Below are 115,343 nucleotides of genomic sequence, written 5' to 3' on the forward strand. Positions count from 1 at the left end.
TTCTCCCCAGTATTTCATATCCGGAGAAAAGGATATCCAGATATTTGCCTTCGCACCCGCCATACCAGATACAGGCCTGTGTACCATTGCCCACCTGCCATTAAATCTTACAGGAAAAATAGCAGCATCTTTATTTTCAGGAGGCAGGGTAGGTCCTATTCGAACAAAATTACGGAAATCCTTCGTAAAGGCAAGAGCCGTTAAGGGACCTGAATCCGAAAAAGCCGTATACGTTACAGCCCATTTTCTCATCTCATCTATGTAAGTTATCCGCGGGTCTTCAATGCCGTATATCTCTTCAGGGTAATTTACAGGGTCCGGCATAAAGGTTGGCTCCGGGTCAATTTCCCATCCGTCAATCCCGTTCTCACTCCTGGCTACTGTAAGGTGAGAAAAGCCTCGATGGTCTTCGACACGCACCATTAATAGAGTTATACCATTAACTATAGCTGCTGCAGGGTTAAAAACTGAATGGGCCTGATATGGCCAATCTTCGACAGTAAGTATAGGATTTTTCTCATACCTCTGGAACAGTTCTCCGTGGTCTTTCCACATCATGTCACTTCCCTCATTTCTCTTGATTTACTGATAACAGGCTTTTTCGTTTCTCTGGAGTTCCGTCACTAATCCATCACTTACTTTGGATTGCAATAATGTACTGAAGGCTTCATGTATGTGTTCATTTAAAGAGCTCAATGCCATAAGAAAGCAAATTACGGATTCTGCACCCTGGTTGTAATTCATTCCTTCAGAAGTGAGCCCATCAAAGACCGCACCTGTCGAGTAATCGTACATGACAGCTTGCAAGCGGTTTCTGCCAAGGAAGTACTCAAAGGAGTATTTTGCAAGCTCGAGATATTTCCTCTTATGCAAAATTTCATAAGCCGAAACATAAGCCTGAGTCAGGTAACCTGCCTCTATAGGCTGCTGGTCAAAAATCGGTTTTTCTCCTTTATAGGAGTACCAGCCCTTGTTTCCAACCATGTCAAAAAAGTCTCCTTTCCACTGGATCTCAGTAAGGAAATCCAGGGTAGCAAGCCCAACTTTCCGGTAAGTCCGGTTTTTGGTGTAATTGTATGCCAGTAAAAGGGATTCGCTTAGTTTTGCATTACTGTAGGTAACTGTGGGCTCAAACCAGTTCCAGTCTTCTTTATGGTTAGCCTCATATAAGTCGACCAGAGAATCCGCGTAGCTGATAAATATAGATTCAAATTTGTCTCTGTCTGCAAGAGTGTCTATGGGCTTGACAACGTCTTTACGTAACTTGAATACGGACTCAAATTCATCTGCATCTACTCCTGACCTTAGAATCTCATACAAACCGCAAATTGCATAGGCTTTTGCTCTCGGAGAACCCATATTTTCCATTTCCGGCCTGGATTTGCTGATCAGGGTACGTGCAAGGGTACGAATATTCTTTGACAGGTAAGGGCAGCTCACCACATGTCCAAGCCCGTAAATTGCACGCCCGAGAGTATCTTCACTGCCTTTTTCATCTAAAAATTCCCTTTTATAACTCATGAAGTTATGAAAGTGGCCCGTCTCGGTCTGGGCGTGTTCAAGCAAGCTCATGTATGTGGTAATTAACTCCCGGAACTCTTCGGCTTTTTTCTGGCTATCTGTCAGCTGTGTCAGTGCAACAAGAGCTCTTCCGACGTCATCAGTACTGTATCCATAACGGCGAGCCGGTACACCAAGATTGGTGTGCTGGATAATGCCCACATCATCGGTCAATAGCTTAAGATGATCAAGTTTAACTTCAGGCAGCTGATTTGGAAGGAAATTAAATCCGTTTTGTACTCTGGGATAGGTATTGTAGTGCTTTAAAGCCTTACCAAAAACCGTATTATATTGTTTACCTACATTTTCCCATGTCATTTTTCTACCAAAATCGTATGCCTTTTTGCGCATACCATTACACTCTTCTGGATTTTCAATTAAGTGCAAAAGAGATTCTTTAAAGCCATCAGTGTCTCCGAAATCTACAAGCAACCCTCGATTGTCGGAGAGCATTTCCTGGGCGTACCAGTAAGGAGTGGACACTATTGCTTTTCCCATACCCATTGCATAGGTCAGAGCGCCACTTACGATCTGTTCTCTGGAAAGGTAAGGGGATACGTAAATATTACTGGCAAGGATATAATTGCAGAGTTCTTCTTTTTCGACAAATTTATCGTGGAATACTACATTGTTTTCAAGCCCGAGTTCGGATACCTTGTTCTTAAGATATTGCCTGTATATTTCTCCCTGAGTCTTTTTGACCATAGGGTGCGTGGCACCCAGTATAAGGTAAACAAGGTCAGGATACTGGCTTACAACTTCAGGAAGAGCCTCGAGCACACTTTCAATACCTTTATTCTGGCTCAACAGGCCGAAAGTGAGGACAAGCGGAGCCCCTTTCAGGTTCAACATCTTTTTATACTTATTGCAGTTGTTAAATGGATAGTCAGGAACTCCATGAAAGATCAGTTCGATCTTGCCCTCAGGAGCATTATAAACATTTTTTAGCATATCTACTGCAGCCTGACTCATTACAACCAGCTTTTCGGAATATCTGATGAGTTTTTCCGTGGAAACCCTGTACTCAGGTTCAGGCTCCCGGATCACGGTATGCATTGTGGTTATTACAGGCTTGTTTATTCCTGATATAAGAGCAAAAATGTAATCTCCTGCATTCCCCCCAAAGAGACCAAATTCATGCTGCAGACATACGATGTCAGCATCAGATTGATTTATATAATCCGCAGCCAGGTAATAATCCTCAAGTTTATCCCTTTGAATTTCAAAAATGACTTCTTCCGGATAATTATAAGTTTCAGAAGGATCGGTCAAAGCAATAACTTCACAATGAACGTCGTTGTTTTCTCCAGAAACCGAATTTAAAAGATCAGAAGTGAATGTAGCAATCCCACACTCTTTTGGAACATAAGTTCCTATAAATAATACTCTCAATTGCTTATTCAATTAATCCCTCCAAACTTACATTAATTTATAGACTTTTTGATTTCTGGTCGTGCCTGCGAGTTACTGAAAATAGTGAGCATAATAATCTATCTGCATTTTCCTCAAATGCAGAGGTAGTATTCATTTTTTCAGAATAGATCAATAGCTAACGGGCACTCCCAAAATATAGATCAAGATGAAATTTCAGATCACAATAAAATAACGGAACTTGTCAGTTTTATAGGATACTACTCGAACGTTTAGTAACGGCAATTACCAAAACAGCAGTTGGGAGGATTTATGGAAAAACAGAAGCATAAGAATCTATCTAATTTCCCAAAAATGTAAATTGTGCCCGGTTTTTTAGATTTAATCAATAACTTACGGTCAAATCCTATTATTCAGGTATTTCTTTTTTGACGTCTTGATACGTTCCCGTCTTTTAATGCTGCATTAGTTTTGCCTGCAACTCTTGGCGCAATATTTTTGTTTCACCCACGGTTTTAACCTCCGTGTATTTTTTACACAGGAGAGTTATGAATTTAGTGCCCCGACATATCCCACACAAGTAATTATGCATGTGGGGTATAAATTTCGCTCCCTTAAATATTCTGCAGGATATAACAGTGTTTAAACGTATAAATAACCATTGATTTTTTAAATTTATTTCGGATCTGACACTCCGCAGCTGTTCTCAAAAAATAGCATTTTTCTTGCTCTCGTTTTTGGAGAATTGCTCTATAATCTGCAATTATTATTTTAACTGACTCTTTGAGAAACGGGAATTTTTAGCGCTACTGAAGCCAGCCTGTTGTATGAGCATAGAAACGCAGGAAAAATCCATGTGTAAATAATGTTGTGAAAATATCAGTTATGTATTAGTGGACTACCTAAGTATTAGTTGAAAATTTAGTGTGAGGGACGGGATTCGAACTCACTAGCTCCTACGAAACCAGACTCTGAATCTGGCGCCTTTGACCTGGTGCTGTAACCGACTCTAAGCTTCTAACTGTACGAAAATAATTTAATATATGAGGCACTCAATTTTAGTTTCTTATTAGAGTTCTGAGGCACCAATCTGTTTATCCTCTGATAGGTTAAGGATCAGATATGTACAGCAGAGATATAGCTCAAATCCCCGAATTGTGACAAAAAAATCAAAACATGTGCAATTATATACTAAAAGTTCATATTTATTCATTGGGGATTCGCTCACCCCCATTACATCCCACATACCAGGCCTGGAGAGGGTTTTTTCAGATCGTTTACCCTCCCACGACCATCTGTTAATCTCCATTTAAAAACGGAAATTTTTCTCAATACCTGTACCACTTCTTAATTTCCTGGTTTCTCTCTTTCTGGGTATAATTATGCCTTCGTAGCTATTGGCTATCGTTATGTCTTCGTAGCTATTCTACACTATATCAGGACTTACGCGGTTGAATTTTTTCTTCGATTTTCTTCGAATTTCATTAAAAGGTAACCTTTGCCATATTATGTGAAACTTATACGAAATATAATCAAATGTCTTTGGGTTGAACGCAATAAATCTGCCTGAATACACCGAACCTGATACATCAACTTTCTTATTGTTTTTTATAAATATTTAGCTTTAACGAAGCTTTCCGGTTCAGTTTTCGACTCTTGAAATAATATAATAGATGGGACCGGATAACTGCATCAGAGCCTGGTCTTGCTGATATTGAATCCTGTCTTGATCTTCGAGATATAATTTGGTACTGTTGTATGAAACATACCGGCGTAATGATTAGTATATTGTTAAATTATGTGCTTAAAAAAAATAAAATATGCATACTAAATAATAAAACTTAAATATTGTAAACACTTTTTTCTTTTATGTATTTAAAATCCCTATTACTTTTTTCATTAGTTTTATTTTTTACAGGAATTGCAAGTGCAGGCGATGAAACCCAAATTAATCAAATGATTAAAGATTCAAGCGATACTGTTCAGCTTGAAGGAAAAACTTACCTTATTGAAAACCCTATTCAAATGAAGTCCGGTGTGACTCTCCAGGGAGTAGCCGGGAAAACTACCTTTCTTCTTAAAGAAAATGCAAACTGGGAGAAATGGGTTCCCCTTATTGATGGCAACAGTTTAAAAAATGTAAGGATTACAGGTATTATTTTCGACATGAAAAGTGATAAACAGCAAGTTCCGTATGCAGAAGGCTATCATAATGTAATGTACCTGAAGGGCTGCAGTGATGTGGAAATCGACGGCTGTACCTTTATCAATGGAAGAGGTGACGGAGCACGCTTCAAATCATGCACAAACGTGAAAGTCCATGACAACACAGCAAGGCGTTTAGGGCATGATGGTATTTTCGTAGTTGACTGCAGGGATGTAAACATCTACAATAATAAGGTTACTACCCGGAAAAATGCAGGAATCCGGAACTGGAACTCCGCGAATGTTCGCATACATGAAAACAGTATAGATGCTCAACTGGATGGAAAGGGCGGATATGCAGGAATCCAGATTGAGTATTCCAAGTACTTTGAAAATCCTGATATAGAAATTTCAAATAACGTGCTTACAAAAACCTGGGGCCCGGGAGCTCAACTTATTGCCTATACTGACGGGTTAGAGATCAATAAAGGCGTACTTATAAAACAAAATGAATTTCTTCAGTGTGGGCAATCGAACAATATCGTAGATACAGGCGGCATATCCATAAAAGGGCTGGATGGAGCAGAAATTATTGATAATGTCTGTGACGGTTGTTATAACGCTTTTGTTTATGTTTCCTCAGGCGGAGACGGTACCCTCATTAAGGGCAACACAATAAAAAACACTAAACCACACATTGAAAAAGCTCTGGCAGGTACAGGCGCAGGAATAGTTAACAGCGCTGGCAGTACTCTGGAAATATCTGGAAATTCGTTTTCGAACAATGCGAATGGAGATACTTATAACGTAAATTAATCCATATTAGTCCGGATTAATGTAGATTAAGCTCGATATGAGTTCTATAGTTGAAAATTAGAAAAGAACAATATAATAAATGTTTTTTGAATCCAATTAGCTCCAGTCAGGTTGGTACGGGACAAAAGTAAACTGGAATTCCGTTAAATTGTCCCGGAATATGAACGACTTGACAGGAGATCTTTAATTTTATTCTTATGCTTTATCTTTATCTTTTTTATCTTTATCTTTACCTTTACCTTTACCTTTACCTTTATCTTTATTATACAGAAGAAACAGAAGAAGGAGATTTTGAGGTTTAGTTTTTGTGACAGCTCCCACGAATAAATTCGCAGGCATCTATGGTATTTCAACCAATGCTATACTGCCCTAGAGCAACTATAGTCACCATTTTAAATAATGCGACATTTTATGTGTGAATGTATGTTTCTCCCAGAATTCATCCAGTTCTTCTTTTAATACTTTAGTATTTTTGAATGATTTTATTGACGTTAAATCTTCTCTTGTTGTTTTCCAACAATATTCTGTTGGATTCCTATCAGGAGTAGCTGGAGGGAAAAATAGTATTTGCAACCAATGTTTATTATTTTGATAAAATTCCTTTGCCTTTGTTGATCTATGCCATGTCGCTCTATCCAGTATAAGAAACATCTTTTTACCTACATCTCTCTTAAAATCGAGTAATGATTTTAAATAAGAGTCTGTATTTTTTTTAATTCCTAAATCATACCAATAAAAGTCTTGGTTTTCAGTGTAGAATCCTCCAATATCGATTTTAGCTTTTGATCCACCTGTAAATTTAATAGGTTTAGAGCCTTTTATTGCCCAACATTTTGATCTATTTGAGTCAACACAAAAACTACTTTCATCATGGGTGACGAATAAATGATTAGGATTTAGGAGTCTTTTTTTTGATTTCAGCAATAAATTCGTTTGTAAGTACCTCGTTTCGCCTTTTTGACCGAGGTCTACATATTATTTTACTAAACCCTAAATTTTTAATAATTTGTCTCATTCTTGATTCTGAATAAGATATTCCAAATTTTTCTCTGACGAATTGAATTGCATCTTTTGTTTGCCAACCACGAGAGTAGCCATCGTCTGTTGGTATCGGATTTGAGAGTGCTGTCTTTAATTCACAAAATTGTCCTGCTGTTAAAAAGGACTTTACTCCTCGACCAGATTTACATTTAAGGTTAGACAAACCCTCCTCTTCAGCCCGTTTGATCCAACGATTAACCGTTGAACGGTGAACTGAAAAATCTTCTGCAACTTTAGCTGGGCTCAAACCATTTTTAACCAATAATAACGCTTGAAGTCTCAACTGCTCATTTTTGTCACATGAACGACATATAGCCATAGCAATATCGAATGTCGTAAACATTTCCAAACTCATGACTAACTTAATATTATCAAATCAAATATATAAATGTTGCATTATATGGAGAGGTGACTATATTTATTCGTGTCTCGCCTGTACCGTTCCAAGTTTTACCTGTAGAACTTCTCTACAGAACCCTATACTCAGAGTTCAATAGCAAAGTCAAGCGACTTCTGTAGCATTCGCAGCTTCCAGAACAAAACTTGACAATAGAATATAGGTTGAAAAGTAGAAAAACGTTAGTAAATAACGAAAGTTGATACAGATGACGGCTGTATCCCGCCACTAAAGTGACAGGGATTAGCCTTAAACGTTCCTAAACCAAATCCATCACAGCCATCTTCCATTGTTTTTTCAGATATTTGAGAGAGATTAAGAGAAAAATCAGGTGAGAAACGCGAAATTGATAAAAATTTAACTTTTTAATTCTGAAGAAATGTCCAATTAATGAAAGAAATGGAGTGACTTAGAACCTCCATACACATGCTGTAATTTCATAAGTTATTACTGCGATTTAAAGCAGTTGTCGCAATTAAAGTTATTACTGCAAATTGAGCAGTTGTCGTAACTACTTAATTAAGACAGAAGTTATATTAACTCTCGGACATATTTTATGGAAGATATAGCAAATTGGAGGTTTTGTTCAAATTGAGTTCTGAAAAATTAAAAATAGCTGTTCTGGGAGGAACTGGAAATATAGGGGAGGGTATGGTTCTCAGGCTGGCCCTTCAAAACCTTATGGCTGAAGGTATAAAGAACGAGGTAATTATAGGGTCCAGATCCAGTGAAACTGCCGATGAAGCCGCAAAAAAAGCCTTATCCGAACTTGAGAACTGTGGGTTTGATATATCCGGGATAAGCATTACAGGAAGCAGTAACCTTGAAGCTGCACAGGCAGCCGAAGTAATAATTCTTACTATTCGTTTTGACCATGTTTTGCCTCTGTTGAACGAAATTTATGAAGCTATTGAAAACAAGATTATTATCACTCCTGTAGTCCCGATGGTAAAGGAAGGAGACTTATTTGTATATAAACCTCCGGAAGAAGGTTCAGCCGCTCTTGCAATTCAGGAAAGAGTCCCGGCTTCTACAAAAGTTGTTGCAGCCTTCCATAATATCCCGGCAGGAAAATTGAGGGATGTTGTCAAGTGCAAGGCTGTACATCATGCGCTGGTATGCAGTGATGATGCAGAAGCAAAGAACCTGGTCATGAAGCTTACAGAACATATGGGATGCCTGAAGCCCCTGGACGGAGGCCCTCTTAAACAGGCAAACACTATGGAATCGCTCACACCTCTGCTGATCAACCTCGCAAAACTCAACCGGCTTAAAGATCTGGGAATAAATTTTTCCTGAAGAGCCCCTGCAAAATAGCGAAGGTATACAGGAAAAGATCGGCTAAGGAAAAATTTAGAATCCGGGAAAATAAATATCCTTTCAGAAAACTTATTTTTATATAATAGCAGAGATAATATATCTAAAGGCACAGGTTTTACGGAATTTCAGAATAAGAGCCTCTGCCTGAAGGTATAAAAGAGAATTCAGTAATAGCTTATCATTAAGAATAAACTCATTACTATCCGATTACTAAAAACAAATTGATTAACGAATTATCAGTAAAAACAGACTCTTATGACTCATGAATGCCGATCTTGATCGAAATTCTTTACTCATGCCATTAATCCCGAATAAATTTAGTTTATGTTAAATATTATGAGAGTAATAACCAGCATAAAGAAAATCTTTGAGAAAAGAGCTGATCAGTGAAGAATCTGGGAAAGGGCTTACCGCGAAAGAATTTGTAAGGAAAAAGCCTGTTTATTTTGAAGCTCCAGAAATCGCTCAAGCTGCAGAGTTTTCTCCCGACCTCAGAATTTTTTCTTACCTTTCTTTTCTAAAAAAGACGAATCGACAAAATCAGACAGTGAACCTGTATGAGTGAAGAATTGCCAAAAGTGTTAAAGGCTGCAGGGCTTGACTTACTTTCCTGCATGCAGTGTGGCACATGCACAGGAAGTTGTCCTTCGGGACGGCATACCGGGCTTAATACTCGAAGAATTCTTCGGGACGCACGCAAGAATAGGGCTGCAATCCTCTCCGATGATGCCCTCTGGCTCTGCACTACCTGTTATACCTGCCAGGAGCGCTGCCCACGCGACATACCAATTACGGATGCTCTCCTTGAGCTCAGGAGACTTGCAGTAAAAGAAGGTTTCATGCTTCCCGAACACAGGCGGATATCGGAACTGGTCATGGAGTGCGGGCATGCAGTCCCTCTGGACGAGGAAACGAAGCAAAAGAGGGAAGAACTCGGGCTTGACCCCATACCTGAGACCGTCCAGAAATATCCTGAAGCCCTTCAGGAGGTAAGAAATCTTCTGAAATCATGCAAATTTGACGAGCTGGTGGCTGAAAAGTAAGGAGGCAGAATATGAAAAAACTCTCTCTATTTCTTGGATGCATTGTACCTAACCGTTACCCTGGAATTGAAAAAGCAACTAAACTCTGCCTGCAGAAGCTTGATATAGACGCATCCGATTTGCCAGGAGCTTCCTGCTGTCCTGCTCCCGGAGTCTTCAAATCTTTTGATAAAGCAACCTGGCTTGCCCTTGCCAGTCGGAATATTATTCTTTCGGAAAAACTGGAAAGAGATATCCTCACGGTCTGCAACGGCTGTTACGGTTCCCTGGCAGATGCTAATCTAGAGTTGAAAAAGGATCCTGAGCTAAGGGCGCGGACTAACAGTTGCCTTAAAGAAATCGGAATGGAATTCCGAGGTACTGTAGAGATCAGGCATATAGTTGAATTTTTGTATAAAGAACTTGGGCCTGATAAACTCAGGGAATATATTACAACCCCGCTTGAGCTTAAAGTGGCGCTGCACTACGGATGCCATCTTATCAAACCTTCAAGAGACCGGAAACTCGGAGAAACAGAGGCCCCTATTTTCTTTGATGAGCTTGTTGAAGCTACAGGTGCAAAAAGCGTAGACTATACCGACAAGATGATGTGCTGCGGGGCAGGCGGAGGAGTCCGTTCAGGGCATGCTGCCGAATCCCTGGAGATGCTCGAGCACAAACTCGCCTGTATTCGGCAAGCGGGAGTGGACTGTATTGTCAATGCATGTCCTTTCTGCCACCTTCAATTTGACAGGGGGCAGCTCGCAGTCAATGAGAAATTCGGAACGGATTACTCGATACCGGTCCTTCACTATTCTCAGCTACTGGGCCTTGCTTTCGGCTTATCTCCATACGAGCTGGGGATAGAACAGAATGCAGTTCAGAATATCGAGTTTCTTGCAAAAATCTACGAAATAAGTGCAGGTTTAAGATAAAAATTTGAGGTAAAAAATCCTGGGTAAAGATTGAAGATCAAAAATCGTTAAAGAGGATTTTTTTTCATTTTTTTCATGGCCTGAAATTAAAGATTCTATTTTTCATAGTTTATTTTTCATAACTGGTCTTTCATAACTTATCTTTCGTGACTGTTTTTCATAATTTGTCTTTCATAATTTGCGTTTTATGATTTTATCTTTCATCCTGCATATACCAGAGACACTTCTGTCTCCATTTGCAGGTACCACAGATTTCTTCAATATCGGATGCATTAGCCAGCTGCGAATTGATTAACCTGAAGGCTTCATCTGCTTCCATAATAGTTCCCTCTTTTATCTTTAATTTCTCCATAACAACAAGATCCATATTCCTGATCCTGCGGGAGACAATTGATTTCTGGGCAATGCATTCCCTTTTACTTGGGCAGGAAGCACAGATTACATCACATTCGGATACCAGTTCAAGAGGTCTTGAAGGAAAAGCCTTTATATATGAAATTACGGCCCGCAGGTTGGCTACAAAAACCGGGCTGTATCCATAGCCCTGAAAACCCTGGATGCAGCAAAGGTGATGAGCTCTGATCCTCAGGCATTTAGATCCGGTTTCAGAATCAGATCCGGATGTGTTCGACTTTTTGAGCATGTATTTCTCCGGGAGTTGAACTCACAGAACCAAGAACTCATTTCATAAAATTTATTCTATAATATCGATTTCTGAATCAGTTAACTGGGGCAATTCCTCTACAGGCAGTGTAATCGAAGGAGCTTCGGAGTATTTTGCAAAGAGAATGTCATAACCTGTCTTAAGTCCCAGCATGATGTTGAGATCGGTAAGATCATCATTGAGAAGCTGAGCCTGGCCTAGAGGATTGCAGACCGCTTCAAACTCCAGGTCTTCGGATTTTTTAATTCCGAGACTGGCTTTTTCAAAGCTGCAAACTTTACAGCAAACCGAAAACACATCAAAATATCTTGAGAGAATGTCATAAACCAGCCTAGCTTCTCGTTCATATTCAATACAGAAAGCAATTCCTATTTTTTTGTACCCAAGCCTTTTTGCATAAATCGTTATCTCTTCCAGTTTTGTTCTTTTTACATGATCGGATTCGAGCCAGGCGGAAATCTGGATTGACTTCAGATAGTCACCTGTATACTCAAGCCCAGATTTAATGACAGAACAATTTTTGCCTCTCATGCATTCCTTAATCCTGCATAACGCGCACTGCACACTTTTTTCTCCCGGGTTTTTAACATGAATAGGGTAGTTATAGTCACAAATAAGCTGTGAAGGTATAAATATTTCCACGAGAGGCATAAAAATATATTATAAAGTTCCAGGTAAAAAATAAATAAAAAGGAGAAAAATCCGAATGAAGGTTCTAAAACATGAAACTTTACTTAATGATGTTCATGCGCATTTCCATTTTTTGCTCAAGCATTCGCTACTGTCGCCCCTTTGAAGAGTCCTGTTTCCAAGGCAACTAGGGTTTCCCTGACTGTGCCTTTTGCACCTACAAAAACCTGGACTTTATAGGACTCAAACATGCGAAGCGGTTTATTCCGGACTTCTCCACAGAGCATACTTTCTATCCATTTTTACGAAGATATTCGGGAAGCAATCCCACGCCCTCCATATGATCGCTCTCGCTCGTGATAACATAAATTGTCTCGTATCTGTATCCATATCGTATAGGTTAGGGCTTTTCCAAATGCTGCTCAACAATTCATTCCCATACCATTGTCACTTCCTGCACGTGTGCATACTTTCATGAGAATTTCCTCTAACTGTGCAACGGGTAACTGCCTTAATTTCACTCATTTGTACAAAAATATTTATATTTTTCTACTTGAAAAGAGAAATTGTTATATATTTATTCCACAATGTGCATAAGTAACCTATGAAAAAATGCAGAGGAAGACCAAAGTGCCCGAGGCGTGTCGAGCAAACGCCCGATATCACATATTTCAAGCCCCGAGGGGTCCCGCTGTCGGATCTTGAGGTTGTATCCATTACAGTCGAAGAGCTTGAGGCCCTGAGGCTTGTAGACGTCGAAGGACTCAGGCAGGAAGACGCAGCTATTAGGGTAGGAATATCAAGGAGAGCTTTCTGGGAAGATTTGAAAGCTGCCAGAATGAAAATAGCTCTCGCCCTTAGCACAGGAAAAGCGATAGAGATAAAGGGCGGTAACTATATCAGCGCTGAGGGCGCTGACATTAGTGAAGATGCAGACACGTAAATGAGAAATCTGAAAACCGGGAAAAATACGAATGTTTTACACAGGCGGTAAAAATGACAGATAAGGTTCAACCACTTGAGAGCTTGTCGAAAAAGCCAGAGGAGCCAAGGATAGTAGTCAACCTCAGGCGCATCAAACGCAAGATCATGATAATGAGCGGGAAAGGAGGAGTAGGGAAAAGCACAGTTGCAGCAAACCTCGCTACCGGGCTGGCCCTGCGCGGATACAGAGTTGGGCTTCTGGACTGCGATATTCACGGCCCGACTATTCCTACAATTTTCGGGATAGAATCTCAAAAACTCGACATTAATGAAGAGGGTATTGTTCCAATCCAGGTACTTCCCAGTCTTTCGGTGATGTCTATCGGTTTTCTGCTTGAAAACAAAGATTCTCCTATAATCTGGAGAGGACCTGCCAAAATGGGAGCAATTAAACAATTCCTGGAAGAAGTTAATTGGGGAGCACTTGATTTCCTGATTATAGACTTGCCCCCTGGCACAGGAGACGAGCCCCTGAGTGTGGCTCAGCTGATTCCCAATTGCGACGGCTCAGTGCTTGTCACAACTCCTCAGGACGTAGCCCTGATCAGCGTCCGAAAATCAATCAAGTTTTCTGAAAAACTCAACGTGCCCATTATAGGGCTTGTTGACAATATGCATGGGCTTATCTGCCCCCACTGCGGCAAGCCAATAGAAGTATTTGGAACTGGAGGCGTGGAAAAAGCCTCAAAAGACTTTAATATTCCTATTCTTGCCAGACTTCCTATTGAGCCCAGAGTTGCAGAAATGGAAGATAAAGGCACTGTTGTCCAGGGGATGCTTGAACACGGTACTGAATGGCAGAGGAATTTCGAAGCTGTGGTGATCGCAGTAGAAAAGACTCTGGGAGAGGAGAAAGCGGAATAAAAAGAAGGAAAGATTTAGAAGGAAAGATTTACAAATTTCCTTGATTCTCTGATTTTTCTCAATTGGCTAGCCGACTAAGAGGCTGGCCCTATTCAATCAGCTACCCGGGTTATCATAATTAGTTGTTTCGAGATATCTTCTCCTTTTCCTGTTCTCTTTTCCCTTCTGTAGATCTCACATTATCTTTTGCGCTTACTTTTATATTTCTGTCATTTAAGACTCTTTTTATATATTTTCTACATACCCGGAGTCTCTTAAACTGGACACGTATTTTCTTTCCTTACGGTTAATTATTTGAGGTTTATCGATAATTCTACTTCAGAATTAGGATTTCACAATCAACAGAAGATAAATATTATTTTTGAAGAGAGAATAATTCACACAAAATGTAATTATTACATAAAATGTAATTATAACACAATATGTAAAAATATTATAAAAACCGAAGATTAACGTTGAGAACATGAAGAAATTAATTATATTATTGATCCTCCTTGCAGCTGTAATCTTTACAGCAGGCTGTACTGAAGAAAGCCAGGAAGATTCCACAAACAACCAGGCAATCCAGGAGAGAAATGAGGTTGTCGAAGCAACTGAACCCGGACAGAATGCAACCCCTCCGGAAATCCAGGGAGAAAGTAGTGTTGTTGAAGTGGCCGACCTTGAGCAGATAAATGCATCCCTCCAGCAGGGACCGGTTCTTATGAAAATCGGGTCTGAAAGATGCGGACCGTGCAAGGCTATGAAACCAATGCTTCAGGAACTGGCAACAGAATATGAAGGAAGAGCCAGGGTTATCTCCGTGGACATCGACAGGAGTCCCCAGCTTGCAGTCTATTTCGGAATAGGCTATATCCCTGATTCAACTGTAATCATGGATGTTACGGATGGAGAATATGTCTACATGAAGCCGGACGGAAACGTCACCACTGACAGATTCGAGGCAAGGATTCTCGGTACCACGGAAAAAGGCGCACTTGAAGATGTTCTGAATCTCGCCCTTCTACAGGCTGAGAAAGACAAATCTCAGTGAAAAAAAGCCTGTACAAGATTTATCTTCAGAACTTTATTATATACTTGGAGTCCAGGTTTCCGGCTAACCGTAAGACCCGACAAAAAACCGCACTGTATAAGAGCAAACTTAAAAGCAACAAATCTGAAGAACCATGTTTTATGATGCTATTTCCCCTCTGGCTGCATTTGGCGCAGGAATTCTCAGTGTCCTTTCTCCCTGTATCCTCCCGCTTCTGCCTGCAGTCCTGGCAACGTCCGCAGGAAAAGGAAAATTAAGGCCCCTTGCAATAGTGATTGGAGTCTCTATATCCTTTACTATAATGGGAGTAATAACCTCTGCTTTTGGGGCAGCCTTCCAGACTTATATAGAACAGCTGAAGATTCTGGCAGAGGTTTTTATTCTGTTAATGGGTTTTGCAATACTCTTTGATATAAGCCTCTTCAATGCCTTTTCAAGGTTTCCCCTGCTGTCAGGAATGAATGGGGAGGGGCCCATTTCCGGGCTTTTGCTCGGGCTTTCCCTCGGAGTGCTCTGGATCCCATGTGTCGGCCCGATTCTGGCCTCGATCCTGACCATGGTAGCTCTGGAAGGAAATGCTGCTACCGGCGCATTTACGCTTTCAGTTTATTCACTGGGATTTGCTATGCCAATGCTCTTGCTCGCATACTCAGCCCACTTTTCCTCCTCTAAAATCCGGGTTATATCAAAATGGGATGTGGTTTTCAAAAAAGGAGCTGGAATAGTGCTTATCCTGGTCGGGCTCTGGATGATCCGCCAGAACCATTTCCAATGGTTTATTTAAAAAACGCCAGATTCGAAGAATTAAAAAAGTCAGGGTATGGACCGGAACATATCGGTCTATGTCCCTGAAGGCGCACAATTCTCCGGAATTAGATAATATACGGAAGGAACATCTTCGTTTTCTTTTTATATTCGAGGTATTCGTTACCAAACTCCTTTTCTATATCCATTTCTTCCTTTTTTGCAAGCCTGTAATAAAGGACAAGAAGCAGTGAATACAGAATTATAAGTGGCAGAGTAGCCCACTCCAGCATCATTCCCAGGGTTATCATGAAAAAGCCAGTATACTGGGGATGGCGAATATACCTGTAGATGCCAGTTGTAACAAGCTTTCCCTGCCCTTCTCCCTTACTCCAGTAATTCTTATGAATCTGATTCCAGCCTGAAACTACGAGTGCAGCTCCGGTAAGTGACACGAGAATTCCGATATACATTCCCCAGAACCCGATATACTGCACAAGGGTGTGGCCCCACAAAATACCTTCGGGAAGAGTAAAACCAAAGAGCCATCCTACAGCGAACATACTGAAAGGCACACCGAACATCTCAAGTGCAAATGCAACAATAAACGCCGTATATACACCTGCAGGCTTTATCTGGCTCTTTTTATAAAACGGCACAAATAAGAGAAATACCCCGTAGATAATTATCCACAGGCCGACTGCCCACCACATTCCAAAGTGGGACCAGATATCTTCTGCTACCATTTTTTCACCTCACTTTATTTCCAAAAGACCGCAATAACGTGAAATCTACTATCCTGTTTTAAATCATAGCTCTTCTTATATATCTTAATAGGAGGAGTTGTACTGAGAGCAGGATTTGTATTGAAAATACGGTAGATAGAATAAACCCACAAAAATAGTGATCTGCATCTAGAGAAGAGAGGTATCCCGGCTGCATCAATAATATCATTCCACCATCTCTACTTTTCTCTTTCTTATATCAACATTTGATATGTCATTCACTTTTTTGCAATAGAAAATCATAATGAATAGAAGATCATAATAATTGGAACACCAGCGCTGGCACAATATTATTCTGCTGATATGATGCTAAAAATTTATTTAATGCTTTTGATTTTTATCTGAACTGTAAAGCGAGAAATAATTCTTTAATCTGTACCCACCTGAAAGTTAATAAACCGAATCAAAAAGAATAATAAATCGAGCTAAAAAGAGTAGTAAGCCTAATTACTATTTCCTGAGAAGAGGAAATAGGAAGGATTTGTCAGGCCCCTGGTGGTCAATCTATTGAATAGAAAGATTGCACGCAACAGGCTATTTTCTTTATTCCCGGGTCTTCGAAATCCTTTAAAGTAATCATCGTACGTTTATTTTGTCATACTCATATACGCATACTTGAAGCTAGACAGACTGGCATAGGAACTTACTCCGAGATCGTAGCCATTTATACTGCCTGTAGCTGAAGCGTCTCTATATTTTGAACTATCACTACTCTTCCATACATAATCGTCATACTTTGAGCTGGATTTAGAGGAACTTTCTGAAATTTCGCCCTCACCTATCCAGTCAGCCTGGACGGTTAAAGTTCCTGTTTCACCTGTATAGTAGTCACAGACCTCAATCTCAACCTCAGAAAGGCTTGCAGAATTGAGTTTTTTATCTATCTTGAAAACATTATCATTTGTAAACATGTAGCCCGACTTTTCTGACCAACTACATGGCCCGTAAGTGTAGGTTGATATGTAGATATCAGTTCCATCTTTGGTTTCAGTTACAGATAAGTACGTATAGGTAGTTATGTCACCGTTTGTCTCATACCAATCTGCAGATGCAGATTCACCGTTGTACCTTTCTATTGTTTTGGATTCCAGTGCCTGTACACTCATAGCCGTTGAAAGCAAGACTACGAGGGCAAGCAATATTGTGTACGATTTCCTCATTTTATACCTCCATGAAATAATATCATTTTAATTATATATGCAGGCATATTTTCTTAAAATAAAAATCGCATATATTAAAGGGGGGTTGGCTTTCAATAGCCTAATATAAATTAGTATAAAAGTATAAAAAGACTATGTAAATATATTTGAAGCGTAGAATAAAAATCATTGTAAAAAATTACAAATAAAAAATTAAAATAATAAAATAGTCGGCAACCGAAAAAAGGTTGGAGAGTAACTGTGTAGAAATTCTCTTTAGATGGTACTACCGGCTTAAACTAAAATCGCACTCCTGGGTTTGCAATTCCGGTAGATACTTTAGATAAGTTTGAGAATTTCTACAAAGCTGAAAGTTTTCGAAACTTTCAAAAACAAACTTCATATTCTTATTTTTCCATACTCATATAGGCAGACTTGAAGTTGGACAGGCTTGCATAGGAACTTGCTCCGAGGTCCATGCCGTCTATACTGCTTGTGGCTGAAGCGTCTCTGTATTTCGAACTGCCACTGCTCTTCCAGATATAGTTTCCACTTTGTGATCTAGAGGTATAAGAATCTCTTGAAATATCACCCATACCGATCCAGTCAGCATTGACAGTCAAAGTTTCGGTTTCACCTGTGTCCCAGTTACAGACTTCAATCTCAACATCAGAAAGGCTTGCAGAATTGAGTTTTCTATCTATGCTGAAAACATCATCCTCTGTAAATATGTATCCCGACTTACCGGACCAGTAATCTGGTCCATAAGTATAAATCTCCAGGTAAATATCAGTCCCATCATCAGTTTCAGTTACAGAAAGGTATTTACCGGTAGTTATATCGCCGTTCGTCTCACACCAGTCTGCAGATGCAGAAGCACCGTTGGATCTATCTATTGTTTTCGATTCCATCGCCTGTACACTCATAACCATTGAAAGTAAGACTGCCAGACTAAGTAATATTGTGTACGATTTTCTCATTATATCCCTCCAGATAATAATGAATCTTATTTAGAGCTGATCCTGAAACTCAAAACTTCTTCTCTAGATCTCATTTTGTAAGTGAATGATCGAGTTTCTGGATTCTGGACCCCAATCGCTAATTTCATATTCGATTGAATTCCAAACATTACAACTTCTAACGCCCATATAATTTGTATGACCAAAGTCTCTAACAATTACCACGTTAATCAACTTTATAAAAATGGTAATTGAAATTGAGCAGTGTGCTAGAAATGTCGTACGTTGAAATTATAATATCAGCCAGAATTCAGAAATTAAATCAAGTTTTAGGATGTGCTCTTAATATACTCAGAGGGGATTGAAAATAAATTTAGATGTTAAATACCCCTCAGCTCTTTAGAGTCTAATTTAAATTAGTATGTTAGTATAAGAAGATTTGGAAAATATATTAAAACTGTAAAATAAAAGCCATTGTAAAAAATTCTAGATAGAGAATTAGAATAACAAAATAAGTGCTAGGAAAATAAGTAATTGATAGGAAAAGTAAGGCTAAAAAAGAAACCGAAGCTAGAAATTTAAAAGAGGAAAACTAGAGAAAGTGTTATTCTTCACTTTCCCTAGCGATTGCAACAAGCTCATTAACGCATGCAACCGCCATCGGGGTTCCGCCCCTTGTCCCGACACAGCTAATAGAGGGTACAGGAATTTTCAGGTTTCTGACCATTTCCCTGGACTCGGCTGCATTTACAAAACCTACCGGAAGCCCGATGATAAGGGCTGGCCTTACGCCCTTTTCGATAAGTTTGCAGACCATAATAAGGGCAGAGGGCGCATTTCCGATTGCAATAATACTTCCATCAAGCCGATCCCGGGCAGCCAGGAAACCTGCTGATGTGCGTGTAATTCCGTACCTGTTAGCAATTTCGGCATTCGGGTCTTCATCGAGCACACAGATAATATCGGATTTATGCCCGGTTTTTGTAATTCCGGATTTTACCATATTAATGTCCACGAAAATCGGGGCGCCCTTTTTAATAGCTTCCACGCCTGCAGGAATGGGATCGTGCATAAAACGCATAATATCTGCTACCGAAAGATCTCCGGTAGCAATAACACAGCGCTGGCGGAAGCGGTCTTCGGGTGTTTTATTCCCGATGATTTCCTGAATCATTGTCCGGCTTTTCATGTAAATGGCTTTGGCCTCTTCAGTCCGTGCGCCCGAATCTTTACAAATACTTACAAGTTCGGGATTAACATCAACCGTAAGCTCGGTAAACTCTTCAAGGTTCTCGAGGTTTCCGGCCTTCTCATTAGCACTCTGTTCAGTAGTCATACTTTTTGTGATACCCCCTGGGAGTAATTATGAAATCCTTCTTTTGAGAGCTCCAGATTCTGGAATCTCCATTTCCGATAAGGATCGTGGTGCTCATATCGACCCAATCTTCATATTCCATGACCTTTCCGAGAGTTGTTACGATCCTGTCCTCGCCTTCACCCCTCAAAGCATTTTTGACAAGTCCCACAGGCACGGAGTCGGCCTTGTACTGGCGGATAATTTCGATAGCTCTGGAAAAATTGGACTGTCTCTTGCGGCTCTTCGGATTGTAAAGGGCCATCACGAAATCGGCTTCTGCAGCAAAATTAAGCCGTTTTTCAATGACATCCCAGGGGGTCAGGAGGTCACTCAGGCTAATCACTGCAAAGTCCGTTACAACAGGTGCGCCGAGCATACTTGCGCCGGCTAAAATTGCCGTGACTCCCGGAAGAATCTCGATATCAACTTCAAGCCCTTCATGTTCAGCAACCTCGAGCACTATGCCTGCCATACCGTAGACATTGGTATCACCGCCGCTGACCATGACAACATTTGCAACTTTTGCAAGTTCCACAGCTTTTCTTGCCCTGTCCACCTCTTTACCCATATAGCTGCGGATTATTTCCTGGGTTCCGAGGAGGCTTGCTATCTGGTCCAGGTAAGTACTGTTCCCGAGCACATAATCGGCATTAAGAATTACATCCCTGGCTTTAACCGTCATCTGTTCTACAGACCCCGGCCCGATCCCTACGATGTAAAGTTTTCCTCCGGTTGCTTTATCTTGCGATTGCGATTGTGACTCTGCCATAAACTTTCTTCCTGCAAATCAATTGTTTTTCTTCAGAAAGGGCCAGAGCTGCAGGTTCTGCAACTCCTTTTAATCCAAAGCGGGAAGCCTGGGAGGATGAAGGGGGATTATAGCTGTTTAACATCTCATCCGGTAAAAAATCCACCGGAATGCCAAGCATCACTCCCGCTTCCAGAAGCCCCTGTTCATTTTCCTTAAGCTTCGCAGAAGCTAAAGCCGTAATTTCGTCCAGGCTAAGGCCGCACTCATCGAGAGCCTGTTTTACGGCTTCAATAACCTCTTCTTTCGTAATTCCCCTGCGAGTTCCGATTCCTATAATCATCCTTTATCGTCTCTAATTCTTAATGCGGTTCCTGACCAGGTTAATTCACTTAAGTGCAGACCAATTGCCACCTAAGTTAGCTGCTATCTCTGCTAGTGCCCTTTATTTCTGCGTTCTCCTGCCGTTTTCTTACCAGCACGGATACATCTTCATCCACAACAACAATTCTGGGCCCCTTAACCTCAAGAACTTCTATTTCCTGATCAAGGAGTGCACAGTTTACAGCTACAGTAGATTCTTTATTGAAGATTTCGCAGCCTAGCCTGTCGGCAATGCCCTCGACTGAGGGTTTACCGTGAACTTCGGTCGCTGTCGTAAGCACAGGTACGGCTCCGAGTTCAGAAACCTTTCGGGCAATTTCATTTGCGCCGTGATGCCCCCCCAGCAGGGGGATAGCAAAGTTGAGGTTAGAATCAACCACAACCACGGCAGGATCAGACCACTTATTATCGAGAAGCGGAGCAATGTCCCTTACCACAATGCCTGTGGCAAAGACCGCAATTATTGCCCCATAGCTTTTAAAAGCCTTTTCGAATATGCCCTTTTCATAAAGGAGCAGGTCGGCTTTCAGATGTTCAGCTATCCTTGCCGCGATCTCCCGATTTCTCTCAAAGGTGATTACAACGGCTCCTGGGCTACTCCGTATAGGTAAGACCTCCTGTAGTTTTTAGGGTCAACAACCCCACCGATAATTATCATTGCCGAGCGCGTAATTCCTGCATCCTGGACCTTGTCTGCGATATCCTCTACGGTTCCTGTAATGACCTCTTCATCCTCCCAGGATGCGTGAAACACCACTGCAACAGGCGTATCTTTGGGGCAGCGGACCTTTTCCATAATTTCTCTGATCTTCTGCGTGCCAAGGAAAATTGCCATAGTAGTATTGTAGGCAGAAAGCTCGGGGATAAGGTCTTTTTCCAGGGTTTTTCCGGCAGGACGGGTAATGATGAGCGTATCTGAAACGCCGTTAAGAGTCAACTGTGTGCCAAGAGCGGCAGCGCTTGCAAAAACCGAGGAAACCCCAGCAACTCTTTCGACTTCGATATCGTACTTTCTAAGTTCTTCCATCTGCTCTATAACGGAACCGTAAAGCGATGGATCTCCACTGTGGAGGCGAACAACGAATTTTCCGGCACCTATCGCATCAGCAATTATTTTAGTGGTCTCGTCGAGAGTTAGCCCATAGCTGTCCACTGTTTCTCCCTGCGTGTAATTAAGAACCTCGGGGTTTACCAGAGAGCCTGCATACATCACAAGGTCGGCTTTTTCAAGCATTTCACGCCCGAGCACGGTAATAAGTTTCGGGTTCCCTGGGCCTGCTCCCACAAAATATACTTTTCTTTCCATCTGACCATTCCCATTGCTTTCGTGTTTTATTCCAAAATTATGTACTGAATTCCGCGAATATTAAATACGTAGGGCACTTTTACTTCTTTCCGTAGATAATACTAAAATAGTTCCCTTTTTCCGGGATTTCTTCTTTCTTGCGGATTATAAGCTCGTTGTCCGAAAAGAGTCTTTCTGCAAAGATAAACTCTGTGTATCCTTCAGCTTCAAGCTGCTTAACTATGGTTTTGGGCTGCGTGGCCTTCAGGTGAATCTTATATCCCACCTCAGAACCATCGGTAACTTCAAAAGAACTCTCAACCGCTACATCGGTCCTGGCAGCAAAGGAAGTAATTGAACTTATGCCAGGCACGGTTGCAAGCTCAACGTCCGGATAGTGCTTGCGCATTACCTTTTTAAGATGGGAAAAAGTAGAGAAAAAGTTTGGGTCACCTATAAGCCCGAAAGCCACGGTGCCTTTTCTCGCTTCTTCTGCCACCCGGTCAGCATTTTCCTTCCAGAGAGCATTGAGAACTTCAATATCTCTGATCATGGGAAACTCAAGGATTTCGGCATCTGCATAAGGAGCCACAAGATCTTTTGCCAGGCGGCCTGGCACATATACCTTATCGCTGTTTTTCAAAATGTCCACTGCTTTAAGGGTCAGAAGTTCAGGGTCTCCGGGACCAAGTCCTACTCCTATTAACATACTATCGCTCCGTAAATTATAAAAATAAATGTAAAGCAGAATTAAATTATAAGAAAATTGTCAGTTTTGCTTTTTTCCGACAACGATGTATACCGGGTTTTCGGGTTTGAACATCGTTTCTCCGGCAATTGGTGCACTTCTCGAAACCGAAATATGAACTACTTCATCAAAAATTCCGAGTCTTTTCATTGCCTCAATTGTCCTGACAACCGTTTCGATACGGACGGCATTTACCACAATACTTCGAGCTTTTTTCTTAACAAGTGTCTCCAGTACCGAGCCAACATTTTTTGTTCCGCCGACAAAAGCACAGTCAATAAAATCAGTAAAATCTTCCGAACTCAGGAGGTCCGAGGCTTCGCCAGCTAAAATTCTGGCATTTTCTATATTGAAATTCTTGAAGTTCGTTTTAGTGGCTCTCAGAGCTTCGTTTCGGGCATCTATCGCATAGATAGTCAGGTTTCGGGCAATCTTTGCTGCTTCAATCGATACCGATCCTGTACCGCAGCCTATATCTGCAAACCGATCTCCGTCCCGCAGCCCCAGTTTGGAAAGGGATACAGCAATGATCTCAGGTTTTGTCGGACCGCCGCTAACACTTACTATTTCGGACATGTTCTACCTCGGGATAAAGTAAAGCAAATATATGAAATGTAAATTAAATATATGACGATATAATTTTTAATTTTATTAAATAGATCACATATTAAGTAGGGCCGGAAGATACGCTTTAGTTAGAGATGACTATATAAGGCACATACAAACATAGTTAAATTAGATATTTCAATAATTGAAGTTAGATTTTTCAGATCAGCTCGATTATAAATATAACTTGTTGTAGATATACCTTATTATCGGCAAGAAGGGCAGGATAGGAAAGTAAACTTTCATGAAACTGCGAAAAAAAGCAGGTAGGACTTCAGTAAGAAGAGTATATACTAATTCTTCACATCAATTCCAAACCGACTTTTTTAAAAAGGTATCCGGAAATTTTCAGAAGAAAAAAGAGGCGATCTCTTCTGTCAATCTTAGTATGTTAGAGATAATAAATATATAAATATAAAAATACATTTTGTATTTTAAAAGAAAGAGATTTTAACTATAAGAACATATCATAATCTTATCACAGGCATATAAAGAAGATGCCATTTTGATGAAAAGCCATAAGTGCTTCCCCAGGAAAGTGTTTTTTGAATAAGAAGCTAAAGTTCTTCGGTTAAATACAACTGATTTTCTGACCTGTATACCTGAAAATATCTTTTCACAAAAAACCCCCGCAGTGAAAGCCCGCTCTCTCGATGCAGGGCCCTGCCGCCTGAAAGAAAGGAGGAAAAGCGATGAAAATTTACGAATCATATGAAGATCTGCCCAAACTAAAGCTGCCTTATGGAAACGACGTGTACATAAGTGACAGCACTATTCGCGATGGCTCCCAGATGCCGGGAATAGTCCTGAGCAGAGAACACAAGCTTCAAATTTATGAGTACCTGCACGAGATAGGGATTGAAAAACTCGAGGCCTTCGTATTCAATAAAAGGGATAGAGATGCCGTAGATTTAATGTTCGATATAGGGTACGAATTTCCCGAAATTACAGGCTGGGCAAGAGCTTCAAGAGCCGATATAGACAAGATTCTCGAAGTCGACGGGATTAAAGAAACCGGAATTCTTATGTCTGTATCAGACACCCATATTTTTTCAAAAATGAGGCTCGCAGGCAGGGGAGAAGCCGAAGAAAAATACCTGGATGCCTTGCAGTATGCAGTGGATCACGGGCTCCGCACACGGGCACACTTGGAAGATATGACAAGGGCAGATAATTACGGTTTTGTTTTCCCGCTCGTTGAGAAAATTATGGAAATCGACCCTGATTGTATTATCCGGGTCTGCGATACTGTAGGATACGGAATGCCCTTCATGAATATTGACGAGCCTTACGGGATCCCGAAAATTGTCCAGCACCTCAAAAAGGAAATCGGGGTTAAAAATATAGAAACCCATATCCATGACGATTACGGATTCGGGTCAGCAAGCTCAATTGCAGGCTTCTGGCACGGGGCGAACTGGACAAGCGTAACTTTCCTAGGCATCGGAGAACGTGCAGGAAATAGTGAGATGGAAAAAATCCTGCTTTTCCTGGCAGATAGGGTAGAAGGCTTTGAAAGATATAACCTTGAGCCGGTTACTCGCTTTGCAAGGTTCATGGAAAAAGAACTCGGACTGCGGGTTCCGAGAAACAAGGCCGTGGTCGGGAAAAACATTTTTGCTCACGAATCCGGAATACACGCCGCAGGCGTCCTCAAAAATCCCTTCAACTACGAACCCTACTCCCCAGAACTGGTAGGCGGAAAGCGGCTCCTGCTTATAGGGGACTCTTCAGGCCTGGAAGTTATCCGTTATAAGGTTCAGGAGACCTTAAATGACCTTCTTGATGTTGAAACCATAGTGGAAAAAGATGACAGAAGACTTCTGAAGATTCAGACCGAAATCCAGAAGCTATACGATAAGGAAGAAAGGGTTTCCTGTATTTCGGACGAAGAGTTGCTTGCTTATGTGGAAAAATATTTCCTTTACCAGCCGATCTGCAACCCGGCACATGCAGGTCGAGGAAAATTGAAAAATAAAGGAAAAATAGCCGAGTCTGAGGAAGGAAAATTGAAGGAATAAAGGGATTTTTCCTTCAGTACCTTCTTATTTGAGAATTTCTGCCGTGTATTTTGCAATCTCGCCAGCCATCTGACTGAGTTTTGCATTGCCTCCGAGATCGTAAGTTACATACTTACCTTCGGAAATTACGCGCTCCGTAGCCTTAAAAATTGCTTCGGACTTCTCCTTTTCGCCAAGGTAGTCAAGCATCCATGCTCCTGCAAGTACGGTTGCAACAGGATTTACTTTGTCCTGGCCTGCATACTTCGGAGCTGAACCGTGAGCAGGCTCAAACATTGCGAAAGAATCGCCGATATTGGCAGAATAGATCAGCCCGATGCTGCCTACCAGAGCCGAGCATTCCTCACTGATTACATCCATAAAGAGGTTTGTAGAAAGGAGAACTTTTTTATTGAAAATCTGAGGGTTCTTGATCAGCTGCTGGGCAATATTGTCAATATGATAGGGCCAGATTTCGATATCCGGATAACCCTGCCCGACCTTTTCGACTTCTTCCAGGAAAGAGCCGCAGGTCAGTTTCAGGATATTGCTCTTATGGATGGGCACAACAGCGTCATAGCCTCTGCTCTTAGCTTCCTCGAAAGCATAGCTGGCAATTTTGCGGGATGCTGTGCGTGTAATTTTGCGGATTGCAATCGAAACATCGTCAGTCAGCTGGATTTCCTCTCCAATATAGAGACCTTCTGTACCCTCGCGCACACAAACCATTTCCACATCTCCGAGGGGTGCACTTGAGTTAGGGAAAGTCTTGATTGGCCTGACGTTTGCATAGAGATCATGTTTTCGCCTTATAGATACGGCCACACTTCTTGGAGAGCCTATTCCTCCAGGCGTGGTTGTCGGGCCTTTAAAGCAGGCATCGGAACTGTCAAGGATTTCCCAGGTTTCATTCGGAATAAGGGAATTGCCTCCGTGCTTTTCCCACCACTCAGCCCCTGCCTCACACATAACGAATTCAATGTCTGTGCCAGCGGCTTCTACAACTTGAAGCATTGCGTCTACAAGCTCGGGGCCTACCCCGTCACCTTTGATTACTGCTGCGGTTTTACTCATATTATCACCAGATCTTAGGGTTCGTATTTAAAGAACCGTAGCGACTGAAAAGCTAAAAAAGGGGAACTTTTCGAAAATTCGGTAAGAATAATTGGATCTTCCCGCGTACTCAACGTAAGACTATATATTTCAAGTTTTGGGTAATTAATAATATCCGAACAATCTCTAACGCGGAGTCAGGTCCGGAATATAGACACCTGTACAAATTTTTAAAAAATCGAATCTATATTTTCAGGAAGTACCTGTCCAGACTTGCCCGAAACTTCCGAGAAAGGAATGTGAACTTTAATCAAATCCAGAAACTTCAAAGAATGCAAACTTAGATCAAATTCAGAAACTGATACCTTCGAGGAATGAAAATGCCCGTAAAAGTTCCGATTACCGATAATCACATGCATATCGATCCCAGAGCCAGGGGGCTTGAAGCAGTAAAGGAATTCAAGAACTCTGGAGGAACTCACATAATTCTGGTTACCAAACCCAGCTGGTCGCTTGGAATAAAGGTCCAGAAACCTGAAGATTACCTCAAGGTTTTTGATGAAACTATAGAAATCGCGTCAAAGATCCGGGAGATGGGAGTTGGAGCTTTTCCTGTGCTTGGAGTCCATCCGGCAGAAATCTCAAAGCTTACCGAGTATATGGAGCTGCGGGAAGCTACAGAGATCATGCAGAAAGGCCTTGAGCTTGCTTCGGGATATGTCGAGAAGGGGCTTGCCGTAGGGATAAAGTCAGGGCGTCCTCACTACCCTGTGTCTTCAGAAGTCTGGGCAGCATCGAATGAGGTTATGGAGTATGCATTTTCCCTGGGAAAAGAACAGGATTGCGCGGTTCAGCTCCATACCGAAAGTGTGGAAGAGCCTGAACTCCAGGACATAGCTGGGAGGGCAAGAAAAACAGGAATAAAAATGCACAGGGTTGTCAAACACTACTCGCCGCCTCTGGTAAAAACCTGTGAGAAGCTCGGGCTCTTTCCAGGGGTGATCTCGGTAAAAGGAGCAATCGAACATGCACTTGAAGAAGGTACACGTTTCATGATGGAAACGGATTATATTGACGATCCGGACAGGCCGGGCGCTGTACTTGGCCCGAAAACGATTCCCAGGAGGACCATAAAGCTCATGGAAATATACGGTGAAGAGCCTTTCTGGACCATTCATAAGGAAAATCCTGAAAAGGTATATGATATCGAAATCGAGATTTAAGGCACTTCAAAGAAAGAAAATCAGATAAAAGGGTTACAGGGCCTACTTAAGAGGATTAACGATAAAAAGAACAGATTTGAAATAAAGAAGGAACTTAAAGCCGTAAAAGATAAAAAAGCACGTAAAAGCAGAGGGTGAAGGACATTAAAAAAAGCCTTCGAATCAAACCCTCTGTTGTTCCCGGAAGGAAAACTGCCGGAAACCATGTGTTGCTGCCGGAACAGAGCCTGCAGTTGAAATTAACTTTCTCTTTATTTACTTTGAAATTCGCTCTTTTCATTCTCTATTTTGAAATTATTTTCTTTTTATTTTCACGATATCTCCGAGGGTAGTATCTTTCTTCATGTGAGAAACTTCCTGCCCTGAACCTTCCACACGTTCCGTAAGTTTGACGTTAAGAGCGTGTTCGATTTTCTTCCGGACGGAATCTTCCGGCACGATTTCGTTGCGTTCTATCTTTTTTATCAGAGATGCTTTTTCTTTGATATTTTCAGCCAGGTCCTCCTGAGACCAGCCTTTGGCTTCTCTGGCATCCCGGATAATCTGATCATAGTTATCCAAGAGTTCGTCTTTCAAAATATCGAAAAAATCCTTTTTTGGCCTATTTTCGGTTCGTGTTACCGTCCGAACCACCGGAGAGACTTTTCTTGACACGGGAGTTCGCTTATCAACGGGTTTACCGTAAGGAGCACATTTCTGGCAGACCTGGAGCTCGCTGTTATCAATTGTAATGCATATAGGCTTTCCGCGGATCTCTGCACCACATATTTCGCACTGCATATTGATCACTTCGAAAACGCTATATACGGTATGAACTTAAATATTATTCGGAGCTCCATGACGGAAAGTACCAGAAGTAAGGATGAAAGCATGCGCAGTCACCTTGGTAAGTCCGGACCTTTGTATGACGGAATCGAGCCTGGAGAGCTGGGGGAAGTAACTGAAAGCGTCCAGGACCGAATGAGGCAACTTGAAAGCCGAAACAGTTTTCTGGAAGAGCAGTGCAGCCAGATTGAGTCCGAAAAACGTTATCTTGAGAACCAAAAGATAAAGTATGAACGGGAAATACGAAAGCTGCAGTCTGAACTCGATCGGATGAAGACCTCTCCACTCATCATTGGTACGGTCATTGACGTGATTAAGAATGACAGGATAATTGTCCGGAGCAGCAACGGACCTCAGTTCCTGGTTAATGTCTCGCAATATATCGATGAGAAGAAACTGCTGCCAGGGGCAAAGGTTGCCCTGAACCAGCATACGCTTGCCATTGCCGAGGTTATTCCTTCTACGGAAGAGCCTTTTGTCGCTGCAATGGAGGTCCTCGAAAGCGTAGAAGTGGACTATGACCAGATAGGCGGTCTCGATGAACAAATCCAGGAACTTCAGGAAGCAGTCGAGCTTCCTCTCATTGAGCCGGAACGCTTTGCCCGGATAGGTATCGAGCCTCCTAAGGGAGTTCTTCTTTATGGACTTCCGGGAACAGGCAAAACCCTGCTCGCGAAAGCTGTGGCTCATAGAACCAATGCAACCTTTATCAGGGTTGTAGGCTCTGAGCTCGTGCAGAAATACATAGGGGACGGTTCCAAGCTCGTAAGGGAAATCTTCGAGATGGCCCGGAAAAAAGCCCCGAGTATTATCTTCATTGATGAGCTGGACTCAATTGCCGCAAGGCGTTTGAATGAGACGACTGGCGCAGACCGTGAGGTTCAGAGGACGCTCATGCAGTTGCTGGCAGAGATGGATGGCTTTGACAAAAGGAAAAATATCAGGATTATTGCAGCAACAAACCGTCCTGATGTCCTTGACCCGGCAATTCTCAGGCCAGGGCGCTTTGACAGGCTTGTCCATGTCCCGATGCCCGGAGTAGAAGCCAGAGGAAAGATTCTCGAAATCCACTGTGAGAGAATGACCCTTGCAGGAGATATTGACTTTAAGAGGCTTGCAAAAGCTACCGAAGGAATGAGCGGAGCAGACCTGAAGGCAATAGCCACAGAAGCAGGTATGTTTGCGGTCAGGAAAGACAAAGAACTGGTTGAGATGGAAGATTTCCTCGAAGCCGTGGATAAGGTATCTATGGCTGCAGATACGCAGAAGATGATGCCTGCCAATATCCCTGAAAGCATGTTCGTGTAAGTTCCCAGATGAACCGAATAGAAAGCCCCCTCAGGGGCTCATTTTTTATCTTTGGCTTGAGAGAAATCAGGGTTTTTGCCGGAAAAATGAGGATTTCCCTGGACAGGGCTTTTGTTAGAAGGCATGTACGGGAAACCGACAAACTATTTTTGTAATCAAGGCATAAAGAGCACCTGTGAATTCAGATTTTCATATCAAATCCGAAATTCGAATTCTGGGTATAGATGATTCTGCGCTCCTCAACGAGAAGGTAATGATAGTCGGGGCTGTTTTTCGGGGTGGAGACTGGATTGACGGAGTCCTTCGTTCAGAGATTACAAAGGACGGGCTTGATGCTACTGATATCATCTGCAATATGATAAAGAAGAGCAAACACTACGGCCAGATAAGAGCGGTTATTCTCGACGGAATCACCTACGGAGGCTTTAATGTTGTGGATATACAGCTGCTTTACAGGGAAACCGGAATCCCCGTAATTGTGGTTATGCGGTCTTATCCGGATTTTGAGAAAATCAAATCTGCCCTTAAACATTTTCCGGACGGAGAAGAACGTTGGACGATAATAAAGCGAGCCGGAGAAATAGAAAAAATTACCGGTGAAAAGAATTCTATTTATATCCAGAGAGCAGGCATAGGCATGGAAACCGTGAAAAAGATTATCCGGCTTACCTCAATAAGAAGCAATATTCCTGAACCTCTGAGGGTTGCCCACATGATCGCTACAGGCGTTATATTAGGAGAATCCAGAGGAAAAGCGTAACTGCAGTTAATTCTCCAGAATATGAGAAATATGAAACTGAATATCACGTAAGGAGAGTGAAGACGCCTAAACTCAGAGAAAAGGGAAAGGTAAAAATACAGGGACGGCTTGAAAAAAATAAAATAATAAAAAAATAAACAATTTAGTTAAAAAAATTAAATAAGATTGGGAAGAAAGGAATAAAACATTGGGAATAAAATATCGGGAGTAAAACCACACCATAATAGCCGTGGGGAGAAAACCTGAGGCTAAGCAGGAAAGTAGAAGAATTTAATAAAATTATTAAACAAATACAGTATAAGTTTAAAGACTGGAAAAGGAAAACTATTAAATTGGAAACTGTATATGTGATGATTAAAATACACATGTTCCCTCTGAAAATAAATTTATTCTTTAATACCAGCCATTAAAATTACCCCATAAAATGGAGGAAAACAGTAGCATGAGATCCATTGTGGAAGAAGCCCTTGCTCGATCTGCCCTGGAAGGACGTGCCGGGCAGAGAGAGTACTCAAATTCAGATTACTCTAACGTAGACTCAGATGTTGATGCTGAACTCGAAGAGATCCTCAGAAGCCTCAAAACAACCATCAAAGTGGTAGGTTGCGGAGGCGGCGGTTCAAACAGCATCCAGCGCATGATGGGCGAAGGGATCCAGGGAGCGGACCTTGTAGCCGTGAATACTGATGCCCAGCACCTTCTTCATATACGCTCCGGCAAAAAGATTCTTATCGGGAAAAAGAAAACCCGTGGACTTGGAGCCGGCAGCCTCCCCCAGATCGGAGAAGATGCTGCAATCGAGAGTATCGACGAAATTAACAAAGTTGTCGAAGGCGCTGACATGGTCTTTATCACCGCAGGTCTTGGAGGAGGAACCGGTACAGGATCGGCCCCTATAGTAGCTGAGGCCGCCAGAGATGCGGGAGCCCTTACGATTGCAGTCGTCACCCTGCCCTTCAGCGTGGAGGGCCATGTCCGCAGAACCAATGCAGAGGCAGGTCTTGAACGCCTGAGAGATGTCGCAGACACGGTAATAGTGGTCCCTAACGATAAGTTGATTGAAGTCGTTCCGAGACTCCCACTTCAAGCTGCCTTCAAAGTCTCAGATGAAGTTCTTATGAGAGCCGTAAAGGGCATAACCGAACTGATTACAAAACCAGGGCTTGTAAACCTCGATTTTGCAGATATCAGAACTGTTATGCAGAACGGAGGCGTCGCAATGATAGGACTTGGCGAATCCGACGGGGAGAACAAAGCTGTCGAATCCGTACAGAAAGCCCTGCGCAGCCCGCTTCTTGACGTGGACATCTCAGGTGCGACCTCTGCCCTTGTTAATGTAGTTGGAGGCCCTGACATGACGATTTCGGAAGCTGAATGTGTGGTTCAGGAGGTTTACAGCCGGATAGACGCAAACGCCCGCCTGATCTGGGGTGCCCAGATTGACCCTGACCTTGAACAGACCGTGCGTACCATGATCGTGGTTACAGGAGTAACATCCGCCCAGATTTATGGCCACGGAAATGACAAGAATATTACCTTTAAATATGGAATTGATTTTGTAGAGTGATCAAACCAGAGACGAAAGGGACTAAATCTTCGGTTGGAGAAAAATACTGTTTTCCTCTCTTTAAAATAAAAATAAGGGATGGGAATAAAAACCAATCGAAAACTATTTTTATGGTAAGTACCGTATGATGCCGATACAATTCGGCATCAAAAAAGAAATATTTTTACTGACGCGATTAAAGATTTGGGATAAATTGGAATTCGGCATCGAAATCTTCTGACGTTTTAAAAGCCGTGTCAGTGATATCTTCATATAATAGGAATTAATAATATAAACCGCCCGTTCCTTCCTTAACATAAATCCGGAAATTCTGCATGTAAGAAAAGCGAGTTTCGGGAACGGAAAACACAGGAAGAACAGTAGGCAAAAAATTCAAGATAGATAAGAAAAATAAAGAAAACCTGGATGTGAATTGATGGTAGAATCCACGTTTGAACCGAAAATAACTGCAGAAAGCGTTGGTCAGGTAATCCGGGCACACCTGAGAGTCCTGAAACTTACTAAGAAACCGTCCAGGGAAGAGTTCTTGACCATTGCCAAAGTTGCAGGTATTGGTATTCTGGCTGTGGGAGCAATAGGATTTATAGTATATGTACTGTTGACAATGTTGCCCCAGTGGGTGGCTCAATGAGTGAGGATTCCCAGATATTTGTAATCAAAACCACGGCAAACCAGGAAAGATCAGTTGCAACAACCCTTGCCAGGGTTTCGAAAAAGGAGAAACTGGATATAAGGGCAATTCTGGCTCCTGACGAGCTAAAAGGATATGTCCTTGTAGAGGCTCCTAAATCCGGAATCGTAGAACTGGCAATCCAGACTATTCCCCATGCACGAGCTCTTGTGAAAGGGAGCTCTTCAATTGCTGAAATTGAGCATTTCCTTAAACCCAAACCAACAGTGACAGGAATCAAGGAAGGGGCTATAATTGAGGTCACTTCAGGACCCTTTAAAGGGGAGAAAGCCCGGGTTAAAAGGGTTGATGAAGGGCATGAGGAAATTACTGTGGAACTGTTCGATGCTGTGGTTCCGATTCCCATCACGATTCGTGGCGACACTGTCAGAATACTTAGAAAAGAAAACGAGTGAAGTCGCAGCGAGATGGTAAATACCTAAAAATTCCAGCTTATTAATAAATAAAATCACCAGTACTCAGAGTAGATCGAAACAGATCTGCAAAGTTCATAGTTATTGAAATCGGTGAGACTCAGATGACAAGTATTGTTGAAGCACTTGTCCCAGGAGGAAAAGCGAATCCCGGACCACCTTTAGGTCCGGCGCTTGGTCCGCTTGGGGTCAACATAAAAGAAGTGGTCGAAAAGATCAATGAAAAAACAAGGGACTATAATGGAATGCAGGTCCCTGTTAAAGTAATTGTTGACGATAAGAAGAATGTCGAGATCGAAGTGGGCACTCCACCTACCGCATCCCTGATCATGAAAGAGCTAGGGATTCAGAAGGGGTCGGGAAATGCAGGAAGCGAAGTTGTTGGAAACCTCAACATGTCGCAGGTAGCAAAGATCGCTCGCATGAAAAAGGAAGATGTACTTTCCTACGATCTCAAGTCAACAATGAAAGAGGTAATAGGTACCTGTGTCCCCATGGGTGTGACCGTAGAGGGAGTTAAGGCCAAAGACAGCCAGAAGGCACTCGATCAGGGCAAGTTCGATGATTTGCTTGCCGGCGAGGAATGGTAAGCCTTCCCACCCCTTTACTATTTAATCCGGGACTTTGTAACCACCAATAGTTTTAAATCGGATAGCAATAATAGCTCAAGAACCTTGCATATCGATGCAATAAATTAAAATAATAGCTATTAGTGGCTTACTGTTAAGAATAGCAGAACCCGGATTCATGGGGAAGCCCTAAGACCAACCGTAGTAAGCTGAAAAGGCTGCTTGGACAAACAAGTTCAAACACTACGGGGAGGAACAAGATGGCAGAAAAAATTATACTGGAAGCTGTCAAGAAAGTACTTGAAGAATCGCCAAAACGTAATTTCTCTGAGAGCGTGGACCTGGCGATTAACTTGAAGAATCTTGACATGAACCAACCGAAGAATAGAGTCGATGAAGAAGTAATTCTTCCTCACGGGCTCGGAAAAGAACTGAAGATCGGCGTTTTTGCAAAAGGTGATGTGGGCCTGAGAGCAAAGGCTGCCGGTGCTGCGTATGTTATTTCTGATGTTGAGCTCGATGAACTGGCGGCTGACAAAAACAAAGCCAGGACTCTTGCAAACGAATGTGACCTTTTTATCGCAGAAACCCAGTTCATGCCAACAATTGGTAAGAATCTCGGTATTGTTCTTGGACCCAGAGGTAAAATGCCTATTCCACTCTTACCTAACAAGGACATAGGCGAACTTATCCAGAGCAAGCAAAATGCGGTCAGGTTGAGGTCAAAAGACAAGCTTACTTTCCATGTGCCTGTCGGCCGAAGGAATATGAGTCCCGATGATCTTTCCGAAAACATTGAGACTATAGTTTCCAGGCTGGAGCGGGTCCTGGATAAGGGCAAACACAACCTGAGAACAGTCTATGTCACGACAACTATGGGAAAATCCGAAAGGGTGGTGTAAATGGCAGAGGAGAAGCATCACACGGAGCACGTCCCACAGTGGAAGAAGGATGAGATAGAGAATATAAAGGAACTCATCCAGTCCCACAAGGTCTTCGGGATGGTCGGGATCGAAGGTATTCTTGCAACCAAGATCCAGAAAATCCGCCGGAACCTGAAAGACGTTGCAGTGCTCAAAGTCTCAAGGAACACCCTTACAGAGCGGGCTTTAAACCAGCTCGGAGAAAGCATTCCCGAGATGAATAAATATCTTGACAAGCAGACTGCTCTGATATTTACCAACGAAAGTCCCTTCAAGCTTTACAAAGTGCTTGAACAGACAAAAACCCCTTCTCCGATCAAAGGAGGCGCAATAGCTCCTGCGGACATCACTGTTCAGAAGGGGCCTACCAGTTTCCCACCTGGCCCGATTCTCGGAGAACTCCAGAGCGCAGGAATTCCAGCTTCAATAGAGGCAGGAAAAGTTGCAGTGAAGGAAACTAAGGTTGTCTGTAAAGCAGGTGAGGCAGTCCCGCAGAAGCTCGCAACCATGCTCTCAAAGCTGGAGATATACCCTCTCATCGTAGGGCTGGACTTAAGAGCCGCCTATGACGATGGGACAATTTACGAGCCGGAACTCCTTGCAATTGACGAAAATCAGTACTTCTCTGACGTTATCAGAGCAGCCCAGAACGCTTTCAATCTCTCTGTCAACACTGCATACCCGACAAGCGCAACAATCGGTACCCTGCTGGCAAAAGCCTTTGCGGAGTCAAAGAACCTTGGTGTCAATGCTGTCGTGTTTGATTCAGGAGTCATGGACGTTTTGCTGGCAAAAGCCCATGTCCAGATGACATCCGTTGCATCCGAAGCCGCAGACAAAGATGCAAATGCCGTGGATGACGAACTGAGGGAAGTTCTCGGAGCAGCCGCAAGCGCAGCAGCAGCCGCTGCAACCAGGGAACCCGAGAAGAAAGAAGAAGTAAAAGAAGAAGAGGAAGAAGAGGAAGAAGAAGACCACGGCGAAGAAGATGGAATGGCCGGTCTCGGTGCCCTTTTCGGATAAATAAATTTACGATAATTAAAACTTAGGTGATCAACAATGGAATACATATATGCAGCTCTCTTATTGCACAACGCTGGTAAAACAATTACCGAAGACGCAATTACTGCCGTTCTCCAGGCAGCAGGTATCGAAGTTAACGAAGCCAGGGTAAAGGCCCTTGTCGCAGCCCTTGAAGGCGTGGACATAGAAGAAGCAATTGCAAAGGCAGCATTCGCAGCTCCCGCAGCCGCAGCAGCCCCTGCAGTCGCAGCCCCTGCAGCAGAAGAAGCTCCTGCTGAAGAAGAGGAAGAAGAAGACACTTCTGAAGAAGACGGAATGGCCGGCCTCGGTGCCCTCTTCGGATAAACTCAAGTAAAACTTTAATACCTACAGCTCGCCGTAAGGCGGGCATTCTTTTTTATGTTTTAGCCTATGTTTAGTTTAAGTTGCAGATATTCAGAATAACCTTTTTTCTGTAAAACTCCTCTAGAATTATTTTTAGGATTTATTTTCCAAAATAATTAGAGTTAAAATTTTAGAGTTACCTTTATCGCTCAGCTTTTGAGTGAAAGAACCTTTCAAAAAACTTGGCAAGTGCAATAAATTTATTTATAATGTAAACGTTCTTTACTAATATAGATAAATGACTCTTAAGTTCCATAAGACAAACGATCTATATGTCCCGATTTAACCCTATACTGGCTTCGAGAGCCCTCTGGCAGATTCGAGTGAGAAAGCGTCCTTTTGTCCTTTCCCACGGTGTAAATGCCCGCTGCAATATGCGCTGCAAGTTCTGTGAATACTGGAAGAAAACCGGGGAAGAGCCGACTAAAGAAGAGATTTTCAAGCTGCTGGACGATGCGAAAGAATTCGGCATCGGGGTATACAATGCCTGGACCGTAGAACCTCTCCTCAGAAAAGATTTGCCCCAAATAATGGCACATGCTAAAGGAATCGGGATGATCACTTCCATGGTCACAAATGGAAAGCTGCTTTACGAAAGGTCGGAAGAACTTGTGGATGTGGACTACCTCTCGGTTTCCGTGGACGGGATAGAGAGTTATAAAGAGATTCGGAAGATGGATTTCGAAACCCTTCTGAAGGGCTTAAAAAAAGCTATCGAGGTCAGAAAAATCCAGAAACAGAAGAATCCAATTCTTATGAACTGTGTACTCACAGGAAAAAACCTGGATGATGTTGAGACCCTTATCTTGCTTGCAAGAAAACTGAGAGTAAAGGTTTCCTTCGAGCCTGTCCATGAGTTTCCCGGAATCAGTGATGAGATCTGGAACGAAATAGGAATCCGTGACATGGAAAAATTCCGCAATACAGTTGACCGCATAATCGAGCATAAGAAGCAGGGCTACCCGATAATCAATTCGAAAACCTACCTCAAAATGGTCAGAGACGGGGATATGGACTACAGGTGCAGAGCCAGTGGGATTATTATGAATGTGACGCATGATGGCACTCTGGAGACCTGTCGCGTGCAGAACGAACCCCTCGGAAACGTGATATGGGATGGCTTTGAGAGCGTCTGGGAAAACTCGGAAGAGCACAGGAAGGAAATTGTCAAAAACTGCAGTGGCTGCCTCTTTTTTGGATATACGGAAAACAGCTTGATGCAGAGTTTTAACCCTGAAGTTCTGATGCATTACGAGTGGATGTAAATGCCGACTTAGCAGTTTTTCATATGATTTTGATTACTACCTGATCCCCGCTTTTCAGCCCGAACTGACGCGCAGCATTTCCTTTATTTACCGCGATTTCCAGAAAGCCGTGACTGCCTATCAGGGCAAGGGACTCTCCCTGCCCTACGGAACCGTAGGTCTGAACAAAGGAGACCTTTCTGCCATTTACTTCCACCTGTGAGCCGAAGGTAGAGAATTTAAGAACTATATCTTCCGGGATATTGGTAATTACATTTCCGAAACTGTCTGCAAAAATAATTTCTCCGAGGAGAAAGGGCCCGTCAACTTCAAAATTTTCGAAGTCAAGGCTAACGAAATCCGAAACTTTCGATCCGACAGCCTCGAGAGGTGTGCCTTTTGAAAGGTGGGCTCCCACAGGTGCAAAAATATCCCTGCCGTGGAAAGTTGCAGAGATTCCTGATTTAAGCATAAGTTCGGGGTTTGTGATCTCGTATACTTCTATTTCCCCAAGGTGGCGCGCTGCAGGGATAAGGAGCCCGTTGTCAGGGCCGACAAAAAATTGTTCCTTTCCTGTGCGGCCTGCTTTAATAGCAAGAGCTCGGCGGGAAGTCCCGACGCCGGGATCGACAACGACAATATGTACGGTTCCCTGCGGGAAATATCGAACCAGGGAATAGAGGGCAAAAGCCCCTTCCCGGATTCCGGCCTGCCGGATGGAATGGGTTATATCGATAATCTGCGCCTCCGGGCTAATTCCCAGAATCACGGCTTTCATAGCTGCAGGATAAAGGTCTCCGAAATCGGTAGTCAGGGAAATTAAGGGCATAAATATCACTCGGTTTTTTTCTATATTATAATATGAAGGTCTGGGAAATTATATTAAGATGTGAGAAGGTACAGGCTAACATTAAAAATATGGGAAAAAATTGAAGAAGCATTGAGAAAATGAAACATACAAAAATATTATTTATACTGATTCTCATAAGCCTGGCTCTTCTTGCATCGGGATGCGAAGAAAAACTGAGTGCAGAAGAGATTGCAACAAAAATGCAGGAAAAAGAAGCCAGCCTTGAAGATTACTCTGGAACAATACGTACGACAACATACCTTAACGGGGAAAAAGATCTGGAAGAGGAAATCCAGATAATGTATAAAAAGCCGAACCTCGTGAGGACGTCTGGTGTGGAGGAAGGAAAAGAAGTCGAATCTGTGTCGGACGGGGAGTTCGTATGGAGCTACGATACTGGAATAAATACGGTCACGAAAATTAAATTGCCCGAAGAACCGCTCTTAACAGAAAATGATTTTGTCAGTATCATAGACAATTTACTGAATAGAAGCGAGGTTTCCATGCTCGGAGTTGAAGAGGTGGATGGAAGAAGCGCATATGTTCTTGAAGCCAGACCAAAAGCCGAAGAGAAAGGGTTATCAGAGTTAGCTTCCCGAACAAAAGTCTGGGTTGACAGAGAGACATGGATGGTACTCAAGTCCAGTGTGTATGACAATAAGGGAAACCTGGAAATAGACGTGGAAATACGCGACCTGAAAGTAAACACCGGAATTCCGGATTCGGAATTCAAATTTGAGATTCCTGATGGGGCAGAGGTAAAAACTGTAGATCTGGACGAAGAACTCAAAATTCCCGAAAGCCTGAGCCTTGAAGAAGCCAGACAGCAAGCGAGCTTTGAAATCCTTGTCCCGGAATATATCCCGGATGGCTACATGCTTAACTCGACAAGAATATATGAAGACAACGATACAACTTCTGAAGGCCATACCTCCGAAACTGTAATTCTTACCTACCAGAAAGGAACTCAAAATATAGAGATAATGGAAAACGTTTACGAAAACGAGCCCGATGAGAATATACCCATGCTGGAAGGCGAAGAAATCAACATCAACGGAAAGGAAGGGACATACTTTAATGAATTCGGAAGCGTTAAGATGTTGCAGTGGAAGCTTGGAGAAGTCGAAATAGATCTGATAGGTTCTCTTGGAAAAGCCGAGATGCTGAAAATTGCTGAATCCATACAGGAACCCTTTACCGAATTCTATATCCTGGGACAAGAAGGTAGAGCTGAGAACTATCCGACCAACTACGTACTAGGGGAGAAGGGGACCGTAATAGTTGGAATTATAAACCGTGAACAGAAACCCGTAAATTATACAATGGAAGTTAGGCTCGAAGATACGCCTCTGCCTTTACCGGCTGACTGGAAAAATATATGCATTGAAAACAACGAGACTCTGGAAAAAGCTGTTACCATAACTCCTCCTTTTGAGGGAACAGGTATGAGTCTCCAGTTTTTGCTTTATAATGGCGACAAAAATGACACATCCGAGGGGAATGTCAGTGTGCCTTATAGAGACCTTCATTTAGGGATAGATGTATCGCAGAATCTCTCGGAGAATAATTCAATCCGTTAACTGCGATACAAGCAACCTGGCTGAGGTTCAGCACCGGCCCTGTACTCTCAAAAAAACGGAAATGATTAAAATCGCAAAATCCGTAGAAAAAGAAGGGAAATAAGTTTCCTGCTTCAGCGAGACCTGAGAGCACAGGGTCCGGTTGCACATTTTCCGCAGGCAAGCTGATTGAGTTCGGGAAAAGCTTTTGCATTTTCCTTAAGCAGCTTGAAACATTTTTCCTTATCAAACCCTGTTGCAGTAAGAGCTCCAGCCGGACACCTGTCCACACAGATAAGGCACTTCTCTACTTTTTTATAACGGCAGAATTCTTCAGCAGGACGGGGAGTAGGAGGGATTTTGGCCGAGATTACAAGACTTCCGAAGCGGCCTGCACACCCTGCCTTCGTGATCAGCATCTGATGGATTCCGAAAGTGCCAAGCCCGGCTGCATAAGCTGCACTTCTGTGGGACCAGGAAACGTCAAAACCCTTATTTTTGTAATCAAAAATAACTTCAGGCACAACTGCAGAGATTCCTTCTTTTGCAAGCTCGGCTTTGAGTGTCTCATTTATTTTCGTGATCAATCGATCGGTTTCACCTTTAGCCTGAATCCACTCTTTTACCGGGCCAAGGGATTTCCAGTTCCTTTTCACGAGGTTTTCTTCAAAAGGCAGGAAGAAGGAAACAACAGTTTTTGCTTCGGGAAGAACCTCCCCAGGATGCAGGTTACAGGGCCCTATGATTTCTTTCATCTCATCAAAAATAGGATCATCGACTGAAGCATAACCTATGAGAGGCTCACGGTATCGGGTCTCAGTACCCGGATTTGCGGCGGCGGCTTTGATGATATTCTCGATTTTGCTTTTAAGTTCCATACTTGCTTCTCCAGGAATCTATTAATATGGAATACTATGGATTGCATTAAACACGTCTAAAGTCGCAGAATCTAACGTCGCACTATTTTTAAAGATGGTTTATGAGCTAAAGAAATTGACAATAATCGACGATGAACAATAATCGACGATGAACAGTAATAGACGAGCTTAATGAATTGAGATTCCAGCCCAGATTAAGTTATTTTTCTGACTAGAAGTTTATTTTAGTTCAATATTTAATAAAAATTCCTTTACGTCCAGGCCAGATGCATAACCCATAAGTTTTCCATTTGATCCTATGACCCTGTGGCAGGGGATAATTATCGCAATTGGATTCCGGTTATTTGCAAGCCCCACAGCCCTATAAGCCATGGGATTTCCGATGGATATAGCTATCTCTTTATAGGATCGGGTTTCCCCATAAGGGATTTCACATAACGCATACCAGACAGATTTCTGGAATTCCGTGCATTCGGGAGCCAGCTTTACATCAAAAGATTTGAGTTTCCCTGCAAAATAAGCTTCAAGCTGCCTGGAAATTTCCTTGAAAAATTCTTTATTTTCTACCCAGCCATCCAGGATTTTGATTTTCTCTTTGCCTTTCAGGAAAATAAGATGTTTCAGCCCCTCTTTATCTCCTGCCAGAAGTATGGGACCGATTGGGGATTCGATTATATCGTAATACATTTTCTTCGTCTCCTGTAGCGCAGTTGCAGGTAGTTATATCGTTTACTGGTAGAAATGTTTATTCAATGGCCTGGTAAAGGGAACTGCCGGGCAGGGTAGAATTAATAACTGGGCAGTAACCGGGGAGAAGTACTCTCCGGGAAAAAGAAAAGAAACTGAAGATTAAGGGCAATTAAATGCCCTCAAGCGTTTTATCGGAAGTATTCAAATTCATTTGTTATTATATTCATTTACCCAGAAAGATCCCGAATAAATGTTCAGGCTTTCCACGGCAGAATCAGATTCAGGTGTATTCGCCTTTTTTTCCAGTTCGTTCAGTTCCTGAATTCTCAACTCAACAACGTCCATTGCATCTTCAAAAAGCTGCCTGTTGATTTCGATCCCGAAATATTTTTTGAGTTTTTCTTCAGGCGGCATTGTCGAGCCTGCCGAGAGATAGGCGATGTAGTTTTTGTTAAAAGTTTCGGGATCTTCCCTGTACTGTTTGAAAAGGGAGAGAGTTATTGCCTTTGAGACCGCGTAGTTGAAAGTATAGTAGTTGTTTGTAAGGTAAATATGGTTTATGTAAGCCCATTCAGCGGAGTCTTCAGCGGAATCTTCAATGTAATATTCGACTGATTCACTCCTGTATTCTTTAGAGAGATTTGTCCAGATTGCATTCAGGTCGGCTCCGCTGGCAGTTCCGTTTTCAGCGCATAATTGATGCGCTTGATACTCGAATTCCGTAATCATAGGCTGGCGAGTAAAATAGTTCTGGTATTCCCCTATATGCTGGGAGAGAGCATTAACTGCGGTATCTTTATCGGAGTTTTGGATCATATGATCAACAAATAGTTCTTCATTGAAAGTGGAAGGGATCTCCAATTCGTATAGTGGACCTGAGCAGTAGAGGTAATCGACGGAGTTACCCATAAGGTAGAAATTAATCCCATGCCCCAGTTCATGAGTGAGAGTTTTCTGGTCACTGATAATGCCATTGTAGTTGAGGAAAACAAGGGCTGGAGACTTTAAAGAACATAATCCGTAAGTATAACCTCCGGGCTGTTTTCCGTGTTCAGGATCAGGATATACGTCTATGAAATTCCCAGTTGCCATCATCAAGAAGATTTCATTGAAACATGGGTCCATTCTGGAATAGGACTTCTGGATTTCCTGTAAAGCATCCACGTATTCATAATTCTTGCCAGGCTGATCCGTCAATTGAAGAAAAAGATCGTATGGCCTGAGCGTATCAATCCCGAGTTTGTTTCTCCTGAACTCGTTATAGTCCTCAAACACCCCTTTTCTCTCTTTGAAGACAGTATTCATATCATCAATCTGAGTACGGTTAAGATAGAGCCCATACAGTGTGTAATCATAGAAATCCGTATGATTCAGCTGTGTGCCAGTAAGATCATCGAGCTGGGCTTTTCTGGAATAGAGAGATGCCATGGAATCGGATTCGTTTTTCAGATGGTAAAACCTCTTCTCATAACATTTCTTTCTGTTTTCCCGGTTTTGATCTGTTGAAAGTAGAGTAAAATAGGACTGGGAATTGACCGAATATTCCTCTCCATTTTCAAGCGTTATATTTCCTGCCATTGTGACGTTATTCGTAATTTCAGAAAGCGCTTCAGTCTCCAGTTTCATGCGCTGATTATCGAGATCTGCAAGATATATAGCCTGAGACTCATTCATTGCCCTGTGATCTGCAAACCTCATATACTTAGCTTCAAGATAAGGCCTGTATTCCTCAAGTTTGGGCTCCTCAGAAAAGAGCCTGTCCCACTCATCCTTATCAAGTGAGGTTAACTTCACAACTGTAAATGAGTTAGCTTTCCCATATTCGGTAAGCAGGTCCTGAGAGTCCGTAAGAAGAGAGGCAAAGAACGGATCACTCACGTTTTTACTGAGCTGAGTATATGCATACGCATACAGAACCTCAAGCGATTTTGAGAATTCCTTTTCAGCGTTCAGGTAATCCAGTAAAACAGGTCCGGATAGATATTCAAATTCCGGACGGAAAGTTTCGTTTATTTCCTGTGGTTTCTTTTTTAAGGCCTCAAACTCTTTTAAAGCATCTTCCCTGCTGCTGAAGAGATATGAGTCATCCCATTCCGTCGTAACCTCATCGGGATTAAGCTTTTCAAATGTGTATTCTTCATTTATGATTTCAGAAGGGCCACCTAGTTCTGCAGCAGCCCCGCATTCTGAAAAAACTGAAAAGAACAGAAATACCCCGAGAGTAATGAGTCCTTTAACTATTCCGAGAGCGATGAGCCCTTTAACTGATTTTAGTCTCATAAAACCGCTACCCCTGACAGGCTATCAAAAATATCATCCAGCTTATGTAAGAAGACTTCCAGGTGCCTCAATAAACTGATAAGAATAACTTTGGGTATTTTTAAAGTAATGATGTAAAAAGCTATCGATTTTAAACTGCCGGAGAATGTTCCAAAAATGTGCGAATTTCAAAGGTTTTACTTTAAGTTGAAAAATGAGAGCTTCCTGCCTGATTTGAGAAGAAAACGATTTCTTTTGCTATTGGAAATTTTTCAAATTTTAAATGGATATAATCTGAGTATTTACTGGTATATTGGATTTAATCATCTTTTTTCTGCTACTTTTTCAATAATATCGATATTGATCTCTCAAGAGGGGAAAAGTGTAACAAAGATCAGATTCTTACTTGCGGCTGCGGGCATGTCCTTACGAAAACACTCTCCGGCAAAGCTGGGCAGAAATTGCAACTTCATTTCTGACTCACATTCGCAAATTCAAAAGCAACAGTTACTGAAGCAAGAAGTTTGTTGCGGTTTTGGCTCGCAACTGAGAATCTGTCCATAATATGGGCGCACTGCCAAAAATTGGTACACTGCTTAATTTAATCAATTTAATCATCGTTTTTTATAAAGTTGATTAAAGTGTTAATTGTTAGACACTTTGGTCATACAAATTATATGGATGTTTATAAGTTGTAATGTTTGGAATTCAATCGTGTGTGGAATACGCGATTGGAATCGAAAATCCAGAACATAGTAAAAAGTTAGTTAGGACTTATGAAGGATTTACGCATGCGAACTGAAAAAAAGGTAACATAAACCGTTAAACGTCCAAAATTTAAATTCCGTGATGTTCAATGTGTTTGATTTTGTCATCGAGTGATAAGTCCTATGGGACATAGTACTATCGTATAAGGTAATGTATGCTGAATTTTGGAAAAATTCCCTACCAGAATATAAAGTTAAGATTACCCATTATACGGTTGTATAGATGTTTGAGTGTCAAGACCGCCTCCGAATATATTCAATGCCATGTACTAAAAAAGACTAATATGTTCTGTATTTTAAATGAAATCGATGAGCAAAAAAATCAGTGCAAAGCTAGTACAAGACCAGATCTCAGGATCATATGAAGGAGTGAAATAAAGTGAGTAAATTAATCACTATAGGAATAATGTTTTTGATACTGTCCGCATTCGTTTCACCGGCGCTTGCAGCAGATACGACACGCGCAGAGCCTAATTATAAAATATATACTCTAGAACAGAACGAAGATACAACAAAACTACTTGAATTCCTGGAAGAAAAACAAAACGTAATGGTATACACTGCAGAATCCGAAGAGGATTTGACAAAAATTACATCAACGCTGTCTGAAGACGTGGGAATCGATGAAAAAAAGCTAATAGGATCAATTGAACAGCCAGCAGACAAGGCACCCGTCGACTTCCTCAAAACCCTGGAGACAGGAAATATCGATCAGCATATTTCAATAATAATTATAATAACACCCCATAGTATTACAATAATTATAATATGGTAGTTCTAATCGATCCAATAACACTTGAGTAAAATTATTCTTAATCAAAGTTGAGCTGGCGAACCCCTGCGAGCAACAGGGTAGAAGATAACAGAAATCAAAAACAGAAAAAAGTAAAAAAATAAAAAGTAAAAAAAGTAAAAACAGAAAAAAGTAGGCCAACCGGCCTTACTTTTCTTTGCAAGTATTGTACTTATTTTGCGAGGTTGTAGTTCTGGTTGACGATTTTGAGGGCGCAGAAGTTGCCGCACATGGTACAGGCATCTGAGTCTTCAGGGGCTCTGCTGTTCCTGACTTCTCTTGCATGTTCAGGGTCGATTGCAAGGGAGTACATCTTTTCCCAGTCGAGTTCCCTTCTGGCTCTGCCCATGTCAAGGTCCCACTGCTTTGCTCTTTCGGGGTACTTTATCATGTCGCCGACGTGAGCTGCAATTCTTGAGGTCTTGACACCGGTGATCACGTCTTCGAGGTTTGGAAGGGCGAGGTGTTCTGCCGGGGTTACGTAGCAGAGGAAGTCACAGCCGTAAGATGCAGATACGGATGCTCCGATTGCAGTTACAATGTGGTCGTAACCTGGGGCAACGTCGGTAACGAGAGGGCCGAGCATGTAGAAGGGCTTGTGGCCACTCATTTCCTTCATGAGCTTTACATTAGTTGCGATCTGGTCAAGTGGGACATGGCCAGGACCTTCGACAATAACCTGTAATCCCTGTTTGTGGGCTTTATCGGCCAGTTCGGCGTTGATAATTAATTCCTGTATCTGGGCACGGTCGGTTGCGTCGTGTACTGCACCTGCACGCATCCCGTTGCCTGTGGAAAGGACAACTTCGTGTTCCTTGAGGATTTCAACGAGGTAGTCGAAGTTTGCAAAAAGCGGGTTTTCTTTTTCATTGTGCAGCATCCAGGAGCTCATAAAAGCGCCACCTCGGGAACAAAGTCCGCCGTACCTGCCGTGGGCTTTAAGCCTGTCAAGGGTGATGTTGTTGATCCCTGTGTGGATTGCCATGAAATTGGTCCCGAGCTTTGCCTGATCTTCGGTCGCCTTGAAGAGTTCATCCTCGGTCATGTGCACGATTGAGCCGTACTTTCTTGCAGCCTCAATGAAAGCCTGATAGAGAGGTACTGAGCCGACTGAAAGGGAAATGCTGTCAATAACTTTTTTCCTGATTGCGAGGAAGTCTCCGCCAGTTCCGAGCTCCATAAGGGTGTCTGCACCTGCGGCTTCAGCAGCCTGGGCTTTTTTAACTTCCATATCTGCATCAACGATATCCGAGGATACACCGATGGATGCATTAACTTTGGTCCTGAGCCCTTCTCCTATACCGCAGAGCTTTACCTGCCTGTATGGGGAAGTTGGAATAACGATTCTTCCGGCTGCAATACCACGGCGGACGAACTCAGGGTCAAGCCCTTCATCCTTTGCAACAATCTTCATTTCTTCAGTAATAATCCCTTTTTGTGCATCTTCCACGATTGTCATATTATTAACCTCAAGCTTTCTATTATCTGTAAGATTTATCTGTAAGATTAAGCTGTAATTAAGGTAAGGGTGAGTCAGATCATAAAAGGCGTGTAATTATATATAACACTTTTTAAAAAATGAACTTTAACCTTAATCAAGTTTACTTTACTTCGACGCCTGCAGTTACTGAAAAATATAAGACGCAAGATTAAAATAAATATTTTATAAATAATACTAAATTTTCTTTGAGTTTAAAACAAGTAAACTTGTTTTAGTGCTTTTCGGAGAAGCTTGAATAAAATAGCAAAACTAAAAATCGATTCGAGGAAATAGGGTACTGAAAAAAATAAGGTAATAGAAAGAAATCTGAATAAGTAGATACTGTAGAAAAATGAATAATAAAGAAAAAACCGCCTTCAAGAAACTTACTTATTTTCTCTGTTTATTTTTTTCCATGATTAACTGGACGGTTTGCCTGTGGAGGGTTAAAATGAAATCGCTCAGGATTCCGAAGATAAACATCTGAAGGCCGAATATGATTAACAGGGTTGTAAGAATGGAAAGCGGGATACGGGTGATTCCCTGGAGCCACTGGACTACTACAAAGGTTCCTGTAAAGAGGCCTGCCAGAATAAAGATAGAGCCTATAATCCCAAAGTAAAACATAGGATTATGCACTTTTGCAAGCCTGTAAATGGTAGACCCGATTCTAAATCCGTCTTTTACCGGGTTTAGCTTGGTTGCGCCTTTCTCACCTCTTGGAAGGTATGTGATAGGGACTTCCTCGACCCTCTGCTTTTTAAGAATGCATTCCACCGAAATCTCGGTCTCGATTTCGAAACCTGTTTTGTTAAGTTCAAGTTCCCTCATACTTTCGAGTGTAAACGCGCGGTAGCCTGAGAGTATATCTTTTAATTTCACTCCATATGCGATGTCAAAAAACATGTTTATCAGATGGTTGCCTACAAGGTTGAGCTTCGTAAAAGCGCCAGCAGAGTAGTTCTCCAGCCGGTTGCCTATAACATGGTCGGCCCGGCCTTCCAGAACGGGCTTGAGAAGAGAACGGGCCTCCCGTGCAAGATATGTTCCGTCACCATCAACCATTACTACGTAAGAGCTCTCGATAAGCCCGAAAGCCTGGATCATTGCCTGCCCTTTACCTTTTCCGGTCTGCATGACAACTCTTGCGCCTTCAGCCTCTGCAATTTGCCCGGTGCCGTCCTTGCTATTCCCATCGATTACCAGAATGTTGGAAAAGCCTTCCTGCCTGAAGTCCTTGATAAGCTGCCCTATCGTTGCAGCTTCATTCAGCGTGGGAATAAGAATGCAAACATCTGCGCTGTTCACGTTTCACACATATCCTTTGTCGGAACCTCTACGCGCGCCGCAGAATCCGTTTTATTGTAAAATTATATCAGTCACCTTATTTCCAAGAAAAGGGTATTAATGTAATAGATTGAGGGTTCTTATAAAAGCCCCATGTTGTCGAGCTGCTGGCGGACGACTTCGACGCCCCTCTCACAATCTTCAGGAGACTTGCCGCCTGTAACTACCAGTTTTCCGGAACTGAAGATAAGCACAACTACTTTAGGTTCATCGATTCTGTACACAAGGCCAGGAAACTGCTCAGGCTCATACTCGATGTTTTCGAGCCCAAGCCCTATCGCAATTGCATTGAGGTTCAAAATGGTATGCAGGTCTGCGGAGGCAACAATGTTCTGGACAGTAATCTGCGGGTTCTCCACGGTCTTAATCCCGATACTGTTCAGCTTTTTCGCCATGTTACCTATAACGGTGTGTACATCGGCAACGTTTTTTGCCCCTGTACAGACAACCTTGCCGGAAGTAAAGACCAGGAATGCAGCTTTAGGATCTGAAACCCTGTAAACGAGCCCGGGGAACTTCTGCTTGTTGTACTCGGCTCCTTCGAACTCGGATTCGATAACAGTTAAGTCGAATTCTTCAGCGAGTTTGGTGGAAGCAACCACATTTTCGATCTTGATGCTAGATTCGCTCATTAGTCAACCCTCAGTATATAAAGCAAAGGTAATATTCTCTAACCAGTATATAAAGCTATAGTTAAATACCCCGCATACTATATAAATGCATATATATAGAATATAAATGCGATAGAAAAACTTAAATTCAGGGCGCCCGTGATCCCAAATAAATTAAGATAGAAGAGAGGAATTAAATCCCCGGTCAGGCACCAGAGTTTTCAAATTTCTTAAGACCTTCAAGAATCGAATCGTATTTGGTACAGACTCTCCGGAGAAGATCGCCCTCAACACTGCGGTGTGTAGGTATCAGGATCTGAGCTCCTTTTTCGATTTGAGCCCCACTTTTTGAAATCCCATAGTCAGGAGCAATAAGAACCCCATCTGCGGAAATTCCGAGAGAAAGGTCGTTTATGATTCTTGAAACCATTTCAGTTGCTGGCTTTACCTTTTTTTCGATAAGTACAGCAGAAGAAACGTATCTTTCCCTGGTCTCTCTAATTTTCTTAATACTAATTTCCACAGTTTTGGAGTCCACTTCGTCGGGAAGTTCTTCAGCAAGTAAAGCAAGCGCTTCTATAAGGTCCTCAAAAGTTGTTGAATGCATTTCAAGGATTTCTCCATCACAATACTGCCGTACAGTATCGGAGTAGCCGGCCGAGATCACTACCACATCTGCCTCAAGCAGGCGGGAGATTTCCTCCTTGGAAGGCGAGTAGACATTGGCTACAAAGTATTCCCTGATCCCGCACATGGTCATGAGAGATTCATACATGGGAGTCACGGCAATAGTCTTTTTTCCAATCCAGAGATTGATCTCACTCTGCCCGCCCTGGGATCTCAAAAGTTCAAGGATTTTCTCTTTTATGGCTTTCGGGTCATTTATCTTAAGCCCGAAATAATCTGCAAAAAGAGGGGTCGTGGAAAGCTGCCTGCTTCTCCCGCAGGGCACAGACTCTACAAAGCCTCGCTCTATAAGATCCTTTATATGGTCATAAGCTCCGCTTCCTCTCATATCGATAAGGTCTGACTGAAGCAGGGGCTGGTGATAAGCAATCATAGAAAGGGTGCGGAGTTTGGGGGCTGAAAGCTCTTTTGGGGCGACTTCCCGCATAAGTTCGGAGTATTCGGGCTTGACCTGCATGACGTATCGTTCCCCAAGATCAAGAATCTCGATCCCTGATCCACGGGAAGAATAAGCCTCTGTCAACTCCTGTACTGCCGAAAGGACGGCTTTTTTGGGTTTTCCTGTGATTTTCGCAAGCTTTTCGAGGCTTACTGCCCTGCCAGCAGCAAAAAGCGCGGCTTCGATAATCTCAAGCTCACTCATAAATCTCACTTCCAGAAAAAGAATAAAAGTATTCTTCAATCAGGCTAATTGTTATAAGGTGGGTTTAATCAATGACTTTTAAGGGTTTTTGTTAATCGCAAGATCTCAAGGTCAAATAATATCCAAGGGACAAGCAAGACCTCAAGGTGCAAATAATATTCAGGGCACAATTATTTCAGGCCCTTCATCCGGATTTTCCTGCGGAGGCATCTTTCCGATAGAATCCGGTACTGGCGAGCCTTTAATTTGAGGTTTTGAAAGTTCGGCTTTCGATTTTAACTCTATCTCATGGAAAAGAGCTGGGTTAGCCTCTGTGGAAAAACCGGATTTCTCTCCCGGATAGATATATAATTCCTCGAAAAGTTCATTCTGGAAAAGCCAGATCTTCCTGTTTGAAGCAAGGAAAAGAAGAGAAAGATAATCCATAATCCTGTCTTCACTTGTTTCCAGGAAGCTGGAAAAGACTACTACAGGTTGCTTCGTAAATATTTCAGCAAGCCTTTCCCATATAAGGGTCAATCGCGAGCTGATGGTTTCTTCGTGTGCAATCCCAAGCACGTCCCCGGTAGTAAGCTGGGGGCGAAGAGCAGGTTCTTCTGAAACCTTGCTGGCTTTCTTTTCGTTTTTTCTGGAGAGACTTTTTTCGGCTTTTTTGAGTTCAAGAATAAGTTCGTTGAGTGTGACCGGCCTTGTGGAAACCCGGCGGACAGGAAGCTTCGGAACGGGAAATTCCTCAGGCTCAGGGAAATCGGGATCGTCAGGAAAATCCGATTCAAACGCATCTATCTCTTCTTCCTCTACCTCAAGGATTCCCGAGGATTTCATGCGCAGGAGAATAGCAGAATAAAGAAGAGTCCTTGAGGAAATTCTCAGGTCCATCTGTTTGAGCTCTTCTATTCTTCCCAGGAAACTATCAGTAAGCTGTACGATATCTATATCCCAGGGATCGACCTTTCCGCCCCGTGCAAGCTCTACCAGTATACCCAGAGGTTCGTAGGTCTCAAATTCTGAGATATCAAGCAGGTTCCAATCAATTCCAAGGCATGAAAGAGTGGCTGGCAGCCCATAAGTTTCGGGGTCCGCAAAAAGCGAATCGCTTTCATCGAATTCACGAACCGTGAGGGCTTGAAGTCGCGGAACTTCAAGCGCTGCCCCTGTGTTATCCATAAGTTCAGCCATTAAGCTTCACTCCGGTAATGCTCGTGAAATTATTTTCCTGCATCGTAACCCCTATTGTCCTGGCTGCGGCCTGAATCATGGGTTTTCTTAAGGAAACAACGATAAACTGGACTTTTGATCCTGAGGTTTTAACGCGCCTTGAAACCCTTTCCACATTCCAGCCGTCCAGAAACATGTCAATTTCATCAAAAGCATAGAAGGGAGCGGGACGGTATTGCTGGATCGCGAAAATGAAAGCAAGTGCGGTAAGGCTTTTTTCCCCTCCGGACATCGCTTCGATTCTCTGAAGAGTTTTTTCCTTTGGCTGCGCCCGAAGGGTCATCCCTCCTGCAAAAGGGTCATCAGGATCTTCAAGTAAGAGCTCGCCCATGCCGTCAGAAAGCTCGTGGAAAATCTCCCTGAAATTGGCATTGATGCTTGTATAGGCTTCCATAAAAGCATCTCGCTTTAATTGCTCATACTGGTCGATGCGCTCAAGGAGCTGCTCTCTTTCGGTAAAGAGAGTATCCCGTTTTCCCTGCAAATCCGAAAGCCTGAGTTCTACCTCGTTGTACTCTTCAATTGCTCGCATATTCACGGGCTCAAGCCGCCTGAGGGCTTCATCGATTGCCTGAATCCTCACGTAAACAGTTTCGTAATTCGGAACCTCGTCAGTCTCCTCTATGCCTCTTCTGAGGATTTCTTCGACAAACTGCTTTTCCTGGTCAAAAAGCGCATTTCTCGTAGCTGTGAGCGTAAGCACCTGTTGCCTTGCCTTTTCAAGGGTGGTTGAGGCGATACTTACCCTGCGTTTGACAGCACCGTGCTCGGCCTGGACGGTTTCTCGCTCTTTCTGGAGCCCTTTAAGCTCATCCGAAAGTTCGAGCTCCCTGGTTTTCTTCTCCTCGAGTTTTTCCTCAAACTCTCTTATTTTTACCTTCAGAGAGTTAACTTTCTCCAGTCTTGAAGCTTTCTTTTCATCAAGCTCCCGGATAAGTTCCTTCGCCTCGGCAATTTTCTGTTCGGCATACTCTTTTTCAAGCTGCAGGGCGTTCAGGGTGGCTTCAGTATCCCGGATTCGGCCGTCAAGCCGGCTGAGTTCCTCATCAACGAATTCGATCTTTTTATTGATTTCAGGTAGGGGAGAATCAGCAAGCTTTTCTTCGAGTCCGGAAATCTGCACCTCAAGTTCGGATACAGCCTTTTCCTTATCGATCTTTTCCGCAATCACTCTGTCCATTTCAGTCCTGAGTTCGGTTCTGGATACCTCGATTGCTTTGAGGTCGGCCTGTTTAGCTTCAAGAAGCTCGGCAAGTTTTGCTTCCCGGCCTGCGATTTCCTCAAGCTGGCGCTCCTTTCTTGAGATCGTAGCCTCACAGTCCCGAATTTTCCGGCTTAACTCGAAAAGGTGGCTTTCAATGCTATCCTGTTTGCTTATGGCTGCATTCCGGCTTGTATCCAGGGACCTGATCTCCTCTGCAAGTTCAAGCAGTTTATCTTTTTCTGCAGCCGCAAAGGAAATTCCCGATTTAGAGGAGATCGACCCTCCTACCATTGCTCCGCTCTTTTCCAGGAGTTCGCCTTCAAGAGTGACCATTCTTGCCTTTCCCATGAGACGGCGGGCACTTGCAAGGTTTTCCATAACCAGGGTATCCTGGAAAACATACCAGAAGGCAGGCTCAAAATGGGAATCAAACTCAATAAGGTCAATCGCGTACCCTATTACTCCATTTTCATAACTCAGGCTTTCAAGCCGCCTGGATTCTTTCATTTTGTTTAGGGGAAGGAAAGTAGCTCGCCCTCCCTTTCTGCGCTTCAGGTATTCGATTGCTTCGGCAGCATCGGCGTCCGTATCCACAACAATCGCCTGCATCCGATTTCCTGCAGCAATCTCCAGAGCTGTTGAGTATTGCCTATCCACTTTTCCAAGCTGGGCAATGGTCCCATGAATTCCGAAGAGATCTTCCTGCCTTGCAGCCCCTATTACCATCTCCACAGCCCTGGAATAGCCTCCTCCCTGTTCCGAAGCCCGCACTCTTGCTTCCGTGATTGCATATTCCTGCTGGAGACCGTGAAGCCTGCCCTCAAGTTTCCGAATATCCTCCTTTATCCTGAAATGACTGCTTTCGATGTCATCGCGGTCTCGAATAAGGGACTCCAGGCTTTCGGAAAGCTTTTCAAGCTCATACCTGACAGAAAGAGTGTCACTGTCCGAAGTAGCAACCGCGGCTTCGGCATCCCTGATCTGGTTTTCTATATCCCGGAGTTCCGAAGACTTTCTCCGGAGGGTATCGAGGAACCGATCTTCGGTTCGGATGAGCTCGTTTTTCTCGTTTTTCGCATCCTCAAGCTTCTTCCTGGCAGCCATGAGCTCATCCCGTGTAGCAGCAAATTTTGCATCCACATCCGCAATCCTGCTCTGGAGCAGCATACGTTCGGTTTTGCGCTCGGAAAGCTCTGAAGAGATACTGTCCTTTCTCAGGTTTTCGGCTTCGATTTTTTCTTCGAGCTCCCTGACCTTTCCCTTGGTGGAATCAATCTCTACAAAAGCTTTCCTGCGCCTTGAGTCAGCTTCCTCAAGTTCGGACTCCGAAATCTCAATACTGTCTACACAGCGAGAAATCTCTCCCCTGGTCTCTTCGATTTCTTTCTTAACCTGAAGCTGTTCATCTTCTCCTTTTTTCCGAATTTCAACGGAAAGCTTTTCCAGGGCTTCCTCAAGGGCCTGAAGTTCCTGCGTTCTCTCGTTCAGCAGGAGCTGGACTTTTTCAAGATGCTCTTCCTTTCCTGCAAGTTCCTTGTCCACGTTCTGCAGCTCAGCCCTTGCGTCCTTAAGCTTCGAAAGCAGGACATATCCTTCGAATTTGATTTTTTCAGCCTTAAGTGCCTGGTATTTTAAGGCCTGATCGCGTTCCCCTGCCAGTTTTCCCAGCTGGGTGCGTACTTCTTCAAGGATTATATCTACACGCTCGATTTGCTGTCTTACAACTTCAAGTTCCCCAAGCGCCTTTTGCTTGCGTTCATCAAATTCTGCAACCCCTGCGATTTCATCGATAATTTTTCTTCTTTCCACAGAGGTCATTGAGATGATCTGCGTAACATCTCCCTGCATAACAACATTATAACCTTCAGGCGTTACGCCTGCTTTCGCAAGCTGGGAATGGATTTCTCCAAGACTTACGGCTTTTCCGTTGAAATAAAAATAGCTGTAGTACCCGCTTTTTGTTCGCCGAACCTTTCTTGAGATTTCAACCTCGTCAAGTTCCAGGGGTAACTTGCGGTCAGAATTGTCAAAACGAATCGTAACCTGGGCAAAATCAGGCTTTTTTGCCGCATCGCCGTTGTAAATCAGATCAGTAAGTTTTTCAGCCCGAAGAGTCCTTGAACTGGTAAGCCCGAGTGCAAAGAGAATTCCATCTATTATGTTAGACTTTCCACTCCCATTAGGGCCGGAAATCGTGGTAAAGTCATTATAAAAGGAAAGCTTTACTTTTTTCCCGAAGGACTTAAAATTAACAAATTCAATCTCTTTTATATACACAGAATGCCTCTGTAATTCTACGTTTTTGAGAAGTTTTTGTTCTTTTAAGCCTCATTACGCCCGAGAATTTTTCCGGCTGCATGTTATAATCTCAGCATCTTCTTTTTCCCGCACGTCCACGGACTCTTCTATGAAATGCTTTTTCGTTGTCTTCTCGGCGATTATATACTCACACTTATAGTCGTCTGCAGGTTGGGTTTTCACAGGGTCCGTTCTAACAGCAGAAGGTCGTCTTTGAGGGAACGACGGTCCTGAAGACTGCTGCCTGGGCTCCGTTAGGATCGATGACTGCTGCCTGGCAGGCTCTCTGATCGACGGCTGCTGTCTCACAGCGCCTTTAAGTCGTCTTCTATCCCCGCTTTCTGCAATAATATATTCACACTTAGTTTCGGCTTCTTCTCTGTCAAGTTCTGCTGGCTCGACTTCCCTGAGCTTTAGCTGAACTTTTGCACCTGTACCTGGCAGGGGAGCAGGCGCTTCCTTGAACTCACCCAGTCTGTATGCCGGGTTTTCTTTTCGGGATTCAGGTTTTTGTTTGGGCTTTCTGGAAAGAGGCGGAAGGTCCAGAGGGTCTTCGGGAAGGGCAAGAGCAATAGAAGGCGGAACAACAGAAGGTTGAGCAACCGGAGCGGTCTTTTTAGCATCCTCCAGCTGTTTAGTGAGAGTTCCTATCTGTGTTTCCAGTTTTTTTACAAGCATTTTCTGGTCAAGCAATTCACGGACAAGCCCATCCTGAATGCCTGCAAGTTCCCTCAGTTTCCGGTCAGTCGCCCCCGAGTCATTTTCCCCGGATGCTTTCAATTCCGTCCTCAATTCATTGAGGATGGAAGCCTTGAGTAGGGCAGGGTTAGGGATTCCCATAAGCTCTGTCCTGATTTCGGAAAGGACAAGATCCTTGATGTAGTCCTGATCGGAAACGTTTTCCATTTCGGCCCGCAGTTCATTGAGAACCGAAACCTTAATCGATTTCTTGAGAGTCTCGAGCTCCTCATAGGTTATTGACAGTCGCCTTTTAAGCGGTGTATTATGCACGTCCCTCTGTCCAGTTCTCATTAAAAATACCTCTTACAATTCGGGTTCCGATTTCCTGATTGCCTGGAGTTTTCTGGGCGCAAGGCAGTCAGCGCAATTATAATTAAATTGATTAGATCATGGAAATTTAAATAATATGTACAAAGTACATGTAATCTTACTTTATATATATATGGTAATCGATAGTTTTTTCCGGCCTTATAGAACTCTCTGATAAATAAGAATAAAAATCGGTTTATTAATCTTGCGGAAATATTCTGCAGAATCGGCTCGAAGCAGAGGAGAAAGGATATAAAAGGAAATTTTAAGGAGGTTCTAAAAATTAAAAGAAGTATTTCCGGGGGGTAAAATAGAGGACAAATCGGATAAACAATTTGGGTAAAAAATTTATAAATAGATTATAAATATTTCGGATAAATAGTTTATAAATATCCTGGATAAATAGTCTATAAACATTTAGGATAAATAATTTTTGATATCTCCTTTACAAAAACAGTAAATATGAGAGACTGAGGAAGATCTCGTTTCCCGAATAAATCAAGTGGCAATAATGTTCAAGTACAGGGGAAGCTTCACAGGGTAAGATTCAGAAAAGAACTTGACAATATTGCAAAATAGTGGAATGAAACCCAAGCTTAACTCTAAAATAGAAGGAGTTAAAGGTTGGATTTCAGTAAGGGGATGGAAAATTTTTAAGGGGAAGTGTTAGTTAATGGATGAAAAGGAATCCTTGAAATCGATCAGTACACTCTCCCTTGATTGGACTTTGGGGGATGTACAGTCCATTTCCACGGCAGCTTCGTTAACAACGGAACCATGAGTTCCGGTGCTTTCAAGGAAAAATTGAACCTCTTCAAGTTCAGGCTCGCGGAAATGATCCATTTCAATAATATCCATAATAACACTCAACACGTTTTTGTGTAAGTGATTGGTGATTCGGGTCATCGGGAATAAACACGATGTACCAAATATTAATAATTTGCGGTAAAAGCAGAATACTTTAGAAAGAAAGAAACGAGCTTATTAATATATAAACGTTATGCTCAACATAGAGAAACTTCCCTTTCATAAAATGATCCTGGAAAGCTATAAAGAAAGATAGCTGCTTTTTGACGCAAGAAAAGACAGAAAAATCTGTAAAATTGTGGAAAAAAGAAAAAAGAAATTAAAGGAAAGAAGGCCCGAAAACACGTATCAGGATCCCCATTCCAAGAGCCAGGAATGTGGTAAAAAAAACTATCAGAGCCGTATCTTTTGTTCCAAGTTCGTGCTTCAGTACTGCAATCGTTGCTACACAGGGGATATAAATTGTTGTAATTACAGCAAACTGGTACATCTGAATAGGTGTCATTACAGCTGCAAAGTTGGCTGTGCCTGCAAGAACGGCAAGGATCTGAAGAGCCATTTCCTTTCGAAGAATCCCGAAAACCAGAGCTGTTGCAGCAAATGATGGAAGGCCCAGCAGGCCGACAGATATGGGCTCCACAAAATCCTGGAAGATCGAAAGGAGTCCCAGGGCATCGACAACCCCGAGAAAAGCACTTCCAACGAGAAGAAGCGGAAAAGCAATGTAGAAGAACTCCCGACTCTTCATCCAGGTTTTTTTGAGGGTAGACTTCAGTGCCGGTCTTCTGAGGGGGGTCATTTCCATAATAAAACCGCTTCTCTGGCCTGGCAGGCTCTTTCCCAGAACCCAGCCCATACCGACAATGATAATGATCTCCATAACATAGATTGAGACCGCAGGCCAGAAGCCTACGAAAGTTCCTACAAGCCCCAGGATGATAACCGTTCTGGCAGAGCAAGGAATTAAAGATATAAGAAGGGAAGCTATCCTCTTTTCCCGCCGCGTGCCAAGGGAATGCACTGCCATAATTGCAGGGACATTGCAGCCAAAGCCAAGAACCAGCGGGATTACAGCTCTTCCGTGAAGTCCGAGCTTATGCGTGAGATTGTCAAGAAGGAAAGCTGCCCTGGTAAGATAGCCCGAGTCCTCAAATATGGAAAGAATAGCGTAAAAGACTGCAATATAGGGAATTGCAATTGCGAATCCGGCTTCCACACCCCGAAGAGAATACACGATCAGGTTTCCCAGGATAGGCGGCATATCTGAGGTTGCGGCCTCAGCAGGCAGAATCACATAAGGCTCAAAAATTTCATTCACAATCCAGGTCTCAAGGAAACCTCCTACGCGGAAAACAAGAAGAAAAGTGAGGAGCAGGGCAGATACGAGCACTGCAATTCCGAAGTTTGGGGAAGTAAGAATGGCATCTATCTTTTCCCTCAAGCTTTTTTTAGGCTCGAACCTTGAAACCACGCTGTCCACAATATATCCGGCTTCCCCATAGAGATCTCTTGCAACCGTATCAGGTACCGAAATCCCGTGTTCCATCTCCAGATTCTGCCTTAGCCGCCTGGCAGAAGAGAGCAGGGCATTAGCTTCAGGCGGCATACAACAGAGCTCTACAAACTCGGCATCGTTCAGCAGAACTGCAATTTTTACACTTGGGGGGATTTTGGGAAAAGCATAATCCAGGCTGGAAAGAGCCTGCCGGATCCACTGGCTGTATCTTACCCTGTGATGCTCCTGAGTCTTATCCTGTTCTGCAAGGGCTACAAGCATTACCTCATCAAGCCCTATCCCCCAGGTAGCAACCGTTGGCACTACAGGCAGGCCAAGAAGTTCAGAGAGTCCGTCCGCATCAACGAGAACCCCAAGGTCTGCGGCCAGATCCACCTGGTTTAACGCAACAACCATAGGGATATCGAGTTCCAGAAGCTGCAGGGTAAGGTACAGATTTCTTTCAAGCCTGCTCGCATCAAGGACATTGACGATGATATCCGGCCGGTCCTCGATCAGAAATCTCTTGGTTACCTTCTCATCTTCGTTTGCGACCCCAAGGGAATAAATGCCTGGCAGGTCAATGACTTCAATAGTTTTTTCCCGGGCCTTTACAATTCCCCTTTTAAGGGCAACTGTCGTGCCAGGATAATTCGAGACCTCGACACCTACCCCGGTTAGCCTGCTGAAGAAGACGCTTTTTCCAACGCTTGGGTTGCCTATAAAAGCGATTGTCAGATCGTAAGGGGTTTTGCTCTTATTTCCGCTTCCGGAAGTGCAACATGAGCTGGAAATTCCTATCACGTCTCCAGTTATACGGTTCCATGCCAGTTATATGCCTTCTCTGCCCGTTTACACACTTTTGCTTTTCGGAGCTATGAAAATCTTCTTTGCAATATCCCTTCCGAGAGCGATTTCCGACCCTACTGCTATAACCGAGATACAGCCCTGTTTCTGCTTGCGCCTTACTTCAATATCTTCTCCCGTAAGAATACCAAGTGAGATGAGGCGTTCCTTTGTCTCTCTTGGAAGGGTTACCCGTGCAACTTTGCCTGAACTTCCCTCTTCCATTTCATCAAGCGGGACGAATTTCTCCTCTCGCCCAATATTATTTTTGTCAATATTGATAGGGTTCCCGTCAGGGCAATACTCGGGACTTCCCAGAAATTCGTAGATCCTTTCAAGTACGGCATCCGATACTGCATGCTCAAGTTCGCAGGCTTCTTTATGGGCTTCCTTCCTATCGAAATCAAGGACATCAACCAGGAAAGTTTCAAGCACCTGGTGTTTCCTTTTGATCCTGATAGCCTGATCAGTTCCTTTTTCTGTCAATTCGACTCCCTGATAAGGTGTATACTCTACAAGTCCTGAAGAATATAACTTTTTTATCATTTCCGTCACGCTCGGCGGAGATACATTGAGTTCTTCAGAGATCTGTTTGGTCTTTGCAGGGCCCTGGTTCTTTCTAATGAGGTAGAGAATAGTTTCAAGATATTCTTCAAATCGATCGATATGCATTAATATCATCCCGCCAACACATGCCTGACTTCAGACCAGATAATTAGGATAACCTAAAAAACGTAACTGCCTGAATAAATAATTTTTGATTTTGACTATTTACATTTATTCTAAATACTATAAATCGAAATCATGTAGATTCTAATTTAAATTTTTGAAGTCGGAAAAAATAGGAAAGAGAGATTTCGGAAGCAATTCAGGAATTAATTGATTTCAGGACAGCAATTTCATTACAGTCCGGAAACTTGGGGCATCTCAGACAACCGGACCAGATTTTTCTGGGAAGGGTGTTTTTGTCTACAATCTTAAAGCCCATGGTTTCGAAGAACTCAGGCACGTAAGTAAGTGCGAAGACTTCCTTCATTCCAAGGTTTTCCGCATCCTCAAGGCAGGCCGAGACAAGCTTTGTGCCTATTCCTTTTCTTGCACATCCGGGGTCCACGGCAAGGGCAAGTATCTCTGCAAGGTCTTCCCATACTACGTGCAGGGCACAGCAGCCCACAACCTCTCCATCAATCTCGCAGACATAGTAATCCCGGATGCTCTCGTACATCTCACTCAGTGAACGGGCTAGCATTAGCTCTTCCTTCGAGTAAGTATTGATAATCTGCTTCATTACAGCAACGTCGTTTACCCTGGCTTTCCTGATCAATTCGTGTTTCCTCTGAGGTGGCATTTATTCTAATAGAATGGACTGTACTGGCTTATAATTTATAAAACCGTACTGTGTACCGCTATGGAAATACTCATTTTCCAGATAAGAAATTTTCCATAGTCTACAGGGATGTATCTGAAACTCAGGAAGATCCGATTCTCCTTCTGAGTCGATAAAGCATACAGAAAGCAATAAAGTTCGAAAATAGACTTCTTTCCGGATAAAGCTGACAAAAGCAGGTTAAAGGAAATTAGCGGGCGCGAAGGGATTTGAACCCCCGATTTACAGCTTAGGAGGCTGCCGCCATATCCTGGCTAGGCCACGCGCCCATAAATGCTTCCCTAAAAATACAATCTTGCAGCTGCTTACTGAATTTGCATTCCCGGTGAAGTATCCATAATACCGGTATAAGATATATATCAAATTATCGCTCCAGAGGGGAGAAATGTGAGCCTGCAAAACAAAAATCGATTGTTCAGGAAAGTTTTAAATCCAATGTAAACCATTGACCCTAGTGAGGTTAACAATATCTTAGATTTTCAATTGGCTATCTATCTTTCAGAGTTTACCTCGCCCGGGTCCTCTTCCATAGCTGCCCGGACATTTTCAATTGGCTGTCTATCTTTCAGAGCTTAGGGATTTACCTTTATAGAGTTATCGAATATCAGGCTGATAGGGTTACTGCAGGTTTCAGCCTCTATCAGTAATTTCGATCCTTTATTAATCAATTCACAATCTCAGTCAGTTGATCTAAGCCCCAGCAGTTAGATTCGCCCTCTATTACCCGGTTTAAGTCTCCATTAGTTAGATTCCATCTATATCAACCAGCTTAAATTCCCTCTAACCAGTTTAAGTTTCTATCTCTATTAATTTAAGTTTCTATATCTAGTATAACCTTTATCTTGCACCGGACGATCTTGCCTGCCAATTTTGGGGCATAAGAAGCTCTAACAGGTCTGAAAAAGGCGAGAAAATTGAGAAAATCGCGTAAAATTGAGAAGAGGAAAAAATGTGCATACAAAAAACAACGACTCCTATTCCACCCATACTCCAGAACTTAGAATGATGGTTTTCGCATCCCTTTTTGCGGCCCTGACTGCCGCAGGAGCTTATATACAGATTCCTATACCTTTCTCCCCTGTCCCTGTTACACTGCAGGTTTTTTTTGTCCTGCTTGCCGGAAGCATGTTGAAAAGCAAATGGGGAGGCCTGAGCATGATAGTGTATACCCTGCTTGGCATAGCAGGGCTTCCTGTCTTTGCAGGAGGTAGTTCCGGCATGGGAGTGCTCCTTGGGCCCACAGGTGGATATATATTTGGCTTCATCCTGGCGGCTTATACTATAGGAAAGCTTTCCGAGAAAGTTGAAAATGCTGATAAATCCGGCCTTTTTATTAATGCTCTTAATATGAGTGTAGGAATCCTCATTATCTATGCTTGCGGGTTTATCCAGTTGATGTTTATAGCTGAAGTCGGGCCTGGAACGGCCCTCGCTCTTGGTGTCATTCCTTTTCTGCCGGGAGAAATCGTAAAAACGGTAGTTGCCGCATATATTGCTTCAACCCATGAGCTCTAAAACCACCTTATTTCTAATTTTTTCTGGAAAAAAGAAATTGAGATTAAGGAAGAAGCTCGAATTTTCCAGAAAATTTAAAATGAAGAAATAAAACTTTGATTAAGCATGATCAGGCTTGAAAAAGTAAGTTACAGTTATCCTGATGGTACCCCCGCGCTTCAGAATATAAACCTGGCTATAAAAAAGGGGGAATTTATAGGGGTAACAGGGAAAAACGGCAGCGGAAAATCCACACTTGCCCTTCAGCTCAGCGGGCTCCTTAAACCCCAGACCGGCAGGATAATGATAAGGGGAATGGATACCCGTGACCCTTCAAAGCTTCCGGGAATCCGGAAGCTCGTAGGTGTCGTGTTCCAGAATCCTGAAACTCAGTTTGTAGGCAGGACTGTCGAAGAGGATCTAGCTTTCGGCCCCGAGAATCTCTGCCTCCCTCCTGTGGAAATCAGGAAGTGCGTAGATATGGCGCTTGCCGAAACCGAGCTTGAGAAGTACAGGCACCGTTCTCCAAAAACCCTGAGTGGAGGACAGGGACAGTGTGTAGCCTTGGCAGGAATTCTTGCAATGAGGCCTGAATGCCTTATTTTTGATGAGGTTACTTCCATGCTTGACCCGGAATCCGGAATAACTGTCCTCGAAACCATAAAAAAGCTGCATAAAAAGGGAAAAACCATTGTATATATTACTCATAATCTCGAAGAACTTCATGACGCGGATCGAATCCTTGTCATGGAAAACGGGAAAATCAGGCTTGAAGGAGACCCTGAGAGCGTTTTTTCTGATGCTTCCCTCCAGAGCCTTGGGCTTGCCCTGCCTTCTTTGATTGAGCTGGCCGAGAACCTGAAAACACACGGAGTAATAATCCCCTGGGAAAAAACCTCTTCCCCCGAGAGCTTTGCAGAGGAAATATGCCGATTATTCTTGAAAACGTAAGTTTTTCCTATTCCAGAAAGACCCCTCTCGAAACGCCCGCTTTAAGAGCCATTAACCTGCAAATAGAGAAAGGAGAGTTCATAGGAATACTGGGAGAAAAAGGCGCAGGGAAATCTACTCTCACAAAACTTCTCAACGGACTTTTGAAGCCGGAAACCGGAACCGTCCGCGTGGATGGGCTTGATCCGTCCTCAAGAGAAGCAAAACGCAGGATAGGGATGGTTTTTCAACAGGCTGCTGACCAGCTCTTTTGTAAGAGCGTATATGAGGAAATAGCTTTCGGGCCTCTGAACTTCGGGTACTCGAGAAAAGAAACCGAGGAAAGGGTATATGAGGCGATTGAAGCTGTTTCTCTTGACCGGACCGCACTATCTCGAGACCCTTTCAGCCTGAGTGGCGGAGAAATGCAAAGAGTTGCCCTTGCAAGTGCCCTTGCCCTCAGGCCGGACTACCTGATACTGGACGAGCCCATAACAGGGCTTGACCCGGCTGGGAAAAAGGAAATCCTTGAAACTCTCAAAAAAGTAAAAGAGATGGGGACTGCAGTTATAACGGTAACCCATAATCTTAAAGGGTTCTTTCCTTTGCTGGAAAGAATCGTGCTCATAAGGGAGGGAAGGATAGTTTTCCAGGGCAGCCGGGAAAGCTACCTTGAGAAAGGCTGTGTACCTCTTCCTCCTATAGCCTCCATGATGAAAGAACTCAGAGCAAGAGGAATGCCAGTAAACCCTGCAGCATTCACGGTTGAAGATGCTCTTGAAGAGATCCTGAAAGTGAAATCCGCTTTTGAAAAAGAAGATAACGGAAATTAGATTGAAAAATGGGATAACGAAACTAGAACCAAGAGGAATTAAAACGGAAAGCGCCGGAAAAATTCCTGAAAGATACTTTACAAGGACAAACGCGAGAGAATATGCAGGAACCTGTCTTCAGTTACGTGCCTGGGGCTTCCCTTCTTCACAGGTTTGACCCGAGGACAAAAATTGCAGCAGTGATGCTGCTTGGAATTCTAACGTTCAGGATTGAGAATTTTGCAGGAATAGGGGCGCTTTTCGCGTTTTTCTTTGCCCTCGCTTTGCTCTCAGGGTTGCCGATAAAGATATTTTTCAGAGCAGTGAGGCCTATGATGCTTTTCATAACTTTCATCTTTCTTGCGCAGCTATTTTTCACCGACGGGAGAGCCTTTGCTTCGTACTGGATCCTGCAGCCGAGCCTGGAAGGGCTGGAAATTGGGCTCAAGCTTGCTGCCCGGTTTATACTCCTGTTACTTTTTGCAGCCCTTCTGACGGCCAGTACCGACCCCTCCGCAATTACCTGCGGCATAGAAAGAATGCTAAGGCCTTTACCCCTGCGCTGGCTTGGAATCACTTCTTTTGAGCTTGCTACCATGATGAATATCTCCATAGCGTTTCTTCCCCTTCTGTTCGAGCGAGTCGAACGGACAAAAGCGGCTCAGGCTGCAAGAGGCATGGATTTTGTGAAAAATCCTTTCCACTCGGTTCCTGCCCTTGCAATTCCCCTGCTCAGAGGTGTAATCAGGGATGCTGAAGAACTGGCCCTCGCAATGGAGAGCAGAGGTTACCAGGGAAGCAGGAGGACCTCGATGCATGAGCTTTCCATGCAGAAAAATGACTGGAAAGCCCTTTTTATCCTTGCAGTCTTTTTTATTCTTATACTGGTGCTCTGAAAACGGGCACTAACGGGTTTTAAGATAGAGTAAAAGGGCTGACAAATTTTAAGATTTTGACAAATCTAAAGCTCTAACGCGCTCTTAAAGCTCTGAAAAATCTAAGGTTATGATGAATCTAAGGTTATGACGACTTACTCAATTACCGCAACTTTTGAGAGGGTATTAATATATGAACAGCTGTTCATATGTTCATGCAAGATAAATGTGAAAGAGTGGATTCAAAACAAATAGGAAACCTGTTGCAAAAAGTTCCTGATTCGGGCAGCATCACGCGAATGGCTGCGGTATTTCAGGCGCTCCAGTCCGATACCCGTCTTAAGATCCTTTTCCTGCTAAGGCAAAAAGAGATGTGTGTCTGCGAACTCGAGCAGGCACTTAGTGTCACTCAGTCCGCAGTCTCTCACGGGCTTCGCACCCTCAGGCAGCTTGACCTCGTGCGGGTCAGGAGGGAGGGAAAATTTACGATTTATTATATTGCAGACGAGCATGTCCGCACACTGATTGAGATGTGCCTTGAACATGTGGAGGAAAAAGCATGAGCTTTCAATTCCTCAATTCCGTTCTGGCCCTTTTCTCAGGCATTCTCCTCGCATCCTGGGAAATCTTCGTAGAGGCAGCTCCCTATTTGATTTTCGGTCTGGGGATTGCAGGTCTTCTCAATATCCTGGTGCCTGACCAGAAGATTGTGGAGTACCTGGGGGCATCTGCAGGAAAAGTTCGTTCTGTTGTCAATGCGTCCCTGGCAGGTCTTCCCCTTCCATTATGTTCATGCGGGGTGATTCCTGCAGCCATGTCGATAAGAAAAAGGGGAGCAAACCGGGGCGCAACCCTATCCTTCCTTATTTCGACTCCCGAGACAGGAGTAGACTCGATAGCGGTTACTTATGCTCTTCTGGACCCTCTGATGGCAGTTTTCCGCCCGCTTGCTGCCCTTATGACTGCTATCCTTGCAGGGCTTGCAGACAACTTTTTGATAGGAGAAGAACCGAAAGAGAAGAATAGCAAAAAAGAAGAAAATCCCGGGAAGAGAGCAGGAGTTCTTGCAGTCTCGACTTTAATCGGAGCTTCGGCACAGAGAAACCCATGCGGCTCCTCCTGCAGTTGCAATAAGCCAGAAGATTCGGATAATGAAAAAACCGGGCCTGCAATCACTATAGTTAAGGGTATAGAAGCAAAGCCTCTGGAAATCAGTAATAAGCCTGAAGGTGTCCGGAAACTTGCCCTGGCGAGTCCAGGCTTCCAGAAAGACACCTCGTCATTCGGCTGCGAAAGCTGTGGGTGCGAAGAAAAAGGATCCGGGACAGGCGGGGAAAATAAAGAGTCGGTAAAAGCCAGGTTGATTAAAGGGATTAAATATGCTTATATCGAGCTTCCAGGAGAGATTTCTAGATGGATGCTCATCGGGATCCTTTTTGCAGGAATAATTTCCTATGCAGTCCCCGAAAGCTTTATCCAGAATTATCTTGGCGGCGGCCTCGGGTCAATGATGGTCATGCTTTTAGTGGGAATTCCTCTTTACATCTGCGCTACAGCTTCCACCCCTCTTGCCGCAAGTCTCGTAGCCAAAGGAATGAGTCCGGGCACAGCTTTTGTTTTCCTCCTTGCAGGTCCGGCAACCAATGCAGCAACCATAACTATGGTCGCCCGCTTCCTTGGAAAACGTTCGGCAGCCCTTTATCTTGGAGTGATCTCCCTCTGTGCCCTTGGAGCAGGACTCCTGTTGGACTGGTTTTATCTGAAACTCGGGATCAGCGCAATCGCAACCGTGGGTACCGCAAAAGAGCTGCTTCCCGAAGATCTGAAACTCGGTTTTGCGGTTTTCCTTCTCCCTTTGATGTTATACGGAATCTTGCGCAGTAGAAAAGAATGCGGCTGCTCGGAATGTCACTGAAATCGAAGAAAAAAGATGAAAATAGTAAAAAGGATCGAAAAAGTACCAGTATAATATAAATCCTCAAAAATAGAATAGTCATTATGCAGGAAAATCCCGAATCTCAAGAAAAAAAGGTGACTAAAGGAAACTTTTTTGAAGCGCCAGGGGTACCTATAGCCGAATCTAAAGAGGAACCAGGTGCGAGACGTGAGGGAAAAACCGAAGAAGCCAGTGGAAGTACCGAATCCCTGGAAAGAGAAGAACCGAAAAAAAGCGAATTCAAACCTCAAGGGGAACTTGAGACTGGCTATAAAGAGGAATCCTGGGAAAAGCCTGAAAGAGATATGGAAGAAAAGGAAGCCATAGGAAGTCCCACATTCGAAGAGAGAAAAGTCCCGGAAGAAAGCGAATTCAAGGCACCGGGAAAACCTGAAACTGGCTATACTGAGGAGTCATGGGCAAAGCCTCAGAAAGATATGGAAGAAAAAGTCACAGTAGAACCTGGAGAGAAAAGAGAAGGAGCCGCTGAAGAGGCCAGAGAAAAAGTTAGAGAAGAAGCCAGGGAAGCCAGAGAGGAAGCCAGAGAAGAAAAGCGGACCGCCTACACCATGAAGAAGCGCCTGACTAAAAGCAAGAAAGACCGTATGCTCTTTGGAGTCTGCGGCGGGTTGGGAGAATACTTTGGCATTGACCCGACCTTTATAAGGCTTGCTTTTGCAGCCCTTGCTCTGCAAGGAATTGGTATTATCCTGTATATTATCCTGGCAATACTTATGCCCTCGGGAGAAAAATTTGAAATGGTACCAAGCACCCAGGGCAGCGATTTCCAGCGATGAGACCTTAAACAGGCCGGGAAAGTAATGGACTGCATGATGAATTTTAGTATTTTCCGGCAAATTTTTTTTCTTAAATTTTTGTTTTTAATTCTACTTTCCTAGTCTTTTGTTATCTCAATTTTTCGTTTACTTAGCGAGTAAATCTTATTTTTATGATTTCTACGGTATTGAAATCAAAGTTTTGAAGCAAAAACTGTGCACGCTCTGGTAGAGCTGCAACTAAGCTAAGAACTGTTTACCGTAGAAATGAATGAAAATGGGAACATAAATAGAGTATATGGAATTCTGCAAAAAAAGGATAAACGCGCCAGAAAGAGAGAAATGAAAACAATTTACTTAGGGCAGTTAGAAGTAAATAAAGAGTTAAGCGGGCTCGAAGGGATTTGAACCCCCGACGTCTGGGTTAGAAGCCCAGCGCTATATCCTGGCTAAGCCACGAGCCCTGTTTGTTTTTCCTACTGCGGAATACGAAATGAGCGTTTTAACATAAAAGCTTTTTGTATGAATGTTATAATCCGGGCTGGCAAAGTCTTAAAATATTTAGTTAGAAGCGGAATTATAATATATAATCAGTAAATATCCGCTATATTTAGCGTTTCATTTAAGAGTTACAGTATGGAAACTTCCCCTAAAGCTTTGAGGTCCGTTAAGAACCCTGCAGAGGACTCGCATACTGCCAATTAATGAAAAAGCGAGTGGCATACTGAAGTTTGTAAATTAGACATTCGGTTAAAGTATCGAAAAGAGTAAACTTTATAAAATATTAAAATTGCAGAGGATTGTTCGCAAATGAGTGAGTTACTAATTTATCTGAATGGGATCTTTGTTCCCAAATCCGAAGCCAGAGTTTCGGTCTATGACCATGGCTTCCTCTATGGCGACGGTGTTTTTGAAGGGATTAGGGCATACAATGGGCGTGTCTTTAAGTTAAAAGAGCATGTTGACAGGCTTTACGACTCCGCAAAGGCAATCGCAATGGATATCCCACTTACCAAAGAAGAAATGAGTGAGATAATTCTTGAGACCCTGAGGAAAAATAACCTTAAAGATGCATATATCCGCCCTATTGTCTCAAGAGGAGTCGGAGATCTCGGGCTTGACCCCCGCAAATGTGAGAATCCCAGCGTGATCATCATAGCCCAGGGCTGGGGAGCCATGTACGGCGACCTGTATGAAGTCGGGCTCACAGGAGTCAGTGTCTGTGTCCGGAGAAATGCGCCTGATGCCCTATCCCCGAATATCAAATCCCTGAACTACCTGAACAACATCCTTGCAAAGATCGAAGCCAACGAAAAAGGAGGAGACGAAGCTATTTTCCTCGACCAGAATGGTTTTGTCTGTGAGGGCTCGGGAGATAATATCTTCATAGTCAAGAACGACCAGGTGTTTACGCCTTTCACGATCAGCAACCTGAAAGGGATTACCAGGGCCACAGCCATAGAACTTCTTGACGAAATGGGATACAGGACCATTGAATCAAATCTGGGTTTATTTGACCTCTACACAGCAGATGAGATCTTTGTTACCGGAACCGCAGCCGAATCCGCCCCCCTGACCAGACTTGACGGAAGGCTAATAGGCACAGGTAAACCCGGGCCGCTTACAAAGAGGATGGTTGAAGCTTTTGAGAAAATAACCCAGAACACGGGCACACCCATTTATAAATAAATCTGCCCTGAAAAGCGAAAGAAATAGAAAAGGCGATAAAATCACGCGGGACTTTCCCGCCTTGGCTCTTTTTGATTAACGTTCCGGAGCAGCTTTTATTTTTAGAACCTTTTTTAAAGTTTTATTTAAGCTCCCTTTTGAGCTTTTTTAAGCTTCGGTTTGCGCATCTCTTAACCGACTTGCCTTCAATATCTTCCTGAAGGAAAAAGTACGTATAAAACATACCTGGAAATGCTATTAAACTAAAAAACTTATTTGAAAGCCTATGGGTTCAGGATTGGATTTCTATGAAGCGAAAGGAATTTCGGAAACTTATCTCTGTAGAGAAGGCACGGGAAATAATAGACAGCCTGCAGGTTCTCCCCGGGCAGGAAGGTTTGGCCCTTGAAAAAGCTCACGGTAAAATCCTTGCAGAGGATATTGTCGCCGAAATCAATGTGCCTCCTTTTGCAAGAGCAATAATGGACGGATATGCCGTAAGAGCAGAGGATACATATGCCTGCAGTGAAACTGAGCCAGCAGGGCTAAAGGTGCTAGGGAATATTCCAGCAGGCTCGGATGCCAAATTCACAATTTCGGCAGGGGAAGCTGTGGAAATCGCAACTGGAGCTCCTATCCCTGAAGGAGCTGATTCTGTAGTTATGGTTGAATACAGCTCTGAGGAAAACGGGACCGCATTCATTTACAGGCCCGTAACTGTAGGCGAGAATATAATGAAGCCAGGTTCGGACATCCTGAAGGGAGAACGTGTGCTCAGGGCAGGGCGAAAGCTCGGAACCAGGGAAATCGGTGTGCTTGCGTCTGTCGGAAAAAACTACGTTCCTGCCCTTAAATTGCAGGTTGGGATAATCTCGACAGGAGACGAGCTTGTGCATCCCGGGGATAAACTTGCCCTGGGGCAGGTATATGATGCAAATTCCTACACCTTATGCGCCGGGGTGCAGGAATGCGGAGCTTTCCCCCTGCTTTACGGGATTGTAAAGGACAATGAAACAGTTATGAGAAAGGCACTCGAAACCGCGGTCTCGGAATGCACGTTGATCCTGACCTCAGGCAGCACGTCATCAGGAACCGGGGATGTGATGTACCGTTTGATCGACGAAATCGGCGAGACTCTGGCCCACGGCATTAATATAAAGCCCGGAAAACCCGTAGTTATCGGCATGATAAAGGGTGTCCCGGTCATAGGGCTGCCCGGAAACCCGACATCTGCGCTAATTATCTTTAATGAATTCGTAGCTCCACTGCTCCGGAAAGCCCTTGGAGCAGGAACCGAACTTAAAAAAGTGAAAAACGGAGTTATGGGCACTGGCTTCCGTTCCGAAGGAAGGCAGCAGCTTCTTCCTGTAGGCCTGATCCGGGGACGGGTTTATCCCGCAGATCGGGGTTCAGGTGCAATAACCTCTCTTTCCGGAGCCGATGGCTTTATCGAGATCCCACCCAGTACCGAGTTTATTGAGGCAGGAACCCCTGTAGAGGTGACCCTTTTTGGGGGGGTCGAAAAACCTGACCTCCTGATAGCAGGAGGCTTCTGCCCTGGCCTTGACCTGCTTGAAGACCTTAGCGGGCTTCGCTTCAGGATCCTGTACACTGGCTCAAGCGGAGGTTTCAGCGCAATTGCCGCAAATACAGCCGATATTGCAGGCGTGAATATGCCGTCGGGAGATCCCAGGGGACAGGACGGAATCCTGTACAATGCCCCTACAATAGAGAATATGGGACTCTCAGGCGTTGTGCTCGTCAAAGGGTACAGGCGAGAAGTGGGATTAATTGTCAGGCAGGACAGCCCGATTTCCGGACTTTCGGACCTTCCGGGAAAACGCCTGATCAACCGGAACCTGGGATCGGGCACAAGAGCTCTTCTAGACCTCAAAATTGCAGAATTCGTAGCTGGAAAGGGGATCAATAAGAAGGAATTTGCGGATTCGATTCCCGGATATGCATCCGGAGCAAAATCGGAGGTAGCTATCTGTGAGACGGTTGCTTCAGGAAAGGCTGAGGCAGGCGTGGGAATAAGAAACTGTACAGAGAAGGGTGGCCTCAAATTCATAAAATTTGCAGAAGAAGAGTACGATTTCCTGATAAGGAAGGAAATGCTGGAAACTCCCGAAGTCCACAGGTTCCTGGAAATTCTTAGTTCCGCAGAATTCGCTTCAAAACTTCCGGAAGGACTGCGTGTGTATAAGAGGACAGGAGAAATAATTTCCTTTGAATCAGAGGGTAGCTCACTTTGAATGAAGTTCCAGATAAGAAATGTTTACCGATAACTGGCTTCAATAAGCTTTAAATATTATTATAATTATTAAGAGATATAAATGATATTAAATAGCGCAATCTTTTTGCAAAAAAGCTTGACCAAAATGCCTTATTTAACTTCTTTGCAAAAAGGCCTTACCATTCAGAACATGTAAATAAAACATTCCATAGGTATATATATTTCATTCAACTATTCAGGATAAAATATCCAGATACGGATCTGTTTTGGATCAAAAAAGGTTTGTGGAGACCGTTTGTATGCGGTTTCTTTTTTCAAGTAATATGAGAATCATTTCTTCAGTCCCTAAATCGGCAGGTTCCAGATGAGCAGCATACAGGAGCAAATACAGGAAATCGAAGACGAAATTCGAAAGACCCAGTACAATAAGGCAACTTCCCATCACATAGGCCGCCTGAAAGCGAAGATAGCCCGCCTGCGAGATGAAGTTGAAAAGAAAGCCTCGGCAAAAGGAGGAGGGGAAGGGTACTCGGTCAGAAAATCAGGAGATGGAACCGTAACCCTTGTAGGTTTTCCATCAGTAGGGAAATCCACGCTCCTGAACAAAATCACGGGCGCCAGGTCCGCAGTGGGAGCTTATGAGTTTACTACCGTTACAGTTGTGCCAGGCGTGCTTGAGCATAAAGGGGCTACAATCCAGTTCCTTGACGTTCCAGGGCTTGTAAAAGGCGCGTCTTCAGGGCGTGGGCGTGGAAAGGAAGTCATATCCGTTATCAGGAACTCGGATATGGTTATATTCCTGCTCGACGTTTTTCAGCCCAAGCATTATGAAGTACTTATGGACGAACTTTATCAGGCCGGTATTCGCGTGGATGAAGAGCCCCCTGATGTGGTAATTAAGAAGAAAGACCGGGGCGGAGTAGAGATCAACTCAACCGTTGACCTTGACCTGGATGAGGAAACTATCAAGGCTGTACTGGACGAGTATAAGATCCATAACGCCAGCGTGCTTATAAGAGAAAACATAACGGTTGACCAGCTTATCGACGTTGTCCTGAGTAACCGCAGTTATGTCAGGTCCCTTATAGCGATTAACAAGGTTGACCTGGCTTATCCCCAGTTGATCGAAGAGTGCAGAGAATTATACCCGGAATCGATGTTCATTTCAGCCCATGAAGGCTTTAACATCGAAGCTCTCAAAGATGCCATTTACGACAGGCTGGGTTTCATTCGAGTCTACTTAAAACCGCAGGGACAGGCCGCAGACATGGAAGAGCCCCTGATAGTTATGAGCGGGACCAGTATAGGTCAGATTTGTGACCGCCTTCACAGAGATTTCCGCAGGAAATTCCGCTATGCCCATATATGGGGCACATCTGCAAAACATCCTGGGCAGAGAGTGGGCCTCGACCACAGAATGCGGGATGAAGATATCCTTACAATCATAATCCAGAAGTAAAAAAGTGCCGAAGTAAAAGAAAAGCGGAGCGCGAAAAGGAAAATCCGATCATCTCGCATTCCGCATTTTTTTGAATTTATATACTTTCAAATGCCTGTACTGTTTCGGAAGTGTTTGAAAAAACACCTTTCTTCCTGTCAGTTTCGGAATCCATAGAGCTGCTGGCTTCAATCTCTTCCTCAAACTCGGCAGCATATTCAGCAGGGCTTTTTCTGGGAGTTGTTTCAGGCACTTTTCTGGAAAGCTCGATTTTTCCGGCAGTTCCGAGACCATACCTTTCCTTTGCAGCTTCAAGAATGGCTGCAAGCATTCCTGAATAGGAAATGTCAGCATAGGCTGCCATCTTTGCAAGGTGACCGTCCCAGCACCAGCCAGGATTGGGGTTCACTTCAAGCAGCCTGGGTTTGCCTTCGGCATCAAGCCTCCAGTCGAAACGGGCATAGTCCCTGCAGCTCAGCCTGGTGAAGAGAGCAAGGCAGCATTTCACGACTTCTTTTCTGGTTTTTTCAGGAAGATCGGCAGGCACGGATCTTATGTTCCAGTATGGAGAATCCGGAAGCCATTTGGCTTCATAGCCGCAGATCTTTGGAAGTTCTTCCGGCACTGCCGAGTAATCTTCTTCCGTAATGGGCAGTATTGTACATGCAGGCGGATTTCCAATAATGCCGACACTGATGTCTTTTCCGGGAAGAAACTCTTCTAGCAGGAAAGGTCTGTCCGAGCCCATTTTTTCCCGGGTTGCCGCAAGAATTTTCAGAAGCTCCTCGCGGCTGTAAGCAATACTTTTCTGTGTAATCCCAAAACTCGAATCCCCTGAGTTAGGCTTTACAAGCAAGGGGAAAGAAAGAGAAAGTTTTGAAAGATCCGAGTCTACGGTTACAAGCATTCCTTTTGCTACAGGAATGCGCATTTCTCGGGCGACTCCCCTTATAATTGACTTATCATAACAGAAGGCAAGACATTGAGGACCTGCCCCTGTATAAGGGATATTGAGCTGTTCAAGCAAGGCCGGAACATGAAGCTCTTTTGTAGGATCATTGTAAAACCCTTCATCACAGAGATTAAGTACAAGATCGATTTTTGTTGCTTTCTTCTTCAGATCTTCCAGCAGTGTTTCATGCCTGTCAAAGAAAATAAATCTCATGAAGGGAATCTCTTCAAGTGCCTTTTTCATTCTCTCAAGCGTATCAAAATCGTCATCGTCGAACACACAGGCAGGCTTGACCTGGTCTTCTTTCCTTGGGTCTCCAAGCACGACTGCAATGTTCATCGGTTTTTTGTTCCCGGCTGCCTGAAGAGAAGGAAGCCACGGTTTTTCAACAGAAGCCGAGACCAGAATTCTCTGCTCCATCATGCCCGCATCCTGAGTGCCTGCGGATACCGGGCTGAAAGTGGTATGAAAAGCGGGACTGCTAAAACCTGACGCGGTAAGTAACTCAAAAAGGCTTTCTTTATTGTATAACCTCTCAGCATAAAACTGGTCTGCAATTACCCCCCTGTCAATACGGCTTATCACTTCCCTGCAAATTAGCCGATCCCCATCGGCTGAAAGAGCCCTTTCCCTGCAGACAAAATACTTCCTGTCCAGCCATTCCCATGACCTTGGCTGGAAACTCTTTTTCATATGATCCCCGTCCACGGCATCAATGAAAACCCTACCCTCAGGCTTCAAAACTCTGAAGATTTCTTCAAGAACCTTTCGATCCTGGAGCGTTGAATCGAAGTAACCAAAACTGTTGCCCAGAATAGTCACTATATCAAAAGTATCAGATGGGTAGGGAAGTTTTCTTGCATCCCCCTCTCTGAACCTGACCTGCAGGTTATCTTTCTGTGCTCTGGTCCTGGCTTTCCTTATAAGGTACTGGGACCTGTCATATCCCTCAACGTTTGAAAAACCCCTTCTTGCCAGTTCAAGTACATGTCTTCCCTGCCCACAGCAAAGATCAAGAATTCTTTCTTCATGAGCCACTCCCAAAATGGAAACAATGAGATCGACCTCTTTCCTGGTAACCTCCATATCATCCAGAAGATCGGCATCGGTCTTAAGGTAAAGTGAATTAAAAAGAGTCTGCCACCAGTCGGACCGGACATGAGTTTCAAGGTCTTCAACAGGCCCAAAGGTTTTCTTCTGTACGGTGAACCTGACGCGCTTGCGCCTGGTATTTGAATCTGTATTGTTCTGGGTCATGATTTTATATCTTCCAGAAAAAAGTGTATGTGCTTTGAGTATATCAAGTTTATCGGAGGGTTGAGACTCGTATATATACCCTTAGAAGAAAGAAGGTTAACCTATTGAGGGCCAATATACCTCTAAATCGGGTTTACAGTAGAATTAAGCCTTATGGGATCATTCTAAGATAATTTATAGCTTTTAAGAGTTAGAGGAAGATAGAGTAAATAATAGCGTCTAAAATAGTTATTAAGGCCCCTATTCGGGAGAATTCTGTAAATGAAAGAGTATTTCCCTCTTTTTCTGCATTTTGAATAATTATAACGTTACTTGCCGCTCCCAGGATTAGAAGATTTCCTGCAATTGTACTTCCAGCAGCAAGCGCCATCAGCTGCCCTTGAGAAACTGTGCTGCCCATGGCAGGCAGGTAGAGCGCAACAAAGGGAACATTAGAAATAAGCTGGCTAAGTCCAATGCTGAGCGCAAGAATAGTTGACACAGAGCCCAACTGCGGAGACATCCTGGCAAGCAACTCCTGGCATGTCCCGGAAATCCATACGCTCTGCATTAGCACAAACATTGAAACGAAAAAGACCAGAGTTGCCCAGTCAATATTTTTCAGGATTTCAACACGCTTTCTACTGAGCAGAACAGGCGAGGCAGAGAAAAGAGCAATCCAGCTCAGGTTGAAGTCCCACGCAGGCAAAAATTCCACCAGGAAAATTTTACAGGCTATGAGAATCAGCAAAAGGGAAAGAGCCATTTTTGAGGCACTGGCAAGTTCAGGATCGGTAATGATTTCTTCGGAGTGGATCAGGGTTGATTTTCCGAATTCCTCCCGGAAAAAGAGTTTTAGCACGGCATAAGCAATTAAAAGGCATATAAGGGTTGGCAGGGCGAGTGAACGCAAAAATGTTACAAAAGGAGTATCCAGGTTTCCACCAATTGCTATGAGGAGATTCTGCGGGTTTCCTATAGGGCTCATAACGCTTCCTGTAGTTACTCCGAACGCCAGGGAAAAGAGCATGAGTTTGGGAGAGATATTGTACTTTCTGGAAAATCCCAGAACGAGTGGGGTACCCATGATAGCCAGGGTATCGTTCATAAGGATTGCAGAAAGGATCCCTGTAGAAAAGAGTACAAGCAAAACAAGCTGGTCAGTGTCCCTTGCCCTGGAAACTATCCGGTTCCCGAGCCAGGCAAGGTATCCGCTCCTGTTAAGTGCTTCTCCCACGCAAAAAGCCCCGAAAAGAAAGATGAGCACGTCCATATTAATCGCCTCAAGGGCTTCTTCAGGCGAAATCTCGCCGAGCAGCAGTACCAGTATCGCTCCAAAAGTCATGATCTGCCAGATCTGCAGCCTTAAAGATCCGACCTGCCTGAGAGCAGTGAGTACAAAGACGCCCAGAAGAATAAGTACTGAAAGGTCAGGTAAAGATACAGGAGAGGACAGGATATACTCGGTTGCCATAGAACCCACAAACACCACAACATAAATTTAGAATGTGATGCCAGCTTAAGTATAAAACTCCTGCGCTCGTGGGGAAATTTTCCGCAAGAAAGCAATTTAAGGATATGAAAGATACGAAATCCTTAAACGTAGACTGATGGATATTTTAAAGTATGACAATCTGGTTTCCTTTTTCTGCAACCATCTGTCAGGAAGAAGCTTTCTACGTCTCAATCTGCCCTGAAGCTGATATAATTTGCAAGGGAAATACCACTGAAGAAGCTATTGAAAACCTGAAAGAGGAAATGGAAAAACTCCTGGGGGAAGAGCTATCCCAGGGATTTTCGAAAATTACATTCTACTGAATTTGAAATTTATAGATCTCTTCCTGAAACATAGATGCCCCTTATTCCAATAAGGGTAGCTGTCAACAATTTAGCAGTACTTTCATCAGACGAGTGAAAGTACTTCGTTAGGAATGTAAACTTTGCCTGTTATCGGCGCGTAAACAATTATACCTTTGAGTTCGTGAGTTACACCGTCCTTGATAAGAAGGTTCTTGCTAACAGGTAGTTCGGCATTTCCGATCCTCAGTACAGGGTTTGAAGCATCTGCCATATCCAGCAAATACTCATTTTGGTCCAGTTGTCCATCCCCGTTGTCTCTGGAGAAAGCCTCCCCAACTTCTACAAACAGGCACCTGCTTGTTTCATTCAGGTCAAAGCCGATTTTTTCAGCAACATATCCCGCAATTTCGGTATTATCCAGATAGCCTGATGGGTGGTCAGGGCCGTAAACCCACAAAGGAACATCACCCCCCAAATGTCCGTGAGTAGTCCAGCCGATAACTGTGTGACTCCGGCTGATTACCTCGCTGATGGCATAGTCAAGTGAGAGGCCTTTTCCATTGTCGTACAATTTAAGAATTTCAGCTATATCCTCGTCAGTTGCATCAATGCCCCACCATGTCTTGAGCTGGGTTTTGATGTTTTCGGGAGAGAGATCTTTTCCTATTTTTGCTGTAACACCCAAGGAGTTAAGTTTCATACCTTTGAGAGGCTCAATAACTTCTTCTACCGTCGTGGAGTCGTACTCGGAATCGGAGTAACTGCCAATAGTCATACCACCGGTATTATGGTCAGGAAAGGCCAGGACAAGAGTATGCCCGTCTTTTTCGGCAAAGTCCACTGCAACCTTAACAGTTTCGTCAAAAGACAGGAATTCGGTAACAGCATAGATAGGGTCATTGGCATGGGTTCCCCCGTCCACCTGACTGCCTTCAACCATAAGGAAGAAGCCGTCTTTGTCCTGGGAGAGGAGCTCGATAGCTTTTCCGGTCATATCTGCAAGAGAAGGTTGATCAGGCGCAAGGAATGGCCGGTTAATGTCTGAAGCCATGTGACTGCTGGCAAAGAGACCCCATGCCCTTCCAGTAGTCAGGCTCGACATCTCATCTCTGGTGTCAACAAGCTGGTAGTCTCTGTCAAGAAGTACCTGTGTCAGATTTTCTCCGTCAGTCCTTTTTCCTCCCTCAGCTACAGGTATGAGATAACCGGAACCACCGCCAAAGACCACATCAATATCCTCATAAACCATATGTTCCATGATTTCATTCTCCATATCCCTATCATGGATGTGGGAAGCAAAAGCTGCAGGTGTGGCATGGGTTACGCGGGCGGTTACCACAAGTCCGGTAGCCTTGCCTTGAAGTTTTGAACCTTCAAGCACTGTTGCAAGCGGGCTGTATTGCAGTTCTTCAGGAGGGGTTTCCAGCGTGCTCAGGACAGTCTCGTCAGCCGGGCCAACGCCCACAAATCCGTTTGTTGTTTTATACCCTGTAGCAAATGCCGTTGCTGCAGAAGAGGAATCCGTGATAACCGAGTCAGTACTGTAAGTTGAGATTGTTCCGGCTGTCATTTCATCAACCTGAAGGGGTTTTCCGCTGTACCACCGGGCAAGCGTCTGTACACTCTGGGAACACCCATCAGGGACAAGAATGATGACATTTTTGATTCTGGCTTCCGAGTCTGCTTGAAGCTCGTAATCGACATCATTACTGAGAACGCTAATTTCGTTCAGGGAATCGTTTAAAGCTACTGCCGGAGCGATGCATCCAAGAAGCAGCAGGCTGACAATTGATAGAATAAATAAAACGTGTAGTCTCCTGGTCTCCATAAAATACCTCAACACCAAAAATAGTTCTTTTTATAACAGGATTCAAGAGCAGGTCTATTTCAGACCTTACTCAGAATTTTATATTTCGATTTAAAAAAGGAACTAAACATATTTGAATTTTTCACATATGTCATTTACTTAACCAGGAGGATAATATTTTGAAGACGAGTCCGTAGAATTGTCTTTGTATTCTCACTATCGAATGAAATGTTTATTATTTTCGTCTCATACTCCATCAAAAAGTCTATGTACCCTCTTTCTGAGATCAGGCAGAATAGGAGAAGGTAGAACGCATTAGAATTTCATTAAAAGGTGTTATAAATAATAGCAGAAAAAGAAGAATGCACGTTAAAAGAAGATTAAGAAAAAGCCCGAAAGCTTCATGTTCCCTTTACCGTAGCCCCCGATACGGTCGATCCGAAGATACGCTCCCCCAAGCATATTCAGACCAGGATCAAAAGCTTCCGGGCAATTCTTTTACCTACTCTATTCATACCCGTTACTCACTCGTTCTGTTCTCCCCTGGTACAATGTATAATTATCCCTGTAATTATTTTAAATTAATTATGCCAAAAATTAGTTTCGAACGAAAAATGCTTTCGCATAAAAAGTTTTAAAAACGAAGTATAATTTCAGATTAAATGAGTTTTTAGCGTTAACCAGGGATTAATAAGCCTCGAAAAGGAAATGCAGCAATAAAAGGTTTGATCATCAGGTAATTTACAGCTTATAATCCGGCTGAAGCTTTCAATAAAAGTCTTCAAGGAAATTTTTAACTCTTTAAAACCCTAAAAGAGACCTGGGAAAGAAATAGAAGTATTACTCAAAGACAAATTTTAAAATCACAAAGCGAAGACATAGAGCAAAATAACCTTTTGTTATTAGAAATCACAGCAGAGGGACTGGTAGATAATAGAAAGAGAAATAAGATAACAAAAGAGTCAGAAAAAAATAGAATAGAGAAGTGAATAAAAAGTGAGAAAAAATAAAAGGTTAACAGGAAAACAAGAATGTTAGAAAAATGAAAGATTGAGTGAAGAACAAAAACCAGAAGAGAACAAAGGGTTAGCAGTGTTAGTAAATCAGTAAATTCAGTAAATTCAGTAAATCGTAAATCCAGTAAATCCGGAAAAACAGCAAGAAAATACCCGGAGGCGCTGCATCAGCTGGCTGTATCCCCCAATACAGTCTCTCCGAATTTATGCTCCCCCAAGCATATTGATTCGAAGAAAGATTAGCAACTCCAGGTCATTCTCTTATTTATTGTGGTAATTCCCCACCTCACTTCCCAACTCCAGAATATACTAAGGAGATAAATTATTTTAAATTAATTATATGAAAAATTGTTTTTAATTAAAAAAGAGTTTGACATAAAAGATTTCAATGCCAGCAAAGAGCCAAATTTAGAGATTCCTATTTTTTGGTTAGTAGGAATTTATATTTTTAACCCAGAGCGCAAAAATGGACTGATAATCGATAAAAAAATTGTGTAGCAAACTAAACGCATTAGACAGATAGCAGAATCGGCAGATAAACCGGGGAATAAAAAAGAAAAGGCAGAAAAGTAATACTTTTAACTTTTACTTTTTGACTTTTAAAATGTCCGGAAATAACAGGTAAGGGTAAGAAGAAATTAAAATCAATACGAAGTGAATATAAAAAGGAATTAAAACTAAATAAAGTTAAAATTAAAAGAATTGCTTAAAAAAATCGTTAAAATCATGCGCGGTTTAGTAAGAAGAAGCCCGAGAGCAGTATAGTTCATTTACCGTATCCCCCAATACAGCCGCTTCCGAAACATGCTCCCATCAAACATATCCTGAAGCAAGAACCGCCAGCCCCCGGGAAATTCTGTCACAACCCGCTACTTCGCTATTCAGTCATACCCTTTCTCTTCCAGTTACACAATATAGTAGTGAAATAAATTACTTTAAATTAATTATCTGAAAAATTGCCTGTAAGCGAAAAATCGTTCCATACCAAATATTTCAAAGCCAGAAATAGACTGTAACTAAAAATATATAAGGATAAAAAGTTTTAAAGGGAAGATTAACACAAAACGGAAATATAGAGAAAGAAAAAGTGGAAATATAAAAAGAGGGATATAGCGGAAATATAGAGAAAAGGGATCCGGCTGGAAAAATTAACGCAAAATAGCCCAGAGCTGGCACAAAAATTAAGTACATGAATTAATCTATAAGTAAAAGCTTTAACATGCAGTCCTGTAGGGTAGTGGTCAATCCTTCGGGCCTTTGGAGCCCGGGACAGCGGTTCGAATCCGCTCAGGACTATTATCTAATTTTAGATTCGGTTAAAATTAACGACTGATTTAAGAAGGGATTTATTTTCTTACTTCAGCCAGATCTTTTCGCATTTTTCGTCTCAGCACTCGCTCAGAGATCCAGCCGATAGCATTGTAAACAGGATTAACCGGCACATCCACGTAATACTTTGCTTCCGGGTTGAGCCAGCCTTTTTCCTTCCAGTACGTATAATCAGCAGGGAAACTCAGGTCAGGCTCTCCAAAACTCGCCTTCTGGGCACGGAAAATCAATACTTCTTTAAGCCCTGGAGAGCGGCGTTTTTTCTGGAAGGAATTATAAAACTCGAATGCAGCTTTCTCAAGCTTCCGGTCATTTTCCTGTTCTTGCTTCTTGGAGATCAGACCTGGAGGAGTCACAAGGCCAACACTGGAACTTACCTCAAAACCCCATATACCAGCTATCAGTTTGAGGTAATCGAGAGTTTCCTTAAGACCCACCGCGCCTGTGGTAGAGAGAAGAAGGGCTTTTTTATTGAAAAAGCGGGGACGGTGAAGGATGTAACAGAACCTGTCAATGAACGTTTTCATGAGTGCAGAAACATTCATACCATAAACAGGCGACGCAAAGATTACTCCATCGGCAGCATGCATTTTTTGCTCTATAAGAGAAGCGTCGTCTTTACACGGACAATAATTCTCTCCTTTTGAGAGACAGGCAAAGCAGCCCCGACATTGCGATAAATTTGCGTCTCTGAGCAGCAGGTATTCAAATTCAACTTTGCCCATAGATTGCATGAATTCTTCGATTTTCTTCGCCGCCTGATAAGTGTTACCTTTTCGCGGGCTTCCCATGATAACCAGAATTTTCATAACTTTGAACACGTTCCTTCCATTTTTACCAGAAAGTGCGAGTGTAGCGTTCGATTTCAAGAATTCCTGTGAAAGATTTCCAGATTTATCAAAATTGACCTTGCTTAAAATATCGCAAGAGGAATAATGCTTAACTGTCCCTTTACTGATCTTTCAAAATATACTAAAATTACCTGAAACTATTTTACCTGAAACTATTTTACCTTTAACTGTTGCGTTTCCGAGACCGTTGGAAAGCCATACCGCCGGGAAACCTGGGTTTATAGCAGGGACGAAAACCAGAAAAGAGCGCCTTTAAGGGAATTTAAATCTGAGAATTCAAGAAAAATACGAATTATATAAATTAAGAATAAAATTAAGAATAATTTTATAACCCTTAAAAAGGTATAAAAATAAAGAAAAAAAAGACGTACAAAGGGTTCAGTTCTTAATTTATTCTTGTTAAAATTTTTCTGCCTTTTACTTTTAAGAATTATCAGGATCTTTCCGGGGGTGAGAAGGTTACTTCTTTGATATCAGAAGACGCGGGATCTGAGGAACTTGAGTCAATAGCAGTCGCAATACACTCCCTCGTCGGGCTTCCAACCACTATCCGCAGCCTAAAACGAAACGGACTTCGTCTGGAGAAAGGTAAAATCCTTGACAGGGACTATACAGGCCCTGTACTGGAAGAAGTGCTCAGGACAGGCAAGACCATACGTGGAGTGCCCAAAGAAGGCACATATCTGGGCAGAAACGTGGCTGTTTCCCCAATTTTCTCAGAGGACGGCAAGGTTATTGCGGCAATAGGGATTGTGGATTTACTTTCTGTCCTTGAGATGCAGGAAATAATCAGGACCGTAGTAAATAACAGTCCTGCAGTGGTATTTCTCTGGAAAAATGAAGAAAAATGGCCTTCAGAGTTTGTTTCTGAAAATGTGGTCCAGTTTGGGTATACAGTGGAGGACTTTATTTCAGGCAGGGTCCTGTATGGAGATATTATCCATCCCGATGACCTGAAGAGAGTTGAGGATTCACTTAAAGAGCGTATCCGGAGAGGTGAAGTTGACTTCAATGTAGAGTATAGAATCTTTACAAAAGCAGGCGACCTCCACTGGGTAAACGAAAGGGCATTTATCCAGCGTGGTCCTGACGGAGAAGTGACTCACTTACAGGGGCTCGTGCTCGACATAACTGAGAGGAAAGAGAGCGAAGAAGCCCTACGAAAGTCTTTAAAAACTCAGAAGCTGTTGAGAACTATAATCAACAACAGTCAGGCAGTGGCTTTTTTGTGGGAGAACAAAGAAAACCTTCCAATTGTGTACGTTTCAGAAAATGTGGCTCAGTTCGGGTATACGGTAGAAGATTTTACTTCAGGGAAAGTCCCCTACAAAAGCATTATTCACAGGGATGATATTGGCTCAGTCACTGAGATCCTCAAACGCAATATTGCAGAAAAACAGGATTCTTTTGACGTTGAATACAGGATTTTTACTGGGGACGGAAAAATGCTCTGGGTAGATGAGAAAACGTTTATCCAGAGAGACAGGGAAGGAAAAGCAACCCATTTTCAGGGGCTTGTAGTTGATATTACCGAAAGAAAAGAAGCCCAGAAAATGCTTGAGATCCAGCGAGAACTCGGAAAGGAACTGAGTACCACCTGGCACCTCCAGACGATACTCGACCGGGTTCTTGATTCCTGTCTTCAAATAAACGGACTCGATGCAGGGGCTATCTACCTCAAGGACGAACTCCTGGACCAGATAAACCTGGTCGCATACAGGGGAATTTCTCACGAGTTCAGGGAAAAAGTTTCCAGATATAAAGCAGATTCTCTGGAGGCAAGGCAAATCTCAATTGAAAAGCCCATATATTCACTGGAATTCTATTCCGATACAATGGCTGACGCAATAAAGAGAGAAGGAATAAAGGCTGTTGCCATAATCCCTCTGAAGTACAGAGGAGAGGTTGTAGGCAGCCTGAACTTCGCCTCCCATACCCTGGAGAAAATTCCCTGGAGCATCCGAAACTTCCTGGAGAGTATTGCTCTCCAGGTGGTGAATTATATCGCTCCGGTCTGCATTCAAGCAGAACTATCATAAGCTTTGAAATTCTCCAGGGCAAAGAAGTCGCCGTAGAAATAAGGAGACAACTGGATTCACAGTAGAAATGAAAACCTGAGGATGGAGTGGAAGCCGGAGACGAGCAATTCATAGATTTAAGCGTTGAATTAAAAGTCGGTTAAAAAGGCTAGTTAGGTAGTTTAAAAGAGGGTAGTCAGGTGGTTCACAAGGTTTGTTCTATGTCATGAAGTTTATTGCTGGATCAGTTTTCAAGCTGTCCGGTATTTGCTCCATTCCACAGTACTCCCTTATGAACCAAGTATAACTATATACTTATTATTATAAAATATTAACGATAGAATTTTAATTTACTTAACCAGTCCTTGTATTTAATTTAATAATAGAATGCCCTTGCTTACCTGCAATGGAAGCTTTTGTTTACCTGCGATGGAAGCTTTTGTCACTCCGATATTCAAGAATTCCTCATAGGAAACAGCTCTATTCTTCGGCTTCGAGGTAAAGATCAGGTACTTAAAAAACCTTTTAATTAAATTAAAATTCCTACGTGCCAATCAAAATACTATACTTATCTTCTGTATTATCTTCCCTTTATCTGGACCCTTCCCTGAGATTTCTCAGAATTTCCCGTAGTCCGGGCCTTTTCCCGTACATCAGCAGGTAAGCCCTGAAAAGCCGGCTGGAGAGCAGGATCACCCCATGAACCGAAACAAACAGAATGGTGATGCTGGCAAGAATCTGGTAAACAGGCACAGATGCCGCCCCCATTCTGGCGAGCATGGCTACAGGCGAGGTAAGAGGGAAGAGGGAAAGAAAAACTGAAAATGAACTGTCCGGGTCTGTAAGGATCAGCTGCATGAATATAAGAGGAGATGCGGCTGCAAACGTGAAAATTCCCGCAATCTGCTGGCTTTCCTGCAGAGAGCTGGTCACTGCCCCTATTCCTGCCATCATACTGGCAAAAAATAGGAAGCCCAGCACGAAATAAATAAGAGCGAGGAAGAGAGTAACAGGGTCGATTTTTACAGGAAGGGCATACCCACTCCCGAGAGCTATTGCCGCAAACCAGACAACAATCTGCAAAAGGCCAACTGTGCCAAGGCCAAGGATCTTGCCTGTGAGGATTTCGGAAGGGGTTGCGGAAGAAAGCAGAATTTCTATTATTCTGTTCTCTTTCTCCTCGGCAACGCCGCGAAGCAGAAAGCCAGAAGATGAAAAAATACTGAAGAGCAGGAGAAAAGCTGTAAGGATAGGAAGTCCAAAGCTGGCAAAGATCTCGGCAATGCCCTGCTCAGAAAATTCTCCATTCTCTCCGATATTATAAAACTTTATGTTGACCGGATCCCGGACCCTATTGATAATCGGCTCATCCACCTTGTCCTTAAGGAGGGAGGTTATAACAATATCCGAAAGTTCGGCAGACAGTTCAAGATTTGGCACAGGCGCCTCTTTTTCAAGGCTATATAGTTCTATTGTTCCGGTCTCAAGAAAGTCTCCAGGGATAATAACATAGGAAGAGATCAGGCCTGCCTGTAAGGACTGCCTTGCATCGGAAGTTTCCCTGTACATTACAAATTCCATAACTGAGGTTCTGGCCTCGGAAGATCCCAGAGAAAGGCCTTCACTTCGGACTGATTCTGGAAATTCTAAGGCGCCGGTCAGATCAATGTAACCTATTTTCTGGTCTTCGGCCGGGGTCATGTCTGAGAATATTGCCGGAAGAAGACTGATTCCCGTAAGCAGGAGAGGGAAGAGAAAAGTCATAAAAAGAAATTCTTTGCGTTTTATGGTTTTCACGAACTCGTGTCTGGCAACAATAAAGGTTTTTCCGGGAAAATTATTCATTGGCGGCACTCTCCAGAATTTCAATAAAGATTTCATTCAGGGAAGGAAGCGCCTGCTCAAAACGCAGGAGATTTGCCCTCCGGACGAGTTCCTCAAGAAGGGTCTGTATGTTTATTCCCTCCTCAGGAAAGATTTCAACCAATTTTCCGGATTCTATTACTTTCTTTATGCCGGAAATTTCCCGAATTACATTCAAATCTTCTTTTTCTGCGAATTCTACAACCAGAGAGTTTTTTCCACGCTCCCTTCTGATATCATCCACAGGGCCATAAAGTACTCTCCTGCCTTTATTGAGCATAAGAACCCTGTTACATAGGTTCTGAGCCTGTTCCATCATGTGCGTGGAAAGGATTACTGTTTTTCCTGCGGCCCTGAGTTCCAGGATTCTGGCCTTAATGGCCTTCGTACTTACGGGATCAAGCCCGGAAAAGGGCTCGTCAAGGATTATAAGTTCAGGCTCATGGATAATTGCGGAAAGAAATTGGATCTGCTGCTGCATTCCTTTGGAAAGTTCTTCAACTTTTTTGTTTTTATATTGATATAAATCCAGGGATTTAAGAAGGGATTCGGCGTTTAAATGAGCCTGTTTTTTCGGAATGCTTTTAAGCTGTGCAAGATAAATCAGCATATCCAGAAGTCCTGTTTTCCTGTACAATCCCCTTTCTTCAGGAAGATATCCTATCCTGTCCTTTACAGCCGGGCTAAGGAGATCCCCAAAGACATGTATTTCCCCGGTATCCGGCCGGATAATGTCAAGAAGAAGCCTGATAAGCGTCGTCTTTCCTGCCCCGTTTGGCCCGAGAAGCCCGAAGATCTCGCCCTGACTCACTGAAAACGAGATATCCTGAATGATATCCTTTTCTGAGAAAGACTTTGATACGCTTTGAAATTCCACAGTATGCATCCAGATTAAATACATTCCAATATAGAATAAGTTTATTCGATATTTAATGGAAGCTTTACTGGAAGCAAAAGCTCATTCGGCGTATGATTAAAGTAACTTTCCAGCATTAAAGAAATTAATGGAAATTCAATATGGGAAAAGGAAAATTCAGGGGATAGTATGTTACCGAAATTGGTTATTCACAACAGCATAAGTCTCGATGGCTCCACTACAGGCTTCGAGGCAAATCTTGATGTTCACTACAAAATCCTGAGCAGTTATCAGCCCGATGCCATGATAGTCGGCTCAAACACTGCAAAAACCGGAACCCAGTTTTTCTGCGAAAAAATTCCGCCTGAAGAAGAATCGGACTTCAGGAAACCTGAAATCCAGCCCGATGACCCCAGGGCATACTGGTTGATTGCTGACTCAAGGGGAATCCTGGAAGGGCTAATGCATGTGTTCAGGCGTTCCGAATACAGTAAAGATGTAATTGTCCTGGTCTCGGAAAGGACTCCTGAAGCTTACATCAATTATCTGAAAGAGAGGAACTATGACTTCATCCGGACCGGCGCAGAACGTGTAAATATCCAACAGGCACTCGAAATTGCAAATGAAAAGTATGGTTTCAAACTTGTAGTTTCGGACAGCGGCGGAGTGCTGAACAGCATATTGCTCGATCATGGGCTTGTCGAAGAAATCAGCCTGATCCTCACCCCTGAGCTTACAGGCAGAAGAGGAACAAACCTTTTCAGGACACTCGAGAAGAGCGGAATCCGGCTTGAACTTTTAAAAGATGAGATCGTGGAAAAGAAATATGTACATCTGGTCTACCGGGTTTTAAAAGAATAAAAGAGCTGGAAATATAGTTTTAATACAAATCTTTACACTTAACGGACCTCAGTAACCTTAATACTGAAAATCCCGAAAATGAGGGAAATAGCTTTACAAAGAATCCCCCTTGAGCACAAACGCGACCGTTGAGCCGCAAACGTTGCGCCGTTTGATCACGCCCCTGTAAGGGGTTTTCGATCAAACCTTTTTTGAAAAGGTTTGCGATCAAGCCTTTTTTGAAAAGGTTTTTGATCAAAATTTTTCTAAAAGTTTATGGGACTCGGGCGAGTAGCAGACTTAATGGGACTTCTTAAAATAGATAATGGTCATCTAAGATCATTACTCATCTAAGATCACTGTTGTTCGAAGAGGATTGTCATTTAAGATCATTATAAAGGCCTAGAATATATATATTCAGTGATGACGTAAAAAATGCAAATGTGTTACTCGTTCATCAGGAAAAAAAGTTTTTTTATCTACTTTTGAGGCATTCGGTAATTTTCATTTTTCGAGTTTAAGTATAACGAGTGATAGCTATCAACTTTTGCAAAAAAGTTTATAATGTAAACATATATAATGTTAGAGAGTATTAGGCGAAAAGTTTCCGGGATAAAAAACCCTTGAAAATAGAAGTTTACGGTGGAATGTAAATACGAACTATGGAATTACTCTCAATATCTCTTATGAAAAGGACAGTTTCAAAAATTTCCTTTTAAGTGGGACACGAGCTGAAGAGCTTCAATGCCCGGCCTGGAGTGGAATAAAATTTGAAAATTTTATTCCAACTGCGGAGATCGGCTTAAGGAGTGAATGAAGTTGCTCGAAGCTTTCATTTACGGTGCTGTTATAGCCCTTATATCCGGAACTGCCCTGCCTCTCCTGTACCACAGTAAAAATGCACGAAAGGCTTCTTTCGGCCTATCTTTTATTTCTTCAATCCTGCTTCTGGCTTTTGCAGGCACAGTTCTTTACACAGGAAAAGAGCCTGCTTTTCCAGCCTTCGGATTCCTTCCAGGGCTGGACTTTACCCTGGCGGCAGACAGGCTTTCTGCAGGCTTTATTCTGCTTATCGCAGCTGTTGTGCCAGGCGTTTCGATATATTCCGTTGAATATGTGGAACACGCTAAAAGTGAAGCCAGAAAAAACCTCCAGGCAGCCCTTACAAACCTCTTTATCCTGGCTATGCTGATGGTCGTGCTCGCAGGAAACATGGTAGGTTTCCTGGTTTTCTGGGAAATAATGTCCCTGTCTTCCTTAATGCTTGTACTCCACGATTATTCCTCGGAAGAAAACAAAAAAGCAGGGCTCTTCTACTTTATAATGACAAGTCTGAGTACAGCTTTTCTTTTCATGGGTTTTATAAGTCTATTCAGGCTGACCGGCTCTGCCGAATTCGGACAGCTGGATTACCCGGCACACATCCTGACTTTGCCTTTCCTCTGCCTTTTTACCGGTTTCGGGATCAAAGCAGGGCTTGTCCCATTCCATAAATGGCTGCCCTATGCTCATCCTGCAGCCCCTTCAAGCATTTCGGCCCTGATGTCAGGCGTAATGCTGAAGGTTGCAATCTACGGCTTCCTGCGGTTTTTACTCTCAGTCTCCAACCCGGAACTCTGGTGGGGTACGCTAATCCTGATAGCAGGGAGTCTCTCAGCCATACTGGGGGTAATCTACGCCCTTAAGGAGAGCGACATAAAAAGGCTGCTTGCTTACAGCAGCATAGAAAATATCGGTATCGTTTTCATGGGAATTGGTCTGTATCTGATATTTAAACTGGAAGGACTTGAGGCCCTTGCCCTGTTAAGCCTTGTAGGAGCCTGCTTTCACGCTTTTAACCACGCCCTTTTCAAAAGTTTGCTTTTTCTCTGCGCAGGCTCGGTGGTTCACGCTACTGGCACACGGAACATCGAAGCTTTCGGAGGCCTTGTAAAACGTATGCCCCATACCGCCGCTTTTTTCCTGATAGGCTCGATCTCAATTGCCAGCCTTCCTCCAACAAGCGGCTTTGTAAGTGAGCTGATGCTTTTTCAGGCTTATTTCTACTCTTCAGCGCTTCCCGACCCGCTTTTAAAGGTGCTTCTAATTATTACCCTCTCGGTCTTTGCCCTTACCAGTGCGCTTGCAGCAGCGCTTTTTGTAAAGCTTTTCGGAATTACTTTCCTTGCCCTTCCTAGGACGAAATGCGCAAAGGAAGCCGCCGAAGTCCCGAAACCCATGCTGCTCGGAGAAGCTGTACCTGCAGCTCTCTGCATCCTTTCAGGGTTGTTTTCATCCAGGCTTCTGGGTCTTCTCGGCTTTGACCTTGGAATTCCGGACATGCTGCTTCTCGGGTTGATTCTTGCAGCCGCCTGCGGGCTTGTATGGCTTGCAGTTCGCAATTCAGGTCCTTCGAAAAGCCCGAGGATAATCAAAGAAACCTGGGGCTGCGGAATTCTGGCCCAGCATCCCACAATGGAATATAGCTCCGCAGGCTTTTCGGAACCTCTTGTATTCATTTTCAAAAAGATTTACAGGACCGAGATCTCCAGTACCAGGACGTATTCAGATACAAAGGAAAGCATTTTTAAGGACGGGACTGCCAGGATCCACCTTATTAAATTTTTTGAGGAACGTATTTATCTTCCAGTAGCCTATGCAGTCAGCCTGGTCTCTTCCCAGGTCTCCAGAATGCAGAATGGGAAGCTGGATACCTATGTACTTTATGTTTTTATTGTAGTACTTACACTGATGACATTTACGAGGTATTTCGCATGAATGCTTCATTCCTCTTATTCGCCCTGCTGAACACGGGCTTTGTCCTGCTGGTCTCACCGCTCTTTATGAGCCTGATCAGAAAGGTCAAGGCATATGCCCAGGGAAGAAAAGGCCCGAGTCTCCTGCAGAGCTATTTCGATTTGCGCAAGCTAATGCAAAAGGAAGTTGTTTACTCACCCAATTCCTCAGGGATTATGAGGATTACTCCCTATCTCAACCTGGGAGTCCTTCTCCTGGCCACACTGTTTGTCCCGATCGTCTTTATCCCCGATGCTCCTGCAGGAATCGGAAACATAATAGTCTTCCTTTATCTGCTCGCAATAGAGCGTTTTTTTACGGCACTCTGCGGGCTTGATGCGGGAAGCACTTTCGGGGGCATGGGCAGTTCCCGCCTGATGAGTCTCTCGGCTGTGATTGAACCTACAATGATCATAGCTTTTGCTGCACTTGCATACGTATTGAGAACCGTAAACTTCCATGAGATGTTTGCAATAACTGCCGGGTCCGCAATCCCGGAAAGCCCGACCCTGACCCTTATTTCCATTTCCCTTTTTATCATCATTATAGTGGAAACCGGAAGGATTCCCGTGGACAACCCGGCAACACATCTTGAACTTACAATGATAAACGAAGCCATGATTCTGGAGCAGTCCGGGAAAAACCTGGCTTTAATAGAGCTTGCCCATGCCATTAAACAGACAATCCTGATGGCAGTTCTGATAAACATCCTGGCTCCCTGGGGGCTTGCGACCGAGCTTACCTTCACAGGCTTTGTGGTTTCATGCCTCTATTTCCTTGTAAAGGCCTGCTTGCTTGCAGGGGTAATAGGTCTTTTTGAATCTTCCATTGCAAAAATGCGGCTTTTCAGGCTGCCCGGATTCTATATGATGGCATTTTTCTTTTCCGCACTTACCATACTGATGGAGGTGTTTGCATGATATTTTCCTTCCTGGCAGATCCGGCATTCCTCGAAGATATTGTAAGGATCCTCTTTGTCTTTGTGCTGATCACGGCAGCCTTTATCCTTTCCACAAGGAATATTGCTTCGCTACTGACCGTATATGCTGTTCAGTCCCTGCTGCTGGTCCTGATCGCTTCGTCCCTTTACTTTATCGAGGGTAACAGGACATTGCTTGCGATCGCAGCCCTTACACTTGTGAGCAAGGTGCTGTTAATTCCCATCTTTATAAACCTGATAGGGGAAAAAATCAAAATCAGCCGGGACCTGAAGTTTAATTACCTGGAGCCAACAGCATCCCTCCTTGTTAGCATGGGCCTGATCCTGCTTGCTTATGTCTTCCTCTCAGGCTTTTTCAATGAGTTTATTCTGGGCAAGTTATTTTTCATGGGGGCTGTTATAGGCTTATCCCTGACGCTTATGGGTATGCTTGTGATATTCAGCCGCAGAAAAGTAATTACGAAGGTTATAGGATACCTGACAATGGAAAACGGGGTCCTGCTCTTCGGAATCTTTGTTGCGGATCTCCCCTTTATTATAGAAATTCTGATAGTGATAGACCTGATGATCCTTGTACTGTTAATAACTATCCTCGCAATAGGTCTCGATTCCACTAGTGAGGAATACCACCAGCGCCTCCAGACACTCAAAATCTGGTCAGGAGGGGAAGATTAATGATCATATTCGGTTATCTGGCAGCAGGAGCCATAGCTCTTGCCCTTATCCTGCTTTCAAAATCCCACAGGGCAATGAATGCTTTCTGTATTCTGCACACCCTTGCATTTCTTGCAATCGGGCTTTATGCACTGCTCACTACCGCAGTCCCGGCTTTTGAGGCCGGAAGCGAGTATTTCTATGTAGATCATCTCAGTATCTATGAAGTTCTGATTGCAGCCTTATTGTTTTTCCTGGCTTCGGTCTATGCAAACGGTTATGTCGAAAGCCTGATGCAGGCCCAGGAACTGCACCGGAATAACTTGAAAATCTTTTATATGGTTTTTAGCCTCCTGCTTACGACCGCTACCCTGGCTTTCTTTTCGGATAACCTTGCCTTATTCTGGATCTTTGCCGAGCTGACAACAGTTCTTTCAGCCGCGCTTGTGGCTATCCTGTCTGCCAAAGAAAACATCGACGCTGCCATCAAGTATATCTTCATAGCTTCGGGAGCCATGCTTTTTTCATTCATAGGGCTGATTTTTCTATATACACTCTCCGGGGAAGTGCTGGGCAGCGGAACCCTTAACTGGACCGTGCTGATTGAAAATGCAGCCCTTCTGTCTCCTAAAATGCTGACTGCAAGTTTTGTGTTTCTCTTTATCGGTTTTGCAGCAAAATCCGGGATTTTCCCCTTCCATACCTGGCTTCCGGATGCCCACTCAAAAGCCCCTTCAGCAGTAAGCGCCATTTTATCCGGTGTCCTGTTAAATATAGGCATGTATGGAATTCTGCGGATGTACGCGGTTATCAGGCAGACGCAGGCCGAAGATATGGCATCTCAGTTTCTGATGGGTTTCGGGCTAATTACGGTAGCGGTTGCGGTCCTGAATATGCTCTTGCAAAAGAACCTGAAGATGCTGATTGCTTTTTCAAGTGTGGAACATATGGGCATTCTTCTCATCGGAATAGGGGTTGGAACGCCTTTTGCCCTTTTCTGGACACTTTTTTACGTCCTTGCCCACTCGCTGACCAAAGCCTCACTCTTCTTTTCGGCAGGCATTCTGCATAGGCAATACGAAAGCAACCTGATCCAGGACATCAGAGACGTTTTTTCGCTCCAGCCCATTGCAGGCTGGGGATTTGTTATTGGGAGCTTTGCAATCATAGGCATGCCCCCTTTCCCGATCTTTTCGGCCAAACTCTTTATCCTGCTAGAAGCATTCGGGTTTTCGAAACCTCTTGTCTTTGCAGTTCTTCTCCTGCTGGTCATTGCATCAGCTGCATTTGCAAGGTTTTTAATCGAGGCCTTTACCCGGAGTTCGAAAGAGGTTGGGGCCGAAGGGCCAGAAACCCCACTTACTCCGTATGTAGTCAGGAGCGGTATGAAATTCCCAATTTTATCCATTATTTTTATGATTCTGGCACTCGGGGTTTTCTTTCCGGAATTTCTGGAAAAACTGTTGAACGAAATCGTGCATGAGCTTGGATACCTGTAAATCGGAGGCAAAAAGAATATGAATTCAAACAAAAACACAGCAAATTCCCTGATCCCGGCAGGCCCGAAATTAAAAGAGAATTGCCAGATTCCAGTGAATCCTGCGGTTCTGGCAACCCGATATGCTACGGATTTAATAATTGACGTTTCAGGCAAAGAGCCACAAATCAGGAGGGGAAAAAACAATGAATTTTATATTCCCCTGGGAGAAAAAGAGTTTTTAAAAACTGTGCCTGTACTCTCTGAGAAGGGCTTTGTGCTGATAAGCCTGTTCTGCGTCCAGAATTTTGAGGATAGCCACGGTTTTACCCTCTTTTATGTTTTCAGGCTTAAAGGTTTTAGTGATATATTTGCGTTTATGCAGAATGTCAGGAAAGAAACTACATCGATTGCCACGGTTTTCCCGTCCGCCTGCTGGTATGAGCGGGAAATCCGGGATGGATTCGGGATAGAATTTAAGGAGGCTTTTGACAAAAGGAGGCTTTTTTTACATGAGGCATATCCTGAAGGCTTTCACCCTCTCCTGAAATCCTTTAAAAATGGAAAAATCCAAACTGTCCAGAACCCGAAAGAAGCATATCCTTTCAAGCAGATGGAAGGTGAAGGCGTATACCAGATCCCGGTAGGGCCTGTCCATGCAGGAATCATTGAACCTGGCCATTTCAGGTTCAGCGTTATTGGAGAACCCATTTTAAATCTCGAAATCCGGCTCTTTTACAAACACCGAGGAATCGAAAAACTTGCCGAGGGAAAAAAACCCTCTGCCTGTGTCCCTATTGCCGAAGCCATCAGTGGAGACGAAACCGTTGCCAATGCCGTTGCATTTTGCACGGCCATAGAAAAAATTGCTGGAATTGAGGTTCCGCCCAGGGCCAGCTACTTAAGAGCGATTCTCCTGGAGCTTGAACGCATCTACTCACATATGGGCGATCTCTCAGGTATGATTACTGATATAGGATTTCCAAGAATGACAACGCCTTTCGTTATACTCCGTGAAAATCTTTTCAGGCAAAATGAGCTTCTAACAGGCTCCCGGTTTATGAGAGGCGCTATAGATTTGGGAGGCGTAAAAAAGGAGATTTCAGGCGAGGCCCTTTCAAAGCTTGCCCTTTATTTGAAAACGTTTGTACCGCAGTTTGAATCCGCAATTACGGCTGTCCATGCTTCCTCATCCCTTATTGACAGGTTTTCAACGACCGGGATTTTGAAAAAGAAACTGATTACTCCGCTTAATCTTACAGGCCCCATTGCCAGGGCTGCCGGGGCTTCTTATGATGTCCGGCTTGACCATCCCTACGGTATATATAAAGATGAACCTCCTAAAAGAATGACCAAAACCGCAGGAGACGTCCTTTCCCGCTTTGAAGTTAAAGCTGCGGAAGTTCTTAATTCAGCCTCCCTGATACAGAAACTTATAATATCAGTCCCTGACGGCCCGACCGTCGCCGAAGCAACCGGGTTTGCAATTTCGAATATTCCGGACGGGTACTCCCTCTCAATGGTTGAAGCCGCTCGGGGCCAGAACCTGCACTGGGTCTATGTGAGAGGTGGGGTAATTGACCGCTACAAGGTGCGTACCGCATCTTTCTGCAACTGGCAGGCTATAGAACATGCAGTGCTCGGGAATATTGTTCCGGATTTTCCCCTGATCAACAAGAGCCTTAACCTTTCCTATGCAGGAACGGACCTCTGAGGTGAAATGAATGGTAAACCCACTTACGTATGTTTTCCGTTCGAAAGTAACGGAGAAATTTGAGTTTTCCGATACCGAACTTGAAGCTCTCGGCTCCCAATTGAAAGCAGAAGTTAACCAGGTTTTCGGGCACAGCCTTGCAATCCGCGAACTGGATTCAGGCAGCGATAACTCAACAGAAATTGAGATTTCAAACCTGGGAAACCCGCATTACGATGTTGAAAGGTTCGGGATTTCTTTTGTAGCTTCCCCGAGGCATGCTGATGTCCTGCTGGTCACAGGTGCAGTCACCCTGAATATGGCCGAAGCCGTTCTAAAAACTTATGAAGCCATGCCCTTCCCGAAGTTCGTGATCGCAGCAGGAGATGACGCCTGTGATGGCGGGATTTATAAGGGTTCTTATGCCGTACTTGGAGGAGTTGACAAAATCCTGCCTGTGGATATGAAAATCCCTGGAAACCCTCCTTCCCCGAAAGAAATCCTGCGCGGGATCTTTGCCCTGGTAAAAAAGGCCTCAGGATAACCGACCTGATTCCAAAACTTTTTTCTAAAAAGTTTTATCAAAATCTGGGATTTTTCCTTCTAAAACTTTTTTCTTAAAAGTTATCCAATATCGGGTTCAGGTAAGTCTCTTTTTACCTTTTATTGATACATTTCGGAAACCAATAAAGAGAGTGAGAAAATTATAAATAAGAGGAAATATTATTCCGCGTGCGTTGCATCTTACTTCCGGAAATGATGCATTTGAGAACGAAAGTTCGGATGAATTCGTGGGCAGAAACTGGAAATTTACGGAATGCTCCAGAAGGCAGTGTGAAGGCAGCAAAATCCTGCTGCTAGAAAATTCAAAGTCAGAATTTATTAAATTTACCTTTTGGGAGAGAATGAGCTCAAAAAAGGAAAAGCCGTGAGAAAGACCGCTAAGGTCGAAAACGAGCTTGAAAGCGACTTCAGGATAAAAGTCTCGGAATAAAGAAAAGAGAAATAGGTTAAAAGGCCCCTTAAAAAGATAAAACAAAAACAAGGAAAAAGCCAGAAAAAGCATTTAACTTAAAGAAAATAAATGCATTTTGGAAAAAAATATAAAGGATCAATTGAAAAGTAGCGCAATAATGTTGCGAGAAGTTCCTTCGAAGTCCTCTGGAGGAAGAAAGAACCTTTGCCAACTAAGACTGCTTTCTGAAAAGAAATAAAGGAGAATTATCTCTTCTATACTTAAAAATTTCCCGGGGAGATGGAACAAAATGAAAATATCACTTATTGATCTGGCATTTCTTTCAGAAAAAAGGAAGGATGTATTACTCCTGCTGGAAGAGGGGCCTAAAACTGGAGATGAAATAAAAACAGCCCTAAACGTCAACTCTACATCGATAATGCCCCAGATCAAAAAATTAAAAGAAGGACGCCTGATAGTACAGGATGATAGAAATACCTATAAGCTCTCGGAGATGGGAGAGATAGTAGTCGAAAAGATGGAGCCTCTGCTTAATACCGTAAGGGTTTTTGAGGAGAACTACGATTACTGGACAAACCATGACTTTACCGCAATTCCCGAGTCCCTCCTTAACAGGATTGATGAGTTGGGGAACTATTTCATGCTTGAAGCCGACCTTAACAGGCTTTTTGAAGTACCTGAAGATTTTAAAAATAATCTCCTGGAGTCAAGGCACGTAAAAATGTTCCTTTCATATTTCAATCCTCTTCATGTTGAAATGTACTCGGAACTTGCAAGAAAAGGAGCTGAAATATGTCTTATCCTGACAGAACCCGTTTATGACAGGATGAAAAAGGATTACTATGAGGATCTGAAATCTCTTGTGGAATCAGAAAATGTTCAGATTTACATCTGTGACAAAAACGTAACCCTCAAAAATGTAGTGACAGAGCGTTTCTGCTCGCTTGTGCTTTTCGACAAAAAAGGAAAGTTCGACCATCAGCGCCTTATGAGCTTTGACGAGAGTGCACTCAAATGGTGCGAAGAACTATTTTTGCACTATAAAGACCTGTCCACACTGCTGGAGAAATTATAACTACCTTTACGAAGTCAGGATGAGTCTTCTTCCAGATATTTATCTATCAGAGCCCTGAATCTGTGGATATCTATGGGTTTGGAGACATAGTCCACGCAGCCCATTTCTATGAAATGTTCTTCACTGCCTTTCATAGCATGGGCCGTAACCGCTATCACAGGGATATCCGCAGTAGAAAGATTTTTCTTAATTCGATCGAGAACCTCAAGCCCGTCCATCTTCGGAAGCTGCATATCCAGCAGAATAATATCGAATTTTTTCTCAGCAAGGCGCTCAAGAGCCTTTATCCCATCCTCGGCTTTAGTTACATTATGTCCATAGAATTCCAGAAGGTCCAGAATCAGTTCCATATTCATGGGATTATCTTCGACAATCAGGATTTTCTTCATCATTACGCCTCTTCAGCATAGCTAATTGTTTTATCCTATTAATTAACTCTTTTCTTCCGAAAGTGCCTTTTTTCATGATAGAAATAAAATGCCCTTTCAGCTCACTGTTCAATTCTTCGAGATTCTTCTCAGTAAGCTCGCCGGAAGTACATACAATAAGAGGAATATCTTTTGTGCGTACATCGGCCCTCAGGCTGGATATAACATCAAATCCGCTGATTTCCGGCATCATGAGGTCAAGAATCAGGATATCGGGTTGCTGCTCTGAGAAAAGCTTTTGCAAGCCTTCTCTCCCGCTGTAAGCTTTGATAACTTCAAAGCCCTCGGGCTCAATCATTGAGCTCAGCAGTTCTACAGTGTTCTCATCGTCATCTACGATAAGAACTTTAGGATATTCAAACCGGAGCTTCCCGGTAATTTCTTCGAGAGAAGTTACCAGTTCAATTCTTTTTATCGGCTTTGTAAAGGAGTATGTTGCTCCAAGGGCAATTCCAAGCTCGTTATTATTGGTCATGGAAATAATAAGTACCGGTATAGAAGCCGTATGAGGGTCATTTTTTAGCTGCCTCAGAACAAGCCAGCCATTAGTGTCAGGCAGGAAGACATCCAGGGTAATGATGTCGGGTTTCAGGTTCTTTGCAACCTTCAAAACACTTTTTCCACTATAAAGGAGAGCTACACTATACCCGGCATCCTTAAGGATAACGGAGAGGAGTTCGCTAGAACCTTTGTCATCGTCAACTACCAGAACAAGCTGCTGCTTAGTATCTCCCTTTACAGGTAGATAGACTTCGGGCAGCTCCAGTTCTTCCTGCAAATCCTCAAGATTTTCTTTTACTGAAAGTGCTGCTGCTTTGTTCATCTCGAATTCTATGATTACATCTTCGAGTCCCATCTCGCTGGCTTTCCTGCGCTCTAACGGTTTCCTGAGAGGAACTGCAAAGGTAAAGTTACTGCCCTTACCAGGATCGCTCTCAACCCAGATATCTCCCTGATGTAAGTTCACAATTTTCTTGACAAGAGCAAGTCCAAGCCCTGTGCCACAATACTGCCTGGTTGCTGAAGCATCGATCTGGGTAAAAGGCTGGAAAAGCTTTACCTGGTCTTCAGCAGAAATGCCTATACCGGTATCTATGACTGAAATAAGTGCCTGGTCTCCGCTTTTTTTGCAATAGATCGAGATTTTTCCACCGTTTGGGGTAAATTTGATTGCATTGCTTACAAGGTTGTAAAGGATCTGAATTAGGCGGCCTCTGTCGGCTTCAAGCGTCGTAAAGTCGGATTCTACATTAAAAGTGACTTCAAGAACTTTTACCTGCGCAAGAGGAGAGAGAACAGCTTTAACTTCCTCAAAAATGGAATTGATTGAAAATTCACTGTAGTGGAGGTCCATTCTCCCGGCTTCTACTTTTGAGAGATCAAGGATATCGTTAATAAGTACCAGCAAATGCTTCCCACTGGTAGAGATATTGCTTACGTATCTGAATTGCTTTTCATTAAGCTCCCCAAAAACCCTCTCAAGGAGAATATCCGAAAATCCTATAATGGAATTCAGAGGTGTTCGCAACTCATGACTCATATTTGCGAGAAATTCACTCTTGGAATTATTGGCTCCCTCAGCTTCCAGTTTTGCCTGAAGTAATTTTTCTTCCGAGCGCCTGTGTGCGGTGATATCGAGACCTGTTTTAAGAACCCCGGTAATCCTACCATTCTCATTCTTTATAGGAATCGCACTGACAGTCCAGATCTTCCCATCCTGTGTAACTACTTCCCCGAACTCTTTATTTCCGGACTCCAGTACTTTCAGTACAGGAGACTTGCCCGGATTCTCTTTATATAAAATATACATATCTTGATAACGCTGCCCGATAACGTCATCAAGTTTCCTGCCCGTGTGGTCAAGAGCTGCTTTATTCAACCAGATTATTCTCAGTTCGGAATCCATAAAGACTACGAGTTCAGTGAGAGAGTCCAGAATTACCTTTTTTTCATGTTCCTGGTTTTTAAATTCATCAGAAGTCATTCTCAGGCGGTCAAGCGTCTGATTTATTCCTTCGGACAACCTTGAGAGTTCATCATTCCCGTCAATAGGAAATCGTTCGGAGAAATTCTTATTTATTCTTACCTTTTCTACGAAATTATTAATTGCAACTATTCGGGATACTACTTCCCTGTCAAGAAGAAATTTACAGCTAGCCCCAATCATAAGGCCTGCGAACAAAAGGAAAAACACCATGTATCGGAGAGACTTCTGGCCCTCGGCATAGATATTGCTGGCTGCATCAGTCCGGATTACAATAGTCGGATTTCCGGAAATGTCTCTAAGAACGGAATAGCCGGTAACCCGGTCTCCGGTTGCGGCATATATGAAATTCGGATTTTTACTTTCAAAAAGGGCCTGCCGAAAATCAGGTGGCATATTGTAAAAACTGTAAAGAGTAACCTTACTTCCTGTACTTTCCTGGACGGATTCGAGGAAACTTGAATCAAGTTTTTTTCCAAGGATGATTGTACCTGAGATTTCTTTATTCCCGGGTGCAGCCACCACAGGCTGATTGGAAATGACTGCAGGGCCGTTTTCCAGCAGGAATAACCCTTTTAAAGGAATTTCAGTCTCCTTACAGAGTAAACTCCCGTCACCTATCCCCTGATATACTTCGGGAAGAGTGGAAGCATTAGTAGAAACCCCCGAATCCGAAAATTCGGAATATACGATATATCCTGAACTATTCACCAGAAAAATAAAGTCACACCCACTGACAGAAAAGATGTCATCGAATGCAGTTTCACTGAAACTCTGAGGATGCTGATTGAATATTAAACTCCTGACATCCTGTCTTGAAGAAAGAGCAGAATTGATTTCCTCAAGATACAGAACCTGAAAATCAATTATGTTCTCTACCTTTTCTACATTGTCAGTTGCCTCTTTTTCCTGCAAATCGGAAAAACTGGAATAGAGAATACTCTGGGATGCAAAAATAACAACTGAAATGAGAAGGGCAAAGATGATATAGATAATAACAAGGATCTTTCTACTAACGTTCATAGTTTAAGCTCGATGATGGGCTTCGGGTTAATTAAGCCTGTAGGCAGGTCTGGGTCGGGATCTGCAGGGAAGTTTATAAGATAATACTAACAGATAAAATTAAATTGGAATCTATATAAAAGTTTTCTACAAGCAGTCCGACAATGTAACTTCCTTTATTTAAAGAGAGATACAGGTTTCTTTTTCCCGAATAAAGGCTTTCAGAGTAGATCAGGTGAAAAAAAGCTTAAACGACAAGTATGAACATAAGCGATCCTGTTCATGAAAAAAAGCAGGAAATAACTCAGATCTTAAACTGGATACTATTAATCCATTTACCAGAACCTTAAAAATAAATTTAGAAGTTCAACTTACCCATATTCTGTACCAGAATTTGCCTGAAAAAACCTGGAAAAGTATTTCTTTAAGAAGGTTATGTTTTTAAAAACAAGTAAGAATTTCGGAATGAAAAAGAGAAGTAAGAGCTAAAAAGACGTATAAGGAAAAAGCTGGCAGCCATAAAGGCGCTTACAAAGAAAAAACGGACTCTATTGCTTTTTCCTTATATTTTTTGTTGAACAGATTATTTCTTTAAGCTAATTTCCCACTTTTATTTCTGTATAGGGAAATATCCGACTTCACTGACCAGGTTCTGGCCCTTCTCACTCATTACGAAATCAACAAATTCCTTTGTAAGGCCTGTGGGTTCCCCATTAGTATAGAAGTAGAGAGGCCTGGAGAGCGGGTATGCGCCACTTAGAATATTTTCAGGAGTTGGAGCTTCAGGGCCGTTTCCTGCGTCCAGGTTCAGGGCCTTTACGCTTTCATCGAGATATGCAACCCCGATGTATCCGATTGCACTGGGATTCTGGGAGACTTCGCCCACAATTCCACCTGTAGCAGCCTGAGTAAGGGCGTCAGGTCGGTATTCATCTTCAAGCAGAACAGCTTCCTGGAAGTATTCGTAAGTGCCTGAACTGCTGTCTCTGGAGATTATAGTAATGGGTGCATCAGTTCCACCGATATCTTTCCAGTTGCTAATGCTCCCATTGTAGATGCCGCGCAGCTGGTCAAAAGTAAGTTCAGTCACAGGATTACTGGGGTTTACGACTACAGAAATCCCATCATAAGCAATGGTATGTTCTGTGGGATTGATTCCGTTTGCCTGAGCAGCCTTAATTTCATCAGCTTTCATTTCTCTGGATGCGGTAGCAATGTCTACTTCACCGTCAATGAGCGCTGCAATTCCAACCCCGGATCCGCCTCCGGTGACTGTTACGCTTTGCTCAGGATTTTCAATCATGAATTCTTCAGCTTCAGTCTGTGCAAGAGGAAGAACCGTATCAGAGCCCTTCAGAGAGATTTCCTGTGCTTCGGTTGCAGTAGCTTCCTCTGCAGGAGTACCCTCGGAAGAATTTTCCTGAACAGGAGAGGATGCTTCACTATTTTTTTCAGCACATCCACCCAAAAACACGAATCCTATCACCATTAATGTAAGGATTGCATAGAATTTCAATTTGTTTACCATGTTAAAGTTACTCCTAAAATAACTGTTAGAGATCTCCGAGAAACCCCAACGTTTAGCTGGGTGTTTATAAAGGGAAGTATAAACGATTCATTGAAATCAGAGGTTTATCGAAATTCTTGCTAACAGGTTAATTATCTATGTTTATTCAACTTATTCCCGTACAGAGAACAATAAAAGAAGAGAAGTATATAAGAATTTTCCATACATTATATAGAGAAGAAAATACCATATAGGAACATAGAATTGAGTAATATAATAAATATGTACTATAAGAAATATAGATAAAAAAGCAAATAATTTAATAAAAAATTAAGTAAGATCTTCCAGAATCTATAGACAATCCAAAGAATCAAAAAGATTATTCCTGGAATTAAGAGTATAACCAGGACTTTTTCTCTAAAAAAGTGTTTATTGTCTAATGATTTAATAAAAAACTTTGTTTTTGTCCCTGGAAATTATTTCGGAGCCAGAAAAGAGTTTAATATTTTAAAAATATTCAATTCATAAGTAATTACTGTGTCCGCACTCGATTTCATAGGTTCGGGATTGAATGCAACAACTCAGGGATAAAAAGCTTCAAAAAATTAAAATTAAAGTATTTTACCTTCCAAACGTCAGATAAATTGTTAATCTGCTGTGTTTTTGCCTGAAAAATACTGAAAGAGATTTAATTTAGAGAACAATAATTATTAATCTCCAGATAAATTATTTACTTATTCTTACCTGATTTTGGTTTGACATCTGGAAGTCTGTTGCTCAATTTTTATTTGCCACATAAGGAATCTGGTTTCCCGACTTGAATTACCATTTAAGAAATCTGGTTGCCCAGCCTACATTCTTTCTCAGCAGGTATTTTCTTAACTCATCGATTCCAAGCAGTAAAATTGCAAAAGGAACGGCAAACAGTAAATACCTGAGGTCCAGAGGGGAAGTATTGAAAATAAGATTTGCGGACGGATTCCAGATAATAAATGCCAGAATCAGGAGCTCACTTGCAATTCCTACCAGAACCATGGGATTGCTGAACAGACCCGCTGTAAAAACTGACTGGCACCGGGTTCGCGAGGTAAAAACATTCGCTATCTGACAGATTACCACTGCTGAAAAGAAAGCAGTTATTGACTGCATATAAAGGGGATTGTTGTTTGCAAGCTGCTCGCCAAAACTCCAGCCTCCTTCAAAAAGTACGGCAAAATAGCAGAAGAAGCCTGCAAGAGCTTCTACAGGACCTTTTACCGCATAAGCCGTAAAGAGCAGCTGGGGTGTTAACAGCTTTTCTTCTCTCGCTCTGGGAGGTCTTTTCATAATATCCCCTTCCGCTTTTTCCTTTCCCAGAGCAATTGCAGGCAGCATATCCGTGCCCAGATCAATTGCCAGGATAAGCTGTACGGGCATGGGAAGGGGCAGGGCAAAGAGAACAAAGGCTATGAAAGGCAGGATCTCAGGAATATTGCTGGCAAGGATATACACAATGAATTTCTTAATATTATCAAAAACGGTCCTGCCCTCCTCGACAGCATTTACAATCGTAGCGAAATTGTCATCGAGAAGTACCATATCCGCAGCTTCGCGAGCCACATCCGTGCCGCTGCCCATCGCGACTCCCATATCCGCATTCTTGATTGCAGGAGCATCGTTGACCCCGTCGCCTGTCATGGTCACGATCTCCCCCTCGGCCTGGAAAAGCTGTACGATTTTTAGCTTCTGTACAGGAGAAGTACGTGCAAAGACAATGCTTGGATTTTTCAATCTTGAAGCAAGCTCGGTACGTGAGAGTATATTCAGTTCGTCTCCGGTAATAATCTCAAGGTTTCCTGAGTCTGAAAGTCCCACATCCTTTGCAATTGATTCCGCAGTGACAGGATGATCCCCGGTGATCATAACAACCTTGATCCCGGCGGCGTGGCATTTTGCAATAGCACCTCTGGCCTCAGGACGCGGAGGGTCTACAATTCCTATAAATCCCAGGAAAATAAAGTCCTCGGTGTACTCCCTTAGATCTTCTCCCTGCCTGTACGCGAGGGCAATCACACGTTCTCCTTTTCCTGCAAGCCTCAGGTGTCGGTCAAGAAGTTCTTTTTGTTCAGCTTCACCCATAGTCTTAGTTCCTCCTGAAACCAGGGCTGAACTGCACATTTTCACAACTACTTCCGGGGCCCCCTTGAGATAGACTTCAAGTTTTTCCTCAGGAGTGCGGCAGATAACTTCCATTCTTTTCGTAAGCGAATCAAAGGGAAACTCTTCTAGCCTTGGATAATCATTCTGAAGTTTTTTTATATTTTCAAGGTTATTTGCAAAAACAAGAAGGGCCCCCTCGGTCGGATCACCGGTATACCCTGGAGGGGACTCATAAAGCTTTGCATTATTACAGAGCCCTGCAACTCTTATGAAAACAGATGGTAATTTTTCAGGGTCCCATACAGGCTTTTTTATAATACAAAATCCTTGTACTCCTGAATCTTCAGCTTTTTCTTCAACAGCTTTGTCTTTACTGGTAACAGCTTTCTGCGTACCCGTAACCGTTTTAGTTATACTTTCTTCTGCCTCCTGCCCTGTATTCCTTTTTTTAGAGCTGAGAGGGTTCTCGAGAAGGAGACACTCAAAACCTACCATGATGGAGTTTACTGCCATTCTGTTCTGGGTCAGGGTACCGGTCTTGTCCGTACAGATAACCGTTGTAGAGCCCAGAGTTTCTACTGATTCAAGTTGTTTTATAAGGGCATTCCTTGATGCCATTCTTCTGGAGGCAAGGCTAAGGGAAAGAGTAACTGTAGGTAAAAGCCCTTCGGGCACATTGGCGACGATAATTCCGATTGCAAAGATCAGGCTTGCAAGAAAGACATCCTGAAGAAGGAAAGCAAGTATAAAAAAGGTTATTCCAAGGGAAATTGCAATTGCAGATATAACCTTTATGAAATGATTGAGCTCTTTTCGGATAGGAGTATCCACGCCTAAAGTCTGTTCTGTAAGTGTTGCAAGGCTTCCGATCTGGGTATTCTGTCCCGTTCCGAAAATGACAGCTTTTCCATTCCCACTCTGTACCAGAGTTCCTGAAAAAACCATGTTCCTGCACTCCAGCATGTTTGGATGAGTGCATTCAAGAGACCGAAGCTGAGGTTCGGATTCGCCGGTAATAGCCGAGTTGTCCACTTTCAGAGTATTGGTTTCAATCAAACGCCCATCAGCAGGAACTTTGTCTCCTTCCTCAAGAAGAATAATATCCCCTACCACAAGCTCCGATGCCAGAACGCCCCTTACCTTTCCTTCCCTCAGAACCCTGGCATGGGGTGGAAGAAGCTGCCGAAAGCTTTCCATTGTTTTCGCAGCCTGGTATTCCTGAATAAATGTAAAGGTTCCGTTAATAACTACGACACCTGCGAGAGCAATTCCTATATACAGGTTTCCCTGCCCGGGATCAAGATATTCTCCGACGAAAGCCAGAAGAGATCCCACAGTCAACAGTATGGAGAAAAAATTTCGGAATTGCCTGAGATACTTCTTTATTATGCTCTCTTTGCCTGTTTCTTCGAGAATATTGGCTCCACACTCTTTGAGCCTGCGAGCAGCTTCCTGCTCGCTCAGCCCGTTTTCATCAACCTCTAATTTTTGAAGAAATTCTTTAAGTGGAATACTGTGTTCGTTCCCCTGGGGAGAACATATCTTGCCGTTGCTACCAGTCAGATTCTTCCCCATTGAATCCCCTGTTTGATTCAATGTAATTCAAGAATAAGAAGCTTGACATGCGTACCGAAAACTATCTCTAAATATAAAATAAGATCGGAAATGATACTGGTGCATTACCAGGTCAGACCTCATGCACTAGCAGGATGGGGTAAAAAGCCTGAGCAAACTGATTCGCGTAAAAATCGAACAATAGGGTCAAAAATTATGACCGTATTTATTAAAGAAACGGCAAAAAAAAATTCTTGACAAATAGCTTTTATAAGTTGTTAACTAAAAAAATGCCGCATTCTAACGCAATCGTAAGGAGCCTGAGAATTGTTTTTACTACCGTGGTTCTCATTCTGCTCGGGAGGGGCGGAAAGGAAATTCAGGGTATTGTTGATTTCCCAGGCGAAACTTGTGATTTTTAATTGCGTTTCAAAACTCTGGATTCCAGTCCAGAGCATGAAACACTTTGGATTGAAAAGGTCTATATAATATTGTCAAGTAGACAATGAAATTGTAATAAAAATAAATGTAAATCGATAAATTAAAAAAAAGGTATGACTATGAGCGAATTTACACTCAAAACGAGACTCTTAGCTGCCCTTGAAGGCAAGCCCGTTGACAAAGTACCTGTTTGCTCCGTGACCCAGACCGGGATTGTAGAACTCATGGATGAAGTAGGAGCCCCATGGCCCGAAGCCCACACCAACCCCGAACTTATGGCAAAGCTCGCAATCGCCAACTATGAACTCAGCGGACTCGAAGCTGTAAGGCTTCCTTACTGTCTTACCGTTCTTGTTGAAGCCATGGGCTGTGAAATTAACATGGGTACCAAGAACAGACAGCCATCTGTTACTGCTCACCCCTATCCCAAGGACCTTGAAGGTGCATCCATTCCAGCAGATCTCCTGCAGAAAGGTAGAATTCCTGTTGTACTCGAAGCTATAAAGATAGTCAGGGAAAAAGTGGGTCCTGACGTGCCGATTATCGGCGGTATGGAAGGTCCGGTTACAGTCGCCTCTGACCTGGTAAGTGTAAAATCCTTCATGAAATGGTCCATTAAAAAGACTGATCTCTTCCAGCAGGCTCTTGACCTTGCCACTGAAGCTTCAATCATGTACGCAAATGCAATGGTCGAAGCAGGCGCAGACGTTATTGCCATTGCGGACCCTGTAGCTTCCCCTGACCTCATGAGCCCTGACTCTTTCAGGCAGTTCCTCCAGGCAAGACTGCAGAAGTTCTCCTCAAGTGTGAACTCCATAACCATCCTCCACATCTGCGGAAACGTTAACCCGATTCTCAGTGACATGGCAAACTGCGGCTTTGAAGGTCTCAGCGTTGAAGAAAAAATAGGCAGCGTAAAGAAGGGTAAGGGAGTAATCGGAGACAGAGCAAGATTAGTAGGGAATGTTTCCAGTCCTTTCACTCTGCTGCCTGGACCTATTGACAAGATAAAAGCTGAAGCAAAAGAAGCTCTTGAAGGCGGAATCGATGTACTCGCACCGGGCTGTGGTATTGCACCCATGACCCCCCTCGAGAACATAAAAGCGATGGTCGCAGCAAGAGACGAGTACTACGCCTGAAAAGGCACGAAAATTTCTTTATTTTTTTTTCACGGGCACATTCCGGAACTCTAAAACCTTTAGAGCATCCGGGTATTGTGTTCCGCTTTATATTTTCTTAGTTTTGGCAGAAGGAGTGAGTACTCCAGAGCCAGGCCCTTTCAGGCTGAGCTGAGGAGAACCGGTCCGGAAAAAATGACTCAGTATAAATAGCTTAATAGCTTATTCAGTATAAGACTTATTTAAATTTATTAAACTCAGAATATGTCTGAAACATACTGGTTGAGTAATCTTAAACTTTTTGGAGGAGGTTAAGATATGAGAACAGGAGTTGCAATTGACCTGGGAACCAGCGGTTTTAGGGCCCAGAAAATTGACCTGGAAAGTGGCGAGATCAAGAAAACTGTCATAACGCTGCGGAATCCCCTTCCCGGAGCAAACGTGATGGACCATCTTGACTTTGCAATCCATTACGGGCTTGACAAAGCCCACGGGCTCTCGGCGACAGCAGTAAAAAATATTCTGGCCGAACTGGAAGTAAACCTGGCGGAAATGGAAAAATTTTCAATCTGCGGAAACCCTATCCAGCTTTCCATATTTCAGGGAATTCCAATTGAAGACCTGGCATACGCCGGAGAGCGTAAAAAGCAAAAATATCACATTGAAGAGCAGAACAGGGATGCCCGTATAAGACCTATGGCCGAGATTGAGGGATTCGAAGAAGCCGTAAACTGCAAACTGTTTGTACCCCCGGCAATTAAACACGAAGTTGGAGCCGATGCGCTTGCGCTTATTGTAAAGGCTGGCATGATTGAAAGTAGTGAGATCGCGATTGCAACGGACTACGGAACAAATGCCGAAATGGCTCTCAAAGCAAACGGCATTATATATACCGGCTCGGCTGCCGCAGGTCCTGCTCTCGAAGGCCAGGAGATAGAGGATGGGTCCATTGCTTCCCCCCACACAATCTGCGACGTTGAATTTGAGGGAGAAAACCTGCGCTGCTATGTACTCGACCGGGATATGAAGACTACCAGGGCAGATCTTATAAATCCTAAAACCGGAGAGGTTGTAGAAAAGGGAGAACTCACTGCAAAAGGCATCACAGGTACCGGAGTTATTGCGCTTATAGAAACAGGCATGAGAAATAAATTAATTGTGCTGCCAAAGATTCAGACTCCGGACGGCATTATCCACCTCCAGGACGGAATAAAATTCACAAATAAAGACCTTATTGCAGCCGGGAGAGCTATAGGGGCAATCAGGGCCGGACATATTACTCTCTGTGCAGCTGCAGGCATAGAGATGGAAGAACTGCAGACAGCTCACATGTCAGGAGCTGCAGGCACTTATATGGACGCTGCAAAAGCCCATAAGGTAGGAATGATCCCTTACAATGCAAGTTATGTCTCCCAGATAGGAAATACCTCCCTGACCGTTGCCAGGGAAATTCTGCTTTCTGAAGACAGGCTCTGGGAACTGCAGGCAATTGCAAAGGAAATAGTGGGCACCCATGTAATGTTTGCAACCTCCGAGGCTTTTAAGGAAGCTTATCTGCTGGAACTTGCTTTCTGGAATGAAGGTATGGCTTTCAAGATGCTTCAGAAATTCCTGAAGAAGAAAAAACTTCCTATGATCGGTGAGCCTTCTGCCATTCTCAAAATTGACCGCCAGGTTGAAAGAGATATCCCCGAACTCGGAGAAGAAGGGCTTGAAGTGCTTGAAAGGGTTGGGACTTACCTTACAATGGTAATTGAGGAGTGTGAAGGTTGCCATAAGTGTGTAAAGGTCTGCCCTACCGGAGCCCTGAGAATGGAAGAGAACGGGCTTGTAAAAATAAGGACTGACCTCTGTGATGGCGCAAATTGCCAGCGCTGTCTGCATGCCTGCCCTGATGACAGGTTTAAATGGGAAAATCTGACAGTCGCAGGAAAATAAAAAGGGTAAGCTTATTGAGAGTAAAAAACGAATAAAGGAAAAATAAGTAATAAGCAAAATGACACGAAGGGAGGAAAAAACGTGCAGGTCATTGTAGTGGGGGGCTTTTTGGGAAGCGGGAAAACCACCACCATCATCAATATGGGCAAATACCTGGCAGAGAAAGGGAAAAAAGTTGCCATTATCGTGAATGAGATAGGGGAAATCGGGATTGACGGAGACGTGATAAAGAGGTTCGGATTCGATACGAAAGAGATCACAAGCGGATGTATCTGCTGTTCTCTGAAAGTCGGGTTAAGGGCAACCGTTACCCTTCTTGCAAAGGAATATAACCCTGACATCCTGATGATCGAACCCACAGGCATAGCCTTCCCGCACATAATAAGGGACGAAATCGAACTCATGAACCTGGGCGAGCAGGTAAATGTCGCTCCCCTTGTGACCCTGATTGACGGTAGCCGTTTCAAGCACCTTATGAAAGAAGTAAAAGAATTTGCAATGAGGCAGATTATTGATGCGGAAATTCTCGGGATAAACAAGATAGACCTGATAGAGCCTATCCGACTTCCGATCCTTGAAGCATCGGTGCAGCAGCTGAATCCGAGTGCCAGAGTAGTCATGCTTTCAGGAAAGGATACGGGCGAAAAATTCGAAAATTTCATGCGGATAGTGCTCCCCGATCTTGAAGAAGTATCCGAAAGAGTCCCGAGAGCTAAAGTAACAGGAGAAGGTGAACTTTTTGCTCCGGAGGAGACCGAAAGTTCGATTGAAGCCTCAAAAGTCGGCAGTTATGCCGCAGAATTTGCAGTTGAAAACGAAAATCTTAGCACTGAGGCTGCCAGGGAATTAACGACCGAACTGATAAACACAATAAAGGCAAAGGTGCTGAAACTAAACCCTGAATTCGTAGGGCACATCAAACTCTTCCTGGACAATGGGTTAGAAACCGTGAAACAGAGTGTTACTATATACTATGAGGAGCCCCAAGAAGATGTAATCAAATCAAAGGAAGGAGCTGCCCCTACACTTAAAATCCTTTCAGCAATCTCAAACGTTGAGAAGGGAGCCGTTAAAGACGCTGTGAACGATTCGGTACAGGAAGTCTTTGAGAGAAAGAAAGTAAAAGTGAATAAACCCGAGCCTGACCACACCCACGAACACAGGCACCATGAGAATGATAATCATGGAGATCGGGGGCATATACAGAAGATTTCGAACATTAAAAGAAAAGATTAAGTTGACGAGTGGGACTGAGATGAATAAACACGTGAGGAAAAATTTACTTTCCTCAAATATTTTTTAGTCGATCTTCGGTTTTTAATTGATCTTTGTAGTTTTAATTAACCTTCATTGTTTTAATTGATCTTCATGGAACGGTCTATATAATACTGAGCCAGTTCATTGCCCCACTCTATGGCACTCGGAGTAAAACTTGTGATCTTCCTGTGATCGAATTCCCCTTCTTTTCCGAAAAGTTTCAGCATCAAGAAATTATCTGTAACCATAAAGGAAGAGGGCCTTATTTTGCCGGAGTATATATAAAGCGATACATTGTTTTCAAGCAACACATTGTATTCTTCTTCAAAGTCGTTCTTAAATCTGTTATATACTTTTTCATCGAGCATAAGTTGTACTTCGGCCCCATTTTCCGCACAGGAGGCATGGATCGAGGGGCAATCAGGACAGAAGTAGGAGTAAAAGGATTTTATAGTTTTTGAACCATTTAGCCTGTCACGCAAATACCCTGGAAACTCGAAAATGTGGTCAAGATTAGGTTCGTCCAGGTTACATTTTTCCAGCATATCAATTTTCTTAATCAGGTGTTTGGGAATAGGAGCCCTGTCATGCTTTGACCAGTAGTCCTTGTTTCCATCAAAAACGTCAAGAACGGATTTAAGAGGGAGCATTTTCTCAACGATTACTGCTCCTATATCCGAAAGTTGGTAGACACTTCCCCTCTGAACTATCATATCCATATCTTTCAGTTTTTTAATCTGAGGCATTAGAGCACAGGAGTTTACGTTAAGAACCTCTTTTATCTCGTTAATATCCATCGGCCCGTTAGCTAACTGAACAAGAAGATTTTTTCTTTTTTCAGAGAAAAAAATCAGGTCTATAAGGGAACTCATGTTTATCAGCTTCCAATTACTCATATATTGTCTAAACCGGAACAAATTCGCCAGAATTTGCCCTAAAACCCATCACAATTATGGAGCAGCATAGTTTCAGCCTTTAGTCAAGAGATGATGAAATAAAAAGCGTTTCTATCAATCGATGCGTATCGCGCTAATCAATATTAGAAACAATAAGATTTATTCTTGTTTATTCGGGCCTGCTCAGAGATATATATCCGTGTATCAATTGATAAAACATCCTCGTCTTAAAGACAGGGAATAATTTTCAACCAGAACTAGATTAATATTGTGAAGATTATATTTAATTTATGATAATACATAATATATATTGTGAAGATTATATTTAAAGTATATTGAAAAGAGAACTCATTTATTGATTTGCACCGAATTTATAAATCCTATTGACCTGCAAGCAGGATCGAGCTCTTCAAAACTCTGGATTTCAGGACTATGGATTCCTGTATTAAATATGCAAGTCAAGCCTTCAAATTTTCAATGCCCTTCAATATTTAATGACTTCTTTTTTTTAGCCTGCGGTGTTTTGTTATCCCTCCTGTATTATTGAAAATGCAATATGTTGGAAAATTCAGGCAAGCATGAAATTTCAGGAAAAGCTTATTTTTAAAGGGAGAAAATATTGCACCTCAATAGAAAAACACCATCGGTTAAGCTATATACAATTGAGAGTATCCTAATTGATAATCATAGAGTCAAAAGGAGTAAGAGTTCTGAAGATAAATCCAAAAAAATTCCTTAAATGCTGGTGGCAGTGTCTCTCCGTTTTCAGCACCCTCTAGAGACACTGTCATTACCCAGAAGTGATTCGGACTCTTGCATAACTTATGGAAGGTGTAGAGGTATGAAATGTATATTAATCGGAGGTTTCCCGGGAAGCGGGAAAACCACACTGATAAGAAAACTTGTTGAACACCTGGGAAAACAGAGGCAGAAAGTGGCAGTTATCGTTAACGATATAGGAGAAATAGGGAACGATGGAAATATGATCCCGAAAGGGGAGGTTGAAACCAGGGAAATTACAAGCGGCTGTGTCTACTGTACCCTGAAAATCAGCATGGAATACACCCTGAGAAACCTCATTGCATCTTACAATCCGGACACTATTATAATAGAACCCACGGGAATAGCTTTTCCTAGACAAATAAAAAAAAATATTGAGAATATGGGAATCCTGGGAATAACTTTTGCCCCGATCGTGAATCTTGTGGATGCTGACCGCCTGAGCCGGGAAACAGGCGAACTACAGAACTTCATGAAAAGCCAGATAGGTGAGGCTGAGATCCTGGGCATCAATAAAGTAGAACTTATAAATAACCGTGAAGAACTCCTGGAAATCTGCCTGTTCCTGCGCAAATTAAACCCTGAAGCAAGAATCATCCATTTTTCGGCCCGGCAGGGAGGAGAAAATCTTGATAAATTGCTCGGACTGCTGGAAGAAACCAGAGGGAGAAAAATGACTCTGGAAATGAAAAACTCAATTCAAATGTCTGGGGTTTCGGCTTATTAATCTTAGTTTGAAATCGCTTCACAGAAGACCTCATCAGAACAGCGATTTCTGTTTCCGAGTAGATTCTGGAAAGCATAAGAATTAAGACAGAAGGGCTGAACTCCGAATTCATTGGTCAAATTAAGCCTTCTTTCAGGTGTCAGGAAACTCTTGTAAAGGGAAGTGTAACTTCTGCGAAAAAAATCCCTAAAATGAAGTCCATAGAAAAGAAGGAGAATCTCAGTCAAGAGTAAAGGTACTTTCTGCGGTAACGTGCTTGCCCCAGATGGGTTTATTAAAGCTCTCAATAAGCAGACAACTGAAGAAAAAGCGGCTTTCCTTTTGAAAAGTGAGAAGTGGCAGTCCAGGGCATACCCAGGTAACAATAGTTTCTTAAGCGAAACAACTCTGGGAGGAAGGAAGTTTCCGGCTCAGGACAGTCATGACCTGACACACAAAAACTATATATACCATAAAATGGTCATCGGCCCTTGCCCGCAAGATAACCTCACAAATAGAGAAGTAAGGTACTCTTCCAGCCATTCGGAAGAACCTGGCTTTGGGTGAGCAGTAAAATTTCACATAGTTTGAAAGAAGCCTGCTTAGGAAGAAATTAAAGACAGAGACCGAATAACCTGCCAGGAAAATGGTTCGCCTCTGTTTAAAAAAAGGATTGAAAAACGGCAAAAACTCCAATAAAATTAAACTCCAGGATAATTAAAAGATCTGAGTATTGGAAGCTTTGATATATTTCCCGCAGAAAGCAAGAAATTAAGGAAGCCCTGGGAAAAACTTAGGGGAATATTAACTTCACTTGTGCGCTTTCAAAAATATACTTTGATCACCTTATTTTGCCTGATTCAAATCTCCAGTAAAAAACAAATCCACTTGATAACCTCCGGTGCTCAAAACAAAAACCTCCATATCTTCACTCTCTGCAATCAAAAATCTCCCTGAAATGGGATTAATTGCCCTATAAATTTTGATCCTATTGTTTAGATTAATGGGAACAAAAAAAATCTTCTTTTTTATAAAATCATTTGCAGAGAAAATTGAGGAGAGAATTATAAAATTATAGCAATTCAAAAATTAACATCGGTGAGGGTATATGTAATTAAATCTAACTGTGATCTGCAAGTGCATCCCGGAATACTGAAGGGAGTACATCTATCAAAATTAACTGGACAAAAAGATCCTTTAGGACCAGGAATCGGAAAATAGAAGATCTCTGAACCTGGAGATTCAAAAGCCCTTAAAAAAAGAGCTAAAAAACGGGATAGAGGATTTAAATTCAGCTTGCTGAAAGATCAGCACATCACCATAAGGTTATCCAAACCCCCCCAATGGAAGGAATTCGATCTGGAGGTTTTCGAATTCATTGACATTGTATTCAAGAAGTGTCTGGCAAATAAAAGCTTGAAAACTTCAGGGAGATGTAACTTGCAGGGTCAACGATCTGAGCAATCCGAGACCTTTTTGTTAAATGGAGGTTAAAATATGTTGGATTTGAAACTGGAAGACATCGACGGCATATTAGTACGCTACAACGTCGCCCTCGAAAAGGAAATGACACCTGACGAAGCCGCAGAAGAGCTTTACCCGAAGGATGAACTCATCTACCCGGTTGCAAAAGCAATCTACGAGGGAGAAGAGGATGACGTGGTTGACGCACTTAAAGCCGCAATCGATGCAGGCAAGAAGCCAATCGACCTTATCGATGATGCCCTGATGGTAGGCATGGGAGTTGTAACCCAGCTCTACGATGATGGTATCATTTTCCTCCCGAACGTTATGATGTCAGCTGATGCTATGCTGGCAGGTATCGACTACTGCAAGACCCAGACCACAGAAGTCCCTGAACCAAAGGGCAAGGTTGTCTGCCATGTTGCAGAAGGCGACGTCCATGACATCGGAAAGAACATTGTTGCTGCCCTTCTAAGAGCAAACGGCTACGAAGTAATTGACCTTGGAAGAGATGTTCCTGTAGATGAAGTAATCACTGCAGTTACAAACGAAAAGCCAATTATGCTCACAGGTACTGCCCTCATGACAACCACCATGTATGCATTCAAGGAAATCAACGACAAACTCCTTGAGAAAGGAATAAAGATCCCATTCGCATGCGGTGGCGGTGCTGTGAACCAGGACTTCGTTGCCCAGTATGAACTCGGAGTTTATGGTGAAGAAGCTGCAGACGCCCCCAAGATTGCTGACGCAATCGTTGCAGGTACTACAGATATCACAGCATTAAGAGAGGAATTCCACAAGCATTAAGGAGGGAGCAAGAATGGTAAAAAAATACACTTCAATGGCTTATGCTAATGCAGATGATCTGCTTTTCGGGCAATCAAAATTCCCGGTAAAGGCAGGGCTTGGCCTCGAGATCGGTGCTGGATACACATCCCCCGAAGTTAACTATGCCCCAAGGCCTCAGGCAGGCAAATCCAAAGACAAACTCGTAAAAGAATACGAGAGAATCACCACCGACATCATGGCAAGGATGGTCCAGATCGGAGCTCCTTCCGTGGTGCTTGAAACCGAACATGTAGAACAGATGTCCAACAACCCCGAGTGGGGAGGCGCTGTTGCACACGCCCAGAAGACCATCATGGAAGAATACCATGACGAATACGGCATAAAGTGCGCACTCCGCCACACAATCGGTGACATCCGTGAAGACCGTGACTATCTCCAGCTCAGGGGAGACAAGTACAGCGTCTTTATAGAAGCTTTTGAAGAAGTTGCCAAAAATGGTGCAGACCTGCTTTCCGTAGAGAGCATGGGTGGTAAGGAAGTTTTCGACTACTCTATCCTGAGAAATGACACTGCAGGTATCCTCTTCGGTATCGGCGTGCTCGGCAGCATGGACATGGAAATGGTC

General features: G+C 43.2%; 95 protein-coding genes, 3 tRNA genes and 1 pseudogene (1 of these 99 running past the window's edge). 52 read left to right on the forward strand and 47 right to left on the reverse strand.

Annotation, left to right across the window (positions count from 1 at the left end):
- The 3 genes and pseudogenes from ACPK8D_RS08520 to ACPK8D_RS08530 form a co-directional block, all read right to left on the reverse strand.
- A pseudogene (locus ACPK8D_RS08520) lies at positions 1–558 on the reverse strand (glycosidase); the annotation flags it as partial.
- A gap of 24 nt (positions 559–582) precedes the next feature.
- Entirely contained in the window at positions 583–2,964 is a 2,382-nt protein-coding gene (locus tag ACPK8D_RS08525; protein WP_424717427.1) for a glycosyltransferase family 4 protein, read from the reverse strand.
- Between the two features lie 1,036 nt (positions 2,965–4,000).
- The gene (locus tag ACPK8D_RS08530) at positions 4,001–4,240 is read right to left on the reverse strand and encodes a hypothetical protein (protein ID WP_424717428.1); all 240 of its coding nucleotides are present in this window, start codon (positions 4,238–4,240) and stop codon (positions 4,001–4,003) included.
- 647 nt (positions 4,241–4,887) lie between these two features.
- Between ACPK8D_RS08530 and ACPK8D_RS08535 the strand changes: the two genes are divergently transcribed.
- Positions 4,888–5,892 carry a right-handed parallel beta-helix repeat-containing protein gene (locus ACPK8D_RS08535; protein WP_424717429.1) on the forward strand — a complete coding sequence of 335 codons (1,005 nt, stop codon included), beginning with the start codon at positions 4,888–4,890 and terminating at the stop codon, positions 5,890–5,892.
- Between the two features lie 384 nt (positions 5,893–6,276).
- Here the strand turns inward: ACPK8D_RS08535 and ACPK8D_RS08540 are convergent.
- Positions 6,277–7,288, reverse strand: a protein-coding gene (locus ACPK8D_RS08540) for an IS630 family transposase (protein ID WP_424717430.1) whose coding sequence is annotated in 2 segments (ribosomal slippage) — positions 6,277–6,805 and positions 6,804–7,288 — 1,014 coding nt in all. Because the reading frame shifts where the segments join, the coding sequence is not laid out codon by codon here.
- A 633-nt stretch (positions 7,289–7,921) separates the two neighbouring features.
- Here ACPK8D_RS08540 and npdG point away from each other — a divergent pair.
- The 3 genes from npdG to hdrB all read left to right on the forward strand — a co-directional run bounded on the left by npdG (position 7,922) and on the right by hdrB (position 10,607).
- Positions 7,922–8,629 carry an NADPH-dependent F420 reductase gene (gene npdG / locus ACPK8D_RS08545; protein WP_424717431.1) on the forward strand — a complete coding sequence of 236 codons (708 nt, stop codon included), beginning with the start codon at positions 7,922–7,924 and terminating at the stop codon, positions 8,627–8,629.
- A gap of 578 nt (positions 8,630–9,207) precedes the next feature.
- On the forward strand, positions 9,208–9,693 hold the full coding sequence (hdrC, locus tag ACPK8D_RS08550) for a CoB--CoM heterodisulfide reductase subunit C (protein ID WP_424717432.1): 486 nt from the start codon (positions 9,208–9,210) through the stop codon (positions 9,691–9,693).
- Between the two features lie 11 nt (positions 9,694–9,704).
- Positions 9,705–10,607: a CoB--CoM heterodisulfide reductase subunit B gene (gene hdrB / locus ACPK8D_RS08555; RefSeq protein ID WP_424717433.1), complete on the forward strand. Its 903-nt coding sequence runs from the start codon at positions 9,705–9,707 to the stop codon at positions 10,605–10,607.
- 193 nt (positions 10,608–10,800) lie between these two features.
- Here the strand turns inward: hdrB and ACPK8D_RS08560 are convergent, their stop codons facing one another.
- From ACPK8D_RS08560 to ACPK8D_RS08570, 3 genes are all read right to left on the reverse strand, one after another.
- Positions 10,801–11,250 carry a DUF1284 domain-containing protein gene (locus tag ACPK8D_RS08560; protein WP_424717434.1) on the reverse strand — a complete coding sequence of 150 codons (450 nt, stop codon included), beginning with the start codon at positions 11,248–11,250 and terminating at the stop codon, positions 10,801–10,803.
- A 51-nt stretch (positions 11,251–11,301) separates the two neighbouring features.
- Positions 11,302–11,835, reverse strand: a complete 534-nt coding sequence (locus tag ACPK8D_RS08565) for a DUF1847 domain-containing protein (protein WP_424717435.1) — start codon at positions 11,833–11,835, stop codon at positions 11,302–11,304.
- Positions 11,836–12,038: 203 nt separating this feature from the next.
- Positions 12,039–12,188, reverse strand: coding sequence for a hypothetical protein (locus ACPK8D_RS08570; RefSeq protein WP_424717436.1), 150 nt, complete (start codon positions 12,186–12,188; stop codon positions 12,039–12,041).
- A gap of 317 nt (positions 12,189–12,505) precedes the next feature.
- Here ACPK8D_RS08570 and ACPK8D_RS08575 point away from each other — a divergent pair, with 317 nt between their 5' ends.
- The 4 genes from ACPK8D_RS08575 (at position 12,506) to ACPK8D_RS08590 (ending at position 15,566) form a co-directional block, all read left to right on the forward strand.
- A complete protein-coding gene (locus ACPK8D_RS08575) occupies positions 12,506–12,844 on the forward strand; it encodes a DUF134 domain-containing protein (RefSeq protein ID WP_424717437.1) in 339 nt (112 codons plus the stop codon).
- A 53-nt stretch (positions 12,845–12,897) separates the two neighbouring features.
- Positions 12,898–13,749 (forward strand): P-loop NTPase, encoded by an 852-nt coding sequence (locus tag ACPK8D_RS08580; RefSeq protein WP_424717438.1) that lies wholly within the window; start codon positions 12,898–12,900, stop codon positions 13,747–13,749.
- A gap of 463 nt (positions 13,750–14,212) precedes the next feature.
- Positions 14,213–14,782 (forward strand): thioredoxin family protein, encoded by a 570-nt coding sequence (locus ACPK8D_RS08585; RefSeq protein WP_424717439.1) that lies wholly within the window; start codon positions 14,213–14,215, stop codon positions 14,780–14,782.
- Between the two features lie 133 nt (positions 14,783–14,915).
- Positions 14,916–15,566 carry a cytochrome c biogenesis CcdA family protein gene (locus ACPK8D_RS08590; RefSeq protein WP_424717440.1) on the forward strand — a complete coding sequence of 217 codons (651 nt, stop codon included), beginning with the start codon at positions 14,916–14,918 and terminating at the stop codon, positions 15,564–15,566.
- An 88-nt stretch (positions 15,567–15,654) separates the two neighbouring features.
- Here the strand turns inward: ACPK8D_RS08590 and ACPK8D_RS08595 are convergent, their stop codons facing one another.
- The 10 genes from ACPK8D_RS08595 to cbiT form a co-directional block, all read right to left on the reverse strand.
- Positions 15,655–16,272, reverse strand: a complete 618-nt coding sequence (locus tag ACPK8D_RS08595) for a methyltransferase family protein (protein WP_424717441.1) — start codon at positions 16,270–16,272, stop codon at positions 15,655–15,657.
- Positions 16,273–16,898: 626 nt separating this feature from the next.
- Positions 16,899–17,471 (reverse strand): hypothetical protein, encoded by a 573-nt coding sequence (locus ACPK8D_RS08600; RefSeq protein WP_424717442.1) that lies wholly within the window; start codon positions 17,469–17,471, stop codon positions 16,899–16,901.
- A 386-nt stretch (positions 17,472–17,857) separates the two neighbouring features.
- Positions 17,858–18,430 carry a hypothetical protein gene (locus tag ACPK8D_RS08605; RefSeq protein WP_424717443.1) on the reverse strand — a complete coding sequence of 191 codons (573 nt, stop codon included), beginning with the start codon at positions 18,428–18,430 and terminating at the stop codon, positions 17,858–17,860.
- A gap of 583 nt (positions 18,431–19,013) precedes the next feature.
- Positions 19,014–19,745, reverse strand: coding sequence for a precorrin-8X methylmutase (locus ACPK8D_RS08610; protein ID WP_424717444.1), 732 nt, complete (start codon positions 19,743–19,745; stop codon positions 19,014–19,016).
- Positions 19,735–20,535: a precorrin-3B C(17)-methyltransferase gene (gene cobJ, locus ACPK8D_RS08615; protein WP_424717445.1), complete on the reverse strand. Its 801-nt coding sequence runs from the start codon at positions 20,533–20,535 to the stop codon at positions 19,735–19,737. Before cobJ ends, ACPK8D_RS08610 begins: the two co-directional genes overlap by 11 nt.
- Complete coding sequence (locus ACPK8D_RS08620; protein WP_424717446.1) at positions 20,504–20,857, reverse strand: cobalamin biosynthesis protein; 354 nt, start codon at positions 20,855–20,857, stop codon at positions 20,504–20,506. The genes cobJ and ACPK8D_RS08620 overlap by 32 nt, the downstream gene beginning before the upstream one ends.
- A gap of 76 nt (positions 20,858–20,933) precedes the next feature.
- Complete coding sequence (locus ACPK8D_RS08625; protein ID WP_424717582.1) at positions 20,934–21,452, reverse strand: cobalamin biosynthesis protein CbiG; 519 nt, start codon at positions 21,450–21,452, stop codon at positions 20,934–20,936.
- Between the two features lie 23 nt (positions 21,453–21,475).
- A complete protein-coding gene (locus ACPK8D_RS08630) occupies positions 21,476–22,204 on the reverse strand; it encodes a cobalt-precorrin-4/precorrin-4 C(11)-methyltransferase (protein ID WP_424717447.1) in 729 nt (242 codons plus the stop codon).
- 79 nt (positions 22,205–22,283) lie between these two features.
- On the reverse strand, positions 22,284–22,892 hold the full coding sequence (locus ACPK8D_RS08635) for a cobalt-factor II C(20)-methyltransferase (RefSeq protein WP_424717448.1): 609 nt from the start codon (positions 22,890–22,892) through the stop codon (positions 22,284–22,286).
- A 60-nt stretch (positions 22,893–22,952) separates the two neighbouring features.
- Positions 22,953–23,507 (reverse strand): precorrin-6Y C5,15-methyltransferase (decarboxylating) subunit CbiT, encoded by a 555-nt coding sequence (gene cbiT / locus ACPK8D_RS08640; protein WP_424717449.1) that lies wholly within the window; start codon positions 23,505–23,507, stop codon positions 22,953–22,955.
- Between the two features lie 722 nt (positions 23,508–24,229).
- Between cbiT and ACPK8D_RS08645 the strand changes: the two genes are divergently transcribed.
- Positions 24,230–25,558: a homocitrate synthase/isopropylmalate synthase family protein gene (locus ACPK8D_RS08645; RefSeq protein WP_424717450.1), complete on the forward strand. Its 1,329-nt coding sequence runs from the start codon at positions 24,230–24,232 to the stop codon at positions 25,556–25,558.
- A 24-nt stretch (positions 25,559–25,582) separates the two neighbouring features.
- Here the strand turns inward: ACPK8D_RS08645 and ACPK8D_RS08650 are convergent, their stop codons facing one another.
- The gene (locus ACPK8D_RS08650; RefSeq protein WP_424717451.1) at positions 25,583–26,611 is read right to left on the reverse strand and encodes an isocitrate/isopropylmalate dehydrogenase family protein; all 1,029 of its coding nucleotides are present in this window, start codon (positions 26,609–26,611) and stop codon (positions 25,583–25,585) included.
- A 359-nt stretch (positions 26,612–26,970) separates the two neighbouring features.
- On the opposite strand from ACPK8D_RS08650, the gene ACPK8D_RS08655 reads away from it, so the two are divergent.
- A complete protein-coding gene (locus tag ACPK8D_RS08655; protein WP_424717452.1) occupies positions 26,971–27,813 on the forward strand; it encodes a TatD family hydrolase in 843 nt (280 codons plus the stop codon).
- A gap of 294 nt (positions 27,814–28,107) precedes the next feature.
- On the opposite strand, the gene ACPK8D_RS08660 is transcribed toward ACPK8D_RS08655, so the two are convergent.
- On the reverse strand, positions 28,108–28,593 hold the full coding sequence (locus ACPK8D_RS08660) for a multiprotein bridging factor aMBF1 (RefSeq protein ID WP_424717453.1): 486 nt from the start codon (positions 28,591–28,593) through the stop codon (positions 28,108–28,110).
- Between the two features lie 57 nt (positions 28,594–28,650).
- On the opposite strand from ACPK8D_RS08660, the gene ACPK8D_RS08665 reads away from it, so the two are divergent.
- From ACPK8D_RS08665 to ACPK8D_RS08715, 11 genes are all read left to right on the forward strand, one after another.
- Positions 28,651–29,946 carry a proteasome-activating nucleotidase gene (locus ACPK8D_RS08665; protein ID WP_424717454.1) on the forward strand — a complete coding sequence of 432 codons (1,296 nt, stop codon included), beginning with the start codon at positions 28,651–28,653 and terminating at the stop codon, positions 29,944–29,946.
- An 8-nt stretch (positions 29,947–29,954) separates the two neighbouring features.
- Positions 29,955–30,101, forward strand: coding sequence for a hypothetical protein (locus tag ACPK8D_RS08670; RefSeq protein WP_424717455.1), 147 nt, complete (start codon positions 29,955–29,957; stop codon positions 30,099–30,101).
- Between the two features lie 20 nt (positions 30,102–30,121).
- Positions 30,122–30,706, forward strand: a complete 585-nt coding sequence (locus ACPK8D_RS08675; protein ID WP_424717456.1) for a DUF99 family protein — start codon at positions 30,122–30,124, stop codon at positions 30,704–30,706.
- Positions 30,707–31,148: 442 nt separating this feature from the next.
- Positions 31,149–32,273: a cell division protein FtsZ gene (ftsZ, locus tag ACPK8D_RS08680; protein ID WP_424717457.1), complete on the forward strand. Its 1,125-nt coding sequence runs from the start codon at positions 31,149–31,151 to the stop codon at positions 32,271–32,273.
- Between the two features lie 415 nt (positions 32,274–32,688).
- On the forward strand, positions 32,689–32,904 hold the full coding sequence (locus ACPK8D_RS08685) for a protein translocase SEC61 complex subunit gamma (protein ID WP_292376391.1): 216 nt from the start codon (positions 32,689–32,691) through the stop codon (positions 32,902–32,904).
- Positions 32,901–33,359 (forward strand): transcription elongation factor Spt5, encoded by a 459-nt coding sequence (locus tag ACPK8D_RS08690; protein ID WP_424717458.1) that lies wholly within the window; start codon positions 32,901–32,903, stop codon positions 33,357–33,359. The genes ACPK8D_RS08685 and ACPK8D_RS08690 overlap by 4 nt, the downstream gene beginning before the upstream one ends.
- A 122-nt stretch (positions 33,360–33,481) precedes the next feature.
- The gene (locus ACPK8D_RS08695) at positions 33,482–33,967 is read left to right on the forward strand and encodes a 50S ribosomal protein L11 (protein WP_424717459.1); all 486 of its coding nucleotides are present in this window, start codon (positions 33,482–33,484) and stop codon (positions 33,965–33,967) included.
- A 239-nt stretch (positions 33,968–34,206) separates the two neighbouring features.
- Complete coding sequence (locus ACPK8D_RS08700; protein WP_424717460.1) at positions 34,207–34,848, forward strand: 50S ribosomal protein L1; 642 nt, start codon at positions 34,207–34,209, stop codon at positions 34,846–34,848.
- The gene (locus ACPK8D_RS08705; RefSeq protein ID WP_424717461.1) at positions 34,849–35,892 is read left to right on the forward strand and encodes a 50S ribosomal protein L10; all 1,044 of its coding nucleotides are present in this window, start codon (positions 34,849–34,851) and stop codon (positions 35,890–35,892) included.
- A gap of 36 nt (positions 35,893–35,928) precedes the next feature.
- Positions 35,929–36,237, forward strand: coding sequence for a 50S ribosomal protein P1 (rpl12p, locus tag ACPK8D_RS08710; RefSeq protein ID WP_424717462.1), 309 nt, complete (start codon positions 35,929–35,931; stop codon positions 36,235–36,237).
- A gap of 311 nt (positions 36,238–36,548) precedes the next feature.
- Entirely contained in the window at positions 36,549–37,541 is a 993-nt protein-coding gene (locus ACPK8D_RS08715; protein ID WP_424717463.1) for a radical SAM/SPASM domain-containing protein, read from the forward strand.
- 19 nt (positions 37,542–37,560) lie between these two features.
- Here the strand turns inward: ACPK8D_RS08715 and ACPK8D_RS08720 are convergent, their stop codons facing one another.
- A complete protein-coding gene (locus tag ACPK8D_RS08720) occupies positions 37,561–38,349 on the reverse strand; it encodes an SAM hydrolase/SAM-dependent halogenase family protein (protein WP_424717464.1) in 789 nt (262 codons plus the stop codon).
- Between the two features lie 119 nt (positions 38,350–38,468).
- Between ACPK8D_RS08720 and ACPK8D_RS08725 the strand changes: the two genes are divergently transcribed.
- A complete protein-coding gene (locus ACPK8D_RS08725) occupies positions 38,469–39,950 on the forward strand; it encodes a DUF1616 domain-containing protein (protein ID WP_424717465.1) in 1,482 nt (493 codons plus the stop codon).
- A 113-nt stretch (positions 39,951–40,063) separates the two neighbouring features.
- Here ACPK8D_RS08725 and ACPK8D_RS08730 read toward each other — a convergent pair whose 3' ends face one another.
- The 3 genes from ACPK8D_RS08730 to ACPK8D_RS08740 all read right to left on the reverse strand — a co-directional run bounded on the left by ACPK8D_RS08730 (position 40,064) and on the right by ACPK8D_RS08740 (position 43,777).
- The gene (locus tag ACPK8D_RS08730; RefSeq protein ID WP_424717466.1) at positions 40,064–40,807 is read right to left on the reverse strand and encodes an epoxyqueuosine reductase; all 744 of its coding nucleotides are present in this window, start codon (positions 40,805–40,807) and stop codon (positions 40,064–40,066) included.
- A 219-nt stretch (positions 40,808–41,026) separates the two neighbouring features.
- Complete coding sequence (locus tag ACPK8D_RS08735; RefSeq protein WP_424717467.1) at positions 41,027–41,494, reverse strand: methylated-DNA--[protein]-cysteine S-methyltransferase; 468 nt, start codon at positions 41,492–41,494, stop codon at positions 41,027–41,029.
- Between the two features lie 210 nt (positions 41,495–41,704).
- Positions 41,705–43,777, reverse strand: coding sequence for a M3 family oligoendopeptidase (locus ACPK8D_RS08740; protein ID WP_424717468.1), 2,073 nt, complete (start codon positions 43,775–43,777; stop codon positions 41,705–41,707).
- Positions 43,778–44,902: 1,125 nt separating this feature from the next.
- Here ACPK8D_RS08740 and ACPK8D_RS08745 point away from each other — a divergent pair.
- Complete coding sequence (locus ACPK8D_RS08745) at positions 44,903–45,298, forward strand: hypothetical protein (protein WP_424717469.1); 396 nt, start codon at positions 44,903–44,905, stop codon at positions 45,296–45,298.
- A 190-nt stretch (positions 45,299–45,488) separates the two neighbouring features.
- Here the strand turns inward: ACPK8D_RS08745 and thiC are convergent, their stop codons facing one another.
- The 12 genes from thiC to ACPK8D_RS08805 all read right to left on the reverse strand — a co-directional run bounded on the left by thiC (position 45,489) and on the right by ACPK8D_RS08805 (position 60,658).
- Positions 45,489–46,775: a phosphomethylpyrimidine synthase ThiC gene (gene thiC, locus ACPK8D_RS08750; protein ID WP_424717470.1), complete on the reverse strand. Its 1,287-nt coding sequence runs from the start codon at positions 46,773–46,775 to the stop codon at positions 45,489–45,491.
- Positions 46,776–47,186: 411 nt separating this feature from the next.
- A complete protein-coding gene (gene aglJ, locus ACPK8D_RS08755) occupies positions 47,187–48,104 on the reverse strand; it encodes an S-layer glycoprotein N-glycosyltransferase AglJ (RefSeq protein WP_424717471.1) in 918 nt (305 codons plus the stop codon).
- Between the two features lie 119 nt (positions 48,105–48,223).
- A complete protein-coding gene (locus ACPK8D_RS08760) occupies positions 48,224–48,775 on the reverse strand; it encodes a TATA-box-binding protein (RefSeq protein WP_424717472.1) in 552 nt (183 codons plus the stop codon).
- A 184-nt stretch (positions 48,776–48,959) separates the two neighbouring features.
- Positions 48,960–50,084 (reverse strand): SMC-Scp complex subunit ScpB, encoded by a 1,125-nt coding sequence (gene scpB / locus ACPK8D_RS08765; protein WP_424717473.1) that lies wholly within the window; start codon positions 50,082–50,084, stop codon positions 48,960–48,962.
- Positions 50,085–50,243: 159 nt separating this feature from the next.
- Positions 50,244–51,263, reverse strand: a complete 1,020-nt coding sequence (locus tag ACPK8D_RS08770; RefSeq protein WP_424717474.1) for a segregation/condensation protein A — start codon at positions 51,261–51,263, stop codon at positions 50,244–50,246.
- On the reverse strand, positions 51,256–54,783 hold the full coding sequence (smc, locus tag ACPK8D_RS08775) for a chromosome segregation protein SMC (protein WP_424717475.1): 3,528 nt from the start codon (positions 54,781–54,783) through the stop codon (positions 51,256–51,258). Before smc ends, ACPK8D_RS08770 begins: the two co-directional genes overlap by 8 nt.
- A gap of 54 nt (positions 54,784–54,837) precedes the next feature.
- Positions 54,838–55,836, reverse strand: a complete 999-nt coding sequence (locus ACPK8D_RS08780; protein ID WP_424717476.1) for a hypothetical protein — start codon at positions 55,834–55,836, stop codon at positions 54,838–54,840.
- 684 nt (positions 55,837–56,520) lie between these two features.
- Complete coding sequence (locus ACPK8D_RS08785) at positions 56,521–56,712, reverse strand: hypothetical protein (protein ID WP_424717477.1); 192 nt, start codon at positions 56,710–56,712, stop codon at positions 56,521–56,523.
- 268 nt (positions 56,713–56,980) lie between these two features.
- Positions 56,981–58,960, reverse strand: coding sequence for a ferrous iron transport protein B (gene feoB / locus ACPK8D_RS08790; RefSeq protein WP_424717478.1), 1,980 nt, complete (start codon positions 58,958–58,960; stop codon positions 56,981–56,983).
- Between the two features lie 48 nt (positions 58,961–59,008).
- The gene (locus tag ACPK8D_RS08795; RefSeq protein WP_424717479.1) at positions 59,009–59,674 is read right to left on the reverse strand and encodes a DtxR family transcriptional regulator; all 666 of its coding nucleotides are present in this window, start codon (positions 59,672–59,674) and stop codon (positions 59,009–59,011) included.
- A 196-nt stretch (positions 59,675–59,870) separates the two neighbouring features.
- A complete protein-coding gene (locus ACPK8D_RS08800; RefSeq protein ID WP_424717480.1) occupies positions 59,871–60,350 on the reverse strand; it encodes an N-acetyltransferase in 480 nt (159 codons plus the stop codon).
- Between the two features lie 233 nt (positions 60,351–60,583).
- Positions 60,584–60,658: transfer RNA gene (locus tag ACPK8D_RS08805), tRNA-Arg, on the reverse strand.
- A 733-nt stretch (positions 60,659–61,391) separates the two neighbouring features.
- Here ACPK8D_RS08805 and ACPK8D_RS08810 point away from each other — a divergent pair.
- The 8 genes from ACPK8D_RS08810 (at position 61,392) to ACPK8D_RS08845 (ending at position 67,620) form a co-directional block, all read left to right on the forward strand.
- Entirely contained in the window at positions 61,392–61,904 is a 513-nt protein-coding gene (locus tag ACPK8D_RS08810; RefSeq protein ID WP_424717583.1) for a biotin transporter BioY, read from the forward strand.
- A 105-nt stretch (positions 61,905–62,009) separates the two neighbouring features.
- Positions 62,010–62,834 (forward strand): energy-coupling factor transporter ATPase, encoded by an 825-nt coding sequence (locus ACPK8D_RS08815; protein WP_424717481.1) that lies wholly within the window; start codon positions 62,010–62,012, stop codon positions 62,832–62,834.
- Positions 62,810–63,646: an ATP-binding cassette domain-containing protein gene (locus ACPK8D_RS08820; protein ID WP_424717482.1), complete on the forward strand. Its 837-nt coding sequence runs from the start codon at positions 62,810–62,812 to the stop codon at positions 63,644–63,646. The genes ACPK8D_RS08815 and ACPK8D_RS08820 overlap by 25 nt, the downstream gene beginning before the upstream one ends.
- Before the next feature lie 101 nt (positions 63,647–63,747).
- The gene (locus ACPK8D_RS08825; RefSeq protein WP_424717483.1) at positions 63,748–64,521 is read left to right on the forward strand and encodes an energy-coupling factor transporter transmembrane component T family protein; all 774 of its coding nucleotides are present in this window, start codon (positions 63,748–63,750) and stop codon (positions 64,519–64,521) included.
- Positions 64,522–64,715: 194 nt separating this feature from the next.
- Complete coding sequence (locus ACPK8D_RS08830) at positions 64,716–65,063, forward strand: ArsR/SmtB family transcription factor (RefSeq protein ID WP_424717484.1); 348 nt, start codon at positions 64,716–64,718, stop codon at positions 65,061–65,063.
- Entirely contained in the window at positions 65,060–66,415 is a 1,356-nt protein-coding gene (locus tag ACPK8D_RS08835; RefSeq protein ID WP_424717485.1) for an SO_0444 family Cu/Zn efflux transporter, read from the forward strand. The genes ACPK8D_RS08830 and ACPK8D_RS08835 overlap by 4 nt, the downstream gene beginning before the upstream one ends.
- An 83-nt stretch (positions 66,416–66,498) precedes the next feature.
- Positions 66,499–67,233: a PspC domain-containing protein gene (locus ACPK8D_RS08840; RefSeq protein ID WP_424717486.1), complete on the forward strand. Its 735-nt coding sequence runs from the start codon at positions 66,499–66,501 to the stop codon at positions 67,231–67,233.
- A gap of 246 nt (positions 67,234–67,479) precedes the next feature.
- Entirely contained in the window at positions 67,480–67,620 is a 141-nt protein-coding gene (locus ACPK8D_RS08845) for a hypothetical protein (protein ID WP_424717487.1), read from the forward strand.
- On the opposite strand, the gene ACPK8D_RS08850 is transcribed toward ACPK8D_RS08845, so the two are convergent.
- A tRNA-Arg gene (locus ACPK8D_RS08850) sits at positions 67,602–67,676 on the reverse strand. The two genes, ACPK8D_RS08845 and ACPK8D_RS08850, sit on opposite strands and share 19 nt — an antisense overlap.
- A gap of 346 nt (positions 67,677–68,022) precedes the next feature.
- On the opposite strand from ACPK8D_RS08850, the gene ilvE reads away from it, so the two are divergent.
- From ilvE to ACPK8D_RS08865, 3 genes are all read left to right on the forward strand, one after another.
- Entirely contained in the window at positions 68,023–68,901 is an 879-nt protein-coding gene (gene ilvE / locus ACPK8D_RS08855) for a branched-chain-amino-acid transaminase (protein ID WP_424717488.1), read from the forward strand.
- Positions 68,902–69,188: 287 nt separating this feature from the next.
- A complete protein-coding gene (locus tag ACPK8D_RS08860) occupies positions 69,189–71,135 on the forward strand; it encodes a molybdopterin biosynthesis protein (RefSeq protein WP_424717489.1) in 1,947 nt (648 codons plus the stop codon).
- Between the two features lie 345 nt (positions 71,136–71,480).
- A complete protein-coding gene (locus ACPK8D_RS08865; RefSeq protein WP_424717490.1) occupies positions 71,481–72,575 on the forward strand; it encodes an OBG GTPase family GTP-binding protein in 1,095 nt (364 codons plus the stop codon).
- Positions 72,576–72,651: 76 nt separating this feature from the next.
- Here ACPK8D_RS08865 and ACPK8D_RS08870 read toward each other — a convergent pair whose 3' ends face one another.
- Together ACPK8D_RS08870 and ACPK8D_RS08875 are read right to left on the reverse strand one after the other, a co-directional pair.
- Complete coding sequence (locus ACPK8D_RS08870; protein WP_424717491.1) at positions 72,652–74,763, reverse strand: methyltransferase domain-containing protein; 2,112 nt, start codon at positions 74,761–74,763, stop codon at positions 72,652–72,654.
- Between the two features lie 190 nt (positions 74,764–74,953).
- Complete coding sequence (locus ACPK8D_RS08875; protein WP_424717492.1) at positions 74,954–76,216, reverse strand: anion transporter; 1,263 nt, start codon at positions 76,214–76,216, stop codon at positions 74,954–74,956.
- 152 nt (positions 76,217–76,368) lie between these two features.
- Here ACPK8D_RS08875 and ACPK8D_RS08880 point away from each other — a divergent pair, with 152 nt between their 5' ends.
- Positions 76,369–76,560, forward strand: a complete 192-nt coding sequence (locus ACPK8D_RS08880) for a hypothetical protein (RefSeq protein ID WP_424717493.1) — start codon at positions 76,369–76,371, stop codon at positions 76,558–76,560.
- Between the two features lie 85 nt (positions 76,561–76,645).
- On the opposite strand, the gene ACPK8D_RS08885 is transcribed toward ACPK8D_RS08880, so the two are convergent.
- Complete coding sequence (locus ACPK8D_RS08885; RefSeq protein ID WP_424717494.1) at positions 76,646–78,370, reverse strand: alkaline phosphatase; 1,725 nt, start codon at positions 78,368–78,370, stop codon at positions 76,646–76,648.
- Between the two features lie 2,218 nt (positions 78,371–80,588).
- On the opposite strand from ACPK8D_RS08885, the gene ACPK8D_RS08890 reads away from it, so the two are divergent.
- Positions 80,589–80,661: transfer RNA gene (locus tag ACPK8D_RS08890), tRNA-Gln, on the forward strand.
- A 50-nt stretch (positions 80,662–80,711) separates the two neighbouring features.
- Here the strand turns inward: ACPK8D_RS08890 and ACPK8D_RS08895 are convergent.
- Positions 80,712–81,563, reverse strand: coding sequence for a flavodoxin family protein (locus tag ACPK8D_RS08895; RefSeq protein WP_424717495.1), 852 nt, complete (start codon positions 81,561–81,563; stop codon positions 80,712–80,714).
- 449 nt (positions 81,564–82,012) lie between these two features.
- Between ACPK8D_RS08895 and ACPK8D_RS08900 the strand changes: the two genes are divergently transcribed.
- Positions 82,013–83,584, forward strand: a complete 1,572-nt coding sequence (locus ACPK8D_RS08900) for a PAS domain-containing protein (RefSeq protein WP_424717496.1) — start codon at positions 82,013–82,015, stop codon at positions 83,582–83,584.
- 570 nt (positions 83,585–84,154) lie between these two features.
- Here the strand turns inward: ACPK8D_RS08900 and ACPK8D_RS08905 are convergent.
- Together ACPK8D_RS08905 and ACPK8D_RS08910 are read right to left on the reverse strand one after the other, a co-directional pair.
- Positions 84,155–85,408 carry an ABC transporter permease gene (locus ACPK8D_RS08905; RefSeq protein ID WP_424717497.1) on the reverse strand — a complete coding sequence of 418 codons (1,254 nt, stop codon included), beginning with the start codon at positions 85,406–85,408 and terminating at the stop codon, positions 84,155–84,157.
- Positions 85,401–86,327, reverse strand: coding sequence for an ABC transporter ATP-binding protein (locus ACPK8D_RS08910; RefSeq protein WP_424717498.1), 927 nt, complete (start codon positions 86,325–86,327; stop codon positions 85,401–85,403). Before ACPK8D_RS08910 ends, ACPK8D_RS08905 begins: the two co-directional genes overlap by 8 nt.
- A 144-nt stretch (positions 86,328–86,471) precedes the next feature.
- Here ACPK8D_RS08910 and ACPK8D_RS08915 point away from each other — a divergent pair, with 144 nt between their 5' ends.
- From ACPK8D_RS08915 to ACPK8D_RS08950, 8 genes are all read left to right on the forward strand, one after another.
- Positions 86,472–87,143, forward strand: a complete 672-nt coding sequence (locus tag ACPK8D_RS08915; RefSeq protein ID WP_424717499.1) for a dihydrofolate reductase family protein — start codon at positions 86,472–86,474, stop codon at positions 87,141–87,143.
- Positions 87,144–87,935: 792 nt separating this feature from the next.
- Positions 87,936–89,879: a proton-conducting transporter membrane subunit gene (locus ACPK8D_RS08920; RefSeq protein ID WP_424717500.1), complete on the forward strand. Its 1,944-nt coding sequence runs from the start codon at positions 87,936–87,938 to the stop codon at positions 89,877–89,879.
- Positions 89,876–90,817, forward strand: a complete 942-nt coding sequence (locus tag ACPK8D_RS08925) for a respiratory chain complex I subunit 1 family protein (RefSeq protein ID WP_424717501.1) — start codon at positions 89,876–89,878, stop codon at positions 90,815–90,817. Before ACPK8D_RS08920 ends, ACPK8D_RS08925 begins: the two co-directional genes overlap by 4 nt.
- Complete coding sequence (locus tag ACPK8D_RS08930) at positions 90,814–91,512, forward strand: hydrogenase subunit (RefSeq protein ID WP_424717502.1); 699 nt, start codon at positions 90,814–90,816, stop codon at positions 91,510–91,512. Before ACPK8D_RS08925 ends, ACPK8D_RS08930 begins: the two co-directional genes overlap by 4 nt.
- Positions 91,512–92,990 carry a proton-conducting transporter membrane subunit gene (locus ACPK8D_RS08935; RefSeq protein WP_424717503.1) on the forward strand — a complete coding sequence of 493 codons (1,479 nt, stop codon included), beginning with the start codon at positions 91,512–91,514 and terminating at the stop codon, positions 92,988–92,990. The genes ACPK8D_RS08930 and ACPK8D_RS08935 overlap by 1 nt, the downstream gene beginning before the upstream one ends.
- A gap of 18 nt (positions 92,991–93,008) precedes the next feature.
- On the forward strand, positions 93,009–94,682 hold the full coding sequence (locus ACPK8D_RS08940; protein ID WP_424717504.1) for an NADH-quinone oxidoreductase subunit C: 1,674 nt from the start codon (positions 93,009–93,011) through the stop codon (positions 94,680–94,682).
- A gap of 10 nt (positions 94,683–94,692) precedes the next feature.
- The gene (locus ACPK8D_RS08945) at positions 94,693–95,205 is read left to right on the forward strand and encodes an NADH-quinone oxidoreductase subunit B family protein (protein WP_424717505.1); all 513 of its coding nucleotides are present in this window, start codon (positions 94,693–94,695) and stop codon (positions 95,203–95,205) included.
- 721 nt (positions 95,206–95,926) lie between these two features.
- The gene (locus ACPK8D_RS08950) at positions 95,927–96,712 is read left to right on the forward strand and encodes a helix-turn-helix transcriptional regulator (protein WP_424717506.1); all 786 of its coding nucleotides are present in this window, start codon (positions 95,927–95,929) and stop codon (positions 96,710–96,712) included.
- A gap of 14 nt (positions 96,713–96,726) precedes the next feature.
- Here ACPK8D_RS08950 and ACPK8D_RS08955 read toward each other — a convergent pair whose 3' ends face one another.
- The 4 genes from ACPK8D_RS08955 to ACPK8D_RS08970 form a co-directional block, all read right to left on the reverse strand.
- Entirely contained in the window at positions 96,727–97,101 is a 375-nt protein-coding gene (locus ACPK8D_RS08955; RefSeq protein WP_424717507.1) for a response regulator, read from the reverse strand.
- Positions 97,073–100,147 carry a response regulator gene (locus tag ACPK8D_RS08960; RefSeq protein ID WP_424717508.1) on the reverse strand — a complete coding sequence of 1,025 codons (3,075 nt, stop codon included), beginning with the start codon at positions 100,145–100,147 and terminating at the stop codon, positions 97,073–97,075. Before ACPK8D_RS08960 ends, ACPK8D_RS08955 begins: the two co-directional genes overlap by 29 nt.
- Positions 100,148–100,736: 589 nt before the next feature.
- Positions 100,737–101,654, reverse strand: coding sequence for a PstS family phosphate ABC transporter substrate-binding protein (locus ACPK8D_RS08965; RefSeq protein WP_424717509.1), 918 nt, complete (start codon positions 101,652–101,654; stop codon positions 100,737–100,739).
- 801 nt (positions 101,655–102,455) lie between these two features.
- Positions 102,456–105,347, reverse strand: coding sequence for a cation-translocating P-type ATPase (locus ACPK8D_RS08970; RefSeq protein WP_424717510.1), 2,892 nt, complete (start codon positions 105,345–105,347; stop codon positions 102,456–102,458).
- Between the two features lie 539 nt (positions 105,348–105,886).
- On the opposite strand from ACPK8D_RS08970, the gene mtaA reads away from it, so the two are divergent.
- From mtaA to ACPK8D_RS08985, 3 genes are all read left to right on the forward strand, one after another.
- Complete coding sequence (gene mtaA / locus ACPK8D_RS08975) at positions 105,887–106,906, forward strand: methylcobamide:CoM methyltransferase MtaA (protein ID WP_424717511.1); 1,020 nt, start codon at positions 105,887–105,889, stop codon at positions 106,904–106,906.
- Positions 106,907–107,203: 297 nt separating this feature from the next.
- Complete coding sequence (locus tag ACPK8D_RS08980) at positions 107,204–108,823, forward strand: methylamine methyltransferase corrinoid protein reductive activase (RefSeq protein WP_424717512.1); 1,620 nt, start codon at positions 107,204–107,206, stop codon at positions 108,821–108,823.
- Positions 108,824–108,904: 81 nt separating this feature from the next.
- Complete coding sequence (locus tag ACPK8D_RS08985; protein ID WP_424717513.1) at positions 108,905–110,059, forward strand: GTP-binding protein; 1,155 nt, start codon at positions 108,905–108,907, stop codon at positions 110,057–110,059.
- 119 nt (positions 110,060–110,178) lie between these two features.
- On the opposite strand, the gene ACPK8D_RS08990 is transcribed toward ACPK8D_RS08985, so the two are convergent.
- A complete protein-coding gene (locus tag ACPK8D_RS08990; protein ID WP_424717514.1) occupies positions 110,179–110,952 on the reverse strand; it encodes a helix-turn-helix transcriptional regulator in 774 nt (257 codons plus the stop codon).
- 865 nt (positions 110,953–111,817) lie between these two features.
- On the opposite strand from ACPK8D_RS08990, the gene ACPK8D_RS08995 reads away from it, so the two are divergent.
- The 4 genes from ACPK8D_RS08995 to mtaB all read left to right on the forward strand — a co-directional run.
- Positions 111,818–112,483 carry a GTP-binding protein gene (locus ACPK8D_RS08995; protein ID WP_424717515.1) on the forward strand — a complete coding sequence of 222 codons (666 nt, stop codon included), beginning with the start codon at positions 111,818–111,820 and terminating at the stop codon, positions 112,481–112,483.
- 252 nt (positions 112,484–112,735) lie between these two features.
- Positions 112,736–113,029, forward strand: coding sequence for a hypothetical protein (locus tag ACPK8D_RS09000; protein ID WP_424717516.1), 294 nt, complete (start codon positions 112,736–112,738; stop codon positions 113,027–113,029).
- Positions 113,030–113,959: 930 nt separating this feature from the next.
- Positions 113,960–114,736: a methanol--corrinoid protein MtaC gene (mtaC, locus tag ACPK8D_RS09005; protein ID WP_424717517.1), complete on the forward strand. Its 777-nt coding sequence runs from the start codon at positions 113,960–113,962 to the stop codon at positions 114,734–114,736.
- A gap of 13 nt (positions 114,737–114,749) precedes the next feature.
- On the forward strand, positions 114,750–115,343 hold the beginning of the coding sequence (gene mtaB / locus ACPK8D_RS09010) for a methanol--corrinoid protein co-methyltransferase MtaB (RefSeq protein ID WP_424717518.1). Its footprint extends 792 nt past the window's final position; 594 of the gene's 1,386 nt are visible here — the first part of the coding sequence; the start codon lies at positions 114,750–114,752; the stop codon falls past the right edge of the window.

The sequence above is a fragment of the Methanosarcina sp. genome, assembly GCF_049706645.1.
In the GTDB taxonomy this organism is placed as follows: domain Archaea; phylum Halobacteriota; class Methanosarcinia; order Methanosarcinales; family Methanosarcinaceae; genus Methanosarcina.

Bases quoted from the DNA above. Each gene is read 5' to 3' on its own strand.
- ACPK8D_RS08530 (WP_424717428.1), bottom strand. From the start codon at position 4,240: ATGGAGATTAACAGATGGTCGTGGGAGGGTAAACGATCTGAAAAAACC.
- ACPK8D_RS08535 (WP_424717429.1), top strand. From the start codon at position 4,888: ATGATTAAAGATTCAAGCGATACTGTTCAGCTTGAAGGAAAAACTTAC.
- hdrC (WP_424717432.1), top strand. From the start codon at position 9,208: ATGAGTGAAGAATTGCCAAAAGTGTTAAAGGCTGCAGGGCTTGACTTA.
- hdrB (WP_424717433.1), top strand. From the start codon at position 9,705: ATGAAAAAACTCTCTCTATTTCTTGGATGCATTGTACCTAACCGTTAC.
- ACPK8D_RS08560 (WP_424717434.1), bottom strand. From the start codon at position 11,250: ATGCTCAAAAAGTCGAACACATCCGGATCTGATTCTGAAACCGGATCT.
- ACPK8D_RS08570 (WP_424717436.1), bottom strand. From the start codon at position 12,188: ATGCTCTGTGGAGAAGTCCGGAATAAACCGCTTCGCATGTTTGAGTCC.
- ACPK8D_RS08575 (WP_424717437.1), top strand. From the start codon at position 12,506: ATGAAAAAATGCAGAGGAAGACCAAAGTGCCCGAGGCGTGTCGAGCAA.
- ACPK8D_RS08580 (WP_424717438.1), top strand. From the start codon at position 12,898: ATGACAGATAAGGTTCAACCACTTGAGAGCTTGTCGAAAAAGCCAGAG.
- ACPK8D_RS08585 (WP_424717439.1), top strand. From the start codon at position 14,213: ATGAAGAAATTAATTATATTATTGATCCTCCTTGCAGCTGTAATCTTT.
- ACPK8D_RS08590 (WP_424717440.1), top strand. From the start codon at position 14,916: ATGTTTTATGATGCTATTTCCCCTCTGGCTGCATTTGGCGCAGGAATT.
- ACPK8D_RS08595 (WP_424717441.1), bottom strand. From the start codon at position 16,272: ATGGTAGCAGAAGATATCTGGTCCCACTTTGGAATGTGGTGGGCAGTC.
- ACPK8D_RS08600 (WP_424717442.1), bottom strand. From the start codon at position 17,471: ATGAGGAAATCGTACACAATATTGCTTGCCCTCGTAGTCTTGCTTTCA.
- ACPK8D_RS08605 (WP_424717443.1), bottom strand. From the start codon at position 18,430: ATGAGAAAATCGTACACAATATTACTTAGTCTGGCAGTCTTACTTTCA.
- ACPK8D_RS08610 (WP_424717444.1), bottom strand. From the start codon at position 19,745: ATGACTACTGAACAGAGTGCTAATGAGAAGGCCGGAAACCTCGAGAAC.
- cobJ (WP_424717445.1), bottom strand. From the start codon at position 20,535: ATGGCAGAGTCACAATCGCAATCGCAAGATAAAGCAACCGGAGGAAAA.
- ACPK8D_RS08620 (WP_424717446.1), bottom strand. From the start codon at position 20,857: ATGATTATAGGAATCGGAACTCGCAGGGGAATTACGAAAGAAGAGGTT.
- ACPK8D_RS08630 (WP_424717447.1), bottom strand. From the start codon at position 22,204: ATGGAAAGAAAAGTATATTTTGTGGGAGCAGGCCCAGGGAACCCGAAA.
- ACPK8D_RS08635 (WP_424717448.1), bottom strand. From the start codon at position 22,892: ATGTTAATAGGAGTAGGACTTGGTCCCGGAGACCCTGAACTTCTGACC.
- cbiT (WP_424717449.1), bottom strand. From the start codon at position 23,507: ATGTCCGAAATAGTAAGTGTTAGCGGCGGTCCGACAAAACCTGAGATC.
- ACPK8D_RS08645 (WP_424717450.1), top strand. From the start codon at position 24,230: ATGAAAATTTACGAATCATATGAAGATCTGCCCAAACTAAAGCTGCCT.
- ACPK8D_RS08650 (WP_424717451.1), bottom strand. From the start codon at position 26,611: ATGAGTAAAACCGCAGCAGTAATCAAAGGTGACGGGGTAGGCCCCGAG.
- ACPK8D_RS08655 (WP_424717452.1), top strand. From the start codon at position 26,971: ATGCCCGTAAAAGTTCCGATTACCGATAATCACATGCATATCGATCCC.
- ACPK8D_RS08660 (WP_424717453.1), bottom strand. From the start codon at position 28,593: ATGCAGTGCGAAATATGTGGTGCAGAGATCCGCGGAAAGCCTATATGC.
- ACPK8D_RS08665 (WP_424717454.1), top strand. From the start codon at position 28,651: ATGACGGAAAGTACCAGAAGTAAGGATGAAAGCATGCGCAGTCACCTT.
- ACPK8D_RS08670 (WP_424717455.1), top strand. From the start codon at position 29,955: ATGAACCGAATAGAAAGCCCCCTCAGGGGCTCATTTTTTATCTTTGGC.
- ftsZ (WP_424717457.1), top strand. From the start codon at position 31,149: ATGAGATCCATTGTGGAAGAAGCCCTTGCTCGATCTGCCCTGGAAGGA.
- ACPK8D_RS08685 (WP_292376391.1), top strand. From the start codon at position 32,689: ATGGTAGAATCCACGTTTGAACCGAAAATAACTGCAGAAAGCGTTGGT.
- ACPK8D_RS08690 (WP_424717458.1), top strand. From the start codon at position 32,901: ATGAGTGAGGATTCCCAGATATTTGTAATCAAAACCACGGCAAACCAG.
- ACPK8D_RS08695 (WP_424717459.1), top strand. From the start codon at position 33,482: ATGACAAGTATTGTTGAAGCACTTGTCCCAGGAGGAAAAGCGAATCCC.
- ACPK8D_RS08700 (WP_424717460.1), top strand. From the start codon at position 34,207: ATGGCAGAAAAAATTATACTGGAAGCTGTCAAGAAAGTACTTGAAGAA.
- ACPK8D_RS08705 (WP_424717461.1), top strand. From the start codon at position 34,849: ATGGCAGAGGAGAAGCATCACACGGAGCACGTCCCACAGTGGAAGAAG.
- rpl12p (WP_424717462.1), top strand. From the start codon at position 35,929: ATGGAATACATATATGCAGCTCTCTTATTGCACAACGCTGGTAAAACA.
- ACPK8D_RS08715 (WP_424717463.1), top strand. From the start codon at position 36,549: ATGTCCCGATTTAACCCTATACTGGCTTCGAGAGCCCTCTGGCAGATT.
- ACPK8D_RS08720 (WP_424717464.1), bottom strand. From the start codon at position 38,349: ATGCCCTTAATTTCCCTGACTACCGATTTCGGAGACCTTTATCCTGCA.
- ACPK8D_RS08725 (WP_424717465.1), top strand. From the start codon at position 38,469: ATGAAACATACAAAAATATTATTTATACTGATTCTCATAAGCCTGGCT.
- ACPK8D_RS08730 (WP_424717466.1), bottom strand. From the start codon at position 40,807: ATGGAACTTAAAAGCAAAATCGAGAATATCATCAAAGCCGCCGCCGCA.
- ACPK8D_RS08735 (WP_424717467.1), bottom strand. From the start codon at position 41,494: ATGTATTACGATATAATCGAATCCCCAATCGGTCCCATACTTCTGGCA.
- ACPK8D_RS08740 (WP_424717468.1), bottom strand. From the start codon at position 43,777: ATGAGACTAAAATCAGTTAAAGGGCTCATCGCTCTCGGAATAGTTAAA.
- thiC (WP_424717470.1), bottom strand. From the start codon at position 46,775: ATGACAATCGTGGAAGATGCACAAAAAGGGATTATTACTGAAGAAATG.
- ACPK8D_RS08760 (WP_424717472.1), bottom strand. From the start codon at position 48,775: ATGAGCGAATCTAGCATCAAGATCGAAAATGTGGTTGCTTCCACCAAA.
- scpB (WP_424717473.1), bottom strand. From the start codon at position 50,084: ATGAGTGAGCTTGAGATTATCGAAGCCGCGCTTTTTGCTGCTGGCAGG.
- ACPK8D_RS08770 (WP_424717474.1), bottom strand. From the start codon at position 51,263: ATGGCTGAACTTATGGATAACACAGGGGCAGCGCTTGAAGTTCCGCGA.
- ACPK8D_RS08780 (WP_424717476.1), bottom strand. From the start codon at position 55,836: ATGAGAACTGGACAGAGGGACGTGCATAATACACCGCTTAAAAGGCGA.
- ACPK8D_RS08785 (WP_424717477.1), bottom strand. From the start codon at position 56,712: ATGGATATTATTGAAATGGATCATTTCCGCGAGCCTGAACTTGAAGAG.
- ACPK8D_RS08795 (WP_424717479.1), bottom strand. From the start codon at position 59,674: ATGCATATCGATCGATTTGAAGAATATCTTGAAACTATTCTCTACCTC.
- ACPK8D_RS08800 (WP_424717480.1), bottom strand. From the start codon at position 60,350: ATGCCACCTCAGAGGAAACACGAATTGATCAGGAAAGCCAGGGTAAAC.
- ACPK8D_RS08810 (WP_424717583.1), top strand. From the start codon at position 61,392: ATGATGGTTTTCGCATCCCTTTTTGCGGCCCTGACTGCCGCAGGAGCT.
- ACPK8D_RS08815 (WP_424717481.1), top strand. From the start codon at position 62,010: ATGATCAGGCTTGAAAAAGTAAGTTACAGTTATCCTGATGGTACCCCC.
- ACPK8D_RS08820 (WP_424717482.1), top strand. From the start codon at position 62,810: ATGCCGATTATTCTTGAAAACGTAAGTTTTTCCTATTCCAGAAAGACC.
- ACPK8D_RS08825 (WP_424717483.1), top strand. From the start codon at position 63,748: ATGCAGGAACCTGTCTTCAGTTACGTGCCTGGGGCTTCCCTTCTTCAC.
- ACPK8D_RS08830 (WP_424717484.1), top strand. From the start codon at position 64,716: ATGCAAGATAAATGTGAAAGAGTGGATTCAAAACAAATAGGAAACCTG.
- ACPK8D_RS08835 (WP_424717485.1), top strand. From the start codon at position 65,060: ATGAGCTTTCAATTCCTCAATTCCGTTCTGGCCCTTTTCTCAGGCATT.
- ACPK8D_RS08840 (WP_424717486.1), top strand. From the start codon at position 66,499: ATGCAGGAAAATCCCGAATCTCAAGAAAAAAAGGTGACTAAAGGAAAC.
- ACPK8D_RS08845 (WP_424717487.1), top strand. From the start codon at position 67,480: ATGAATGAAAATGGGAACATAAATAGAGTATATGGAATTCTGCAAAAA.
- ilvE (WP_424717488.1), top strand. From the start codon at position 68,023: ATGAGTGAGTTACTAATTTATCTGAATGGGATCTTTGTTCCCAAATCC.
- ACPK8D_RS08860 (WP_424717489.1), top strand. From the start codon at position 69,189: ATGAAGCGAAAGGAATTTCGGAAACTTATCTCTGTAGAGAAGGCACGG.
- ACPK8D_RS08865 (WP_424717490.1), top strand. From the start codon at position 71,481: ATGAGCAGCATACAGGAGCAAATACAGGAAATCGAAGACGAAATTCGA.
- ACPK8D_RS08870 (WP_424717491.1), bottom strand. From the start codon at position 74,763: ATGACCCAGAACAATACAGATTCAAATACCAGGCGCAAGCGCGTCAGG.
- ACPK8D_RS08875 (WP_424717492.1), bottom strand. From the start codon at position 76,216: ATGGCAACCGAGTATATCCTGTCCTCTCCTGTATCTTTACCTGACCTT.
- ACPK8D_RS08880 (WP_424717493.1), top strand. From the start codon at position 76,369: ATGACAATCTGGTTTCCTTTTTCTGCAACCATCTGTCAGGAAGAAGCT.
- ACPK8D_RS08885 (WP_424717494.1), bottom strand. From the start codon at position 78,370: ATGGAGACCAGGAGACTACACGTTTTATTTATTCTATCAATTGTCAGC.
- ACPK8D_RS08905 (WP_424717497.1), bottom strand. From the start codon at position 85,408: ATGAATAATTTTCCCGGAAAAACCTTTATTGTTGCCAGACACGAGTTC.
- ACPK8D_RS08910 (WP_424717498.1), bottom strand. From the start codon at position 86,327: ATGTATTTAATCTGGATGCATACTGTGGAATTTCAAAGCGTATCAAAG.
- ACPK8D_RS08915 (WP_424717499.1), top strand. From the start codon at position 86,472: ATGTTACCGAAATTGGTTATTCACAACAGCATAAGTCTCGATGGCTCC.
- ACPK8D_RS08920 (WP_424717500.1), top strand. From the start codon at position 87,936: ATGAAGTTGCTCGAAGCTTTCATTTACGGTGCTGTTATAGCCCTTATA.
- ACPK8D_RS08925 (WP_424717501.1), top strand. From the start codon at position 89,876: ATGAATGCTTCATTCCTCTTATTCGCCCTGCTGAACACGGGCTTTGTC.
- ACPK8D_RS08930 (WP_424717502.1), top strand. From the start codon at position 90,814: ATGATATTTTCCTTCCTGGCAGATCCGGCATTCCTCGAAGATATTGTA.
- ACPK8D_RS08935 (WP_424717503.1), top strand. From the start codon at position 91,512: ATGATCATATTCGGTTATCTGGCAGCAGGAGCCATAGCTCTTGCCCTT.
- ACPK8D_RS08940 (WP_424717504.1), top strand. From the start codon at position 93,009: ATGAATTCAAACAAAAACACAGCAAATTCCCTGATCCCGGCAGGCCCG.
- ACPK8D_RS08945 (WP_424717505.1), top strand. From the start codon at position 94,693: ATGGTAAACCCACTTACGTATGTTTTCCGTTCGAAAGTAACGGAGAAA.
- ACPK8D_RS08950 (WP_424717506.1), top strand. From the start codon at position 95,927: ATGAAAATATCACTTATTGATCTGGCATTTCTTTCAGAAAAAAGGAAG.
- ACPK8D_RS08955 (WP_424717507.1), bottom strand. From the start codon at position 97,101: ATGAAGAAAATCCTGATTGTCGAAGATAATCCCATGAATATGGAACTG.
- ACPK8D_RS08960 (WP_424717508.1), bottom strand. From the start codon at position 100,147: ATGAACGTTAGTAGAAAGATCCTTGTTATTATCTATATCATCTTTGCC.
- ACPK8D_RS08965 (WP_424717509.1), bottom strand. From the start codon at position 101,654: ATGGTAAACAAATTGAAATTCTATGCAATCCTTACATTAATGGTGATA.
- ACPK8D_RS08970 (WP_424717510.1), bottom strand. From the start codon at position 105,347: ATGGGGAAGAATCTGACTGGTAGCAACGGCAAGATATGTTCTCCCCAG.
- mtaA (WP_424717511.1), top strand. From the start codon at position 105,887: ATGAGCGAATTTACACTCAAAACGAGACTCTTAGCTGCCCTTGAAGGC.
- ACPK8D_RS08980 (WP_424717512.1), top strand. From the start codon at position 107,204: ATGAGAACAGGAGTTGCAATTGACCTGGGAACCAGCGGTTTTAGGGCC.
- ACPK8D_RS08990 (WP_424717514.1), bottom strand. From the start codon at position 110,952: ATGAGTTCCCTTATAGACCTGATTTTTTTCTCTGAAAAAAGAAAAAAT.
- ACPK8D_RS08995 (WP_424717515.1), top strand. From the start codon at position 111,818: ATGAAATGTATATTAATCGGAGGTTTCCCGGGAAGCGGGAAAACCACA.
- mtaC (WP_424717517.1), top strand. From the start codon at position 113,960: ATGTTGGATTTGAAACTGGAAGACATCGACGGCATATTAGTACGCTAC.